Raw genomic sequence first — 111472 nt, forward strand, 5'->3', positions numbered from 1 at the left:
TCGTGGTCGGCGCGGGCTTCGCCGGGACACTGGTCGCCCACCGCCTCGGCGCACAGGGCTGGCGGGTCCTCGTCCTGGAGGCCGGACGCGCCGCGCCCACCGGCGCCGAGGCCTCCGCCGCCCACCGCGCGGCCGGCGGCGGACCACCCGGCTCGCCCTACCCGCACAACCCCGAGGCGCCGTCACCCGACGTCACGGACCTCACCGGAAGCCCGGACGGCGGCTTCACCGCCGCCGGCCACCTTCGCCAGTACGGTCCGCTGCCCTACGCCAGCGGCTACCTGCGCGCCAACGGCGGCACCGGACTGCTCTGGACCGGGCTCACCCCACGCATGCACCCCGAGGACTTCCGCACCGGCGACCTCGGCCACGGCCGCAACTGGCCGATCGGCTACCACGACCTGGAACCCCACTATCGCGAGGCCGAACGGGAACTCGGTGTCGCCGCCGACGCCCGGGAGCAGCGCCACGCCGTCGGACTGCCCATCCCGGACGGCTACGACTTCCCGATGCGGGCGGTCCCGGCGAGCTACCTCGACCGCCGGCTGGCCCGCGCCCTCGACGGCCGCACCGTCCACGACCCCGCCGTGCCCGGCCCCGCCCGGCTCGCCGTCACCGCCACCCCGCACGCCCGCAACGGCGTGCCGACCAGGCCCGGCTCCGCCGACGGGCCGCTCTGTGCGGGCAGTGCCGGCTGCGTCCCGGCCTGCCCGAGCGGCGCCAAGTACACCCCGCTGCGCACTCAGGCCCGCTGGGCGGCCGGCGTCGAACTGCGCACGGAGGCCGTCGTCAGCCGGGTGCTGGCCGACCCGCAGACCGGGCGGGCCCGGGAGGTCGAGTACGTCGCGGGTGGCACGACCCACCGGGTGACGGCGGACCTGGTCGTCCTCGCCGCGCACGCGATCGAGAACGCCCGACTGCTGCTCCTCTCCGGTCTGGCCGAGCGCAGCGACCAGGTCGGCCGGAACCTGATGGACCACCCGGCCCTGCTCACCTGGGGGCTGATGCCCCGCCCGGTCGGCCCCTACCGCGGGCCCGGGTCCACCAGCGGCCTGGAGGTGTTCCGGTTCGGCCCCGGGCGCGCCCGCCGGGCGCCGTTCCGGATCGAGATCGGCAACTGGGGCTGGTCCTGGGCGGGCGGAGCGCCGGAGGCCGAGGCGGCGGCGCTGCTCGCGGCGGGCCTGCGCGGCAAGGAGCTGCGCGAGCGGCTCGGCGACCGGCTGGGCCGTCAGTTCTCGCTCCAGTTCGAGCTGGAGCAGCCCGCCGACCCGGCCAACCGGGTCACCCTCGACCGGGACCGGCGCGACCCGCTCGGTCTGCCGGGACCGGCCGTCCGCTACGACCTCTCGGAGTACGTCCGTGAGGGGATGGCCTCCGCCCGGGCCGTCTCCGACCAGCTGTTCGCGCTGCTCGGCGCCGAGGACCACACCGCCTACCCGGCGACCGGATGGCCGGGGCGGCTCGAACACCGGGGAACCGTCCACGGCTACCGGGGCGCCGGCCACGCGGGCGGCACCCACATCATGGGCGACTCGCCCGCGAACTCGGTGGTCGACCACTGGCAGCGCTGCTGGGACCACCCGAACCTGTACGCCGTCGGCTGCGGCTCGATGCCCTCCCTCGGCACCTCCAACCCCTCGCTCACCATGGCCGCCCTCGCGCTGCGCAGCGCCGAGCGGATGCACCGCGACCTGCTGGAGCTGCACCGCCCGGCGACCGTCCTGCCCCCCACGCCCGACACGTTGTCCTCGTCGCTCTCCTCCTCGTCCCCGGAGTCCTCATGACCGGCCTGCCGCTGCCTCCCGTACCGGAGCCGTATCACCTGCCCTTCCACTACGGGGCGCTGCACAACATCGGCGTCGACTACCTGGTCGACCGCGTGCGGGCGCGCGAGCTGCTCGCCAAGCGCCACCCCGGACTGAGCGTCGCCGCCTTCGACGGCGGGGCCTGCGTCTCGCTCAACTACCAGCTCTACTTCGCCCAGTACCCGAACGGCGGCGGCATCACCCAGGAGCTGGAGATCAACCTGATCGCCCACCCGATCTTCGCCGAGGACCGGATCCCGGTGGTCAACTACGGGCAGTACGCCCGGGGTTACGACCAGACCAAGCTGCTCGGGATCGCCCGGCTGCACGTGCTCTGCGACAACCCCCATGCCATCGACGCCGGGCGCCGGCTGTACGCCGAGCCCAAGCACCCGGGCTGGTTCGAGACCACCCTGCCCTCCCTCAACGCTCCCGCCGTGCGCGAACGCTGGTCGGTCTCCTGCCGCCGGGCCACCCTCGGGCCGGACGGACTGAGCCGCCACGACGAGGAACTCGTCGCTCTGGACGTGAACCTGATCGGCCTCACCCCAGAGTCCGTCAACAACACCCCCATCACCGGCTACGGCACCGACGAGGAGGGCCAGCTGCTGGCCGGACCGCTCAACGTCCACCAGCCCTACCGCTACTACGCCCTGGACGACCGCACCGCCGACCGCGTCCGGCTCGACCTCGGCAACCCCGCCGAGGAGTCCGCCCGCGACCTCGCCCACCTGATCGCCGACGCGCCGGCCGCCGGAGTCTGGACCTACCAGTCCCCGCCGGTCGCCGCTCACAACCGGGCCTACTACGTCCGATGACGGCGCCGGTCTTCGCTCCGGGCGACACCGCGGTGCGGCGGGACGTCACCCAAGGCCGGGTCTGGTCGGCCATGCCCTACACGGTCCTCGGGGACGACGGTGCGACCCTGACGCTGAGCGCCCGCCCGGGGACGGAGACCCTGGCCCCGGCCGCCTGGACGCTGCCGCCCGAGGCGCCGCTGCCCGTCCTCCCGGCCACCGCCCTCAGCACCCCCGTCGCCGTGGACCGGGACGGCCCGGCTGCCGGTTAGGGGTGTGCCCTGCACCGGCCCGGCGGTCTGCCCGGGGCTTCGGCCAGGCTGCGCAGGAGGTCACCCGGGCGCCGGCGGAGCGCCCGGGCCGGTGAACGCGGCCGGTGCCGCGCCGGGCGGGGCACCGGCCGTCGGTGCCCGCGACCAGCGGCCGGCGAGGACGGTGCCGACGATCAGCTGGAGCTGGTGGTAGAGCATCAGCGGCAGCACCACCAGTCCGGCCTGTGCTCCGAACAGGACGGTGGCCATCGGCAGGCCGTTGGCCAGGCTCTTCTGCGAGCCGCACAACACCGCCGCGATGGCGGACGGTCGGTCGAGGCCCAGCAGCCGCGCGCCGAGCCCGGTGGCTGCGAGGGCGGCGGCGAGCAGGGCGAGCAGCACCGCGAGCAGCCCGAGCAGGGCCAGGGGAGTCGCCAGACCCCAGATGCCCTGGGACACCGCCGCGCTGAACGCCGTGTAGACGACCAGCAGGATCGAACCGCGATCCACCGGGGTGAGCACCCGCTTGTGTCGGGACAGCGGACCGCCGAGCCACGGACGCAGCGCCTGCCCGAGCAGGAAGGGCGCGAGCAACTGGAGCCCGATCCGCAGCAGCCCGTCGGCGGACAGTTCGGTGTGCGAACCCAGCAGCCAGGCCGCCAGCAGCGGCGTCAGCACCAGCCCCGCCAGGCTGGAGTAGGTGCCCGCGCAGATCGCCGCGGGGACGTTGCCCCCGGCGGCGCCGGTGAGCGCCACCGAGGACTGCACCGTCGAGGGCACCAGGCAGAGGAACAGCACTCCGGTCTGCAGCGGCCCGGTCAGCGGGACGGGCGTGAGCAGCGCGGTGGCCACACCGAGCAGCGGGAACAGGACGAAGGTGGCGGCCAACACCAGCCCGTGCAGTCGAAGGTGGCGCAGCCCGGCGAGCGTTTCGCGGGTGGAGAGCCGGGCGCCGTAGAGGAAGAACAGCAGCGCCACCGCGAGGTCGCAGGCCACCTCGGCGACCCGTGCCGAGCCACCCGAGGCCGGGAACAGCGCGGCCAGCCCGACCGTCCCGGCCAGCGCCGCCATGTACGGGTCCAGCCAGCGAGGCAGCAACCTACGGGAGCGGGGCCCGGGACCGGACGGCGGCGTCGGCGTGCCTTCTCCGCGCGCCCGTTCCTGGCGCGCCCGTTCCCGGTGCCTCCGTTCCCCGCGCGCCCGGAGCCCTGGTGGCTGCTCCGGGCGCGCCAGGCGGTCGGTCACGGGCCGTCTTCCGCTGCCGGGCGGACCGTGTGCCCGGACGAGGAACCGGGCCCGATCAGTCCGCCGACCAGCGAACCCTCGCCGTCGTGGTCGCTGCCCGCGGAACCGCTGCCGTTCTGGAGGTTGGCCGTCCGGTCGACCTCCAGCCAGGAGTCGGCGTGCGAGTTGTCCACGACCGTGATCAACCCGCCACCGGCCGCCGCGGGCGACGCGGCTCCCGCGAGCAGGGCGCAGGCACCGGCCAGCCCCAGCGCGGTGGCCCGCAGCGCGGCGGCCGGCGACACCGGCGCGAGCGCGCGCAGCCCGCTGCTCATGCCGTCACCGCCATCAACCCTCGGGAGCGCGAGATGTTCCGCTCCAGCAGCTCGGTGGACTCCCGCACGCCGACCTGGTCCCGGCCCCCGGCCGGGGCCGGCAGCCGCCCGTCGGCGATCTTCAGCCCGGCCAGCGCCTCGTCCATCGCCCGGTGCGCGGCGAACAGGCACGGGGTGCTGTAGATGGCAACGTCCACCCCCAGGGCCGACAGCTCCGAGAGCGACAGCCGGGGCGACTTGCCGCCCGCGATCTGGTTGAACAGCAGGGGCTTGTCGCCGACCACCCGGCGGATCCGGCGGATCCACTCCTCGCTGCGCACGCCGTCCACCAGCACCACGTCGGCGTCGGTGGCGGCGAGGGCCCGGGCCCGGCGCAGGATGTCGTCCTCCTCGGTGGCGTCCGTGCGCGCGACCACCACCAAGTCCGTCCGGTTGGCGAGGACGAGCTCCAGCTTCTCCAGGTACTCCTCCAGCGGCAGCACCAGCTTGCCGTCCGCGTGCCCGCAGCGGCGCGGACGCTTCTGGTCCTCGAGGATCACGCCGGACGCGCCGATCCGTTCGAGCCTGCGCACGACGTGGCAGGCGACCTCCGGATCGACGTAGCCGTCGTCGATGTCGACCAGGAGGTGGTGCCGGGGGAAGGCCCCGCGCAGCCGTTCGACGAAGCCCACCATGTCGGGCCAGGCGATGAAGCCGATGTCGGGCAGCCCGTAGTAGGAGGCCGCGAAGCCGAAGCCCGAGACGAACATGCCGTCGTAGTGATCGGCCGCGATGGAGGCCGAGTACATGTCGTAGACGCCGATCAGCGGCGTCGTCCCCGGGCCCGCGATCTCCGCGCGCAGCCGCTGCCCGGGGTTGTCCGATGCCGTGTTTCCGTGGAACAAGGTCTTCTCCTCACTGGGGATGACTTTGCCTGAACTTGGTGTTCACCAGACCGAACTGAGGTGTCATCACTATGCGCCCTTTAATGTTCCGTGGGCAAATCTTTAAGAGAGATTCCCTCGTTAGGGTGAAGCGGAGGCGATAATAGGAAAGGCGTAAAAATGTAAGTCCCATAAGCGAGCTGACTCGTCGGCAGTGCGGCAGGACGGGTCCGTCCACGCCAAGACGGCGCCGGGGCCCGCCCGGTGAGGGGCGGGCCCCGGCGCTGGGGTCCGGAGTGCGGTCGGGATTGTGGTCCGGTGTGGACTCAGGAGTCCAGGGGCTCAGGGGTCCAGGGGCTCAAGGGTTCGGCACCGGGGGCACGGCGCGGCGCTCGCGCAGCGTCCGGAGCATCCGCCGGGTGGCCTTGGTCGCGACCGGCGGCAGCAGCTCCAGGGCCAGCCGACGCGGGGCGGAGCGCTGGACCGGAGCCTTGACCTGGTAGTTGAGGCGCATCACCCGGGCGCCGGCGATGGTGTCCTCGTCGGCGGTGTACCCGTCGGCCCGCCAGTCGCGCTCGCGCAGGACCGCCTGGGCGGCCGCCGCGTCGCCCCAGGTGCCGTAGAACTTCATCGGGGTGAGCAGCACCGGCCGCAGCCCGCCGGTGAAGACCGCCTCCCAGACCGCGGCGGCGACGCCCGGGGTGTGCTCGGAGCGGTAGTCGTCCAGGGCGACCAGGCCGTTCTCGGAGAGCGCGGCGCGGGCCACGGCGATGTCCCCGGCGACGTGCTCGTAGAGGTGGGAGGCGTCGACGTGGACGAAGCGGCAGCTGTGCGCCCGGATCCGGCCGTCGGCCAGTACCGCGGTCGGGGCCTGCACTATCTCGGGCAGCTCGCCGTGGAAGGCGAGGTAGTTGGCCTCGAAGGCGCTGCGGGTGAGGGTCTTCCGGTAGGACATGTCCATCTCGGCGGCGTTCTCGGCGTCGCCGGCCTCGGAATCGAACAGGTCGCAGACCGTCAGCCGCTCGCCCGGCCGCAGGTGGTCGCCGAGCAGGACGGCGCTGCGGCCGAGGTAGCTACCGAGTTCCAGGATGTCGCCGGTGACGCCGGCCGAGGTCTGGGCGGACAGCAGGTGGCTGAAGGCGGCTCGGTCGAGGCTGAAGAACCAGCCGGGGATGTCGTCCCGCTTCAGCGGCGCGGAGTGGACTGCGGCCTCGACCGCGGGATCGGCAGTGGGCACGGCGGCCTCCAGGGGGACGGCGGGGCGCGGTGGCGGCTCACGCCGCGGAGGGGATGCCGAGGACGTGAGGCGGATCATCATAGCGATGCCGGGGCCGGGGGGAGCCAGGTGTGGAACGGCCCAAATCCGCTTCTTCGCTCTGCTGTTCGGCAGGGGCGTGCGCCGTTGTTCCCGCCTGCGGTTCGCCTGTCGGCCTAGTGTTCCGAGGGCTTCGGCTCCGCCGGTGTGCCGGGGGTCTCCGAGGGTGCCGCGCCGCCCGGCCTTTCCAGTTCCGCGATGGTCTCGGTCAGCCAGGCCCGCTCGGCGGCCGTGGAGGCCCGGGCGACGAGCAGCATCCCGCGCCGGAAGGGGTTCGGCTCGCGTTCGGCGGTCACCGGCCGGCCCGCCCCGTCGTGGAAGAAGCTGCTCGGTGCGTCCAGGAAGCCCAGTCGGCGGCGGAGGACGGCGGCCTGTCGGGGCGGATCGGCGAGGTGGTGCAGGAAGGCGGTGACGGTGAAGAAGCGGATCTGGTCGGTGATCTCGACCTGCTCCGGATCGGCCAGCCGGCGCAGCAGTTCGGCCCGACCCTCCGCCGTCAGCTCCAGCGTCTGCCGTGGAACGGCGCCGCTGCCCGGTACGGTGCGCCGGAGCAGCAGCCCGGCCTTCTCCAGTCGGGCGATGGCGGGGTAGAGCGCGCCGTCGCTGACCGGCCGGACGTGGCCGGTCAGCCCGGTGATCCGGGACTTGAGCTCGTAGCCGTGCAGCGGCTGGTCGTACAGGAAGCCGAGGATCGCGAGCGTCAACACGGCTGGAGCCCTTCGGTCGGAGTGCGCCCTGTGGAGCAGCAATGTTACCTCTTGTCGATGTGCCTCTTGTCGATGTGTCTCGAAACGATGTAACTCTATTCGAGGCTTTGGTGGCAGGTCGAGGCGAGCCGAGTCCGACCGGGCCGAGCAGGAGCGCCACAGCGGATGGGCGCCACAACGGAAGGGGGAGGGCCATGCGCGGACAGTCGCGCCGGCTCACGGCACTGGCGGTACCCGTCTACGCGGAGCTGTTGTCCGGGGTGGTCGCCTCGGTGATCGGCACGTTCTGGGTGGCCGGTCTCGGCGGGGCCGCGGTCGCCGCCGTCACCCTGGCCGGCACCGTGGAGAACCTGCTGCTCGGCCTGGTGCTGGTGGTCGGCTCCGGCGCCAGCGTCCGGCTCTCCCACGCCCTCGGCGCCGGCGACCGGGCCGAGGCCGCCCGCACCGCCCGCGCGGCGGGGTGGCTCTGCGCGGCGGGCAGCGTGGCGCTCGCCGTCCCCGGCTTCCTGCTGCGCGACCGGCTGGCGGGTGCCTTCCTGGACGGCGAGGCCGCCGCGCACGCCGCCGGGTACTTCACCGTCGCGTTCCCGGCGTTCGCGTTCTTCTTCGGCCAACGCGTCGCCGACGAGCTGTTCAAGGGCGCCGGCGACACCCGCACCCCGATGCGGATCGCCCTGCTCTCCAACGCCCTGCTGCTCCTCCTCGACCCGCTGCTCATCCTGGGCCCGGGGCCGCTGCCCGCCCTCGGCGTGCCGGGAGCGGCCCTGGCCCTGGCCCTCTCGCGGGCGATCGCCCTCGCCGTCACCCTGAACCTGCGCCGGAGGTCACGACGATCGGCGGGGCAACCGGCGGAGCGGCGTACGGGGCCGCAGCCGCGGACCTCCGACGGAGCGGCCGGGGGAGTGGGCGCGGCAGCGGTACGGATCGTGCGCGCGGGCGCACCGTTCGGCCTGGACTTCACCGCCCGGATGGCCGTCGGAGCCGCCCAACTCGGCCTGGTCGCAGGCTTCGGCGTCGCCGCGGTGGCCGGGTACGGCCTCGGCTACCGCGTCCTGCTCGTCGTCACCATGGCCTTCTACGCGCTGCGCCAGGCCGCCGCGATCGAGGCCGCCCGCCTGGCCGGCGCGGGGGAGGGCGCCGCGCTGCGCACCCTGAGCCGGGCCACCGGCCGCCTCGCCGCACTGCTCGGCGCGGTGTCTGCCGTGCTCTCCGTGACGCTGGCCGGACCGCTGACCGCGCTCTTCACCGAGGACCGGGCGGTGGTCGCGCAGTCCGTCGGCTTCCTGCGGACGGCGGCGCTCTACCTGCTGCCGTATGCCCTGGTGGTCGCCCTCGGCGGGGTGCACCAGGCGGCGGGCGCCGGCCGACCGCTGGTGATCTCCGTGCTGCTCGGTCTCGGGGCCCAACTCGCCGCCTCGGCGGCCCTGTCCGGGCCGCTGGGAGTGTCGGGCGTGTGGCTCGGCCCGGCGGTGGGCGCGGCCGTGCAACTCGCGCTGCTCGCCGCACTGGTACGGTCCCGGTCCGAGCGGGAGACGCGCGGGGGCGTGTGCCAGAGTGGGGGCCATGGCACTCACCCCGGACGGGCGGCCGATCCCGCCCCCGCACGCCGCTGAACGCGCCATGCTGGAGAGCTGGTTGGACTTCCAGCGGGCCACCCTCGCCCGGAAGGTCGACGGGCTCGACGACCGGCAGGTACGGCTGGCGTCCGTCCCGCCGTCCACGATGACCCTGCTGGGCCTGGTGCAGCACCTCGCCGAGGTCGAACGCAACTGGTACCAGCGGGTGTTCGACGGCCGGGAGGTCCCGCCGGTGTACGGCCCGGAGAACGCGGACGGCTACGGGCTGGACCCTGCGCGCGGAATGGCCGAGGCGCTGGCGGACTGGAAGGCGGAGATCGACCGGGGCCGGGAGCTGACCGCGGACGAGTCACTGGACGCGGCCGGCGCGCTCTCCTCACAGGCCGCGGCGGTGCTCGGCGCGGACAGCGTCTCGCTGCGCTGGATCCTGGTGCACCTGATCGAGGAGTACGCCCGCCACAACGGCCACGCCGACCTGCTCCGGGAGCGCATCGACGGCGTCACCGGCGTCTGACGGCACGGGCGCCGCTCACGGGCGCCGCTCACGGGCGCCGCTCACGGACGGCGCCACCGAAGAGGCCCGGCCGGGCACCGGGCCCGGCCGGGCAGCCGCGCGGCGAGCGAGCAGGCCGCACGGACGCTGAACCCCGGCCCGACCGGGCCGGTCGGGCCGGGGCGGCGAGCCGGGGCGGACGGCGCCGGGCGCGGCGCCCCGCGGAGTCGCTCCTACTGGGGCGGCTGGTCGCGGAACTGGTTCTTGAGCTGCTCCTGGGTGGCGTCCACCTGACCGCTGTACTTGCCTTCGGTGCGCTGGTCGAAGGCGTCGCCCGCCTTGTCGACGGCCTTGTCGGTCTGCTCCTCGTGGCCCTTCAGCAGGTTCTTGAGCTTATCCATCATGGACATCTGGTCACACTCCTGGATGAGACGCCCCCACCTCTCCAATATCCCCGGGCGCGTCGCGGTCCGCATCTCGCAAGGTCTGCGTAAAGGCTTGGCAACGGGATTCCGGTCATGTCGAATCATGACCCTCACGGCCCCGTCGGAAGGAGTTGCCTTGATGCTGCGCACCCGTCGCTCCACCTCCCCGCTCGACCGTTCCACTCCGTACGACCGTTCCACCCGGTACAACCACGACACCCCGTGCGACCACGTCACCCCGTGCGACCGCGACACCTCCCCAGGACGCCCGCGAACCGCCGTCACCCGGCGTGGCGCGGGCCCCGCCCTGACCGTCGCCGCTCTCGTCGCCCCGCTGCTGCTGGCCGGCGCCGGCAGCGCCTCGGCCGACCCGGACCCGGCGCGCAAGGGCGCCAAGCTGGCCTCCCGGCTGGTCGAGGCGAGCAGCGCCCGGGACGCGCGGGCCACGCTGGCCGCGCTCCAGCTGATCGCGGACCGCAACGGCGGTACCCGGGTGGCCGGTTCGAAGGGACACGACCAGTCGGCGCAGTACGTCTACGAGCAGGCGCGGCGGGCCGGGCTCAAGGTGTCCAAGCAGGAGTTCGTGTACACCTTCTTCGAGGCCCGCTCCGAGCACCTCGACGTGCTCTCCCCGAAGGCCGAGCCGGTGCCGGTGATCGCCATGACGTACTCGGTGAGCGGCCCGGAGGCGGGCCTGACCGCGGACCTGGCGGTCGCTCCGGTGAGTGCCACCACCGGCTGCACAGCGGCCGACTACCCGGCGGGCGCCTTCACCGGCAAGATCGCCCTGATCCGGCGCGGCGGATGCACCTTCGCCGAGAAGCAGGCCGCCGCGGCCGCCGTGGGCGCGGCCGGGGCGATCGTCTACAACAACACCGAGGGAACCCTCAACGGGACGCTCAGCGAGCCGACGGCGGGGAGGATCCCGACCGGCGGGATCACCAAGGCCGCGGGCGAGGCCCTGGCCGCCGAGGCCGCCACCGGGCCCGTCCGGGTGACGCTGGACATCCGCACCTTCATGGAGCAGCGCAGGACCTGGAACGTCCTCGCGGAGACCCGCGGCGGCGACCCCGACAACACCGTGATGGTCGGCGCGCACCTCGACTCCGTCCCCGAGGGGCCGGGCATCAACGACAACGGCTCCGGCACCGCCGGCATCCTGGAGGTCGCGAAGAACCTCAGCGTCCACCCGGTGAAGAACAAGGTCAGGTTCGCCTGGTGGTCGGCTGAGGAGTTCGGCCTCAAGGGCGCCGAGGCGTACGTGAAGTCCCTCTCCGACGCGGAGAAGAAGAAGATCAGCCTCTACCTGAACTTCGACATGATCGCCTCTCCCAACTACGCGCAGTTCGTCTACAACGGCTCGGGCAGCGCCGGCGGCGACGCGGGCCCCGAGGGCTCGGCGCAGCTGGAGCGGGACATCAACGGCTACCTGGACGGCCGGGGCCTGCCGCACGACCCGACCCTCTTCGACGGCCGCTCCGACTACGGTCCGTTCATCGACGCGGGCATCCCGGCCGGCGGCACCGACACCGGCGCCGAGAAGGTCAAGTCCCCGGAGCAGGCAGCCCGTTACGGGGGTACGGCCGGCGCCGCGTACGACGCCTGCTACCACCAGGCCTGCGACGGCCTGGGCAACATCGACATGGGTGTCTTCGACGTCAACATCGACGTGATCGCGAACGCCGTCGGCACCTACGCCTGGGACCTCTCCTCGCTCCACCGGCCCGTCCCGGCCCAGCGCCAGGCCGTGAAGGCGGCGCCCGGCGCGGGCGTAACGGGTATGAGCGGAACGAGCGGCACGACCGGCGGGAGCACCCACGGGGTGACGGCCTGACCCCCGGGTGGGCCCGCCGCCGCTGCCGGCCGGCGGGCCCACCCGACCGCCGTACCCGACTGCTCCGTCCGATGCTGCTCCATCCGGGACCTCCCTCCGTCAACGCCCCTGGTGGCTGCGGGTGCGGCCACCGTAGCGGAGGCCACTGACAATCCGGCCGCGGGCCGGTACGGTGCCGCGCGGAGCGCATCCACCGAGACCCGGTGGGTGCGCGGAGCCCGGTCCTGACACCATGGGACCGAGATCACGACACGGTGACATCCTCGGAGGAGTCAGCAACATGAGCACGCACTACGACGTCGTCGTCCTCGGCGCGGGCCCCGGCGGCTACACCGCCGCCGTCCGCTCGGCCCAGCTGGGCCTGAAGGTCGCGGTCATCGAGGCCAAGTACTGGGGCGGCGTCTGCCTCAACGTCGGCTGCATCCCCTCCAAGGCCCTGCTGCGCAACGCCGAGCTCGCCCACATCTTCACCAAGGAGGCCAAGACCTTCGGCATCAAGGTCGAGGGCCAGGTGACCTTCGACTTCGGCGAGGCCTTCCGGCGCAGCCGCTCGGTGGCCGACGGCCGGGTCAAGGGCGTCCACTACCTGATGAAGAAGAACGGCATCACCGAGTACGACGGCTGGGGCACCTTCGTCGACGACCACACCCTCCAGGTCGCGCTGAGCGGCGGCGGCTTCGAGGTCGTCACCTTCGGCCACTGCATCATCGCCGCCGGAGCCACCACCCGCCTGCTGCCCGGCACCAGCCTGAGCGACCGCGTCGTCACCTACGAGGAGCAGATCCTCACCGAGCAGCTGCCGGAGAGCATCATCATCGCGGGTGCCGGCGCGATCGGCGTCGAGTTCGCCTACGTGCTGCACAACTACGGCGTGAAGGTCACCATCGTCGAGTTCCTGGACCGCGTGGTGCCGCTGGAGGACGTCGAGGTCTCCACCGAACTCGCCAAGCAGTACCGCAAGCTGGGCATCGAGGTGCTGACCTCCACCCGGGTCGAGTCGATCGACGACAGCGACCCGAACGCCAAGGTCCGCGTCACCGTCACCAAGGACGGGCAGCAGCGGGTGCTGGAGGCAGACAAGGTGCTCCAGGCGATCGGCTTCGCGCCGCGGGTCAATGGCTACGGCCTGGAGAACACCGGGGTCAAGCTCACCGACCGCAACGCCATCGCGGTGGACGGCCGCGGCCGCACCAGCGTCGAGCACATCTTCGCGATCGGCGACGTGACCGCCAAGCTGATGCTCGCGCACGCCGCCGAGACGATGGGCGTGATCGCCGCCGAGACCATCGGCGGGGCGGAGACGATGGAGGTCGACTTCGTCATGATCCCGCGCGCCACCTACTGCCAGCCGCAGATCGCCTCCTTCGGCTACACCGAGGCCCAGGCGCGCGAGCTGGGCCACGACGTCAAGGTCGCCAAGTTCCCGTTCACCGCCAACGGCAAGGCGCACGGCCTCGGCCACCCGATCGGCTTCGTCAAGGTCATCAGCGACAACGAGCACGGCGAGCTGCTCGGTGCCCACCTGATCGGCCCCGAGGTCACCGAGCTGCTGCCGGAGCTGACGCTGGCCCAGCAGTGGGACCTGACCGTCCACGAGGTCGCCCGCAACGTGCACGCCCACCCGACCCTGGGCGAGGCGGTCAAGGAGGCCATCCACGGCCTCGCCGGGCACATGATCAACATGTGACGCGGCCGTCCCGGGCAGATGCGCCGCGCCCCCGTCGAGCAGTCGCTCGGCGGGGGCGCGACGCGGTTCCGGCGGCCGTCAGGCGCGCCCGGCGATCAGGCCGAGCCGGCCGTCGAAGCGGCGGTAGAGCACCCGGCCCCGGCCGCTGTCCGGGTGTGCGAAGAACAGGAACGGCAGCTCCGCGCCCGCCAGCCGGTCGACGGCCTGGGCCTCCGTCAGCCGGGGTGCGCCGTACGGGCTGAGGGTGATCGGCGAGGTGCGGCGGCCCGCCGGCCCGGCGGGGACGGTCCGGGCGAGGCGGTAGCCGGTCGGCCCGACCCGGTAGACCACGGCGTCGGTCTCGGTCGCCGGATCGGTGAACAGGTGGATGTCGTAGTCCATCGCGTCCATCGTCCGGGCGGCGGCCTCCGGCGAGCACCAGACCAACGAGGGCTCCTTGCGCCGGACCACCCGGAGCTCGGGGACGCCCACGCCGCCCGAGCCGGTGGACGGTGCGGTACGGATGCCCGACCAGGGGCGCGGTGCCCAGGCTCCGGTGACGGCCCGAATCCTGCCGCGCAGCGCCTCGCTCACCCGGTCCAGCGAGTCGGCCAGCCCGGAGGCCGCCTCCTGGACGCGGATCCGCCGGCCGTCGACCTCGGCGTTCACCTGCGCCAGCACGCCCCCGGCCACGGCCGCGAACCGGACCCGCAGGGCCTCGACCAGCGTCCCCACCCCCGGAGCCGCCGCCGCGGCGGCCACCCGGGCCCGCGCCTCGGCCAGGACCTCGCCGGTCAGCCCCTCGAACGCCCTCACCGTGACCAACTCGCCCATTCCAGGCCCTTCCACTCCCAGTCGGCGCATACCGGCGACCAGGATCCCGGGCCACCCGACCACGCGGCCAGGGCCCAACGGCCCCACCTCGGTGGGCCGCCCGGACCAGCCGCGGGCCGGGGGAGCCGGATCAGTACAGCTGGGTGCGCAGCCAGCCCTTGACCTCCGGGGTGACGGGGTCGGTGACGTCGGCGAACTCCTCGTGCTTCAGCAGGAACTTGGCGACGTACGGGCAGATCGGCACGATCCGCTTCCCGGCCGCGCGCACGTCCGTCAGCGCCTCCTGGACCAGGTGCGAGGCGAGGCCCCGGCCGGCGAAGGCCTCGTCGATCTCCGTGTGGTAGAAGACGCGCTGCTCCTCGTGGTCCCGGTACTCGGTGAAGCCGGCGAGCTCGCCGTCGACGGAGATCTCGTACCGGTTCCGGTCGTCCGCCCGTTCGACGGCGATGGTGCTGGGAGTGGACACGGGGTGGCCTTTCGGTCGCGGGGCGTGCCGCAGGAGCGGTGAATGGCTCCTTCGGCACCGTTCAGCGGGATCCTGCCAGGTCACCGGGCCTCGGGCCATCCCGGCCCGAGGCCGCCCGGCCGGTGTTACGGAGCGCCCTGGCCGGTGTATGCGGAGCGCCCCGGCCGGGCAGCCGCCCACCTGCCGGGGGACCGGAGGTGACGGCCATGGACGGGCCCGGGCTCTCCAACAGGAGCTGAGGCTCCTGTTGGAGATCGAGGACGACCTGCGGGCGGACGAACGGCTCGACCGCGCGATGCGCACCATGCGGCGCCGGCCCGGGCCACTGCTGGACCGGGCCCTGGGCGTCGCCGCGCGGGTGCCGTCCGCCGTGCCGGCGGTGTTGCTGGCGCTGTCGGCCGGCCTGCTGCTGGTCGGCGCCGACGCGCACTCAGCCGCCGTGCTGTTGGGCTTCGCCCTGGTCTGGGCGCTGACCTTCGTCCTCGCGGTGGCCCGACAGGTCGCCCGCCGCAGGGGGCTGCGCCCGTGAGCGGCCGGGTCCGCCCCGGGAGCGCAGCTCGGTGAGCACCGACCAGCCGACCGCCACCACCGGCACCGCCACCACCGCGCCCAGGACCCCGGCCAGCACGGCGCCGCCGGCCACCGAGACGGCGATGACCACCGGGTGGATGCGGACGGACCAGCTGAGCACCAGCGGATGCAGCAGGTGGCCCTCGATCTGGCCGATGACCACGATCAGCGCGAGCACCAGCAGCGCGATCAACGGGCCGCGGGCGGCGAGCGCGACCACGGCGGCGATCGCCAGCGCGATCGGGGAGCCGATCAGCGGGACGAGGGTCGCCGCGAACTCCAGCACCATCAGGGGCAGGACCAGCGGAACCCCCAGGATCGCCAGCGCGATGCCCACGAGCACGGCGTTGGAGGCCGCCACGATCAGCACCCCCCGGGTGTAGCCCGCGAAGGTGTGCCAGGCGGCGCGACCGGCGCGGCCGCACGCCGACCGGCTGCGGGGCGGCAGCTGCTCCTGCGCCCAGGACCACATCCGGTCACCGGAGTGCACGAAGAACACCGAGCAGAACACCGCGAGCGCCAGCCCGGTGACCAGCTCGACGACCCGGCCGGCGCCGCTGAGCGCGGTGCTGAGCAGGGCGGAGCGGTGGGCCGAGATGAAGTCGCCGATCTTCGAGCGCAGATCGGTGACGGTGCCGGGGCGCAGGTGGAAGGGGGCGCCGGTGAGCCAGTGGTCGATCCGGGAGAGGCCGCCGCGCAGCTCGTTGCCCAACCGGGTCCATTCGTCGACGACCGTCGTACCGACCAGCGCCAGCACCCCGCCGACGAGCGCGACGGTGCCGAGGAAGGAGAGCAGGACGGCCAGTGGGCGCGGCGTCACCCGGGCCAGCAGGTCGACCGGCGGGCGCAGCACGGAGGTGATGACCAGTGCCACGAACACGGCGATGACCGGCAGCTGGAGGCGGGCGAGGACGTAGACGACCAGGTAGGCGGCGAGTCCGAGCAGCGCCAGCCGCCAGGTGTACCCGGCCGTCGTCCGCAGCCCGGAGGGGACGCGGTCGGACGGGCCCGGGCCCGCCGCCTTCGGTCGGCTCCGGCCGGCGGACACCCGGGGACGGCGGCTGCCCAGCGGGGCGGGCCGCCGGTCGGGTCCGGCGCCGTTGTCTCCCACGGGCGGTCTCCCCTCGGGCTCGGCCGGGTTTCCTTTCAGTCACGATGACCCATGCCGCGACGGTTCGCTCTGCGGCGCGACCCGATCCGCCCATCCGGTCACCGGGATTCCCGGCATCCCGTGTGTGAAATCGCCGGACCGGGGTATACGCGTCGATCGGCATCGGTCTCCCCGGGCGGACCAAGGTCCTCCGTGTACAAGCGGTTGGACGTAGGGAGAATCGATGACACAGGGTGGGAGAGAAGGAGGCCGAGATGAGAAGCCTCACGCGCCGCTACGCGGTGACGCTCCCCGGCCCGATCGGCGGGCACGCCCCCCTGAGTGTGGTCGTCGTGCACGAGACGCAGACCGTGGGGCCCGACGGGGGCCTGGTCTGGGAAAGCGCGGACGGCGGCCTCCGCGTCGAGATCACCGGCGGGGTGGCCACCGTCCTGGCTGCCTCCCGGACCGGCAGCCGGCACCCGTGCCTGACGGCGGTGCCGCTGCCCTGAGCACGCGGTGAACCTGAGCATGCGGTGAAGGAAGCAGGCGACGAGGCGGGCGTCGCGAGGGGGTCATCGCGCGCTGGCTGCCAGGGCCTCGCGCACGGTGACCAGGCAGGGGTCGCAGTACCGGTCCGGCCCGGCGGCCGAACCGGTGCCGTCGGCTGCCGGGACGACGCGCTGGGAGGGTTCCAGGAACCGTCCGCAGAGCGAGGACGACGCGTCGTCCTTCGCCACCACGTGCCACACCACGGCGGGCGGGGTCACCGCCGGGTCATGTTCGGCCCACATCTCGTACACGGCGTTACCTCCGGATCGCTGGGGGCTCGGTGAGTCCATGCAAACCCGGGGTCTGCCGAACGGCCACCGGGCCAGACCCGGTGGGATGATTGTGGGCCGGAAGCGGTTAGGACGCGCGGCCACCCGATCTGCCCGGGAACCCAAGGCACCGAGGGCACGGGCGGCCGGGCGGTGCGGTGGTGCGGGCTCCGAGGTCCGGCGCGGTCAGGTGTCCGGTGCGGCGGTGCTGATGTCGGCGAGCGTGGAGCCCAGGCTCTCCGCCCCCACCTCCCGGTCCGTCGCGAGGTCGCCGAGCGAGACGACGCCCACCGCCCGGCCGTCCTCGAGCACCGGGAGCCGGCGCAGGGCGTGGCGTCGCATCAGGTCCACGGCGTGCCCGACGTCGTCGTCCGGGCCGACGCCGACGAGCTCGGAGCTGCACACGTCACCGGCCCGGGTGCTGTCCGGGTCCCTGCCCGCGGCCAGGACCCGCACCACCAGGTCGCGGTCCGTCACCAGCCCGCACACCTGGTCGTCGTCGCCCGCCACCAGGACGTCGCCGATCGCGGCGTCGCGCATCCAGCGGGCCGTGTCACGCATCGAGGCGAGCCGGGGGACGGTGACCGGGGCGGGGGTCATGATCTCCTTGATCTTCCGGGGCATGGTGCCCTCCTCGGCGCTGGGACGGGGTCTCCTGCGGGGCCGCGCCTGCCCGTCGCGGCGGGTCGGAACCCTGCGCTCAGGAAACCCCGACCCGGGAAAACCCCGGCCGGGAAAACCCCAGGCCCGGGAAAACCCCAGATCCGGGAAAACCCCAGATCCGGGGAAAGCCGCACCCGGTCACCTCCGCCGGTCGGCATCCGGCCGCGCCGCACTGCCGAGCCCTGACCTCGCACCCGGGGCACCGCCCCGGTCGCGGCCCTGCCCGGCGGCCAGGCGGCGCCTGATCACCACCAGGTCGAGCCCGGCGAGGCCGGCGAACCCGCCGCACAGGGCGGCGAAGAAGGCGTAGGTGCCCTGGTTGGGCACGGGGCCCGGGGCGGCCAGTGCGGCCAGTACGGCGAAGGCCACCGCCCCGGCGGCGAACAGCACCAGGAAGATCCGGGACAGCAGCCGCCGCAGCTCCAGGTCGGAGCGGGCGGTCACCGGCTCGGTGCCCGGGCGCACCGTCTTCTGGGGCCGGAGTTGTGGCGTCGTCCGGCCGGGGCCCTGTGAGGTGTGCGGGAAGTCGTGGCGCTCGCCGCTCGGGCGGTGCGCCCCTTTCCCGTGCTGCTTGCCTGGTCTGCGCTGTACGGCCATGACGGCCCCCGAACGGAGTCAGCCGGTTGTGTTCCGTCAGCGCGCCTACCCGGGCCCGGCGTCGGCACACGCGGATGGGCGCCCAGTCGCGTCGGCACACGTCGGTGGGCGCTCAGCCGCGCCGGTCGCGCCGATCGCGCGGGTCGAGCCGCAGCCGGACCGCCAGCTGGGGCCCCTGCCGCTCGCGGCCCTCCTCGCGCGTCCCGCAGAGGGCGGTGAGTGCGCGCAGCACCCGCTCGACGTCCTCGGGACCGCCGAGCAGGTCGGCGGCGAGCCCGCCGGACAGCGCGACCGGCGGCCCCGGCGAGCCCGCCCGGTGGGCGTCGAAGGACTGGGAGAGGCTCGCCGGCGGGCTCGGCGCGGGGGTGGTGGGGGTGCGGTGGATCCGGGGTTCGGCGACCACCCTGACGCCCTCCGAGGTCACCGTGGGGGGATCCTCCCAGGCGTTGCCGATCAGGGTCCGGCCGCGCCCGGTGTGGGTCGGGAAGGCGGCCTCCAGCGCGTCGAGCACCGCCTCGGCCGCGTCCTGGGGGCCCTCGCCGAGCCGTACCAGCACGTGTCCGGCCGCCAGGGGCAGTCCCATCGCAGCCACCTCCTCCGCCCCGGCGGCACTCGCCGGCGGGTGTCCTCCCCTTCCGTTCTACGGCCGGTCCTTGGGGGCGCGCACTCCGGGCGCACCGGCCGGGATGGGGGCGCCCCCCGGCGTCGTCCGTCGGATTCGGCCGCTGGTCAGCGGGGCGGGGCCCGGCCGGTGATCCACGACCGGTCGTGCGGCGGGCGCCGCGGGGGGGGCGAGTTCATGACCGCCTGACCGTTCCTGCGCGGTGCGGACACCGCCGGGCCCCGTAGGGGTCCGGCGGTTCCGTTCTCAGCCGAGCAGGGTGGCCTCGACCCCGGCGAGCACCGCCGCCAGGCCCTGTTCGAAGCCCTCGTCGAAGTCCTGGAACATCACCCGGCCCGACTCGGCGGCCAGCGGGTGGGCGGCCAGGCGCTCGGCGCGGGCGTCCACGTCGTAGCCCTCCTCGCCGTCGAAGGGGTTGGGGCCCATCGCCTGCTCCTCGATGACGTAGCCGATGGTGTAGCTGTAGGCGGTCTGCCAGGCCCGGGCGGCGGCGGCCGGGGTGAAGCCGACCTCGACCAGCACGCGCAGCGAGGCGTCCAGGCCCGCCGCGTAACTCGTGTCGGTGAACCGGGCGCCGCTGTAGACCTTCGCGCCGTCGCGGTAGCGCAGCAGCTCGGCGCGCAGGGTGCGCATGGTCGTCAGGCAGGCCTCCCGCCAGTCGCCCCGCGGGCCTTCCCCCACCCGGCTCGTCATCCGGCGCATCATCTCCGTCGCCATCTCGTCCAGCAGCGCCTGCTTGTCCTTGAAGTGCCAGTACAGCGCGGGCGCCTTGACGTCGAGCCGGGCGGCGATGGCGCGCAGCGTCAGGCCGTCCAGACCGGCCTCGTTCAAGAGGTCCAGGGCGGCGTCGACGACCTGGCCGCGGTCGAGCTTGGGGGTTCTCTGCGTTCTCTGCGAGGTCACGGTTGACAGCTTAACGCTGTTAAGTGCAGGCTGTCGGCAACGGCTACTTAACAACGTTAAGGAGGTTGCCGTGACTTCTCGCGGCATGCACACGGACGTCCTGGTCATCGGCGCCGGCCCCACCGGACTCGCCCTGGCGGTGGACCTCGCCCGGCACGGCGTCACCGCCTTGCCGGCCGAGCGAGGCACGGAACTCTTCCCCGGCTCGCGCGGCAAGGGCCTGCAGCCGCGCACGCTGGAGGTGCTCGACGACCTCGGCGTGCTCGACCGGGTCCGCGCGCTGGCCGGCCCCTACCCGCCCACCCTGTTCTGGCAGGACGGAGAACCGCAGGGCGAGCAGTCGATGTACGACCCGACCGAGCCCTCCGAGGCCGAGCCGTACACCGAGACGCTGATGCTGCCCCAGTGGCGCACCCAGCAGGTGCTGTACGGGCGGCTGCGCGAGCTGGGCGGCGAGGTCGCGTTCGGGCGCGAGCTGGTCGGCCTGGCGCAGGACGAGGAGGGCGTGACCGCCGAGTTCGCCACCGGCGGCCCGGTCCGGGCGCGGTACCTCGTCGCGGCGGACGGCGGGCGCTCGACGGTGCGGCGGCTGCTCGGCATCGGGATGACCGGCGAGACCGTCGACCCCGCCCCGATGCTGGTCGCGGACGTCCGGGTCGACGGGCTGGGCCGCGACCACTGGCACGTGTTCCCGGCCGAGGAGGGACTGCTGGCGATCTGCCCGCTCGGCGGCACCGAGGACTTCCAGCTGGTCGCCGGGTTCCCCGAGGGGACGGTCGTCGACCACACCCTCGACGGGCTGCGCGAGCTGGTCGCGGCCCGCTCCCACCTGACCGCCGAGCAGGTCACCGAACTGCGCTGGATCTCCGAGTTCCGCCCGCGCGCGGCGCTCGCCGACCGCTTCCGCGCAGGCCGGGTGTTCCTCGCGGGCGACGCCGCCCACGTCCACTCGCCGGCCGGCGGGCAGGGGCTGAACACCAGCGTCCAGGACGCCTACAACCTGGGCTGGAAGCTGGCCGCGGTGCTGGCCGGCCGAGCGGGCGGGGAACTGCTGGACACCTACCAGGAGGAACGCCGCGCCAACGCGGCGCAGATGTTGGCGCTGTCCACCCGGGTGCACCGCGGCGAGCAGCGCCGCGGCCGGGCGACCCAGCAACTCGGCGTCGGCTACCGGGAGTCCGCGCTCTCCGTGGAGACCCGACCGGACCTCCCGGCGGACGCGCTGCGGGCCGGCGACCGCGCGCCGGACGGCCGTCGGGGCGGAACCCGGCTTTTCGACGCCTTCCGCGGGCCGCACTGGACGCTGCTCACCGTCGGCACGGACGCCCCGCTGCCCGCCCTCACCGCCCCGGTGGTCCGCATCCCGGCCTACGAGGCGTACGGCACCGGCGTGTTCCTGGTCCGGCCGGACGGGTACGTCGGCTGGGCCGGCGCGACGGCGGACGGCCTCGCGGCCTACGCGGGCCGACAGGGACTGCTCGCCCCCTGAGCGGGCGCCCGGCCGGGGGCGGACCGGGCGGCCATCAGGGCTGCCGGGTACGGCAGTCGCTCAGTCCGGCGGCTCGTGCCGGCCCGGGTCGTGGGCCGGTTCGGTGATCTCGAACTCGGGGCCGTCCCGGGGCCCCTTCTCCTCCTCGTGCGCGGGCGGTGGCGAGCCCTCGCCGGTCATCCGGGACTCGGGGGTCTCGACCGGAACCGGAGGGTCCCGCGGGACGGGTGCGTGCTGGTCGCTCATGGCGTCCGCCTCCTCGCGTCGACGGGAGTCCCACAGCGGGCCCGGTGCGGCGTCTGCCCGGGCCGCGGGCTTCCATGCGCCGGGCCCGCCGACCCACCGGTCCGGTCCGGCGGCTCCTCTACGCGCCGGACTCGGCGGCGGTCCTCAGATCGTGCAGCCAGCCCTCGTCGAGGCCCTGGCGGAGGATCTCGGTGGCGGCGGGGACGTTAGCGTCGACCTGGGGGCCGGTGTGGGTCTCCTCGGTGCGCACCAGGACACTGCCGGGCAGCTCGGTGAAGTTCCACACGTGCACGCCGTCGATCCGCAGCCCGGTCGCGACGCCGGGCCGGTCCAGCGGAGGCGGGAGCCCGGCCGCAGCTGCCGGACGGTGGAGGTGATCTCCAGGGCGGGGGGGCATGAGCGGCCCCGCGCTCTACCGCTACTTCGCCGGCCGTGACGAGCTGATCACCGAACGCGTCCGGGACGCGCACCGCAGCCTCGCCGACACCCTCGGCACGGCCGCCGCCGAGGGCGCCGACCTGGCCGGGCTCCCCCACGCCCTGCGCGGCTGGGCCCTGGCCGATCCCCAGCGGTACTTCCTGGTCTACGGCACCCCCGTGCCCGGCTACCACGCGCCCGAGGACACCACCGCGATCGCCGACGAGGTGATGCGGACGCTGGTCGACGCCTGCGCTGCGCTCGCCCCGACCGGGCCGCGGGCCCCGGACGTCCAGGATGCGGCGTTCACCACCCACCTGCCGGGCCACCGGGACTGGGCCGGCGAGGAACCGGCGCCGCCCGAGGTGCTGCACCGCTTCCCGGTCTTCTGGACCCGCCTGCACGGGGTGCTGTCACTGGAGTTCGCCGGGCACTTCACCGGCACGGGCTTCCGCCTCGCGCTGCTCTTCGAAGCCGAACTGGACGGCCTGCTGGCGCCTGGGTTCTGACGGCCGCCGCGGGTCCGGCCGGGCCGCTCGCCGGCGCCGGGCAGGGGCGGCGCCGTCAGGCCTGCCCGGGGTGCGGCTGCGGAGGCGGTGCCGGATCGGGGTCCGGAATCGGCTCCGGCGGCGGGAAGGGCGGGATCGGCGGCGGCGCCGGATCGGGCCCGCCCGGCCCCGGCGTCGGGTCGGGGCCGGGTATCGGCCGGGTGTCCGGATCGGGGGGCATCGGGACGGTCATCGGGGCACCTCCTCGGGTGGCACGCGCCGCTCAGCGGCCGAGCGCGCGGGCCGGCCGGCGCTTGTTCGTCTTCGAGCGGCGTTCGGGTCGTCGCGCAGCCGCGTGTACCCGCCGCAGCCGTCGCGAATCCGACCGAGGCCCTCCGGAGGCCCGGCCGGGGACCGCCGACCGGCCCGCCCCGCGGCCGCCGAGGTCGGCACGCGCGGGGCGACGGGGCGTGTACGGCCGGTCGTGCTCCGGTTCGGACGGGTGTGCCGGGTGTGGCGCGTTCGCCGCACCGTCACTCCGGGTAGTGGAAGGGCTGCACGATGGTGACGGAGGGGGTGGGGTCAGGGAGTCGCGATGACGGAACACGAGCAGCTCGGCGCGCCCGCCGGCCCGGAAGGACACCCCACCCGGCCCGAACGGGTGCCGCCTCAGGCCCCCGCGCCCGGACGGCGCGAGCCGGGAGCCCGTCCGGGCCCCGAGGGTGACACCGCCGCGGCACCCTGGCCCGACATGATGCTGCCGCTGCTGCGCACCCCGACGGCCGACCGGCGGCCCGCGCCGGAGGGCGCCGGCGCGGATCCGCCGGCGGGTGTCGAGCCGGCTCAGGTGCTGGACCTCGCGCTGCTGGTCGGCGAGCTGCTGCTGGCCAGCGGCGAGGCGGCGGAAGACGTCGAGGCCGCCATGCTGGCCGTCGCCCACGCCTACCGGCTCCACCCGTGCGACCCGCAGGTCACCTTCACCCGGGTGGCGATCTCGTACCAGCCCGGGCCGTCGGAGCCCTCGCTGACGGCCGAGTGCTCCGTCCGCCGCCCGTCCGTCGACTACGCGCGGCTGGCCGCCGTGTTCCGGCTGGTCACCGGGATCGCCGTGGGAGGGATGACCGTCCCCGAGGCGCACCGACAGCTGCTGGCGGCCCGCCGGAACAGCCGCCGCTACTCCGGGCGGCTGTTCGTGCTCTCCTGCGGGGGGATGGCCGGGGCCGCCACCCTGCTGATCGGCGGCCGGGCCGACGCCCGGGCCTGGCTGGTGTTCGCCAGCGCCGTCGTCGCCGCGCTGACGGGCGAGCGGTGCTCGGCGCTGGTGGCACGCCACGACCTCCCGGCGTTCTACCAGTTCGTGGTGGCGGCGGTGCCCGCCGCCGTGATCGGCATCCTGCTCTCGTTCAACGGGCTGCACCTGCGCGGTTCGGTGGTGATCACCGGAGGGCTGTACGCGCTGCTGCCCGGGTGGCCCATGGTGGCCGCGGCCCAGGACGGCCTGGCGGGCTTCTACCTCACCGCCGCCGCCCGGCTGCTCGAGGCGCTGTACCTGATGGCCGGCGTGGTCATCGGGGTGATGACGGTGCTCTACGTCGGCGTCAACAACGGCGCCGACCTCGCCGCCCAGGACGTCCCGCCCGGGGCGGTGAACCCGCCGCTGCAGCTCGCCGCCGCGGTGCTGCTCACCCTGGCGTTCGCCGTCCTGCTGAACACCGAGCCGGCCACGCTGCCGGCGGTCCTGCTGAACAGCGCGGCCGGCTGGACCACGTACGGGGTGCTGGTGAACGCGGGCGGCCAGCCGATCCTGGCCACCGGCCTGGCCGCCGGGCTGGTGGGCCTCTCCGGCCAGCTCATGGCGCGCTGCCGGGGCAGCTCGGCGCTGCCGCACATCACCGCGGCACTGGGCCCGCTGTTGCCGGGCTCGGTGCTGTACTTCGGGATGCTCTCCTTCGTCCGGGGCGAGCCCGAGGCCGGGCTGAGCCTCATCGGCCGGGCCGGTGCGATGGCGATGGCCCTCGCCATCGGCGTCAACCTGGGCCGCGAGCTGGCCCGGCTCTTCCTGCCCGCACCCCGGGTGGCCGCGCCGCCCCGCCGCCGGGGCGGCCGCCACCGGCGCTGAGGGGAGTGGCCGCTCGGTTTGCCCGAGCCGTACCGCGGTACACGCGTGTGTGGAGACGGGCCGGGCGAGACCGGTCCGGTTCCCGGGGACGGCCCGACCGGATCGAGCCGACGAGGACCGCCCCCGTCACCAGCCACTCGTCAACCCGGGAGACCCTCGTGATTATCCTCGGCGTCATCCTGCTTATCGTCGGTTTCGTCACCGGCATCTCGATCCTCTGGACGATCGGCATCGTGCTGGTCGCCATCGGTCTGATCCTGTGGGTCGCCGGGGCGCTCGGACACGCCGTCGGTGGCCGCCGCCACTACTACTGACCGGGGCTGACCGCTGTTCAGCGCCGGGTGCCGTTCAGGGCCGTGAGCCCCGGGTTCCGCCCCTCTCAGGGGCGGTCCTCGTGCAGTCCGCAGAGCCAGGCCAGTGCCCGGTGGACGCCGAGCACGTAGCTGTGGTCCGAGCCCTGGGCGCGGACCCGGTGGAGGTGCACGGCGGCGGCCTGGCACTCGGCCAGCAGCTGGGCGTGGCACGGGCCGGTGGCGCCGTCGGTGGCCGCGGCCGTGGCGGCGGCGGTGACCGGCGCCGCGATCTGGGCGCCGGCGGCCCACCGGTAGGCGCCGAGCACGCCGTGCTCGAAGCCGCTCCAGGGCCGGGGCCGCCGGTTGACCTTGTCGATCGCGGCGAACACCTCGTCCACCGGGCGCACTCCCACGGGCGGGACCGTCTCGTCACTGGTCATGTCGGCAACCTACGTCCGGCCGCCGGTACCCGCCCCCGGGGAGGACGGCCCGGTGCGGCGCCGCCGTCGCGCGCCACCCGAGCGGCCGAGGGGGAGGCACGCACCGCCGCCGGGCCGCGGGCCCGGGAAGGGTAGGCTGACCAGGGCGTGTCCGGCCGGAGAGGTGGCCGGGCCGGAGGAACGGTGCGGGCCCGCGGCCTGCTGGTGGAGACCCCTGATGACTCGTCGTTTTGACTGCTCGAACCCGTCCGAGCGCGCGGCCGGGCTGCGCGAGGCCGTGGCCGCGGTGCGCCGCGGTGAGCTCGTGGTGCTGCCCACGGACACCGTGTACGGAGTCGGCGCTGACGCCTTCGCACCGGAGGCGGTCGACCGCCTGCTGCGGGCCAAGGGCCGGGGGCGGAACATGCCCTCGCCGGTGCTGGTCGGCTCCCCGGAGGCGCTGGACGGGCTGGTCGAGGTGACGGAGCGCGCGCGGGAGCTGGTCAAGGAGTTCTGGCCGGGCGGGCTGACGGTGGTCGCCCGCCACCTGGCGTCGGTCGAGCTGGACCTCGGCGAGACCGGCGGGACGGTCGCCGTGCGGATGCCCGCGCACCCGGTCGCCATCGAACTGCTCGAAGCCACCGGGCCGTTGGCCGTCTCCAGCGCGAACCTGACCGGGCAGGACTCGCCGCAGGACTGCGACGCCGCCCAGGGCATGCTCGGCGACTCGGTGGCCGTCTACCTCGACGGGGGCCGGACCGCGGCCGCCGTGCCCTCCTCGATCGTGGACATCACCGGCGAGGTGCCGGTCCTGCTGCGGGCGGGTGCGATCGGCGCCGAGCGCCTGCGCGAGGTGGTCCCCGCCCTGCGGGAGCGCTGAGCCCGGCGCGTCCCCGGGGACGGCGGCGCCACCCGGTCGAAGGTACCGCGTGGCGCCCCGGCCGCCGGGGCCGCCGCCGCTAGGGTCGGCGATGGCGTGCGAGGGCGGGCCCTCCGCCGTTCCGGGGAGGGGGTCGGCGCCGCGACCGGGGGCGTCACCGGCTCCGTAGCGGAGGTTCCATGAGCGCTTCGTCCACTGCGCCGCCCCGTGCGCAGGATCGCACCCGGGCCCGGGTCCGGCAGGGCAGCACGCTGTTGCGCTGGCTGTTCACCACGGATCACAAGGTCATCGGGAACCTCTACCTGGTGACGGCCTTCGGCTTCTTCCTGGTCGGGGGCGTGCTCGCGCTGCTGATGCGGGCCCAGCTGATGGGGCCGGACACCGGGCTGCTGTCGAACGAGCAGTACAACCAGCTGTTCACCATGCACGGCACGATCATGCTGCTGCTGTTCGCCACCCCGACCTTCGCCGGGTTCGCCAACGCGATCATGCCCCTGCAGATCGGCTCGCCGGACGTCGCCTTCCCCCGGCTGAACGCCTTCACCTACTGGGCCTTCCTGCTGGGCGGGCTGATGGTGCTGAGCGGCTTCCTCACCACCCAGGGCGCGGCCTCCTTCGGCTGGTTCGCGTACGCGCCGCTGAACGGTCCGCTGTTCTCGCCCGGGGCGGGCGGTGACCTGTGGGCGTTCGGACTGGTGGTGGCCGGCCTCGGCACCATCCTGGGCTCGGTCAACTTCATCACCACCATCACCTGCCTGCGGGCGCCGGGCATGACGCTGTTCCGGATGCCGATCTTCACCTGGAACGTGCTGTTCACCTCCGTCATGGTGCTGCTGGCCTTCCCGGTGCTGACCGCCGCGCTGCTCTGCCTGGAGGCGGACCGCAAGTTCGGCGCCCACGCCTTCGACGCGGCGAACGGCGGGGCGCTGCTGTGGCAGCACCTGTTCTGGTTCTTCGGCCACCCGGAGGTGTACATCGTCGCGATCCCGTTCTTCGGCATCGTCACCGAGATCATCCCGGTGTTCAGCCGCAAGCCGGTGTTCGGCTACTACGGGATGATCGGCGCGACCATCGCCATCACCGCGCTGTCCATGTCGGTGTGGGCGCACCACATGTTCGCCACCGGCCAGGTGCTGCTGCCGTTCTTCTCGATGATGTCCTTCCTGATCGCGGTGCCCACCGGGGTGAAGTTCTTCAACTGGGTGGGGACGATGTGGAACGGCTCGCTGTCCTTCGAGACCCCGATGCTCTGGTCGATCGGTTTCATGGTGACCTTCCTGTTCGGCGGGCTGAGCGGGGTGCTGCTGGCCGCGCCGCCGATCGACTTCCACGTCACCGACAGCTACTTCGTGGTGGCCCACCTGCACTACGTGCTGTTCGGCACGGTCGTCTTCGCCACCTTCGGGGGCTTCTACTTCTGGTGGCCGAAGATCACCGGGAAGCTGCTTGACGAGAGGCTGGGCAAGATCCACTTCTGGATCCTGTTCACGGGGTTCCAGACCACCTTCCTGGTGATGCACTGGCTCGGCGCCCAGGGGATGCCGCGCCGCTACGCGAGCTACCTGCCGGTGGACGACTTCACCGCGCTGAACGTCTGCGCCTCGATCGGCTCGTTCCTGCTCGGGGTCTCCAACCTGCCGTTCTTCTACAACGTCTGGCGGACCACCAGGTACGGCGAGAAGGTCGCCGAGGACGACCCGTGGGGCTGGGGCCGGTCGCTGGAGTGGGCCACCTCCTGCCCACCGCCGTCGCACAACTTCCACGCGCTGCCCCGGATCCGCTCCGAGTCGCCGGCCTTCGACCTGCACCATCCGGAGGTGCCGCCGGAGGAGGCCCCGGGCGGCGGCTCCGGCGTGCCGCAGGGCCGCAGCGGCGAGCGGGGGAGCGGACGGTGAAGGCGGAGGGGTGGCTGTTCACCGTCATGACGGTGTTCTTCGCGGTGACCGGACTGGTCTACGGCTTCTGGGCCCGGGAGCCGGCCGGCAAGGCGATCCTGACGGTGGCGTTCCTGATGTCCGGCCTGGTCGCGCTGTTCTGGTTCGTCCAGCACCAGCGGCTGGGCGGCGGCCGGGCGCAGGACCGCAAGGAGGCCGAGATCGCGGAGACCGCCGGGCCGGTGGGGTTCTTCCCGGCCCGCAGCGGTTACCCGGTGCTCGCGGCGGTCGGCGTGACGGTCTTCGCCCTGGGGCTGGTCTTCGCCCGGTGGCTGATCGTCGTCGGCGCCCTGGTGCTCGCGCTCGCCGTCGCCGGCTTCATCTTCCAGTACCGCGACCACGGCGCGGGCTGAGCCGGCGCAGCAGCCGTCGCAACGGGCCGCCCGGGGCGGGCCCGGGCGCGCGGACGGCCGGGGGAGCGGGGTGGGCCGGGGCGGTGAGGACGGCCGTCATCCGCTCCGACTCCAGCTCCGTGGAGGGGAGTTCGACCCGGTCGCGGTGGAACCAGGAGCTCGCCGCGGCCCGTACCCGCTGGTGCCGCGGCGCCCCCTCGGCGGCGGTGACCGGCTCCTCCGCGGCGCGCGCCAGCAGCACGTACCGCTCGGCTTCGGGCACCGGGCGGTGGTGGCCGGAGAAGCCTCCGTCGGGCGACTGGTCGATCCGGCCGGTCTCGTCGCCGTCCAGCAGCCGGGCGCGGTCCCTGGCCTGCAGGGCCAGGCAGAGGCGCCGGGTGAGCAGGAAGACCACCGGCGGCAGTACGATCAGCGCCGTGCGCAGCGCCACGGTGAGCGCGTTGACGGAGACCTCGAAGGCGTACGCGATCACGTCGTTGCCGCCGGCGACCAGCAGCACCGCGTAGAAGGTGGTCCCGGCGGTGCCCAGCGCGGTGCGGGTGGGCCGGTTGCGCGGGCGGTCGCACAGGTGGTGCTCGCCGGTGTCGGCGTCGAGCCACCGCTCGACGAAGGGGTAGGCGTACAGCGTCGCGAACAGCAGGGCGGGCACCACCACGGCGGGCAGGAAGACGTTCCAGGACACGGTGTGCCCGAGCACCCTGGTCTCCGCGGCCGGCATCAGCCGCAGCGCCCCCTCGATGAAGCCGATGTACCAGTCCGGCTGCGCACCCGTCCCGACCACGTCGGGGCGGTAGGAGCCGTACCGCCAGATCGGGTTGATCTCGGCGAGGAAGGCCGACAGCGCCATCACACCGCCCACCGCGAACATCAGGCCCACCGTACGGGTGAGGAACTGGGGGAAGAACGGCATCCCCACCACGTTGCGGTTGGTGCGGCCGGGGGCGGCCCAGTGGGTGTGCTTCAGCACCACCACCAGTGTCAGGTGCGCCCCGACGAGGGCCAGGAGCAGGCCGGGGACCAGCAGGACGTGCACGGTGAACAGCCGGGGGATGATCTCGGCCCCGGGGAACTGGCCGCCGAACGCGAACAGGGTGAGGTAGCTGCCGACCAGCGGCACCGAGAGCAGCACGCCCTCGGCGATCCGCAGGCCGGTGCCGGAGAGGGTGTCGTCGGGCAGCGAGTAGCCGGAGAACCCCTCCAGCAGCGCGAGGCTGAACAGTGTCACCCCGATCACCCAGTTGAGCTCGCGCGGGCGGCGGAACGCCCCGGTGAAGAACACCCGCAGCAGGTGCATCCCGATCGCCGAGGTGAACAGCAGCGCCGACCAGTGGTGGACCTGGCGGATCAGCAGTCCGCCCCGCACCTCGAAGCTGATCCGCAGGGTGGACGCGTACGCCTCGGACACCCGTACGCCGCTGAGCGGCAGGTAGGCGCCCTGGTAGACCACCTCGTTCATGCTCGGCCGGAAGAAGAGCGTCAGGTAGACGCCGGTCAGCAGCAGCACCACGAAGCTGTACAGCGCGAGCTCGCCGAGCAGGAAGGACCAGTGGTCCGGGAAGATCTTGCGCAGCAGCTCGCGGCCCGCCTCCGTGACCGGCAGCCGCCCGTCCAGGCGGGCGGTGAGGCGCTCGCCGGTGGACGGCTCGCGCCCGTCCGAAGCCCTGGTTTCGTCCACGGCAGGAACCTAGTGGGCCGCGCGGCGCACGGGGCGGCCGAGTGCTGCGGTTGCCGCGCCGGGCGTCGGCAGAGCACTCCAACGGCGGAACGGGCGCGGTCGTCCGGGCGGTGCGGGCGCGCGGTGCGGGCCGGTCCGGGCGGTCAGTCCGCCGCGAGCAGCCGGGCGAGCGCGGCTTCCACGTCGAGGTGCTCGGACTCCTCGCCGGCCGGCACCAGCAGGAAGGAGTCCGAGAGGAAGGCGCTGACCTCCCCCTCCGGCGCGCTGAGCACGGCCTGCGCGCCGTCGGGCCCCCTCAGGGTGATCAGGACCTCGCCCTCGTGCCCCGGGCTCACCCGGACGTCGCCGCTCCCGACCGGGGCGTGCCGGCCCTCGTTCAACAGCTCGCGGCTGAAGTACCAGCACACCTGGGCCTCGACCGGCACGCACGCGCAGGGCGTCAGCGGGAACGCCAGGCAGGCCGCGTACGGCAGGCTCGGGTCGAACCGCAGCTCCGCGACGACCGGGACGTCGGGCAGCGGACTGTCGGGGAAGGTGATGGGCATCGGGTGGACGGGCATCTGCATCGAACGACCCTCCTGTGGCCGTGAGGCCGGCCCCGGGCGGGCCGGCGACCCGGTCCGGCGCCTACCCGGTGTGCCGCGGCGCAGTCGACGGGCACCGAACTTCCACAACTCGCCCGTGCGCGTGGCCGTCCGGCCGGTACGGCCAAGGAGTGAAGGAGTGACGCGGGCCGGTCCGCCGGGGCATCATCGCGGGATGACGACGATCAGGACCCGGCGGGGGCGCCTCGGCATACCGGCACTGGCGGCGCTCGCCGTGCCGGCTGCGGGGTGATGATCCCCGACTCCACCCGGGTGGAGGCCTTCAACGGCTACCCGGACCACCGCGGCTGCGACGAGCCGCAGGGCGGCCACTGACACCACAGCCCTTACGGCGAGCGGAAGTTGACGACGGGCGGCGGAGGCGGTCCGCGTGAGAGGACAGGAGTCGGCAGGGTGCGACCGAGGGACGTCATCGACTGCGGGGCCTTCGCGCTGCGGCGCTGGCAGGGGCAACGGGACTTCACGGCGGCCCGCACGCTGATCGAGGAGTCCCTGGACCACCTGCGCCCCTGGGAGTCGTGGGTGGCCGGGCACGACGAGGAGCACACCCGGGCCCTGCTCGCCAGGTGCGACACCTGGTGGGCGAGCGGCGAGGTGTACACCTACGCCATCACCGAGGACGGCACCCCGGTCGGCATGTGCCAGACCGTCCGCGCGGACCAGCCCGGCGTCCGGCGCGTCGGCTACTGGCTGCACCCGGCCGCCACCGGCCGGGGCCTCGCCACCCGGGCGGTGGCCGCGCTGGCCGAGGAGATGTTCGCCCTGCCGGACGTGGCGTACCTGGAGGTCGTACACGACCGGGCCAACACCGCCAGCGCCGCCGTCCCGCGCCGCCTGGGCTTCACCGAACTCCGGCAGGAGCCGGCGGCACCGCCCGTTGCCCCGGCCGGCAGCGGGACCGCCGTGGTCTGGCGGCTGGACCGCCCGGGGCGCGCCGCCGGCTGACCGGCCCCGCGCAGCGCCGGGGAAGCGGGACGGGGTAGCCGACGCGGACCCCCGCCGCAATGACGACCTCCGACAAGCGCGGGCGGCATCTTCGTGACGGCAGGGCAGCGGCGGCGCCCGCCGGCGCGGATAGGCTCCGGACGACCGACACCATGATCACGATCTCCGGATCGGAGAGGGCGCCAAGCGCGTGAGCAACCAGCAGATCACCCCCAAGCAGCGGGGGCTACCTGATCGTCAACTCCCACCCGGCCGGCAGCGAAGCCACCGTCGACCGCCAGTGGCGGCGCATCGAGCCCGCGGCGCCGGCCGGCCGGGCCCCGGTCGCCCTGGTCCTCGGCGCCAGCGCCGGCTACGGCCAGGCGATCCTGCTCGCCGGGCTGCGCCGCCAGGGCATCCGCGGCATCGGCGTCGCCTACGAGGCCGCCGCCACCGAGCGGCGCACCGCCACCGCGGGCTGGTACCGCACCGCCGCGACCTCCGCCCTGGTCGAACGCCACGGGGGCGACTTCACCTTCGTCAACGCCGACGCCTACGCCGACGCCACCCGTGCCGAGGTGATCAAGCTCCTCACCGAGCGCTACGGCCCGGTCGACTACCTCGTCTACTCGCTCGCCTCGCCCCGGCGCACCGACCCGGCCACCGGCGAGGTCCACCACTCGGTGCTCAAGGCGATCGGCGCCCCGTACACCTCGCCGTCCCTGCTCTTCGAGGACGGAGCCCCGCGGATCGGCACCGTCGCCCTCGCCCCGGCCGACGACGCCGAGCGGGCGGCGACCGTCAAGGTGATGGGCGGCGAGGACTGGCAGCTGTGGGTGCGGGCCCTGGCCGAGGCGGACCTGCTCGGCCCCGACTTCACCACCGTGGCGCTGTCCTACGTCGGCTCCGAGCTCACCGCGCCGGTCTACCGGCAGGGCACGATCGGCGCCGCCAAGGAGCACCTGGAGGCCACCGCCGGGCAGCTGCGGACCGGGCTGCTCGCCGACCGGGGCCGGGCGTTCACCGTCGTCGCCGGCGCGGCCGTCACCCAGGCGTCCACCGCCATCCCCTCCATCGCCCTCTACACCTCGCTGCTGCGCAACGTCCTCGGCGAGGACGGCTGGCGCACCACCGACGACCAGGCCGTGGACCTCTGGGAGCAGCTGACCGGCGCGAAGGAGCTCACCCTGGACGAGCAGGGCCGCATCCGCCTGGACGGCTGGGAGCTCGACGCCGCCGTGCAGGAGCGGGTGCGGGAGCTGTGGGCCGACCCGGCGGCCGCGCTGGCCGCCGACCCGACCGGATCGGCCTGGTTCTACAACCAGTTCCGGCAGCTCTACGGTTGGGACGTCCCCGGCGTCGACTACACCGCCGGGGTCGAGACCTCGGTGCCCTGGCCCGAGTAACGCGAAGCGGCCCGCCGCCCCGCCCGGTCGGCGGGCGCACCGCCCCCCGGCCCGGGCCCTCGGGCCGGGGGCGGACAGCCGGCGCTCAGGCCGGTTCGGGCGCCCCGACCGGTTCCGGCGTCCGGACCGGTTCGGGCGGCCACGGGCCGTGCTCCGCCACCTGGGCGCGCAGCCCGCGCAACGCCCGGGCGGAGGCGATCCCCACCGCTCCGCTGACCAGGCCGTCCCGGACGCAGACGGCGGCGAAGCGGTGTTCCGCCAGGCTGCCGTCGACCACCTCGAAGTGCTCGGCGCCGCCGGGCCGGCCGAACACCTGGACCCGCAGCCCGTACTGGTCGGTCCACAGGTACGGGACCGGCCGGTAGGCCTGGCGGGCGCCGTCCGGGCCGGCCAGCAGGTTCCGGGCCGCGTGCACGGCCTGCTCGGAGGCGTTGGTGCGCTGTTCGACGCGCCGGCGCCGGCCGGTGCGCGGGTCGGGCCAGGAGGCGGCGTCCCCGGCCGCCCAGACGCCGGGGCCGGCGGCGCAGTAGGCGTCGCAGACCACGCCGTCGTCCAGCGGGACGCCGCTGCCGGCCAGCCACTCGGTGGCCGGTTCGGACCCGACGGCCATCAGCACGGCGTCGGCCGCCAGTTCGGAGCCGTCGGCCAGCCGGACGCCCGCGGCCCGGCCGCGTCGTTCGAGCAGTGCGGTGGCCACGCCCCGGTGGAGCCGCACCCCGTGCTCGCGGTGCAGGTCGGCCAGCAGCGCGGCCGTCTCGGTGCCCAGGACGGCGGCCAGCGGCGTGGCGGTGGAGGTCAGCCAGGTGACCTCGGCGCCGAGACCGACGGCGGTGGCCGCCGCCTCGGCGCCGAGCAGCCCGCCGCCGACCACCAACAGCCGTACGCCCGGGCGCAGTTCCTCGCGCAGGGCGAGGGCGTCGGCGAGGGTGCGCAGCACGTGCGCCCCGGGCCGCGGCGCGTCGGCGCCGGGCAGCCGGCGCGGGCGGACCCCGGTGGCCAGGATGACGGCGTCGCAGCGCACCGTCCGGCCGTCGGAGAGCCGTACGGTCCGTTCCCGCCGGTCCAGCCGCTCGGCCCTGGCCCCGAGGCGCAGGTCGAGCCTCAGCTCGTCCAGCGCCTCGGGGCCGCGCAGGGCCAGGCGCTCGGGCTGCCACTCGCCGCCGAGCACGTGCTTGGACAACGGCGGCCGGTCGTACGGCGGTTCGGGCTCGGCCCCGATCAGGGTGAGGCGGCCGTCGTAGCCGGACCGGCGCAGCGCCTCGGCGGCGTGCAGCCCGGCCGCGCCCGCGCCGACCACGGCCACCTCCCGCAGTGCGGTCACACCTGCTCCAGCTGGATCGCCGCGGCCGGGCAGACCGCGGCGGCGTCCCGGACGGCCTGGTGGAGCCCGGCGGGCGGCCGGGCGTCGAGCAGGACGACGATGCCGTCCTCGTCGCGCTGGTCGAAGACGTCGGGGGCGGCGAGCACGCAGCTCCCGGCGCCGCAGCACTTTTCCTGGTCGATCCGGACGAGCATGGTCTTCCCTTCGGAACGGGTGCCCCGGTTGCGGTGGACTCCGCGGCGGGGCAGGTGGGTCGGTGCGGTCGTGGCGGCTCCCCGGGGGAGCCCGGTCACCAGGAGACGGGCAGTTCGTGGAGGCCGTAGACGAGCATCTCGCCGCGGAAGGGGACCTCCTCGAACGGTACGGCCAGGCGCAGTTCGGGCAGCCGCCGCAGGACGCTGGTCAGCGCGATCTGCAGCTCCAGCCGGGCCAGCGGCTGTCCCAGGCACTGGTGGACGCCGAAGCCGAAGGCCAGGTGGCGGCGCGCGTCGCGGGTGAGGTCGAGCTCGTCTCCGCCCGGGAACTCCCGCTCGTCCCGGTTGGCGGTGTTGACCATGCAGATCACGCCCTCGCCCGCCGTGATCCGCACGCCGGCCACGTCGACGTCCTCGGTGGCGACCCGGGTCAGGCCGGAGTGCACGATGCTCAGGTAGCGCAGCAGTTCCTCGACCGCGCCGGGCACGGACTCGGGGTGCTTGCGCAGGTGGTCGAGCTGGTCGGGGTTGCGCAGCAGGGCGAGCACGGAGAGCGAGGTCATGTTCGCCGTCGTCTCGTGTCCGGCGACGAGCAGCAGCCGGCCCATGCCGGCGATCTCCTCGGTGCTCAGCTCGCCGCGCTCCACCAGGCGGCTGAGGATGCTGTCGTCGGGCCGGGCGCGCTTGGCCTCGGTGAGCTCGACCAGGTAGGCGCCCAGCTCGGCCTGAGCGGTGGAGACCTCCTCGGCGGTGGAGGCGCGGCGCAGCAGGACGCGGCTGCAGCCCTGGAAGAAGTCGTGGTCCTGGTAGGGGACGCCGAGCAGCAGGCAGATGACCAGCGAGGGCAGCGGCAGCGCGAACTCCCGGACCAGGTCGGCGCTGGTGCGTCCGTCGGTCATCCGGTCCAGCAGCTCGTCGGCGATCCGCTGGATCTCGGGGCGCAGCGCCTCGACCTTCCTGACCATGAACTCGCCGGTCAGCATCCGGCGGAAGTGGGCGTGCTCGGGGTCGTCCATCCGGATGATGGTGGGCCGGCCGGTGTTCAGCTGCCGGGCGCCTTCGCTGACGAAGGGGAAGCCGGGGCGGGTGGAGTCGGCGCTGAACCGGGGGTCGGAGAGGACCGCCTTGATGTCCTCGTGGCGCGTGACCAGCCAGCTGGTGGAGCCGTCCCACAGGGTGACGCGGCTGACCGGCTCCTCCCGACGGGCCTCGTCGTAGGCGGGCGGCGGGGCGAACGGGCAGGCGCCGCGGGCGGCGGGGTGGGTGAACCGCGGCGTCTTCTCGGCGGTGGCCATCGGTGAATCCCCTTCCGGGAGTTGAGTCGGGTCCATATTTACGTGCCCAAAGCAACTAACTGAACGTCACGCTAACTCGCGTTCCGTGGTGGCGAAAGGGGCGCGCGGACGCCGGCCGAAACTGTCCGAAATCCGGCCGTGGCTCCCCGTTGCTGCCACGGCCGTCCCGGATCGCTAAGGTTCCCCCATGTCGGACGAAGAAGACGCCGAGGACGGTCGGACCGCCGCCACCGAACCGGGGGGCCTGGACGGACTGGAGGACGTCCTGGACACCCTGGCCTACCTGCTGACGCGCTCACAGGAGCACGAGCGCCGGATGGCGAGAGCCGGTGTCACGGCCGCGCGCTCGGACGTCTACCTGCTGCGCGCGCTCGTCGAGACCGACGGGCCCAGCCGGGTGAGCGACCTCGCCGCCCGGCTGATGGTCAAGTCCTCCCACGTCACCAGGCAGATCGACCGCCTCCAGGGGCAGCGGCTGGTGGAGCGCACCCAGGACACCCAGGACCGACGGGCCCGCAGGGTGGCGATCACGGCCGACGGACGGGAACTGATCGACCGTCTGAAACAGGCCAACCTCGCCTCCCTGGGCAACGTGCTGGACGGGGTCCCCGAGCCGGACGTCGCCGCCACCGTCAGGGTGCTGCGCCACCTGATCGACCGGTACGTGCACCGGGTGCGCATCGGCCTCACCGAGGACGACCCGCTCCCGGACCGGGCGGACGCCGGCGCCCCCCGGCCGGCGGCCCGGCTCGGCACCGCCGCGTACGACGGCGGTTGAGCCGGGGGAGCACCCGGGTACGTCACCCGGCATGTCGGACGAGAAGAACCGCGCCGTGGCCGAGGCGATCCTCCCGCTGGTCGGTGGCGCCGCCAACATCCGCTCGGTCGCCCACTGCATGACCCGGTTACGGCTGGGCCTGGCGGACCGCTCCCTGGTCGACACCGAGGCGCTCCGGGCGCTGCCGGCGGTCCTGGGCACGGTCGAGGACGACACCTACCAGATCGTGCTCGGGCCCGCCGCCGTCGCCGGGGTCACCGCCCAGCTGAACCGACTCCTGGAGCGCCCCGGCGCACCGGCCGGGGCGGTCGGAGCGGTCGGAGCGGTCGGAGCGGTCGGAGCGGCCCGGGCGGGCGCACGGGAGCGACCGGGGCCCGCCCCCACCGCCGAGGAACTCGCCGCCCGCGGCGAGCGCATCCGGACACGGGCCCGGGTGCGCAACGCGACCCCGGTGAAGCTGGCGCTGCGCCGGATCGCGAACATCTTCGTCCCGCTGATCCCCGCCCTGATCGGATGCGGGATCGTCGCCGGCCTCTCCGGGGCCCTCGCCAACCTCGGCTGGGCGCCGGCGCTGGTCACCGCCCTCGGACCGGTCTCCGCCGGATTCATGTCCCTGATCGCCGTCTTCGTCGGCTACAACACGGCGAAGGAGTTCGGCGGCACACCCGTGCTCGGCGGAGCCGTGGCCGCCGTGATCGTCTACGCCGGGGTCGCCAAGGTGGAGGCCTTCGGCCACCACCTCACCCCCGGGCAGGGCGGCGTGGTCGGCGCGCTCGGCGCCGCGCTGCTCGCGGTGCACCTGGAGCGCTGGACCCGCCGGCTGGTGCCCGCCGCCCTGGACGTCCTGGTCACCCCCACCGTCACCGTCCTGCTCGGCGGGCTGGCCGCGCTGTTCGGTCTGATGTTCGTCGCCGGGGAGGTCTCCACCGCCATCGGCCACGGCGCCACCTGGCTGCTCGCCCACGGCGGGCTGCTCGCCGGGCTCGTGCTCGGCGGCCTCTTCCTGCCGCTGGTCATGCTCGGCCTGCACCAGGCGCTGATCCCGATCCACACCACCCTGATCCAGCAGCAGGGCTCCACCGTCCTGCTGCCGATCCTCGCCATGGCCGGTGCCGGGCAGGTCGGCTGCGCCGTGGCCGTCTACCTGAGGCTGCGCCACAACGCCTCGCTGCGGGCCACGATCAGGTCCGCGCTCCCGGCGGGCCTGCTCGGTGTCGGCGAGCCCCTGGTCTACGGCGTCACCCTGCCGCTGGGGCGCCCCTTCGTCACCGCCTGCGTCGGCGGCGCGGCCGGTGGCGCCTTCGTCGGGGTGGCCGGCCAGCTCGGCGGCGCCGTCGGCTCCACCGCCATCGGCCCCTCCGGCTGGGCCCTCTTCCCGCTGCTGGCCGGTCCGCACGGACTGCTCGCGGCCGCCGCCGTCTACGGTGGCGGGCTGCTGACCGGCTACCTGGTGGGCTTCCTGGCCACCTACTTCTTCGGCTTCACCCGCGAGACCCTCGCCGAGTACGACTCCGCCACCGGCGCGGACGGGAGCCCGGAAGCGGACCGGGCCGCCGCCGAGCGGGTCGGCGACGGCCGGGGCAGGTGAGGCCGGGGGAGCGGTGCGGGCGGTCAGGTCGCCAGGAAGCGTTCCCGGTGCACCTGCTCGGGCGGACCCCGGCCGAGGCGGCGGCGTGCAGCTCACCCCCGCCCAGCCGGTCACCCACGCGGCCTGACTCGGTCATGGAAACTCCAGGACTCGTGGTGCCGTCCGGGCGAGGCGGCGGGACGGGGCCTCGGCGCGTCCAGGACGGGGCCGCCGCTGATGGCGCATCAGGGCCGGAGGACCCCGATCCGGGGCCCGGGAACCCCGCGGCCGCGCGGCCGCCGCATCGTGTGGGCACCCGATCGGGTGCCACGGGCGCCGCGTTCAGCGGACACCGTGCGCGCGTCGCACGCGCCCGGCGAGCCGGATGATCACACTCCGAGGGCCACATTGTGCTCGAACGATGAAAGGACCGAGGTGAAGCCCAGTCAGGATCCGGTGACGACGCTCACCTGGAGACGCCGATTCGGCAGGGCGGTGGGCACCGCCCTGGCCCTGACACTCGTCCCCTTCGGAATGTCCCTCGTCTCACCGACGGCGGCGCAGGCGGCCGGCCTCCCGGGAGGCCTGGGGCCGTGCCTGGGCGCCGACTGCCCGGCGACCTTCCCGCCCGTCAACAACGGGCCCTTCGCGGGCCGTGACGCCGGCGTGAACATCTTCGTCGGCGGCGACTTCCACGTGCGCGAATCGGCCGCGGAGGCCGAGGGGCACGTGGTGACCCTCGGCGACTTCGACGTGAACAAGGCAGCCGGAGTCAGCTCCGTCTACAACATCGGCATCGTCGGCGTCGGCTCGCGCGTCCCCCCGCCGGACGGGGCCGACTTCCTCACCGCCGGGGGCAACGTCACCGTGGCCCCGGGGCAGTCGCTGCTGGCCGAGGGCGGCGTCGTCCGCTACGCGGGCACGGCCACCGGCACCATCACGGGCACGAAGATCCACGACGCCCGGGCCGTGGCCGCCTACACGCCGCTGCGCGGGGAGCTGCAGACCGCGAGCCAGTGCTACGCCGGGGTCAGCGCGCCCCGCCCCGCCACCGGAACCGCCGTCAACCAGGGGTTCCAGACCCTGTTCACCGGTGACGGCACCTCCGCACTCCAGGTCTTCAACGTCGACTTCGACCTCGTCGGGCGCGGTGGCTCCACCCAGGGCATCGCGTTCGCAGGGATCCCCGCGAACGCGACCGTGCTGGTCAACCTGGTGGGCGGCGCCCGCACCATCAACACGTACAGCGGCAGCCTCCAGGACACCGATCCCTGGAACCAGCTGCGCGAGCGCCTGCTGTGGAACTTCCCCACCGCGACGACCGTCACCCTCACGGGATCGGGGCAGTTCCAGGGCAGTGTGCTCGTCGGCAACCCGGCCAGCACCGCTTCGATGAGCCTGCCCGGTCTGAACGGACGGTTCTTCACCACCGGCACGCTGCTGCACAACTCCGGCGGCGGCATGACCGGGACCGAGTTCCACGCCTACCCCTTCGACGGCGACCTCCCGGACTGCAACCCGCCGGCCCCGACCGGCTCGACCAGCGTCACGAAGGTCGACTCCGCCACGGGCCAGACCCTGGCGGGCGCGACCTTCCAGCTGTGGCGCGAGACCAACGGCGTCGCGGGCCTGCAGACTTCGGGGACCACCCCGGACACCAAGGTGGGCGCCCCCTGCACCACCGCGAGGAACGGCCTCTGCTCCGCCGCCGACCTCCCGCTGGGCACCTATTACTGGGAGGAGACCCAGGCGCCTCCGGGCTACGACCTCCCGCAGCCCGCGGTGACGACGGTGGTCCTCGACACGGCCGGGCAGAACGTCCCGATCACCGTCAGGGACACCCTGAGCCCGGTCGAGGAGACCGGGTCCACCAGCGTGACCAAGGTGGACTCGGCGACGTCGCTGCCGCTGGCGGGGGCGACCTTCCAGCTGTGGCGCGAGACCAACGGCGTCGCGGGCCTGCAGACCACCGGGGCGACCCCGGACACCCCCGTGGGTGCTCCGTGCGTGACCCCCGCGTCGGGTGTCTGCTCCGCGACCGGCCTGCCGCTGGGCACCTACTACTGGCAGGAGACCGCGGCGCCTCCCGGGTACGACCTGCCCGAGCTCAACGTGACCACGGTCGTGCTGAACACCAACGGGCAGAACGTCCCGGTCACCGTCGCCGACACCGAGACGGCCGCCCCGACGGCGTCCACCAGCGTGACCAAGGTGGACTCGGCGACGTCGCTGCCGCTGGCGGGGGCGACCTTCCAGCTGTGGCGCGAGACCAACGGCGTCGCGGGCCTGCAGACCACCGGGGCGACCCCGGACACCGCCGTGGGCTCCCCGTGCGTGACCCCCGCGTCGGGTGTCTGCTCGGCGACCGGCCTGCCGCTGGGCACCTACTACTGGCAGGAGGTCTCGGCCCCCGACGGGTACGAGCTGCCCGACCTCAACGTGACCACCGTGGAACTGGACGCCAACGGGCAGAACGTGGCGGTCACCGTCGCCGACGCCAAGACCGTCGCTCCGACCGGTGCCACCAGCGTCACCAAGGTCGACTCCGTCACCGGACAGCCGCTCGCCGGAGCCTCCTTCCAACTGTGGCGCGAGAGCAACGGCGTGGCCGGCCTCCAGACCTCCGGGGCGAACCCGGACACGGCCGTGGGTTCGGCGTGCGTGACGCCCGCGTCGGGTGTCTGCGTCGCGGACGGCCTGCCGCTGGGCACGTACTACTGGCAGGAGACGGCGGCGCCTCCCGGCTACGACCTGCCGCAGCCCGCGGTGACGACGGTGGTGCTGGACACCGACGGGCAGAACATCCAGGTCACGGTGAAGGACGTGAAGTCGGTCGTGCCGACCGGGTCCACGTCCGTCACCAAGGTGGATTCGGCGACCTCGCGGCCGCTGGCGGGTGCGGTCTTCCAGCTGTGGCACGAGACCAACGGCGTGCCCGGTCTGCAGACCGGCGGGACGAACACGGACACCGCCGTCGGCGCTCCGTGCGTGACCCCCGCGTCGGGTGTCTGCTCGGCGACGGGCCTGGCGCTGGGTACGTACTACTGGCAGGAGACCTTCGCTCCTCCCGGCTACGAGCTGCCGCAGCCCGCGGTGACGACGGTGGTGCTCGACACGGCCCGGCCGGACGTCCAGGTCACCGTCAAGGACGCGAAGTCGTCCACCCCGCCCGGGTCCACCTCCGTCACGAAGGTGGACGCCGACACCGGGAAGCCGCTGGCGGGTGCGACCTTCCAGCTGTGGCGCGAGACCAACGGCTTCGCGGGCCTGCAGACCGACGGGACGAACCCGGACACCCCCGTGGGCGCTCCGTGCGTGACGCCCGCGTCGGGTGTCTGCTCCGCCGCCGACCTGCCGCTGGGCACGTACTACTGGCAGGAGACGCAGGCGCCTCCCGGCTACGAGCTGCCGCAGCCCGCGGTGGCCACGGTCGAGCTGACCGAGGACTGCCCCTGCGTGGAGATCACGGTCAAGGACAGCAAGGAGTGCCCGCCGCCCCCGTGCCCGCCCACCCCCTGCCCACCGGACGACGACTGGCGTGCGGTCGCGCGGTACACCCCCGTACCGGGCTTCCTCTGGGCGAAGAACGCCTGAGGTGACCAACCGGCCGGAGGAGTCGCGAGCGGCTCCTCCGGCCTCGTCGTGCCGGTCCGGTGCCACAGTGCTTCGGCAGGCGGCGCCCGGGGCCCTACGATGTCGCCATGACCGGGAGCCTTCGGATATCAGGTGCACACCATGCGCAGGAGCATCGGGACGACGAGCGGCTGGACGCCGCGGCCGGCATCCTGGCGCTGCTCGCGGACCGCACCCGGCTCGCCCTGCTCCAGCGGCTGAGCGCCGGTGAGGCGGACGTGACCACGCTCACCGAGGCGACCGGAGCCCCGCGGACGTCGGTCAGCCAGCACCTCGGCAAGCTCCGGCTGGCGGGGCTGGTCACGACCCGCAAGGACGGCCGGCGCGTCGTGTACGCGCTGCGCCACGGCCATCTGCGGAGGCTGGTCGACGAGGCGCTGAGCGTCGCCGACCACCAGATCGGCGGGCTCCCGCCGCACGACTGACCCCCGCTCGACCGATTCTCCGGCCCGTGCCCTCCGGGGTGCGGGCCGCTTCCCGGTCAACATGTGCACATGCGTGCACATGTTGACCTATCCTGGTGGTGTCGTCCTGCCGCGCCCAGTCGAGCGGGGTCCCCATGCTGTCCGTGCTGCGCAACCGCACCTATCTGCACCTGTTCGCCGCCCAGACCGTCGCCCTGGTGGGCACCGGCCTCGCCACGGTGGCGCTCGGCCTCCTGGCGTACGACCTCGCCGGAGCGGACGCCGGATCGGTGCTCGGCACCGCGTTGGCGATCAAGATGCTCGCGTACGTCGGCATCGCTCCGGTGGTCTCCGCGCTGGCCCACCGCATCCCGCGGCGGCGGCTGATGGCCGCCTCCGACCTCACCCGGGCCGCGGTGGCCCTCACCCTGCCGTTCGTCACCGAGGTGTGGCAGGTCTACGTCCTGATCTTCGTCCTGCAGTCCGCCTCGGCGGCGTTCACCCCGGCCTTCCAGTCGGTGATCCCCGAGGTGCTGCCCGCGGAGCGCGAGTACACCCGCGCCCTGTCGCTGTCCCGGCTCGCCTACGACACCGAGAGCCTGGTCAGCCCGGTGCTGGCGGCCACCCTGCTCGCCCTGATCAGCTACAACTGGCTGTTCTGGGGCACGGCGGCCGGGTTCCTCGCCTCCGCGGCGCTGGTGCTCTCCGCCGTCCTGCCGAAGCCCGTTCGCCCGGAGCCGGTGCGCCCGGAGCCGGTCCGCCGGGAACGGGCCGGTGTCCTCGCGAGGTCCGGACGCGGCACCCGGCTGTTCCTCGCCGTGCCCCGGCTGCGCGCGATGCTCGCCCTGGACCTCGCGGCGGCCGCCGCCGGGGCGATGGTGATCGTCAACACCGTCGTCTACGTCCGCGGCCAGCTCGGCCGCCCGGCCGCCGACGTCCCGATCGCGCTGGGTGCCTACGGGGCCGGGTCGATGGCCGTGGCGCTGCTGCTGCCCCGGGTGCTGGACCGGGTCCCGGACCGGATCGTCATGCTTCCGGCGGCCTTCGGCATCGTCGGGCTGCTCGCCCTGCTCGCCGCGCTCACGGCCGCCGGGCCGGGCGCCTGGCGCTGGCCCGTCCTGCTCGCCGTCTGGTCCGCCTTCGGCGCGGCCGGCTCCCTGATCCTCACCCCCACCGGCCGCGTCCTGCGCGACTCGGTGGCCACGGAGGACCTCCCCGCCGTCTTCGCCGCCCAGTTCTCGCTCTCCCACGGCTGCTGGCTGCTCACCTACCCCCTGGCCGGCTGGCTCGGCGCCGCGCTGGGCCTCGGCGCGGCCTCCGTCGCCCTCGGCGGTGTCGCCCTCGTCTCCGGTGTGCTGGCCGCCCGGGCCTGGCGCTCGGTGCCCGGGGCGGGGAGCGCGACCGGCCGGGCCGCCGGCTCCGCTCCCGTCGGGCCTGCCGGGCGGAAGGTACGGCCGCGCGGCCTGAGCGGAGTGCCGCGGGGTGCGGGGGCGGGGAGGCGGTTGCCGGGGTAGCGCCTGTCCGGCGGGACGGTCACGGCTGCTCCCCGGCCCGCAGTTCGGTGGCGATCTGCCGCCGACCGGCGACCAGTGCCTCCGCCACCACCCCGAGCCCGACCAGCAGGGCCAGGCCCGCGGCGGGCAGCAGCACCGGCAGCAGGGTGGGGGTGACGACGTCCCCGACCCTGGCGCCGACCAACGTCGAGATGTCGAACGCGCCGCCCAGCAGGGCGACCGCCGCGGCCGCGACCAGGCCGCCGCCGACAGCCGTGGCCAGCGTCCGCGGCAGCGCCTCGGTGACGATCAGTGCCAGGCCCTGGCGGGGCCGCAGGCCCATGGTGCGCAGCCGGGCGAGCAGGGCCGTACGGTCGGCCGCAGCCCGGACCAGCGTCAGCAGCACGGCGAGCAGGGCGTACCCGGCTCCGGCCGCCGCCGCGTACCAGAACAGCCGCTCGGCGGCGTGCTGCAGCGGGTCGTCGCCGAGCGCGGCGGCGGTCTCCCGGCTGCTGTGCACCGTGAATCCGGCGGGCAGGCCGTGGGTGTCCTTGCCGACGGCCGTGGCGCTGTCCGCGATCAGCTTGGCCAGACCGACCGGCCGGGCGCCGCTGTTGTCCCGCAGGGCGGTCCTGACCCCTTCGGGGTCGATGTCGCCGACGGCGAACCACTGGTTCGGCCGCCGGGCGTCCGGCAGCCGCTCCCAGGCGGCGCCGGCCGAGACGACGGCGAACGGCTTGCCCGGGTCCGGCAGCGCGGGGGTGGCGGCGACGATCCCGGCGACGCCGAGGCGCAGGTTGTTGCCGTTGGGCGTGCGCACCTGGGACGGCCCTGCGGCCAGGCGCTCCGCCAGGTCGCGGCTGACCAGCGCGGGCACCGGGGTGTCCCGGCCGCCGGGCGTCCCCGCCAGCTTCGCCGCGTCGAACCCGTCGACCCCGAGGGTCCGGGCGATCTCCGCGTACGCCGCCGGATCGGCCACCATCACCAGGTAGGCCTCGGTGGCGCTCCGGTCGTCGTCGACGATGCGGACCTTGGGCTGGATCTGGACCGCGGTCGAGGCCCGGACGCCCGGCAGGGCGGCGGCGGCCTCGGTGAACGACCCGGTCAGGGTGGCGTAGTCCGGGAGGGAGACGGCGATGTCCCCGCCCGTGGCGATGCGCGCCGCGCGGGTCCGTACGTGGTCGACGGTGTCGAGCACGGTGGCGCCGAAGCCGGTGGTGGTGACGGCGATCAGCAGGGCGAGCAGCGGCAGTGCGGAGGGCTTGCGGCGGCCGGAGCCGTCGCGGGCGGCCCGGGCGAGGCCGAGGAAGCCGATCAGGCCGCGGCCCCGGCCGACCAGGGCGGCCAGTCGGCCGACCGCCACCGGCTCGATCCGGGCCAGCACCAGTCCGCCGGTGACGGCGAGCAGGAGCGGCGCGGCGACCAGCAGCGGGTCCACCCCGGCCCCGGGGTGGCCGACGCCCCGGCGCCGGACCTCCGCCACGGCCGTGGCGGTGACCGCCAGGACGGCGAGCTCGCCGACCAGTCGGCGCCGGCCGCCGACCGGCCGCCGCCGGGACCGCAGCAGGGCCGCGCGAACCGGAAAGGCCAGCAGCGCGACCAGGGTCGCGACCAGCGCCGCCAGCACCGCGCGCTCCCACCGGGCGGTGGGCAGCAGCACCAGGGCGAGGGCCGTGCTGAGCACGGCGGCGGGCAGCACGGTGACCGCGCCCTCGGCGAGCAGCCGTCGCAGCACCCCGGCGCGGGAGCCGCCGCGGGCCCGGAGCAGCCGGATCTCGGCGGCGCGCCGGTCGGTGGTGAGTGCGGCGGTCAGGAACAGCACCACGGTGGCGACGCCCGCGACACCGGCCGGGCCGATCGCGCTGAGCGGCAGCGTGGCCCGGTGGCGCCGGTCCGCCTCGGTGAGGATCTCGGGCAGACCCGAGACGGTGTGCAGGTCGGCGCGCCTGGTCCGGTCGACCAGGGCGGTGGCGTCGCGCCCGGTCAGGAAGGACGTGATGACGCCGCGGGTGCTGTCGATCCGGTCGGCGCGCAGTGAGGCGGGGTCGACGGACAGCCGCCAGAAGTTCTCGGCGTTCGAACCCCAGCGGACCATCGCGGGCAGGCTGCCGCCGTCGACGAACCCGCTGGTCGACCAGTGCTCGTGGTCGGCCCGGGTGTTCAGGCAGGCGCGGGCCGGGCAGCCGAGCTCGTCCCAGAACGGGTCCTGGGGGTCGTCGACCTGGTAGAGGCCGACCACCACGGTGGTCCGCTCGGCACCCGAGTTCTCGGCGCCGTTGTCGATGACGTCACCGAGCTTGATGTGGATGGTCTCCGCGGCCTGCTTGCTGACCACGATCGGCAGCGGGCCGCCGACGGTGCCGGGGGTCGGCCAGGTGCCCTCGGTGAGGGTGGCCCGGGAGGCCAGGTCGTGCAGGTAGAGCAGGCCGAGGGCCGGGTAGGGCTCCTTGTCGGAGATGTGGGCGTACCCCGGATTGGCCATGGAGTGCTCGCTCAGGGCGCGGGCGCCGTAGGCCTGGTTCCGCTGGGCCAGCGTCAGCTGCCCGCCGACCTGCTCGACGAGCTGCTGCTGCACCCGGTCGAGTGCGGCGGCGGTGTCGTCGTCCCGCGTCTTGGAGGTGGTCTGCAGGCTGGTCGGGTGGAGGCCCTTCTGCCGGACGAAATCCTGGAGCGCCGTGTCCGCGCCCCGGTCCGCGACGCGGGGGAAGGCCGCCGCCAGGAAGACGGTGACGAACGCGAGGGCCGCCATGAGCAGCGCGGCCGGCGGGTTCGCCCGCAGTCTGGTGCGGACCCAGGGGGCGGGGCGGTGGGCGTGGGCGGAGTCGGGGGCGGGCGCGGGGGTGGGCGCGGTGGTGCCGGCCTGGGTGGTCACATCTCCCCTTCGTCCTTCGGCCGCTTCCCACGGGCATGCCGGCGCGGTGATCACCGGCCTTCGGTCGCCGGATAGCGGACGATGCTGTCAGATTCGGTCGGCGAGCGGAAGGGATTCGCGCCGATCGAGTAAGTAATGGAATCTTTCCTGGAATTGGCGGCATCGGCGCCAGGGGAGAAGCCCTTGAAAGGGCGTGCACATTTCACAACTCCGGCTTCGGTTCACTTCTTTGACCTGGGAACTTCCCATTCGGGAACATTCCCGCCCCGGAGGCTGAACCCGAGCCGCCTCCGTATCCGTTGTGCCGGCGTTCCGTTCTGCTGAGGCCGGCTCAGGAGCTGGTCCAGGAAGGCCGAGGCGTTGCTGCCGGGGGTGAGCGGCTTGAAGGTGACGCCGTCCTTAGTCCAGGAGACCGTGCAGTCGGCGCTGCCGGTGGCCATGTTCAGGGTGAGGGCGGCGACGGCGACGGCTAGCGTCTTCGGGGACGTGCGCGGAGGCTCCCTGGCGCTCGGGTGGTTCCCCCGGGCCTCCCGGGACCGGCGGGGCCCGGCAATCCCGGTGCGCCGAGCAGGGTCATCACCCGTGGTGACGGGCCCTCGCTGTGCTGCTGTGCGGTGGGGAGGTCAGCCGAGTTCGTTCTTGTGGACGACGCCGCCCCTGACGATGAGGCGCAGGTTGCGTTCGGGGTCGGCGAGGACGGACAGGTCGGTGGTCGGGTCGCCGTCGACGACCAGGAGGTCGGCCCAGGCCCCCGGTGCGATGACTCCGAGCGGCGCCGCCCGGTAGGGGTCGCGGCGACCGGACATGCGGAACAGTTCGGCGTTGCCGGAGGTGGCCAGCCTCAGGGCCTCGACGGGGCTGAGGTGGTCGCCGAGCCGGACGAGCATCTCGTTCTGCCGGTGGGCCTTCCCGGGACCGAACACCAGGTCGGTGCCGAAGGCGAGCCGCACGCCGTGCCGCTGTGCCCAGCCGAAGGTACGGGCGACGCCCTCGCACACCTCGCGGTTCTTGCGGTCGCTGTCCGGGGAGGCGTAGTGGTGGTCGTCGACCTCGAACGGCTGGGTGCTCAGCCACACGTTCTTCTGCGCGAGGTGGCGGACGGTGTCCTCGTCGACGAGGTGTCCGTGCTCGATGCAGCGCACCCCGGCGTCCACCGCGCGGCGCACGCCCTCGGAGGTGTAGACGTGCGCGGCCACGTAGGTGCCCCAGTCGGCGGCCGCGGCCACCGCCGCCTCGAGTTCCGGGGTGGTGAACTGCAGGACGTCCAGCGGGTCGAACTCGGAGACGACACCTCCGCCGGCCATCAGCTTGATCTGCGCCGCGCCCTTCCTCAGCTGCTCGCGCACCGCGGCGAGCACCCGCTCCGGCCCATCGGCCACCCGCGTGAACCCGAGCTGTTCGGTGCGGGCCTGCGGACCGCCCAGGGCGGTCGGGGTGTCGTAGGCGGTCCCGAAGTCACCGTGGCCGGAGGTCTGGGACACGGCCGCCTGGCTCGGGTAGATCCGCGGGCCGGGGAACAGCCCGCGGTCGAGGACCCGCCGCAGCGGCTCGGTGTCGCCGGCCATGTCCCGGACGGTGGTGAAGCCGCGCATCAGCATCTCGCGGGCCGAGGCCAGCGCCTGGTAGTAGACGGCGCCGGTCGATCCGAGCTGCAGCTCCGCCATGGTGCCGCCGATCGCGAACAGGTGGACGTGCGCGTCGGTGAGCCCCGGGATGAGCGTGCGGCCGCCGCCGTCGAGCACCGTCGCCCCCTGGGCGCTTCGCGGGGACGGGGCGCCCGGCAGCACCTCGGCGATCCTGTCCCGCTCGATCCGGACGTGCCCCGGCACCGCCTCCGGGCCGATCCCGTCGAAGACGCGCACGTTCGTCACCAGCAGCCCGGCAGCGGAGCCGTCGACACCCATGCCGCCATCCTCGCCCGGCCGGGGGACCGCCACCAGACGGCACACCCGGGCGGAGGCGGTCAGGCAACCGGCTCAGCCCGCGGGCGCCCAGCACTCCGGGCTGACGACGGCGCGAGAACCGTCGGGGCCGAGTCCTGGCCGGGGCGGGCGGCCTCGGCGGGCACCTGCGGCAGGGCGGCGTGCCGGGTGATCTGGCTGGTCAGCGGGTACGGCAGCCAGTCCTCACCGAATCGGAGCTGCCCGCCCACCGCCGGGTGGTTGCGGGCGGCGGCGATCACCTCGGTGGTGGTCGGCCGGTCCTCCGGCCGTTTGGCCAGGCATTGCCGGAGCAGTTCGCGAAGGCTCTCCGGGACCCGGTCGAGGTCGGGCTCCTCGTGGACCGTCCGGTAGAGCGCCGCAGGGTCCGGTCCGTCGCCGAAGGGCGGGGTGCCGCCCGCGACGTGGACGCCGAGGGCGCCCAGGGCGTACACGTCGGTGGCCGGTGTCGCGCCCTGGCCCACGGCCTGCTCGGGGGCCATGTAGGCGGGCGAGCCGATCCGCAGTCCGGTGCCGGTCAGCGCGCTGGCGTCGGCCGCGCGGGCGATGCCGAAGTCGATCACCCGGGGGCCGTCGGCGGCGATCAGCACGTTGGCCGGCTTGAGGTCGCGGTGGACCACCCCGCTGGCGTGGATCGCCTGAAGCGCCTCGGCGATGCCGGCCAGCAGCAGCAGGACGGTCCGTTCGGGGAGTGGGCCGAAGCGCTGCACCACCTGCTGCAGGGACGGGCCCGGCACGTAGGTGGTGGCCAGCCACGGCGTGGCGGCGTCCGGGCCGGCGTCGATCAGCTGGGCGGTGAACAGGCCGTGGATGCGCCGGGCGCTGGCCACCTCCTGGGCGAACCGGGCCCGGAACTCGGGGTCCTCGGCCAGCTCGGGCCGGATCACCTTGAGTGCCACCGGCCGACCGCCCGGGGTGTACGCCAGGTAGACCCGGCCCATGCCGCCGGCGCCGAGCCGTGCGTACAGCAGGTGGCCGCCGATCTCGCGCGGGTCGTCCGCGGTCAGCGCCTGGAAGACCGGCTGGAGGGCGAAGGGGGATCGGTCAGCGGACATGCGGGCTGCCTCTCTCGGCGGACAGGGACGGGACGCGGAGCCGTCCAGGCCCGGGGTGGGCAGGCGACGGCTCGCTGGCGCCGCAGAGTTTAGAGGTTTCGTCAGGATCCGCCGAATCCGCCCCCGGCGACCGGGGCTGCCCGACCCGGTCGCGGGGCGTCCAACTCTGCCTCGATCGCGCCGCGGAGCAGCCGGCGCGCCTGCTCGATCGGCAGCGAACCGCTCAACCAGCGCACGCTGAGGCCTTCCACCAGTGCGGTCAGGCGTTCGGCGGTGGCCGTGTGGAAGGGGGCGGTGCCGTCCGGGGCGGCCTGGGAGAGCAGGCCGGCGATGTCGTGGACCCAGCCGTGGGTGCTGCGGGCGAGGTCCCGGCGCAGCTCCGGTTCGAACACGGCGGTAGCCCGCAGCTCGCCCCAGGCGGTGCTGTTCTCGCGGACCTCGGTGGTGTCCTGGAGCTCCAGCAGCAGGACCTGTTCGAGGTCCGCGCGCGGGTCCTTGTGCTGGTTGTGGCCCTGGTCGGGGGCGGGGCGGTCCTCGGTGGTGTAGTGGTCGGCGCGGTCGCCGATGTACTCCAGTGTCTGCCGCAGGATCCCCGCCCGGTCGGTGAAGTGGTAGTAGATCAGTGCGGTGGACACGCCGGCCTCGGAGGCCAGCTCGCCCATCCTCAGTCCGCGCACCCCGCGTCGGGCGATGACACGGGTGGCGGCCTGGAGTATCGCTGTCCGGCGGTCTGACATGGACGCCAACTGTACCCGCCCCGGATGCGGTCTTGACGAAGTCCTGACTATTTTGTCAGTCCTTTTGGTTTGGTTCGGCCTACAGGGTTGACTGAATTTTCAGTGAGGTACAGGATGCGGGGCAACCCCCACATCTCTCCCACCACTTCCAGGGAGCGTTTCATGATCATCTCCACGTCTTCCGAGGCCACCCCCATGCCCTCGCGCAGAAAGCTGCTCCAGTTCGGAGCCGCGGCCCTGCCGGTGTTGTCCCTCGGCGCGGTGCTGCCCACCGCCGCTCACGCGGCGGGCACCGACCACGCCCCGGGCGACTTCGCTCCGAGCACGGACTACGCGTCGAGCGCCGGTCTCCAGGCGGCCACAGCCACTCCGCCGCTGCGGATGCCGGCCGAGACCGACCGGCACGACCGCACCTTCATGGCCTGGCCCGCCCTGTCCGCGATCTGGGGCCGACAGCTCTCCGGCGTCCGCGACGACATCGCCCGGGTCGCCTACGCGATCTCCAAGTACGAGCCGGTCGTCGTGCTGGCCCGCCCGAGCCAGGCCGCTGACGCCCGGTACTGGCTGGGCCGGGGCAGCACCCACGGCATCACCGTGCTGGAGATCGCCAACGACGACCTGTGGATCCGGGACTTCGGCCCGACCTTCCTCACCGCCCCGGGCGCGGTCGCCGGGCTCGACACCAACTTCAACGGCTGGGGCAAGAGCGGTACGTCCTACTACCAGCCCTACGCCGAGGACGCCGCCGTCGCGGCCACCCTGCTCCACGGCTACGGCGTCAACCGGATCACCGCCCCGTTCACCGGCGAGGGCGGCTCGCTGGAGACGGACGGCCAGGGCACCCTGCTGGCCACCGTCAGCTCGCTGGTCAACGCCAACCGCAACCCCGGCATGTTCCAGGACCAGGTCGAGCAGGCCCTCAAGGACGGCCTCGGCGTGAGCAAGGTGATCTGGCTCCCGGGCCTGGCCGGCCAGGACATCACCGACGGCCACATCGACTGCCTGGCCCGCTTCACCGCGCCCGGCCGGGTCATCCTCGACCAGCCCGGCCCGGGCACCGCGCAGATCTGGATCGACGTCTACCAGGAGTCCAAGCGGATCCTGGCGAACGCCACCGACGCGCAGGGCCGCCCACTGGCCATCACGGAACTGCCTGGCCCGGACCGGCAGTTGATCCGCGGCAGGGGCAAGGACTTCCTGTCCAGCTACACCAACTACTACACCGCCAACGGCGCCGTGTTCGTCCCGCAGTTCGGCGACGCGGTGGCCGACGGAGCCGCCTACGCGATTCTCCAGGCCGCCTACCCGGACCGCGACGTCGTCCAGCTGAACATCGACAACATCGCCAGCGGCGGTGGCGGCATCCACTGCGCGACCCAGTCCCAGCCCAGCGTCCCGCCGGCCGTCTGAGTCACCACCCGAGACTCCCGGCGGCCCGCAGGCCAACCCCACGGAGCGGGCCGCCGGGTCCACCGTTCCACCCGCACACCCGATCCCGAAGAGGTATCCCGTGACCGTCCCGTACCGCATGCCCGCCGAGTGGACCGAGCACGAGGGCTGCCTGATGGCCTGGCCCGTCCGTGAGGACCTGTGGGGCGCCACGCTCGCCGAGGTGAAGCGCGAGTACGCCGAAGTCGCCCGCACCATCGCCGAGTTCGAGCCGGTGACGATGGTCGCCCCGCCCGGCCACGGCGAGGAGGCACGCGCGCTGTGCGGCGCGGGCGCCGCCGGCGTCACCGTCGTCGAGCTGCCGCTGGACGACTCCTGGTTCCGCGACTCCGCGCCGATCTTCGTGCTCGACGCCGAGGGCCGCCGGGCCGGCGTGGACTTCCGCTTCAACGCCTGGGGCGGCAAGCACCACCCCTGGGACGCCGACGACCGGATCAGCGGCCTGCTGCTGGAGCACCTCGACGTCCCGGCCGTCCGCTCCGAGATGATCCTCGAGGGCGGCGCGATCACCGTCGACGGCGAGGGCACCCTGATCACCACCGAGCAGTGCCTGCTGCACCCCAACCGCAACCCCGGCATGAGCCGCGAGGAGATCGAGGCCGAGCTCAAGCAGCGCCTCGGCGTCACCAAGGTGATCTGGCTGCCCTACGGCGGGCTGCTGGACACCGAGACCGACGGCCACGTGGACGGTGTCTGCGCCTTCGCCGCCCCCGGCAAGGTCGTCGTCCAGCTCCCGGCCGACCCGGAGCACCCCGACTACGCCCGGATGCGGGCCAACCGCGCCGTGCTGGAGCACTCCACCGACGCCCAGGGCCGCCCGTTCGAGATCGTCGACGTGCCGCAGGCCGCCTTCGTCGAGGTGGACGGCCGCGAGGTCGAGGTCGGCTACCTCAACTACTACCTGGCCAACGGCGCGGTCGTCGTCCCGGTGGCCGACCACCCCGCCGACGAGGGCGCCCTCGCCGTGCTGGCCGGGGCGTACCCGGGCCGCAAGGTCGTCGGCGTCCGCTCCCGGGTGATCGCCTGGGGCGGCGGCGGCATCCACTGCATCACCCAGCAGGTCCCGGCCGCCCGCGCCTGACGTCCCCCTGCGCGGCCCGCCGGAAGCAGGGCCGTACGCTCACCCAACCCTCACCAGCGGCCGGACCCGACCATGGTCCGGCCGCCAGCGGTCCGGACCGGACGCCCGCGAGACCGCGCGGCCCCACGTCCTCTCCCCGCTCCGACCGAAAGCCCACGCCATGACCCTCACCCCCGCGAGACGCATCCCCTCCCCGGGCCGGCTCGTCCTCGCCGCCGCGGCCCTGCTCTCGGCCGCGGCCCTGGTCGCGGCCTGCTCCGGCCCGCCGCGCAACGGCGGCGGCGACCAGGCCGGCGTCCAGCTCTCCGCCACCACGCCGACCGCCAAGGGCGACATCGACTCCTTCACCTGGGCCACCTACGCCGAGCCGCCCACGCTCGACTACGTCCAGGCCTTCGACTACCCGCAGAACACCATCCTGTCCAACGTCTGCGAGAGCCTGATGCGCTGGACGCCCCAGCTCACCCTGGCCCCCGGACTGGCCGAGAAGGCCTCCAACCCGGACCCGACCACCTGGGTCTACGACCTGCGCTCCGGCGTGCACTTCCACGACGGCTCGGTGATGACCGCCGACGACGTGGTCTACAGCTTCGGCCGCCAGACCGCCCCGGACAACGCGGCGGCCTGGGCCCAGGTGTTCCAGAACGTCGACTCGGTCACTGCGACCGGCCCGCTCCAGGCGACCGTCAAGCTCAAGCGCCCCGACTCCCAGTTCCCGCAGTACATGGCCACCGCGGCCGGCGTGGTCGCGGCCAGGACCGGGGTGGAGTCGGCGGGCAAGGACTACGGCACCGCTGGCAGCCTGGACTGCACCGGGCCCTTCAAGCTGGGCGCCTGGGCCAAAGGCCAGTCGATCGAGCTGGAGCGGTTCGACGACTACTGGGGCACCAAGGCCAAGGCCGAGAAGGCCGTCTTCCGCTTCCTCACCGACCCCTCCGCCCGCACCAACGCGATGCTCAGCGGTGAGGTCGACGGCGGCTACCTGATCCCCACCGAGAGCTACGACCGGCTGAAGAAGACCGGCCCGGGCACGCTGTACTTCGGCGAGGGCCTGAGCACCGTCAACCTCAACGTCACCAACATGCAGGGCGCGCTCGGCGACGTCCGGGTCCGCAAGGCGCTGTCCCTGGCGCTCGACCGCTCCGGCTTCGTCAAGACCGGCCTGGCCGGCGCCGGCACCGTCACCGGCTCGCTCACCACCAAGGCCGCCTGGGCCGGGGCCCCCGACGACGTCCGCAAGAGCGCCTTCGAGAACCTCACCCCCACCGCCCAGGACCTCGACCAGGCCAAGGCCCTGATCAAGGAAGCCGGTGCGAGCGGCAAGACCGTCACCGTCGCCACCAGCACCATCGGCCAGGACGTCTCGCTGCTCGCCACCGCCGTCCAGTCCGCCGGCGCGCAGATCGGGCTGAACATCCGGCTCAAGACCATCGCCCCGAATGCCTTCACCGCGCTGTTCACCGACCCCAAGGCCCGCGAGGGCCTGGACCTCATCCCCGAGACCTACTACGACTCGGTGACCGACCCGCTCGACCTGCTCACCAACTTCAAGACCGGCGCCTACCAGAACTTCGGCGGCTACAGCGACCAGGCCTACGACGCCCTGGTCGATCAGGGCACCGCCGAGTACGACCCGGCCAAGCGCGCCGCGATCGAGGCCAAGCTCCAGCAGACCGCCTCCCAGCAGTTGCTCTGGATCCCGGTCGCCGAGTGGCCCACCGCCCTCTTCCTCAACAAGCGGATCACCGGCGCCCCGACCACCATCTCGTACATGTACTACCCGTGGGCCGCCGACGTGGGGGCCGCCCGGTGAACTCCCCCGGAGCGATGGGCTTCCTGAGGTTCGCGGCCCGGCGCCTGCTGGAGATGGCGGCCACCCTGCTCGGCGCGTCCTTCGTGGTGTTCGGCGCGATGTACGTGGCGCCGGGCAACCCGGCGAGCTTCCTGCTGTCCGGCCGGTCGGCCTCCCCGGAGGCCCTCCAGGCGATCAACGAGCAGTACCACCTGGACGACCCGTTCCTGGTCCGCTACCTCCGGTGGCTGGGCCAGGTCCTCCAGGGCGACTTCGGGCGCTCCATCACCTACCGCACCGACGTCTCCAAGCTGCTGGCCGACCGGCTCCCGGCGACCACGCTGCTGGTGGCCATGGCCCTGGTGGTCGTGGTCGTCGTCGGCCTGCTGCTCGGCCGGCTCGGCGCGGTGCGCGGCGGCGCGACCGACTCCACCATCCTGGTCACCACCACCTTCGCCCTCGGCACGCCTTCCTTCGTCGCGGCCGTCCTGCTCCAGGGCCTGTTCGCGGTGAAGCTGGGCTGGTTTCCGACCAGCGGCGCCGGGGACGGCCTCGGCGACATGCTCTGGCACCTCACCCTCCCGGCGATCGCCCTCGCGCTGTACCTGATCGGCATGCTCGCCCGGGTCACCCGCTCGGCGATGCTGGAGGCCCTGGAGGGCGAGCACGTCACCGTGGCCCGCAGCCGGGGCGTCCCGGAGCGCGATGTGATCAGCCGCCACGTGTTCCGCAACGCGCTGGGCACCGTGCTGACCACCGGCGGCCTGATCGTCTCCACCCTGCTGGTCTGCACGATCCTGGTGGAGTCCGCGTTCAGCATCGGCGGGCTCGGCCAGCTGCTCGAACTGTCCACCACCACCAAGGACTTCCCGACCGTCCAGGCCATCTCACTGATCATCGTCGCCCTGTTCATGACCGTGAACCTGATCGTCGACCTGCTCCACCCGCTGGTCGACCCCCGGGTCACCCTCGGCTCCAGGAGGTCCGACGCATGAGTACCGGTCTCACCCAACGGCCGGGCCTCACCCGCCGTCCCGGCCTCGCCCGACTCAAGTCCGCCGGCGGCCCGCTCCACCTGATCTGCCTCGGCTTCGCCGCCCTGGTGGTGCTCGCCGCGCTGCTCGCGCCCTGGCTGGCGCCGTACGACCCGAACGGCGTCGACCTCGGCAACGCCCTCGCCGGGCCCTCGCCCGACCACCTGCTCGGCGTCGACGCCGCCGGGCGCGACACCCTCTCCCGGCTGCTGACCGGCGCCCGCACCTCGCTGCTCGGGCCGCTCGGCGTGGTGGTCTTCTCCACCGTCGCCGGCATCGCGGTCGGCCTCGCCGCCGGCTGGCGGGGCGGCTGGCTCGACTCCGTCCTGTCCCGCAGCACCGAACTGGTCTTCGCCTTCCCCGGCATGCTGCTCGCCATCCTGATCGTCTCGGTGTACGGGGAGGGCCTGCTCGCCCCGGTCGTCGCCCTGGCGATCGCCTACCTGCCCTACGTCTCCCGCCTCACCCGCTCGCTGGTGCTGGCCGAACGCACCCGCCCCTACGTCTCCGCGTACCAGGTCCAGGGCCACTCCGCGGTGCAGATCTGCCTGCGGCACGTCCTGCCCAACATCGTGCCGATCGTCCTCGCCCAGTCCGCGGTCAACTTCGGCTACGCCCTGATGGACTTGGCCGGCCTGTCGTTCCTCGGACTCGGCGTCCCCGCCCTCACCCCCGACTGGGGCCGGATGGTCTTCGACGGCCAGACCGCGATCCAGCACGGCTACCCGCTCTCCGCGATCCTGCCATGCGCCCTGATCGTGCTCACCGTCGTCGCCTTCAACGTGGTTGGCGAACGCTGGGCCGACCAGGTCGCCCGGAGGTCCGCATGAACGGGAAGCACGTGAACGACCACCGCACCACTGGAAGGACCGAGTGAACGCCCTCGACATCCAGGGCCTCCGGCTCCGACTGCCCGGCACCGCCCGCCCCGTCCTCGACGGCGTCGACCTCACCGTCGGTGCCGGTGAGACGGTCGCCCTGGTCGGCGAGTCCGGCTCCGGCAAGACCCTCACCTCCCGCGCCGCCCTCGGCCTGCTGCCACCAGGCGCCGAGGCCGAGGGGAAGGTCCTGGTCGGCGGCCAGGACGTCCTGACCATGGACCCCGGCCGGCTGCGCGCCCTGCGCACCGGCCGGGCCGCAATGATCTTCCAGGACCCCCGAGCCGCCATCAACCCGCTGCGCCGGATCGGCGACTTCCTCACCGAGAGCGTGCGGCTCACCGGCACGATGAGCGCCGCAGACGCCGACCGGCGTGCCGTGGAACTCCTCGACGCCGTCGGCCTCAAGCCGGACCTGCTGCGCCGCTACCCCGGACAGCTCTCCGGCGGCATGCTGCAACGCGTCATGATCGCCGCCGCCCTGATGGGCGACCCGGTCCTGCTGCTCGCCGACGAACCCACCACCGCGCTCGACGTCACCAGCCAGGCCGAGGTGGTCGCCCTGCTCGGCCGGCTGCGCGAACGCTTCGGCACCGGCCTGCTGTTCGTCACCCACGACCTCGGCCTCGCCGCCGCGATCAGCGACCGGGTCTACGTGATGTACGCCGGGCGGATCGCCGAACACGGCTCCGCCGCAGCGCTGTTCGAGCGGCCCCGCCACCCGTACACCGCCGCGCTGCTCGCGGCCACCCCGGCGCTGGATGCCCCGGCCGGCCGGCTCGCCGCCATCGACGGCCAACCGCCTGACCTTCGGGAGGAGTTGACCGGCTGCGCGTTCGCCGAACGCTGCCGCCACGCAACCGGGATCTGCCGCGAGCAGGTGCCCGTGCAGCAGGGCGAGCACCCGTCCGCCTGCCACCACCCGCTCGAAGGGAGCCGCACCGATGGCTGAGCCCGTCCTGCGGGTCAGCGGACTGCGCCGCACCTTCGGCTCCGTGCAGGCCGTGGACGACGTCTCCTTCACCCTCGACGCCGGCGCCTCGCTCGGCATCGTCGGCGAGTCCGGCTCGGGCAAGACCACCACCGCCCGGATCGTGGTCGGCCTCGAACAGGCCGACGCGGGCGAAGTGCTGGTCCACGGCCGGGCCCGGAGCGGCCGGGCGCGGGGGAGGGCCGAACGGCTGGCCCGCGCCCGCGAGGTCCAGATGGTCTTCCAGGACCCGTACCTGTCCCTGGACCCGCGCACCAGCGTCGAGGCCGTCCTGCGCGAGACCCTGAGGCTGCACTTCCCCGACACCGACCACCCGGCCCGGATCCGGGAACTCCTCGACCAGGTCGGCCTGGGCACCCGGGCCGCCGAGGCGCTGCCCCGGCAGCTCTCCGGCGGCCAGCGCCAGCGCGTCGCCATCGCCCGGGCGCTGGCCGTGCGACCGGCCGTCCTGGTCCTGGACGAGGCGGTCGCCGCCCTGGACGTCTCGGTCCAGGCGCAGGTGCTCAACCTGCTCGCCGACATCCGCGAGGAGACCGGTATCGGCTACCTCTTCATCACTCACGACCTCGGCGTGGTCCGCTGCGTCACCGACGAGGTCGTCGTGATGCGCCACGGACGGATCGTCGAATCCGGCCCCACCGCCCACGTCCTGGACTCCCCGGAGCACGCCTACACCAGGCTGCTGCTGGAGTCCGTCCCCCGGCCCGGCTGGGATCCCGACCGGATCGCCGCCGCGCGCCGCGCACTGTAAGACGGCCCGGGCCCCGACAGGTGGTGGGACCTGCCGGGTCCCGGGTGAACGAGCACGACCGGCGGACGGCGCCGGGCCGGCAGCGACCCTGCCGGCCCGGCGCGTTCCGCCGCAGAAAGGACGACCGTGCAGGTCACCATCGACGAAACCGCCGCGACCGAACCGGCCGTGCGCCCGGCCCCCGACGCCGCCGCCACTGGCGGTTCACCGCCGTCCTGGCGGTGGTCATCACCCTGTGCGGAGCGGGCATCGGGCTGTACCTCAACGAACGCAACACCCGCGAGCAGACCAGGGAGCTGGCGATGCCGTCGGCCCCCGACTGGATCGAACTGGACGTCACCGCCCGACCCTGGACGCCAGGATCACCCGCTCCCGCAGCACCTTCATCCTCTCCTGGTTCATGATCGCGGCGATGTGGGCCATCGCCCTGGCCGTCCTCGGCGCCGCCGAGGTGCTCCACCGCAAGCGCGAGGGGCTGGTCTGGCCCTCCCTGGGCTGGATGGCGGCGAGCCTCTTCGCCCTGATCGGCATGCGCAACGCCGCCCCCGGCTCGCCGCCGATCGGCTCGCTGATGGACTACGTGGCGTTCTTCTGGGCCGAGGGGATCATCGCCGCGAGCCTGGCCTGCACCGCGTGGTGCGGCATCCGCACCGAGCACCGGCTGCGCCGCGAACGGGAGGACGCAGAGGCCGCAGACGCCTCCTGAGCGGACGGCGGGTGGGCGGATTCCCCCGAACGGTGGAGGCGCGCCGCACCGGATCCTGATCTTCCTGTCAGTAGCCTGCGGAGCCGAACCCCGACACCTACCGGAACGAGGCCCCATGGCTGACCCCCGGCCGTCCCGCCGCGCCCTCCTGCAGTCCGCGGCCGCGCTCGCCGCCCTGGCCCTGGCCGGCGGCTGCTCCTCCGACGGCGGCGCGGAGGAGCAGCCCGGGCCGAGCGGCGCGGCCTCGGGCAGCGGCCCGGCCGCCGCCGCCGGGAGGGCGATGCCCGCCGAGTCGAGCCCGCACACCCGCACCTTCATGGCCTGGCCGGCCCTGGAGGAGGTGTGGGGTGACCAACTCCCCGGCGTCCGGCAGGACATCGCCTCGCTGGCCCAGACCGTCGCGGGCTTCGAACCGGTCGTCCTGCTGGCCAGGCCCGACCAGGCCGACCAGGCACGCCAGGCTTGTGGCTCCTCGGTCGAGGTGCTGGAGTTGATGGTCGACGACCTGTGGGCCCGGGACACCGGCCCGACCTTCGTCACCGGCTCCCAGGGCCTCGCCGGGGTCGACTTCAACTTCAACGGCTGGGGCGGCAAGCAGACCCACGCCAACGACAGCCAGGCGGCCCGCAACCTCCTCGACCACTACGGCATCACCCGCCTCCAGGCGCCGATCACCGGTGAGGGCGGCGGCATCGAGGTGGACGGCGAGGGCACCCTGATGGCCACCGAGAGCTCCTGGGCCAACGACAACCGCAACCCCGGCAAGAGCCGCGACCAGATCGAGGCGAGCCTCAAGGAGCTGCTCGGCGTCGAGAAGGTGATCTGGTTCAAGGGCGTCGCCGGGCAGGACATCACCGACTGCCACGTCGACGCCCTGGCCCGCTTCGCCGAGCCCGGCACCGTCGTGCTGCACCGCCCGGCCGCCGACACCACGCCGGACGTCTGGACCAGCGCCTCCGCGCAGGCCCTCCAGGTGCTGCAGTCCGCGACCGACGCCAGGGGCCGGACGCTCGAGGTGGTCGACCTCCCCGAGCCGGACCTCGGCCTGATCCAGGGCGCGGGCAAGAACTTCCTCGCCACCTACATCAACTACTACGTCTGCAACGGAGGCGTCATCGTCCCGCGCTTCGGCGACAAGGCCGCCGACGACCACGCGGCCGGCGTCATCGGCGGTCTCCACCCCGGCCGAAAGGTCACCCAGCTGACCATCAACCACATCGCCGCGGGCGGCGGCGGCATCCACTGCGCCACCCAGCAGCAGCCCGCCACCGGGACCATGACGTCGGGATCGTGACGAGGGGGGTGTGGCGACGGGGTGGGGCGACGGGTCGGGATGACAGGTCGTGACGACCGGCCGCCCGTCCGGTTCGGGGCGGGCGTGGCGACGGGCCCACCGGCCGGTCACGCCCTGGCGGACAGCGATCCCAGCAGGGTCCGCAACACCCGGCCGTCGTCCACCGTCCCGTCCAGCGACCCGATGGCGGCGAGCCCGTCCACGGCGGCGGCGAAGGCCTCGCCGAGCGGCACCGGGTCGGCGCCGCTGCCGCGCTCCTCGACCAGGCACCGGAACAGCCGTACGAAGGCGGAGCGCCAGCGCGCGTACTCGGCCTCCAGGGCGGTGCGGACGCGTTCGTCGTTCAGAGCCAGCCAGTGCAGGGCCGCGTGCAGCCGCGCCAGGTCGGGGCTCTCCGGCCGGGTGAGCAGCGCCAGGACCCGGCCGGCGCGCTCGGCGTAGCCGCCCGGCCCGGCGACGGCCTCCTCGAGCGGCGTGATCCACTCGGGCCGGATGTCCTGCACCACGGCGACGATCAACTCGGTGCGGTCCGCGAAGTGGTAGTGGCACATCCCGTGCGAGACCCCGCACAGCGCGGCCACGTTGCGGGTGGTGAACCGCCCGGCGCCGTCGCCCGCGAGGAGGGTGCGGGCGGCCGCGATCAGTCGGGCCCGGGTCTGCTCGCCCTTGGCGGAGGTGCGCGCCCGGCCGCCGCCCGGTCCGGAGCCCGGTCGCGGGGCCGCGCCGGTCGCCTGTGTCGCCATGGCCGTCACTGTAGCCACTCCGGGGGCGGCGGCAGGGCGGATCGGTGCGGATGCCTGCGCGAAGTCTTGACCGAGCGCTTGGCCAGTTTTACCTTTTCGGTCAACTCGTCCACCCCCAAAGGACGTTGTCAGGGAGGCAGTGATGGAGGAAGGCTTCAGACCCCACACCACCGACGACCCCCGACCGGCCGTCGAGGCGCGGCTCGGCCGCCGCGGATTCCTGACGGCCGCCGGGCTCGCCGTCGCCGGCACCGCGCTGGCCGGCGCGACCGCCGGCCAGGCCCGGGCCGCCACCCGGGCCCGCGGTGCCGCGCCCGCCCCGCGGCTCGCGGCCGGCCTCCGGGTACCGCTGGACACCGTCCCGCACACCCGGACCTGGATGGCCTGGCCGGACAACAGCACCATCTGGCGCGGCAAGCTCGGCGGCGCCCAGTCCAACATCGCCCTCGTCGCGCGGACCATCGCCAAGTACGAGCCGGTGACCGTGTGCGCCAACCCGGCCAGCGTCGCCAAGGCGCGCTCGATGTGCGGCTCGGCCGTCACCGTCATCGGGGACATCCCCGTCGACGACTGCTGGATGCGGGACACCGGCCCGGTCTTCCGCACCGACGGCCTGGGCGGCCTCGACACCATCGGCCTCAACTTCAACGGCTGGGGCAACCACCAGAACCCGCACGGCAACGACGCCCTGGTCGCCCAGCGCGTCGCCGCCTACCTCGGCCTGCCGTTCACCGCCGCCGGACTGGTCGCCGAGGGCGGAGCCATCGAGACCGACGGCTCCGGCACGCTGATGGCCACCCGGAGCAGCATCATCAACGCCGACCGCAACCCCGGCATGTCCCAGGCGGCGATCGAGAGCGCCATGTGCGCCGCCTACGGTGCGACCGAGGTGATCTGGTTCCCCGGCATCGCCGGCCAGGACGTCACCGACGACCACGTGGACGCCACCTCGCGCTTCCTCGGCGCCGGCACGGCCGTCGTCCAACTGCCGCTTCCCAGCGCCACCGACGTCTGGTCCCAGGACGAACGCCAGCAGTACGCCGTCCTCGGCTCCGCCACCAGCGCCCAGGGGGCCCGGATCTCGGTCAGCACCATCCAGGGCCCCGACTACTACAAGATCCGCTCCGCCGACCCGAACTTCGTCGGCTCCTACGCCAACTACTACCTCTGCAACAACGCGGTGATCTCGGCCCAGTTCGGCGACACCCAGGCCGACGGCGCCGCCCGCGCCGCCCTCGCCCGGCTGTTCCCCGGCCGCACCGTCGAACAGCTCAACATCGACTACCTCGGGGCGGGCGGCGGCGGCATCCACTGTGTCACCCAGCAGCAGCCCGCCGCCTGAAGTCGCGCGCGAGCCCGACGGGACGGGATCCGGCCCGTCGACCGGGCCCGACCCCGAAGGGTTGCCGGCCCGGGGTCAACAACGGGTCCCGGGCCGGCCCGCCCGGTCAGCCGAGCGCGGGGATGTCGTGGGTGGCGCAGTGGATCCCGCCGCCACCGGCCGCGATCGCGTCGATCTTCACCGGCACGATCTCCCGCCCCGGGAAGTGCTGCTTGAGCACCTGCTGCGCCCGCTCATCGGCCCGGTCGTCGCCGAACTTCGGCAGGTAGACGCCCTTGGAGCCGATGTAGAAGTTCATGTACGAGGAGACGAAGGCGTCGCCGCGCCCGGTGATCCTGTCCGGGTCGGGCTGCTGGAGCTCGATCACCCGCAGCTTCTTGCCGGTCGCGTCCGTGGCGTTGTTGAGGACGCCGCGGGCCTGGTCGGCCGCGCGGGACCAGACGTCCGCCGGGCTGCCGGGGAAGGCCTGGTCGAGCAGGACGACTCCGGGCGCGACGAACCGGGTCAGGCAGTCCACGTGGGCGTCGGTGATGTCCTTGCCCTTGACGCCCGCCAGCCAGATCACCTTGGTCACGCCGAGGGCCTTCTTCAGCTCCGCCTCGACCTGGTCGCGGCTCATCCCCGGGTTGCGGTTGTCGTTGACGACGGAGCTCTCGGTGACCAGCAGGGTGCCCTGGCCGTCCGTCTCGAAGGAGCCGCCCTCAGCGACCAGCCGGGTCTCGACCCGCTCCACGCCGTACTCGGCCAGCACCGTCCGGGCGACCTTGGAGTCGTTTCCGCGCTGCTGCTTGCCGCCCCAGCCGTTGAAGTTGAAGTCGACGCCCTTGACCTTGCCGCCCTCCTCGACGAACACCGGCAGGGTGTCCCGGGCCCACAGGTCGTCGACGGCGATCGGCACCACCTCGACGGCCGAGCCGCAGGCCTTCCTGGCGGCGTCCACCTGCTCGGGGCGGGCCATCAGGACGACCGGCTCGCGGGCCGAGATGGCCTGGGCCAGGCCCGCCACGTCCCGGCGGACGTCGGGCAGCTGGTCGCCCCAGACGTTTTCCGAGGCGGGCCAGGACATCACCGTGCGCAGGTGCTTCTCCCACTCGGCGCCGAAGCGGCGCGGGCCGGCGGTGCCGCCCGGCTGCGGCGGCACGGCGCCGTCGACGTCCTCGACGCCGTTGGGGTCGCAGCCGGTGAGACCGAGGGTGAGCGCGCCGACACCGGCGGCGGCGCCCACTCCGGCGAGGGAACGGATCAGGGAGCGGCGGGACAAGGCATGGATCATGCGGGTGACTCCAGTCAAGGTGGCAGGACGGAGGCGTGCGGCGGGCCCCCGGGTGGTCGTGCGGAGGGCCCTCGGAGCGGTCCTCCGGAGGGCGGCCGGTGCCGCTATGGCATCGGCTCGTGCATGGTCGAGCAGTGGATGCCGCCGCCTCCGGCCATCAGCCGGTCGACGTCGAGCTGCACCACCTCGCGGCCGGGGAAGGCCGCGGCGAGGGTGTCCCGGGCTGCGGCGTCCTTGTACGCGTCGCCGAACTGAGCGGTGATGACACCGCCGTTGACGAGGTGGAAGTTGAGGTAGGAGTCCACGAACTTGGAGCTGCGCGAGCGGACGGTGTCCGGGCCGTGCACCACGATGACCTGCAGGCGGCGGCCCCGGGCGTCGGTCGCGGAGGAGAGGATCGTGAATTGCTCGCGGGCGTCCCGCGCCCACTCGTCATTGCGGTCGGTGGGCGGCAACTGCACCATCACCACGCCGGGGCGGACGAACCGGGAGGTGACGTCGACGTGGTCGTCAGTGATGTCCTGGCCCCTGATGCCGGGCAGCCAGATCATCTTGTCGGCGCCGTAGGCCTCCAGGACGGACTCCTCGATCTCGTCCCGGCTCATGCCGCGGTTGCGGTTCTTGTTGACCAGGCTGCTCTCGGTGGCCATCACGGTGCCGTCGCCGTCGGTCTCGATCGCGCCGCCCTCGCCGACGAAGTCCGCGTAGGTGTGGCGCAGCCCGCGGCGGGCGGCGATCCGCTCGGCGACCCGGGCGTCGTCGTAGTGGACCTGCTTGTTGCCCCAGCCGTTGAAGTTGAGGACCACGGCGTCCAGGCCGCCGTAGCCGTCCCGGCGGAACACCGGTGCGATGTCGCGCATCCACAGGTCGTCGGTGGGGATCGCGGCCACCTCGGAGCCGCAGCGCTCGCGGGCCTTGCCAGCGGTCCAGTCGTCGGGGGCGCACATGACCACCGGCTCGAACTCGGCGACGGTGCGGGCGATCAGGGCGATGTCCTCCTGGACGCCGCCCAGGCGCAGGCCCCACACGCCCCGGCGGGAGGGCCAGGACATCCAGGTCCGCGCGTGCGGGACGTCGTCCGCGGGCACCCACGGGTAGGTCTCGGCGGCGTGTGCGTCGTGGTAGCTGGTCATGAGGGTCTCCGGTTCGTGCGACGGTGCGGGGCCGCCAGGACCACTCTTCGCGAGGCGACGCACCGCCGCACATGCGAGACGGGCCGGCGGCAGCACCCTGCCTGCGGGTTCAGGCTCGCATTGACTGAAAAATTAGTCAAAGTCGGCGGCGTGCCATGACTCCGCAGAAGCGCGTACGAAGCGTGACGAATCGGGCGTGAGGAGGCCTGGAACGCGGGCTGGGTGGCGGCCCGGCGCGGGACTCGGTCAGGGCCTGATCAGATGCCGCTCAGGGCCCGAGCCGGGATACCTCGGCGTCGATCGCGTCCATCATCAGCGTTCGGGCGTGCGCCAGCGGCAGGCTGCCGCTGAGCCAGCGGGTGCTCAGCCCCTCGAGCAGCGCGGTCAGCCGCTCCGCCGCGCCGGCCAGCGCGACCGCCGAGGACATCGGCTGCACCACGCCCAGCAGTTCGGCGATCTCCTGGACCCAGATCCGGGTGGCCCGCGCCAGGTCCTCGCGCAGGGTCTCGTCGAACACCGCGCTCGCCCGCAGCTCACCCCAGGCGGTGCTGTTCTCCCGGACCTCGACGGTGTCCTGGAGTTCCAGCAGCAGTGTCTGCTCCAGCTCCTCGCGGGCGGTCAGCGGCGGCGCGTCCGCAGCGCGTTCGGTCGTGTAGCGTTCGGCCCGGTCGTTGATGAACTCCAGCGTCTGCCGGAGGATCCCGGTGCGGTCCTTGAAGTGGTAGTAGATCAGCGCGGTGGACACGCCCGCCTCCGCGGCGAGCTCCTCCACGCGCAGTCCGCGCACCCCGCGCCGCGCGATCACCCGCGCCGCTGCTTCCATGATCGACGTTTTACGGCTAGACACGATTCACCACCTTACCCGCGGGTCGGGCGAAGGGTCGCCCGCCCTGCTGAAAATCCTGTCAGCTGGGACGCGGGGGCCGGAGCGGCCGAAGGCCGGCTTTCGGACAAGGTGGGGCCCGGGGGAGGAATGCATGAATACTTACGGCGCCGCTGCCGTCCGGTGGCGGACCGGCACGTCGAGCTGCACGCCGCCGGTCCGTCGGCGACCACGGGGGTGCCCCGAGCCGCCGGTCCCGGTGTCGGTGGTCACCATGGAGGGGTGGACGGACCTTCGATCGACGTTCCGGGAGTCCTGGACGTCGGACCGACACCCCGGACGGCTCTTGCCTGGTTGCCGCCGGCGGAACTGTGGTGGGCCGTCCAGCGGATCAGGGCGGAGCACGATCCGCAGGTCCGCCGATGGCCGCCGCACGTCAACGTGCTGTTCGGCTTCGTCCCGGAGTCGGACTTCGGGTCCGCGCTCCCGCTGCTGGGCGCCGCCGCGGCCGAGCACGCCCCGTTCAGGGCGCGTCTGCACGGGGTGCGCCACTTCTCCCACCGCCACGACGCCACGGTCTGGCTCGATCCGGCGGCCGGCGGCCCCGGCCCGTGGCGGGCGCTGCACGACTCGCTGGTGGAACGCTTCCCCCGGTGCCGGGGTCGGGCGGACGACTTCACGCCCCACCTGTCCCTGGGGCGGACCCGGGACCCGCGCCGGCTCGCGCCCCAGCTGGCCGCCCGCCTGGGCACCACCTCTGCACGGGTCACCGAACTCACCCTCCTCTCCCGCCGGGGCGACGGCCCGATGCGAGCCCGGTTCACAGTCGAGCTGGGCACGGGCGAGGTCCGGCCGCTGCCGGATCTGCCGGATCTGCCGGACCTCGGGCCCGTGTGACGGTCCGGGCGTCCGCGAGGACAGCCGCGGGTGCGGGTGTCCGGCGGCCTCGCCGGCCCCTACACCCTCACGGCCCTCGCGGACCTCGCGGCGTCGTGCCGCAGGACGGGGCGCCACGACGAGGCCGTCGAAATCTCGGAGCGGGTCCTGCCGCTCCGCTCGCGCGTCCTCGGCTGGGACCACCCGGACACCCTGATCTCCGCCGGCAACCTCGTCAACGCCTACGCCACGGCGGGCCGCCCGGGGCAGGCCCTGAAGCTCTCCGAGGCCCTGCGGCCCCAACAGGAAAGCGTCTTCGGCCCGCACGACGACAGCACGCTGGCGGGGCGCCACGCCGTGGCACTGCTCCGCGTCCTCCGGGGAGTCCGTCCTCGCCGGGAATCCGGCGCGGGCCGCGAAGGACGCCGAGCTGGCCATCGAGGCGGTCGGCCCGCACCTGGAACCCAGGCTGCCGGCGCTGGACGAGGCACTGGAAGACGCCCACCGCCTCGCGGAGGCCGCCCGGGCCGCGCTGCGGGCATGCGACGGTGCGCCCGGTGCCGGCGCCGGTGCGTCGTCGCGTCGGCGCGGACACGCCGCCCGGTCGCCGGGCAAAGGCACGTCGGGAGGCAGGCCACCCGTTGGATGGTGGCCCGCCTCCCGACGGTTCGCGTACCGGCCTGCGGGCGCTTCCGGTCCCCGAGCCGGCGGGCAGGAGTCGGACGCGCTTGTCGGCGGGGCTACTTCACGTAGATGGTGGGATTGCCGATGACGCTGTAGCCGACGGGGCACTCGACCTTGTTGTAGTGCAGCCGCCAGACCACGCTGGGCTGGGGCTGGTCGGCTCCTCCGCTCCAGTGGGGATTCCCGTCGGTGCACTTGACGCCGATGCGGACGCGGAAGTTCTGGCACGAGAAGTGAGCACGGCCGCGGCCGCCGGAGAAGTCGGACCAGTAGCTTCCTCCGTTGGGGCAGCCGTAGCTCGCCGTTCCGGCCGGGTCCGGCATGGACGCGGCCCGGGCCGGAGCGAGAGGAAGCAGGGCGAGCCCGGCCGTCAACGCGGGAACGGCGCCGGCAGAGATCTTGCTGCGGACAGTGGTCAACACGGTGGTCTCCTCTGAGGTGAACTGTCACTCGGGCACGGGAGGATCACGCGGCGGACGGCGCCGTCCGGGCCCTCCCGACATCAGGACTCTGGTGGTGCGGGGCCGTCGGGCACCAGGCCACAAGGCGTCCGGGACAGTCCGGGACGGTCCGGGACAGGACGTCGCCCGTCCGGGGACCGTTCACTTGCACGTCAGGCCCTCGTGCCGGCGACCGGGGCGCGTGGACGTCCGGGGGAGAGCCACGTGTCGCCCCGCTCGAGGCCGCGCTCCCGCGGTCGTGAACGTCTCAATTCGCTGTGGCTGGAAGCCGGTTGCTCGGCGAGGATCGAGGCATGACTTCCCAGCCCCTGCCGGATCCCGCCCAAGCGCGGGACACGGCCCAGTTCGTCGCATGCCTTCGACAGCTCCGGGATCAGTCCGGACTGACCTACCGGGCGTTGGAGCGCCGCGCCGCAGAGTCCGGAACCGTGCTTCCGCGCAGCACGATCGCCGAGGCGCTGCGTCACGATCTGCTGCCACGGCCGGAACTTCTGGATGCCTTCGTGCGGGCGTGCGGCCACGGGGAGGATTCGGCTTCCTGGCTCGAAGCACGCGCCCGGCTGGCGTCCAGTGCCACCCGCGAGGCACCCGGTGACGCCGCCCCGGCCGGATCCGCCCCGCCGGAGCCGCCGGTTCCCGGTGCCCCGCCGACCGCGCGGCTCACACCCTCCCGTTCACGGCGGCTGCGGCGCGGCGCGGTTCCGAGCGTGGCCGTCCTGGCAGCCCTTGCCGTACTGGGCGTGGTGGCAGGCGGGATGGCGCTCATGGGCAAGGGTTCGGACTCCCCGGCCGTTCCCGCCGCCGGCCGTCCGGAGCGGGCGCCGCTCGCGGCGGGCGCGTACCTGATCCGGACCGCGGGTGCCCGTCTCTGCCTCGGGGAGTCCACGGCCCACGACAGCGGCGGCCGAGTCGGACAGTTCGACTGTCCAGGGAACGTACCCACCTACGTCCTGGATCCGGCGGGCGGCGGGCAGTACACGATCCGTTCGCTCCACCCCGTCCTGGGCCACGGTTGTCTGGGAGTGGACTCGGCCCTTCTCACCGACGGCGCCCACCTGATGAACGACTACTGCGGCCGGCGGGGCACCGCCGAACGGTTCCGGCTGCGCCCGTCTCCCGAAGGTGCCGGGAGCTACCTCATCCAGCCGGCGCACAGCAACGCGTGCGTCACCATCCCCGGAGGTATCGCCACCCCGGGCGTCCTCGCACGGCAACTCCCGTGCGCCACCCCGCCCACCGGGCAGAGCTTCACCTTCGAGTCCGTCCCCGCCCCGACCGGCATCCCGGACATCACGACCAACTGATCGATCCGATCCGACGCGCCTAGCCGCCGGGGTTGACGGTCCCGTGCGCGGTCAGTGCCCCAGCACGCCGCGGATCCAGCCGTCCACCGTGCCGGTCAGGTCGTGTTGCCCGGCCGCGTGGTCCGGCAGGAACGTGTGCACCGAGTCGCCGCTGTGGAACGTGCCGCGCTCGTCGAACTCCAGCACCACCTCGACCCGGTACGGGTCGGTGACGAAGGACAGCTCGATCTCGTTGCAGAGCCCGGCGATCCAGGCCTCCCACGACGCGCCGTGGAACGAGGCCAACGACTTCCACCCGTGGCGAGCCATCGTTCGCGAGCTGAGCGAGGACTGCTCGGCAGTAGCGAGCAGTACGGCAGCGACACCACCCCCATTGACTACGACGCCTGGCCGTTCAACCAGGCCCTGAGCGCGGCCCGAGCCGCCGGAACGCTGCGGGTTTACCGGCTGGGCTCGGCATGGAGCGGTACCACTATCTCGGTGAGCGGATGTCCTTCTGGATGCCTCGACGGCCAGCGGCGACTGTCCGCTGAATCGACGGTCCCACCTACCGGTCACGTGCTGGTCAGTGGACCGGATGTTGCTGGACCGGGCCAATCATGAGGGAGTGGGTGGTCGGGCCCGTGCAGTGCTCGGTCTTCCAGGGGAGGAACAGCGCGGCCGTCTGGTTCGGAGGGTAGATCCGTAGCCCCTCGGCGGGTGCGAGCCGGCACTGCGCCGGGTCGTACCCGCTCACGCCGTTGGCATCGTGCAGCACCGCGCCCGCCGTACCGTGCGGCGGCAGCGTGACCGTGGCGACCGTGCCTGGGGAGCGGTCAGCGGGGTTGCCCGACTGAATGCCGTTCTCGGCAACATACGACACGCCCGGGTAGCCGATCATCGTGCAGGCTGTGTCAGAGGTGTTCGTGAACACCAAGGTCGAATAGTACTGACCCGCGCCGAGGCTCACGTCGGTTTGCGCAACGGTCAGTCGGCTGGTCGCACACTCCTGAGGTCCAGCAGCGGGGACGGGGGCGCTGGGCGACGCGGTGGTGCCCGGCGGATCGGTGCTCGGCGGGGTAATCGTCGAGGGACTGCTGCTGGACGGCGCGGTCACATTGCCCGCGCTGCTGGAGCCATGGCCCGAACTGTCCGAACAGCTGGCCAGAGCCAGCACCGCAGCGGCCAGCACCGCGAAGGCTGTGACGACGGAAGGTGCTTGGTGGCGGTTCGAGTGGGTAGTCATCTCGCACACTCCCGTCGTGGAGTCGGGCCTCTCCCGTCGGCGCCCGGTCGCACTTCGAGCATGCGCCACAACGACGGGGTTGTCACGATCCGTTACGGCTTGTGTTGAGTCGGGTGGGACCGGGGCCGCCCAGCGAGACAAGACACGTGATCCGCAACCGGGTCACCGGAGCCTCGAGATCTCGGGAGGAGCCGGTGGCGAGGTGCTTTCGTGGGCGCCTCGTCGCCTGGCAGGGGCTGGGCGAGGTGCCGAGGATCTTGTTTCCTGGCTGGGGTCAGTCCTTCCGGCCACGTGCTGAGAACTCCGAGGCAGTGCCCGTCGTCCTGGCCGTCACGCGTACCCAGCTGTGTAGTTCCTTGGGGTGGTTTCGGGTCGTGATGACCGGTGTTCAGGCCGGCATGCTGTCATGATCGCTATTCCGGGGCGGACCTGATCGTTCGCGGCAAGGCGATCCAGATGAACGGCTTCGGGACACTGGAGGCAGGCCAGGAATTGCCGCTGGTCAAGTAGGGGGGGAGGCGGGCCCGGGGCCGTCGTACCTCGACCCCGGGTCGGGCGGCCCGGAGAACGACTTCACCAACCGCAACACCACCTTCATGACCTGGAACCAGCTCCACTTGGCCCGCATGCTCAAGGACGCCGGCGGCATCCCGGCCCACGGCAACGAGCGCTCCGAGTGGGACGCCGGCTGCCGCTTCGACTTCGAGAACCCCGAACACCGCTGAGTCGCCGGGCATTTGTGATCTCGGGCCGGAAGCCCGGCCGGGCTCGCGACGCTCCACCCAGGGCCCGGTCGGATGAGCCGACGACGCGACCGGGCGCCGCGTCGTCGACCACGCCTTACGCGTTCGGGTCCCAGGCGAAGAGCCGCTCGAAGATGCCCCGGTCGCCGTCGACCTTCACCGAGTCCAGCGGGGTGCGTCCGTAGAACCACAGGACCAGCTCACCGGCCGTGCCCCGGGCAGAGGCGTCGGCCGGGGCCTGGGCCTCGCCCTCGCCGGCAGCCGGGAGGCGGACCGCGCGGGCGCCATCTGCCTCGACCGTGAAGCGCCAGGAGCGGCCCTCGGTGGCGTGGTAGTCGACGACGGCCGGCTCGTGCGGCCAAACGCCCGACCACGCGCAGCAGGTGAACAGGAAGTCCTCGACGCCGTCCAGCGCCACCTCCGCCGGCAGCGGCTGCGCGGCGCCCACGGTGAGCTGGGCGTCATAGGTGTGCATCGCGATCTCCTGAAGCTGGTGCCGGGCGACGGCACCGCTGGTCCGCGGCGACTGCGAGGCGCCCCACCACGTCCAGCACTCGGCGTCCGGGCCGACCTCCCGCAGGGTGTCCAGCAGTTCCCGCGTCGACGCGGCCAGCCAGGCCACCAATGCCTCGCGCTCCCGGGGCGCCTGCGCCTCGGCGCGCGCCGCTATGGCCTCGGCCGGCGGGGCGTCGGCCGGGCCGGCCTCGACGACGGCGGCCCAGAACGGGCGGCCCGAGCCCAGGTGCTGCGCCAGGTCGAACAGCGTCCACTCGGGACAGGTCGGCACCTGCACGTCCAGGCTGGGAGCGGCGGCGATCGCGGCCCGGAAGGCCGTCGCCCGCTCGTCGATCAGTCGCAGCAGGTCAGGGAGTTCAAGGTTCTTCTGCACTACGACTGTCTATCACCGCACTCCGGCGGCCGAAAGCGAATTTCCCGGCCGCCGCCTGCCGACGCCGCCGCCCGAACCGCCGCCGACACCGAACCTCCTTGGAAACCACCGCAGTTCCCCATCGGCTTCACTCCAAGCTGGGGTTCGGAACTCGTCCACTCGGTACGCTCCCTGCGATCCGCGCTTCACTGTGCTCAGGCCCGCCATCGCGGTACCGGGGCAGGACCGCGACCCCGTCCGGCAGAGCCACCTGGTCGGGGGGAACCACGATCAGCTCCGTGTTCGTGCCCACGGCGGCCCGCACCAGCGCGTCTGCCGCACTCTCCTCCCAGTAGTAGCGGACACCGAAGACTTCGAGCTCCGCACCGGAAAGCGCGAGATCAGTCGGCGCCGCACCGGCCCACAGCGGCGGCAGGGCCGGCAGAGCGGGACTGATCAGCAGGGCGGCTGCCTGGCCGCGCTGAAGAGCCGCGACGGTAGCGGCCAGCCCCTCACTCGTGTCCTGGTCGCGGGCACGGCCGGCGAGGAAGGCATCGACTCGGTGCTGATCACGGTCGGCCAGCCGGTCGGCCATCAGCAGGCCGACCTCCTTCTCCAGGACTGCACGGCCGGGCTCGGGCCGGTGGTGGTCGGCCTCACGCAATCGGACGATCCGGCGTGCCAGACGGCCCGGGGCCAGGCGGATCAGCGTGTTCGCGGCCCAGGAGTCTCCGGCGATCACGACCAGTTCGGGGGTGTCGTCCGGAGCGGCGTCTGCCAGTTGGCCGAGGATCCGCCCGGCCTCCTGCGGCCAGCTGCCGAGCGGGATCCGCTGGTGGCCGGCGGCCGAGTTGACGCGGTTGTGCGGCCATCGGCCCACGTCGTGGTCGACCTCCAGCTCATCTTGGGCCTCAGCGTCGTGAGTCGGGTGGACGCGGTGGAGGGAGACGGCGGCGTACGGGATGTCCGGGGCGCGTTGGAGGAGCAGCGGCAGGACGTCGGGCAGCACGCCATAGCGGGCGGTGTCCCGGGCCGGCGGCTCCGGAAGGCGTTCGTCCAGCAGGATTCGTCCCGCGGATGCGAAGACGGCCTGTCCGTGTCGGCCCGTGACGTCCCGGTCTCTTCCGGCCCCCGCGACGACCGTGCCGATCGACTGGACGGTGTCCGTGTCGGCTTCATGGGCCACGAGGTTGTCCCGCAGGTGCCGCCATCGCAGTTCGATCGCCGGGTCCGGATCGTCGATGTCGCGGGAAGTGTCGAGATACACGGACGCGACGGGGGAGGCAGGCTCGTAGAGGCGGTGCAGGAACTGGGATTTCACGGTGTCCTCCCTTCGGTCATCCCTCGGTCATCGTCCTCGGAGCGGTTCGTCCAGGCGTCGCCGGAGTCCTCGAGGGCGACCCGGAGTCAGCACCGCCTCCAGCGCTGGTCAGATCCCCGGGACCGGGCCGGTGTAGACCAGCTCCGCCGCGGTGTGCTGCGCCCGGCGCAGGTGGGCGCAGGCGCGCTCGACCGCGGCAATGGCCTGACCCAGCTCGGACGCGACCTCCGCCTGCCGCTGAACGGGAGTCGGCGGGTCGGCGTAGACGGCCAGATGCTCCGGGTCGATCGCGTTCAGACCGGCGGCGAGCTGGTGCAGTGAACGCGGCAACTGCTCCAGCAGACCGGCCAGCGCGCCGATGGTGTGATGGACGTCCGTCGGATAGGGACAGGCGCCGGTCCGCACCGTGCACTCGTTGAGACGACGGACCTCATCGGCGGCTGCGACCGCGATCTCGCACGGTGTGCGATCCATGAGCATCACGCCACCTCCTTGATCTGCACCTCGATGCCGGCCGGTGCTCAGGCGTGGACCGGAACGCGCACCGGTCGGCCCCTGGCGCCGGGCCGGGACGGAGCCAGGCACACGGGCGGCCTCTCGGGCTCCGGCACCGCTCCGGGGGCTCCCTCATCGTGCTCCTGCGCCGCGACGGCGGCCCCGCTCATCGCCGCGCGCAGTTCGGCCACCGTTCGCGGCGCCTCGGTCGAATGGACCGCGACGCGCGTGAACGGCGAGGGCCGGTTCAGGTCGACGCTCACCACGACGTCCTTGGACGGACGCAGGGCCACGAAGTCCCGGCCGCCGGGATGCCGCCACACCCCCAGGCACAGCCGGCCGGGGACCAGCAGGCCGCTCTCGCGAACTCCGCGGACAACCCTCCACGGCTGCCTGGTGACCGTGACCTGCTCCACCGCCGTCAGCGGCACCCGCACCGGCCCAGACCGCGCCACGAGCCGCTCCCACCAGCGCAGCCGGACCACCAGGTCCGCGCCTTCGACCGTCAGCCTCGCCACCGCCTCACACCCCCTCTCCGGCGTCGGTGTCGACCTTCGCCCGGTCACCGTCCGGGTCAGGCGCACCGGCCTGCGCCGGCTGGGCGTGATCCCCCGCACCGAGCGGCGGCGCACCGTGCCGCTCCGGCCGGTGACCCGCGGCGTCCCCGATCGACAGACGCGGTGTACCGACCGGGCCCGGCGGCGTCGGAATGAGCCGGCGGGCGAGAACGCGTCCCACCCAGCGGCGCCCGCACTCGGGGCAGGGCGGTGCACCCTGGGGAGTGTACGGCGAGTCCACCACTACGCCGTCGCGGGAGAAGTACTCCCAGTCCCGTTCGTCGTCATCGCGGTAGTGCTGGACGTCGTAGTCCATGCTCCACTGGCGCCAGCAGTGGCCGCAGGTGAACTCCACGCGTTCCAGTGCCAGTTCCGTGATCACTGTCGACACCTCCTTCGTCGACGCGGTTCGCTGTCCGGCTCACGCAGTCGCTGCGGCGGCACGGCATCCAGCCGGGCCGTCCTGTGGACCGCCCCACCAGTCCGTATACCTCCAAACCGGTCGTCGACACAACCGCAGAACGAGGTTTCCTTGAAGCGGGCGTCCAGGTTGTCTCCAACATCACGATCCTTGAGCGGAGGCGGGCCAGGGGTGCATCCGGGCTGTGGCGGGCGGTCGGCCGGATCATCGAGGGGCGTGCGGTGCGGCTGCGGCAGGCTCGGCGATGTGGATGGTGAGGTGTCCTGCTTCGGCGTCGGCGGTGACGGTCGAGCCGTCGGCGATGTCGCCGGCGAGCAGGGCCCGGCCGATGCGGGTTTCGACTTCGCGCTGGATGAAGCGCCGCAGGGGCCGGGCCCCGTAGACGGGGTCGAATCCCTGGTCGGCGATGTGGCGGCGGGCCGCTTCGGTCAGGCGCAGGTCCAGGCGGCGGTCGGCGAGGCGGTGGCGCAGGTCCTCGGTCAGCAGGTCGACGACGCGTTCGATCTCGGGCAGGGTGAGTGGCTTGAAGAGGACGACGTCGTCGATGCGGTTGAGGAACTCGGGCCGGAAGTGGCGGCGCAGTTCGTCCATGACGGCGGCGCGGGCGCCTTCTTTGATCTCGCCGTCGGGGGTGACTCCGTCGAGGAGGTGGTGGGAGCCGATGTTGCTGGTCATGATGACCACGGTGTTGCGGAAGTCGACGGTGTGGCCCTGGGCGTCAGTGAGCCGGCCGTCGTCGAGCAGCTGTAGCAGTGTGTTGAAGACGTCCGGGTGGGCCTTCTCCACCTCGTCCAGCAGCACGACGCTGTAGGGCTTGCGGCGCACCGCTTCGGTGAGCTGGCCGCCCTCTTCGTAGCCGACGTAGCCGGGTGGGGCGCCGACGAGGCGGGAGACCGTGTGCCGCTCCTGGTACTCGCTCATGTCGAGGCGGACCATGTTGTCCTCGGTGTCGAACAGGGCTGCGGCCAGTGTGCGGGCGAGTTCGGTCTTGCCGACGCCGGTGGGGCCGAGGAAGAGGAAGGAGCCGATGGGCCTGCGGGGGTCCTTGACGCCGGAGCGGGCGCGGATGACGGCGTCGGCGACGAGTTGGACGGCTTCGTCCTGGCCGATGACGCGTTCGTGGAGGATCTCGTCCAGCCGCAGGAGCTTGTGCCGCTCGCCCTCCAGCAGGCGGCTGACGGGGATGCCGGTCCAGCGGGCGACGATGGCGGCGATCTCGTCGTCGGTGACGACCTCCCGCAGCAGCCGTCGCCCGCCCTGCTTGACGGCCAGCTGGTCCTCTTCCGCGCGCAGGCGGCGTTCGAGGTCGGGCAGGCGGCCGTGGCGCAGTTCGGCGGCGCGGTTGAGGTCGTAGGAGCGTTCGGCGTCCTCCGCCTGGGTGCGGACCTGTTCGATCTCCTCGCGCAGGGCCTGGACCTTGCGCAGGGCTTGGCGTTCCGATTCCCACTGGGCGCGCAGGGCGTCGGCCGCGGCGCGGGCGTCGGCCAGTTCGCTGCGCAGTTCGGACAGGCGGTTGCGGCCGGCGGGGTCGTCCTCCTTGGCGAGGGCGGCTTCCTCGATCTCCAGGCGGCGTACCCGGCGGGTGAGTTCGTCGAGTTCGGCGGGCATGGAGTCGATCTCGGTACGCAGCATGGCGCACGCTTCGTCGACGAGGTCGATGGCCTTGTCGGGTAGGAAGCGGTCGGAGATGTAGCGGTGGGAGAGGGTGACGGCGGCGACCAGGGCGCTGTCCTGGATCTTGACGCCGTGGAAGACCTCGAGGCGTTCGCGAAGGCCCCGCAGGATGGAGACGGCGTCCTCCTCGCTGGGTTCGTCGATCATCACGGGTTGGAAGCGGCGTTCGAGAGCGGCGTCCTTCTCGACGTGTTTGCGGTACTCGTCCAGGGTGGTGGCGCCGATCATGTGCAGTTCGCCGCGGGCGAGCATGGGCTTGAGCATGTTGCCGGCGTCCATGGAGCCTTCGGCCGCGCCGGCGCCGACGACGGTGTGCATCTCGTCGACGAACAGCAGGATGCGCCCGGCGGCGGCGGTGACTTCGTGGAGGACGGCCTTGAGGCGTTCCTCGAACTCGCCGCGGTACTTGGCGCCGGCGACCAGGGAGGCGAGGTCGAGGGCGAAGACGGTCTTGTCGCGCAGGCCCTCGGGGACGTCGCCGTGGGCGATGCGCTGGGCCAGTCCTTCGGCGATGGCGGTCTTGCCCACGCCCGGGTCGCCGATCAGCACGGGGTTGTTCTTCGTCTTGCGGGAGAGGATCTGCACGACGCGACGGATCTCCGCGTCACGGCCGATGACCGGATCGAGCTTGCCGGCGCGGGCCTCGGCGACGAGGTCGCGCCCGTACTTCTCCAGCGCCTCGTACGTGACCTCGGGCATGGCGGAGGTGACGCGCTGGTTGCCGCGCACGCCGGTCAGCGCGTTCAGGAAGCGCTCCCGGTTCAGGCCCTGGTCGTGCAGGATGCGCCCGGCGGCGCTGTCGGTGCCTTCCTGCAGCAGGGCGAGCAGGAGGTGCTCGACGGACACGTACTCGTCCTTGAGCCGTTCGGCCTCCTGTTCGGCGGTGTCCAGCAGGCGGGCCAGGCGCTGGGTGAGGAACACCTGCCCCGGCTGGGCGCCGGGGCCGGACACGCTCGGGCGGCGGGCGAGTGCGGCCTCCACTGCGGCGCGCACCTGGTCGGCGTCGGCTCCGGCGGAGGTGAGCAGCCGGGGGATCAGCCCGTCGGCCTGGTCGAGCAGGGCCAGCAGCAGGTGTTCACCGTCGACCTCGACGTGGCCGAAGCGCAGGGCCTTGGTCTGGGCGTCCTGCAGGGCTTCCTGGGATTTCTGCGTCAGCCGGTTCATGTCCACGGCGGAGTCATCTCCCGGTGGTGGGGCGTCGGGCGAGTGCGGCTTCGAGTCGGTCGATGCGGTCCAGCAGGTCGAGGACGACTCCGAGGGCGGCGTAGTTGAGGCCCAGGCCGGAGCGCAGGCGCTGGATGCGGGCCACCCGCCCCAGGTGGGTGGCGTCGAAGTACGGCTGACCGGCCGGACCGGTGCCGGGTTCCAGCAGGCCGAGTGCGACGTAGCGGCGCACCAGGTCGGGGTGCAGTCCGGTGGCGGCGGCGAACTCGCCCAGGGTGACGCCGATCCGGCGGACGCCGACCACGCGCACCAGCGGGTAACGGTCCGGGGTGTGCGTCATGTCCGATCAGCCCCTTCTCCTGCTGCTGTGGTGCGCTCGGGGATCGAAGCCGGATTCCTCGGCCAGGCGCCGGTACAGGTCGCGTTCGGCCGGGGCCGGCTCCGGCGGAACCATGATCTTCACTTCGGCGTACAGGTCGCCGGCCGGGCCGCGCGGGTTGGGCATGCCGCGTCCGCGCAGCCGCAGCCTGCGCCCGCTGGACGAACCCGGCGGCAGGTCCACTTTGGCCGGCCCGCCGGGGGTCTCGACCGGCACCGAGGCTCCCAGGGCGGCTTCCCACGGGGCGACCGGCAGGTCGACGGTGATGTCCCTGCCCTGGACGCGGTAGCGCGGATGCGGGGCCAGGCGCACGACCAGGTACAGGTCGCCGGCCTGTCCACCGCCGCTGGCCGCCCCGCCCTGCCCGGCCAGGCGGATGCGCTGCCCGTCGGTGACTCCACGCGGAATGTTGACCTCGTAACTGCGTTCTCCGGCTGCGGTGTCGAGCGTGATGCGGCGCCTGCCGCCGGTGTAGGCGTCTTCCACCGGGAGGGTGATCTCGGCCTCCTGGTCGGCGCCCGGCATCCGGCCGAAGCCGCCCGGGCCGCGGCCTGCGCCGCCGAACAGGTCCTCGAAGTCGGCCCCGGCGAAACCGCCCGCACCGAAACCGCCCGCACCGAAACCGCCCGCACCGAAGTCGCCCGCACCGAAGCCGCCCGCACCGAAGCCCTGGCCACCGCCGGTGTTCACGTACACCCGGCGGCCCCCGCCCGCCCCGCCCGCCCAGAACGGACCGCCCGGACCGGCCGTCGCACCCTCGCCCACCTGCTGCCACGCCGGTCCGAACCGGTCGTAGCGGGCCCTGCTGCCCGGGTCGGAGAGGACCTGGTACGCCTCGCTGATCTCCTTGAACCGCTCCTCGGCCCCCGGCTCCTTGTTGAGGTCCGGATGCCAGCGGCGCGCCAGACGGCGGTACGCGTTCTGGATCTCCTCGCCGCCGGCCTGCCGGGAGACCCCCAGCACGTCGTAGTAGTCACGGTTCGATGCCATGGAGCCCGCTCACTCCTGCGCTTTCGCGGCCACCGACACCACCGCCGGGCGCAGCAGTCCGTTGTCGCTGTCGTAACCGGCGCGCAGCACCTCGAGGATGCTGCCCGGTGGGGCGCTCGAGTCGGGGCGGACCTGGGCGGCCTCGTGCCGGGCCGGATCGAAGGGCTCACCGGGTTCGGCGATCCGCCGGTACCCGAGCTGCTCGAGCACCGCGTACGCCTGGCGGCACACGGCCTGGACCCCGGCGACGATGCTGTGCGGATCGGCCGCGGCATGGTGCAGCGCGAGCTCCAGGTGGTCCAGGACCGGCAGCCACGCGGCGGTCACCCGGTCGCGTTCGACTTGGCCTGCCTGCGCCAGCTCGCGCTCGTAGCGCTTGCGGAGGTTCTGCGTCTCCGCCACGGCCCGCTGCCAGCGGTCCCGCAACTCCTCGACGTCCAGTTCCGGCAGCACCGGAACACCCGCGGGTCGCTCGGTCGGCCCTCCGGTGGCGGGCGCCTCGACGCCACCGGGCGTGGCGTCGTCCGCCGGCCCGCCCTGTCCGGCCGGCTCGGCGCCGACCGGGTCCTCAGCCCGCCGCGCGGGCTCTCGTGCCTCGTCGCTCATCGGGACATCACCCCACAGCCCGCCTCATCGGGTCGCTTCCCACCTGGATCAGCCGGGCCTGAACTCGGCGTCGATCACGTCGTCATCGCCGCCCGGCGGGCGCCCGCCCGCGGGCCCGCCCTGCGCCGAACCGCCGTCCGGCCCGCCACCGGAGGCTGCGAGGCCGTGCAGCACCTGCTGCAGGTCTCCGGTCAGGGAACGCACCCGCTCCAGCGGCGCCTCCTCCTTGACGGCCTGCCGCGCGTCCGCCACCAGCGCCTCGGCCCTGGCCTTGTCGTGCACCGCGACCACGTCCCCCAGCTCGGCGAGCCGCCGCTCCACCTGGTAGGCGACGCTGTCGAGTTCGTTGCGCGCCTCCACCAGCTCCCGGATGCGGGAGTCCTCGGCCCGGTTGCGCTCGGCCTCCTCGACCATCTTCTGCACCTCGGACTCCTCCAGCGTCCCGCTGCCGGAGACGGTGATGCTCTGCTGGGCGCCGGTGTCCTTGTCCTTCGCGGACACGTTCAGGATGCCGTTGGCGTCGATGTCGAACGTCACCTCGATCTGGGGCACGCCGCGGGGCGCGGCCCGGATGTTCTCCAGCCGCACCCGGCCCAGCACCCGGTTGTCGGCGGCCCGCTCGCGCTCGCCCTGCAGCACGACCACGTCCACGGCCGGCTGGTTGTCCTCGGCGGTGGTGAACGTTTCGCTGCGCCGGGTCGGAATGGTGGTGTTGCGCTCGATCAGTCTGGTCATCAGCCCGCCGAGCGTCTCCACGCCCAGGGACAGCGGCGTGACGTCCAGCAGCAGGACGTCCTTGACCTCGCCCTGGAGCACCGCGGCCTGCACGGCCGCGCCGAGAGCCACGACCTCGTCCGGATTGACGGACATGTTCGGGTCCTTGCCGCCGGTCAGGCGGCGCACCAGCGCCTGCACCGCCGGGATCCGGGTCGACCCGCCGACCAGGATGACCTCGTCCAGGTCATCAGCGCTCACCTTGCCGTCCGCCATCGCCTGCCGCACCGGGCCCATGCACCGCTCCACCAGATCGGCGGTGAGCTGTTCGAAGGCGGCCCGGGAGACCGTGGTCGTCAGGTGCTTGGGCCCGGAGGCGTCCGCCGTGACGAACGGCAGGTTGATCTGCGTCTGCGCGGTGGCCGACAGCTCCACCTTCGCCTTCTCGGCCGCCTCGTAGAGCCGCTGCAGCGCCTGCGGGTCACGCCGCAGATCGATGCCGTTCAGCCGCTTGAAGTCGTCCGCCAGATGGTCCACCAGGCGCCGGTCGAAATCGTCACCGCCCAGGTGTGTGTCACCGGCGGTCGACCGCACCTCCACCACGCCGTCGCCCACGTCCAGAATGCTGACATCGAACGTGCCGCCGCCCAGGTCGAAGACCAGCACCGTCTCGTGCCGCTTCTTGTCCAGCCCGTACGCGAGCGCTGCCGCGGTCGGCTCGTTCACGATCCGCAGCACCTCCAGCCCCGCGATCCGGCCGGCGTCCTTCGTCGCCTGCCGCTGCGCGTCGTTGAAGTACGCGGGCACCGTGATCACGGCCTGCGAGACCTTCTCGCCCAGCTGCTTCGACGCGTCCTCCGCGAGCTTGCGCAGCACCGCGGCCGACACCTCCTCCGGGGCGTACGACTTGCCCCGCACCGAGAACCGTGCCGCGTCCTCCGGACCCGCCACCACCTCGTACGAGACCTGTTCCGCCTCCGTGCCCACCTCGGCGAAGCGGCGGCCGACGAACCGCTTCGCGGAGTACACCGTGCCCTGAGGGTTCAGCACCGCCTGCCGGCGCGCCATCTGCCCCACCAGGCGCTCCCCGGTGTCGGTGAACGCCACCACCGACGGCGTCGTCCGCCCGCCCTCCGCGTTGGTGATCACCCTCGGCTGCCCGCCCTCGTACACGGCGATCACCGAGTTCGTCGTTCCCAGATCGATGCCCACAGCCTTCGCCATCGCCCTGCCTCCGCGTTGGACCGCCACCCCGGCGTGGTGGACCGACTGCACGGCACGTCCCGCCGGGAGCCTTGCACTGCGCCTTTCCCTGCGATACCCACCCAAACCGGTCCGCTCCGCCGAACCGGCGCGGAAGGGCGGCAGGTTGACCTGAGCCTGGTCTTGTCAAGTCTCCTGCGCCGAGGTATATCAGAAATGTCGGGCAATACCACCCGACAGCAGCAGTCGAGATCCGAGGAGGCGAAGCACGATGCTGCTGCAGAGTGATCCCTTCCGTGCACTGGACCGTGTCACCCAGGAGCTCTTCGACGCCGGGCGGCGCCTGCCGGCGGTGCCGATGGACGCCTGGCGGGAGGACGGCGAGGTGTGGGTCACCTTCGACCTGCCCGGTGTCGATCCCGACTCCGTCGACGTGCAGGTCGACAACGGGGCACTGACCGTGACCGCCGAGCGCAAGCCGGCGTACGGGGACGACGCCCAGGTCCTGATCTCCGAGCGACCGGTCGGCACGTTCACCCGCCAGCTCTCCCTCGGGGAGGCACTCGACACCGAACACATCGAGGCCGCCTATGAGGCGGGTGTGCTGAAGCTGCACATCCCGGTAGCCGAGCAGGCCAAGCCTCACAAGATCGAAATCAAGGGCGGCAAGAAGGAACTGCGGTCCTGACCGACCGTCCGGTGCTGGAGTCTCTGCAGGCGGACGCCGCGGGGACTCCACGAGCCGGGAGCGGGACGTCCCCGGGGAGTGGCCCTGCTCGGCGCGGACGACCTGCTGCCGGCCCGGCTGCTCCGGCCCCGGCCGAGCTCGGTCCGGATGCGGCTGCCGTCCGGCGAGGAGTCGGCCGAGCTGGTCGACCGGGTGGTCGCCGAGCCGGACGCGCCGCCGGTCAGCCGGGACCTGATGACCGGCGAGCTGGTCGCCCGCGACTCCTCCTGACCGCGGGACCCGGGGGCGGGGGCTGAGGGAGCTGCGGAGCCGCGGCCGAGCGCGCGACCGGGGCCCGGGCCGGCAGCGGTTCTGCCGACCCGGGCCCCGAGGTGTCCTCAGCGCGCCGACAGGCGCGGGGTGCGCGGCGGTTCCGTCCGGCGGCTGCCGGTCGCCTCGAAGGCGGCGCCGAGGGCCAGCAGGGCGTTGTCGTCATAGGCGCGGCCCGCGAAGGTCAGGCCGACCGGCATGCCGGTGTCCGCCATGGTGCCCATGGGGACGGTGACCGTCGGGATGCCGAGATGGCGGGGGACCAGGTTGCCGTTGGCGACCCAGACGCCGTTGCGCCAGCCGAGGTCGGCGGACGCCTCGGAGACGTCCATGTCGGCGGGCGCCACGTCGGCGACGGCGGGGAACACCACCGCGTCCAGGCCCAGTCCGTCCATCCACAGCTCCAGGTCGACCCGGCGGGTCTCCTCCAGCCCGCGCAGCCCCTGCTCCAGGTGCGGCATGTCGGTGAAGGACGCGTACGGGCGCTCCCGCACGAAGCGCGGGTAGTCGCCGATCGAGTCGTCGAAGTTGTCGTAGCGGTCGGGGAGTTCACCCTCGTGCTTGGGGAAGATGCGGTCGCCGTCGACCTCGGCCAGGGTGGCGAGCGCAGGGTCGCCGTTGGCGCGCAGGAAGTCGTCCCAGGCCCAGGCGGAGAGGTCCTCGATCTCCACGGCGAGGTAGTCACGGCCGACCAGGCCGCGGGTGAACAGCGAGGGCGCGCCGGGGCGGTCGGACTCGTAGTTGGTCACGACCGGGAAGTCGACCTCGACGACCTCGGCGCCGGCCGCCTCCAGGTCGTGGCGGGCGGCGTCCCACAGGTCGATCACCGAGGGGCGGGTGTCGATCCGCAGGCCGGTCGGCCCGCCGATGCCGCCCTCGGGGTTGGTGCCGGCGTCGGGATCTGCGTTGATGTACATCCGGGGGACACCGACGCGCTTGCCGGCCAGCGTGGCGCGCGCCGCCGCCGGGTCGGCGGGTGCGAGCGCCGGGTACGAGGCGGGGCGCACCTGCGACGCGGCGGGGATCGGCACCCACGGCTGGGAGCGCCAGAGGTCGCCGCGGGTCTCCGGGTCGTCGCCGACCACGACGTCGAGCAGTTCGAGCAGGTCGGCCATGGTGCGGGTGTGCGGGACGACGACGTCCATGGTCGGTACGAGCGGCCAGTTGCCGCGCACCGAGATGACGCCGCGGCTGGGGGTGTAGGCGCACAGCGCGTTGTTGGAGGCGGGCGCCCGGCCCGAGGACCAGGTCTCCTCGCCGAGGCCGAAGGCGCCGAAGGACGCGGCCGTCGCGGTGCCGGAGCCGTTGGAGGAGCCGGAGCCGTAGGCGCTGGTGAGCCAGTCGGCGCTGTACGGGCTCTCCGCGCGGCCGTACACGCCGCGCTGCATGCCGCCGTTGGCCATCGGCGGCATGTTGGTCAGGCCGATGAGGACGGCCCCGCCGGCGCGCAGCCGCTCGATGGCGAAGGCGTCGCGCTGGGCGACGAGGTGCTCGAAGGCCGGCGAGCCGGCCGCGGCGGTCAGGCCCTTGGCGAGGTAGCTGTCCTTGGCGGTGTACGGGATGCCGTCCAGCGGGCCGAGGGTCTCGCCGCGCGCGCGGCGGGCGTCGGAGGCCTCGGCCTCGGCACGGGCGTCCGGGTTCATCACGACCATCGCGTTGAGCGCGGTGGCGGTGCCCGGCCGGTCGTACGCCTCGATCCGCGCGAGGTAGGCGTCGAGCAGGCCGACCGCGGTGGTCTCGCCCTTCTCCAGCGCCGTGCGCAGCTCGGCGATACCGGTCTCCACAACATCGAATCCGCGCGTCATGCGGGTGTCTCCTGGATGGTCGGGTCGGGGTGACGAACCGCCGGTCGGGCGGTTCGCGGTCGGGATGCGTCCGGTCGTACGGCCGGGTGCAGAGATCGGCAGCTGGTGCTGGAACGTTCCAGCGCTTGCACCTTACGTACTGCTGGAACGTTCCAGCAAGGCGCGGGAGCCGGGATGGGGATCGGTGCGGGGCTGGGTCTAGACTTCCGGGCTGTGACCAGCCGCTCCGTGACCCTGATCGACGTGGCCCGGGCGGCCGGGGTGTCCAAGAGCACCGCCTCCAACGCGCTGGGCGGCTCCGGCCGTGTCTCCGGAACCACGCGGGAGCGGATCCGGGAGGTGGCCCGGGAGCTCGGCTACCGGCCGAACACCGCGGCGCGCAGCCTGCGTCGTTCCAGCACGGGCGCGATCGGGCTGCACCTGCCGCGCACCGCGACCCGCCTGGACTACTACATGAACCTGGCGTTCGGCGCGGTCGAGCGGGCCAGGGAGGACGGTCTGGACCTCGTCCTGCTGGCCCCCGGCACGGCATCCGGCGGCAGGCTCGCCTCCCGGGTCGACGGCCTGCTGGTGATCGACCCCGAGGTCGACGACCAGACCGTGCCGGACCTGCTGAACGCGGGGGTGCCGGTCGTCACCGGCGAGCGCCACCTCGGCGGGGGAGCCGCGCCGAGCGGCGCGGTGGTGTGCGACAACGCGGCCTCGCTGCTCGCCCTGCTGGACCACCTCGCCGAGCGCGGCGCCCGCCGCCCGGCGCTGCTGGTGCCCGGCCCGGCTTCGGACTGGGCGGCGGCGCTGCGGCGCGCCGCGCGCACCTGGAGCCGCCGGGAGGGCGCCGAGGTGATCGTGCGGACGGTGCCGTTCGCGGCGACGCCGGCCGAAGTCGAGGCCGTCACCGCGGACCTGGTCGCCGGCATCCCGGGCCTGGACGCGGTGGTCAGCGCCCCCGACGGCGCGGTGGTCGGGGTGCTCGCGGCCGCGGCGCGGGCCGGCCTGCGCCCAGGAACCGATCTGCTGGTGGCGGCGTGTGTCGACGGCGCCGCCGCACGCGGATCCAGCCCGCAGGTGACGGCGGTCGACCTGCGGCCCGCGGACTACGGTCGGGCCTGTGCGGCCCTTCTCGCTGACCTGTTGGCCGGGACGGCCGAGCCCGGCACCGTCCGTCGCCAGGACTGGACGCTGAACGTCCGGGCGTCCACGGCCGGCCGGGCCTGACACCGGTTCACGCGCCCCGTCGAGCCATGGGTGCGGGGGCATGGGGTGAGCACGGACCGGAGCAGCGCCAGGGCACCGAATCCGGGTCCCGCAGGGCCCCGCCCCACCGGAAGGGCGCGGCGCGTACGCGCGCTGCCACGGTCTGCCCGGCGCTCGACGCCGTGTCATGTCTGCTGTGCGCGGGAGTGGTGGCAGCGGGTCCTGGCGCAGCCGCTCGGTGTCACCGCGGGGGCGGGGCCGCCGCTGTCAGAGGCCGCTCCTACAGTGAGGCCCATGGGACTTTCGATATCCGTGGGACTCCTCTACGACCAGGCTCGCAATGACGCCGAGGGGCTCGAATACCACCGCTCGGCCTTCGCCCGCCTCGGCCGGGCGCTCAAGGCGGAGGAGATCAGCTGGCAGGAGCCGGAGATGACCGATCCGCCTCGAACCCGCACCTTCTCCGGCGGCTTCCCCTACGGGTACCTGACCCAGCTGCGCCGCATTCTGGTGCTCACGGACCTCGGTGAACCCGTCACGTCGGCTCTGGAGGTCAGTGAGCGCCAGTACGAGCTCGACTGCGAGAAGGTTCGGGACGAGATGACGAGGTTCGATTCTCATCTGCTCTGCCATTCCGACAGTGCCGGCTACTACGTGCCGGTCGACTTCGAGGACCCGCTCTTCCTTCCCGACGAGGCGGAAGTCGAGGGCGCCGGAATCGTCGGCTCCAGTCAGCGCCTGCTGGCTGAACTTTCGGGCATGGCGTCGTCGATCGGCATCCACCTTGACGACAAGGGCGTTCCCTTCGTGACGGGGGAGGCCGGGGTGACCGCGGATCCCACGACGGACGAACCGTTCGAGACTGAGCGTTTCGCCTGGCACCAGCTCCACCGGGCATGCCTGGCGAGCATCGCCGGCGGCCATGCCATCGTGTTCCACTGACTCTTCGCCGGTACCACTTCGGCACCGGCTTCGGCACCGAGGCCCGACCGTCACATATCGATCACGGTCTCGGGGAGTACGGGACCCTCGGCGGTGTGGTGGTCCGCGCGTCACGGAAGGCGGTCAGCGTTTCCTCCGGGGGACGGCGGCGTCACGCGGCCTGGAGGTCCTTCGCCGCGTCCTTCGAGAGGCTGACCCTCACCAGAGCGGCGGCCAGTCTCGCGAGGTCCTCCGGCGGCACCAGGTCGCCGAGACCGCGGGGCGTGTGCGGCAGACCGAGGTCCTTCGCCGTGCCGCACGCCCGGTCGTCGAAGAACGGGCGCAGCTGCGGCCAGACCGTCTGGGCCTCCCGGCAGAAGATGTCCGCGCCGACCGGGCCGATCCTCGGAACCTCCCGCAGCAGGTCGCGCAGGGCGTCCGGGTCGCCGTCGGCCTCCTCCCGCATCCGGCGCAGGTCGCCGTGCCAGCGGTCGAGCACCAGCTGAGCCCCTTCGCCGAGAGCGGTGGCGGTGCTCTCGTCGTACCGCACGTAGTGGGCGCGGCCCAGCGCGTCCACGCGGTCCTGCCAGTCGGAGTCGGCCATCGCCCGGGGTGTCCGCAGGCCCGCCCGGAACAGCTCCCGGGCGGCGGCGGTGGCCGTGTCGGCCTTGATGCGGATCGAGCAGAGCACCGTGAGCACCAGCAGTTGGTACAATGGCGCGGGCTTGTCGCGCAGCGTGATGCCGGCCTCCTCGGCGTACGTCCGGCCGTGTTCGGACAGCAGCCGGGAGGTGATCGTGTCGACTGTCATCGCCCTGGTACCTCGCCTTCCGTGAAGCCCCGCAGTGCTGCGGCTGCCCCGAATCCGCGCCCCCAAGCCGAACGTGTCGGGCGATGTCGGCAAGGTAGGCGCGGCGACGGATCGGAGGAGGAGCGGTGATGCCCGGAACGGAGACGCTGGCGGAGGACCGCCGGAAGCGGGACTTCCGAAGGACCCGCGAGCCCAGCGGCGAGGGCGGCACCGGTGCCGGCCGGGAGCCCGGCTTCGTGGTGCAGATCCCCCCAGCCCCCGGCCGGGTGCCCCCATCGCCGGCACCAATGCCCGTCGACTTCCGCCTGGAGGTGGACGGTGTGCTCAAGTCCTGGTCGGTTTCCAAGGGGCCGTCCGGTGACCCGCACGACAAGCGCTTGGCCGTGCCCACCGAGGAGCACCCCTTCATCCGCGAGCGAGGCACGCCATGTACTCCTTCCAGCTGCCGGAGCTTCCGGGCGGGCTGCGGCCGTTGCGCGATCCCGGCACCGACCAGCACCACTGACCGCTCCTTGTCGGTCGGCACTCGTGTAGCTACGGGCAGACGCTGTACCGCTGTGCCCCAGGGCGTAGACGGCGTCCCGGCGGTGACCGTGGCTCAGGGCGAACCGGTCCGGCTTCTCGTCGTTGGTCAGGTTCCCGTTCATCGGGGTGAGCGCCCGACGGCGAGCCGACCCGGTGCGTGGGCGCGGGGCCGGCTCCTGGCGATCAGCGCGGCGTGACCTTGCCTGCTGGCTGATCACTTCGCCTGGGAGAGTGAGACCGCGTCGGGGCCGGCGGGGAATCGCAGCTGGCCGGTCGTGTCGTGCACGGCTCGCCACACTGTCTCGGCGACGTCGCTCTCCTTGGTGAACAGGTCCTGGCCCGTGAAGTCGCCCATGGCCTTCTTCGCCCATGGTGCGTAGGGCGCCGGGACCAGCTCGTCCAGCGAGGCGCCCTTCGTCGCGTTGGCCGCGAAGTTCGTCGTCAGGCAGGCGCCCGGCTGGACCGTCTTCGCCTGTACACCGAAGGGCGCGAGCTCGAGCGCGAGGGATGCGGTGAACCCCTCGATGGCCATCTTGCTTGCCTTGTAGACGGCCGAGAGCGGCATGTGGCCCAGCACCACGCTGGAGGTCACGTTGACCACCACGCCGGAGCCGCGCTCGCGGAACTGGGGCAGCACCGCCTGCGTCGTCGCCATCACGCCGAACGTGTTGGTTTCGAAGACTTCCCGCACTCGGGCCATGGGGGTGCCCTCGAACACGCTGATCGACGGGACGCCCGCGTTGTTGACCAGGACGTCGATGGGCCCGGCCGCCTCGAACGCGGCGGTGATGCTCCGGGGCTTGGTCACGTCGAGCTCGACGACGCGGAGCCGGTCCGACTCGGGCAGGACGCCCGCACGCGGCGTCCGCATCGTGGCGATGACGTTCCACCCCTGCGAGTGGAAGTACAGGGCGGTCTCCCGTCCGTATCCGGATGAGGCACCAGTGATCAGAACTGTCTTCATGCGGTGATCCTTGCGATGTGGTGGGATCCGCGGATGGACAGGCACTTTCCTGCCCGCGGAAGCACGGGTGATCCCATTGAATCGCTCTGACCTGCTGGAACAGTAGAACTATCGTCGCTTCGTCTTGCACGATCCTCCCTCATGGTCCGGCCGCTCAAGGAAGGACGCCTGCAGTGCCTCGCAGGCGGGCCGCGTCCTGGCTCGGGGGTGCGCCGAACTGGCGGCGGTACTCGCGGCTGAACTGCGACGGGTTGTCGTAGCCGACGCGGCGGCCGACTCCGGTGACGTCGCCCGGGTGGGTGGCGAGCAGCAGCCGGGCCTCCTGGAGCCGGATCTGTTTCTGGAACTGGATGGGGCTCATCGCGGTCACCGCCTGGAAGTTGCGGTAGAACGCGGAGACGCTCATCCCGGACAGCCGTGCCACGTCCTCGACCCGGAAGGGCTCGGCGTAGTGCTCGCGGATCCAGCGCACGGCCCGGGCGACATGGCTGAGGCCGCTGTCGGCGAGGCCGAGCTGGCGCACCGTCGCGCCCTGCTCGCCGGTGATCAGGCGCCAGAGGATCTCGCGTTTGACCAGCGGGGCCAGTACGGCGCGGTCGCTGGGCTCGTCGAGCAGGCGCAGCAGCCGGACCACCGCGTCGAGCAGCGCGGGCGGGGCGTCGCTTACGGCGATCCCCGACGGAGTGCCTCCGGCGGGGCGGGGGATGTCGCCGGGACCGGCTTGCAGCAGCAGTTCGGCGACGGCGGACGGTTCCAGCGTGAGGCCGAAGCCGAGGGCCGGCTGCTCGGGGGCGGCCTGGATGAACTGTCCGGTGACGGGCAGGTCGACGGATGCGACTAGGTACTGCCCGGCGCCGTACGCGTAGACCCGGTCGCCCAGCGCGAGGCGTTTGGCGCCCTGGGCGATGACTGCGAGCACCGTGCCGGACATCGAGGGCGCCGGCGGATCCGGCCGGTCGACCTTGGAGATGAGGACGCCGTCGATGGCGGTGGTCCAGTCGGGCCGGGCGTGCCGGGCCAGCAGGGTGCGGAGCTCTTCGAGGTGCATGCGTCCATTGCAGCACTGTTCCGTGTTGCAATTCCCGTACTCGCGAGGATCGTGCAAGCACCAGCGAGCATCGTTCTAACGTTTACGCAGGTCACGGCGATTGAATGGAATCACCGCACTCCACAACGCAGAAGAAGGCCTCCATGATTGTCACGTACGGCTTCAACGCCACGCTGACCGCCAGGCCCGGAATGGGCGACCGGCTCGTCGACCTGCTGCTGACCGGCCTGCACGAGGGCAGCCCCGGCGCGAGCGAGTCCTGCGTGGTCTACCTCGTCTCCCGTTCCGCGTCCGCCCCCGACGTCGTCCACGTCACCGAGGGCTGGACCAGCGAGGAGGACCACCACCGGATCTTCGCCGGCGGGGCCGCCCAGGGCATCGTGGCGCAGATCGGCGGACTGCTGGCCAAGGAGTCCGAGTACACCGACCACGTGCCGGTCCGCGGCAAGGCCGCCTTCTGACCCGCCGAACACCCCACACCCCAGCCCCTGCCGCCGCGGTGCCCGCCGAGGCGACCCCGTCCTCGCCCGACCGTCCGCCACCACCCATGAAGGGCAACGACCATGACCACAGCACGCCCCTCCCTCGACCCCGAACTGCATGAACTCCTGGCCGACATGCCGCTGATGTCCCAGCTCAGCCCGGAAGTGCTGGCGCAGGTACGCCCCTTCTCCTCGATGCCCGTCGAACCCCTCCTCGAAGGTCGCGCGATCGACCGGCGCGAGGTCACCGCTGCGAGTCCGGACGGCACCCGGATCCCCTTGTCCGTCTTCAGCCCCGCGAACAGCGATCGCACCACCGCCGCACCCTGCGTCTACTGGATGCACGGCGGCGGGATGGTCATGGGCGACCGCTTCTCACAGATCGACATCCCGCTGGAGTGGCTCGACGCGTTCGGCGCCGTCGTGGTCTCCGTCGACTACCGGCTCGCGCCCGAGTCCACCGGCACCATCCCGGTCGACGACTGCTACCAGGGACTGCTCTGGATCGCCGACCACGCCGCCGAACTGGGCATCGACCCCGCCCGGATCGTCGTCGCAGGCGCCAGCGCGGGCGGCGGCCTCGCCGCCGGCGTCACCCTGCTGGCCCGCGACCTCGGCACCCCGACGATCGCCGCCCAAGTCCTGATCGGCCCCATGCTCGACCACCGCAACACCACCACCTCCAGCCTCCAGTACTCGAACGGGCCCGGCGTCTGGACCCGCGAGATGAACGAATTCGGATGGCGCTGCCTCCTCGGCGACCTCACCGACGACGAGGTACCCGCATACGTCTCACCCGCCCTGGCCGACGACCTCGCGGGCCTGCCGACCACCTACATCGACACCGGCTCCGCCGAAGTCTTCCGCGACGAGGACACCGACTACGCCACCCGCATCTGGGCGGCCGGCGGCCAGGCCGAACTCCACGTCTGGGCAGGCGGCTTCCACGGATTCGACGCCCTGTACCCGCAGGCACACATCTCGGCCACAGCCCGCCGAACCCGCACCGACTGGCTCGCCCGACTCCTGCCCACGAACCCCGCCGCATAGGGGAAGTCGACGGTCAGCTGGTGCACACCCGCGCAACTGACCGTGTTCACGATGTACTCGGCGCCCACCAGGTACTCCTGGGCGACGACCTCGGTGATCGGCTCGCCGAGCACCGTACGGCGGCTGCGCAGCCTGCGCAGCGCGGCGACCGAGTCCTGCGGCAGGTCGCAGAACGACACGCCGTCACCCCACTAGCTGCGCAGGGGTTTGACGACCACGGTCCCGCCCACTTTCTCGTGCCAGGCCAGCAGTTCGGCTTCGTCATCTGTTCGCAGCTGCCGCATGCCTGGGACGCCCTGCGCCTTGATCGTTTCGATCTGCACGTACTTGTCGCGTCGCGCGCTGCTCAGGGCGGTGCCGTTGGAGGCCAGCCCCAGCCGCTCGGAGAGGTCGTCGGCGAGCTCCACCCCGGTCTCGCGACCGGCCAGGAGCGCGACCGGCCCCAGCTCTGAGAGCTGTGCGGTCAGTGCTCCGGCCGCCGAGCCGTCGCCAGGACCTGCTCTCCGTCATCGAGGCCAGGTTGACGATGGAGCCGCCGGGGGTGTCCTGGGCCGGCATCTGCTGGATCTGGTACTTCATGCCCCAGAAGACGCCGAGCACGTTCGTGGTGAGCATCTGCTGGAAGCGGCTGGTGGGCTCGTCGGCCAGGCGGCCTCCCCGCCGTTGTCGCGGACCTCGCAGGCGACGGCCTCGCCCGCCTCCTTGCGGCGGCCGGAGACGACGACGGCGTGGCCGGCGCGGGCCAGGGCCAGGCTGGTCTCCCTCCCGATGCCGGTCGTGGCCCCGGTGACCAGGGCGACGCCGGAGACGCTCATGACGATGGACCTCTTTCGCGAACAGGTGGGTTCGGGCCGCGATCACCACAGTGCCCGTCGGCGACGCGACCGCACATCGGTCATCTGACTGCGGCCCGTGAATCGGTGGAGACCCGTTCACCCAGTACCTGCGAGCACCGTCAAATGACCGATGCCGAACGACGGTGCGGAACCAAGGATGGAGAGCGCACGCCCGCTCCGAAGGGACCCAGACCGGGTCTGAGCCCTCCCACGGCAGTACCTCCGGCAACACCGTCACACAGACAGAGAAGGTGGTTCACATGTTCACACCCAAGGCCGTGCTCCGCGGCTCGGCCGCCGCGGCGACCGTCGCCGCCGCCGTGCTGGGCATCGGCGCCGGATCGGCGAACGCCGCCGGCTGGCCCCCGTTGCAGCCGGGCGCCCACCTCTACTCGGGCACCGGCGGGAGCGGCGAGGTGACCACGGTCGACCTCGACGACATCGGCACCTGCCACACGCTGTCGGCGCCCGCCCGCTCGGTCCAGGTCGTCTCCGGCTCCGCGTCCGTGGTGCTGTACGCCGGCGCGGGCTGCACCGGCGCCCACTCGTGGGCCACCGGCTCGCTGGCCCAGTCCAACCTGCCGTGGCCGGTGCTGAGTTACCGGGTGGTCCCGGCCTGACGGCGGGCGGAACACCTCACCTTCCGTTTCGACACAAGGAGTCCTCGATGGCAGCGCACGAAGCCATGAGCAGGCCCGACACCGGTCGACGCCGCTTCCTCGGTCTCGCGGCGGCCGGTGTCGTCGCCGGACAGGTCGGCCTGTCCGCCCCGGCCCGGGCGGCCACCGGCCGGGAGACGGAGCCCGGCGGCGCACTGCGGCCGGGCGCCGGCATCCGCCCTTTCCGCATCAAGGTCCCGCAGGCGGACCTCAACGACCTGCGGCGGCGCGTCCGCGAGACCCGGTGGCCCGACCGCGAGACCGTCGACAGCCGCACCCAGGGCGCTCAACTGGCGAAGATGCGGCCGCTGATGGAGTACTGGGGCACCCGGTACGAATGGCGCACCCTCGAGGGGCGCCTCAACGACCTGCCGCAGTACATCACCGAGATCGACGGGCTGGACATCCAGTTCGCCCACATCCGCTCCCGGCACGCCGGCGCCATGCCGATGCTGATGACGCACGGCTGGCCCGGCTCGATCGTCGAACTGCTGAAGGTCATCGGCCCGTTGACCGACCCCACGGCGCACGGCGGGCGCGCAGAGGACGCCTTCCACCTGGTCCTGCCGACCCTGCCCGGCTACGGCTTCTCGGGCAAGCCGACCAAGCCCGGGTGGAACTTCCCCCGCACGGCGCGTGCCTTCCACGAGCTGATGATGCGCCTCGGGTACCCGGAGTACGTCTCGCAGGGCGGCGACCACGGCGCGATCCTCTCCGAGGTGCTCGCCGTCCAGCAGCCGAAGGGCCTGCTCGGCATCCACATCAACATGCCGGGGACCGTGCCGGACGACGTCCTGCGCCGGGTGCGCAACTTCGACCCAGCCCCGGTGAACCTGTCGGCCGAGGAGAAGCGGGCGTATGACCGGCTGGTGCACTTCTACCGCGACGGCTTCGGCTACGCGGCGATGATGAACCAGACCCCCCAGACGATCGCCTACTCCCTCACCGACTCCCCGGTGGGCATGGCGTCCTACTACTACGACAAGTTCGCGGAGTGGACGGACTCCGATGGTGAGCCCGAGAAGGTCCTCACCTACGACGAGATGCTCGACGCGATCTCGATGTACTGGCTGACCGGCACCGGCGCGTCCTCGTGCCGGCTGTACTGGGAGGGCGCCCAGTCCGGCGGCGGACCGTTCAACGCGGTGTCCATTCCGAAGGTGCCGGTCGCAGTGACGGTCTTCCCCTCCGAGATCTACCCCGCACCGCGCAGCTGGGGCGAGCGGACCTTCGGCAACATCATCCACTGGAACGAGGTCGACAGGGGCGGCCACTTCGCCGCCTGGGAGCAGCCGCAGCTCCTGGCCCAAGAACTCCGCGCCGCCTTCCGGGTGTTGCGGTAGCTCCGGCGAGGACAGCGCCAAGAGAGGTGCCCGGGTCGCCGTGCCGACGGCGACCCGGGTGTTTCCCATCCATTGTTCGAACGGGGGAGTCCGGGTCCAGACTCTTCCGAGGTGGCAGTCTGTTGACGGCCGTCCTCGCCGCCGTCCTCCTGATGTCCAGTGACACCATTTCGGCGGCCCGCAGTCCCCCCGGCGCCCAGGTCCAGGTCTGGCGCGGGAACGACGACAACCGCGTCCGGATATCGCTGAACAACGGTAGGCCGGTGGTCTTCCCGGGCACCGAGACGCTGGTAGCGCCCCGGGTGGTGTGCACCATCAACGGCTTCCACGTCTTCCACACCGGAACCGACGGGCGGATCCACTCCACGCAGCCGCGGTTCACCCTGGGCGGGATCCCCTCGCAGAGTCAGCTCGGAGACCGGTGGTCGCCCGCGGGGAACGTGGTCACCCGGCCCCACCCTCTCGCCGTCCGCCATCCAGCTCCGCAACAACCAGATGCTCCTCTCGTGGGGGAGCGCGAACGACCTCGGCCAGTACACCGCCTACTTCGACGGCGCGAACTGGAGGGAGGCCGTTGTTCCCGGGACCCGGAGCGAGACGGCCGACTCCTTGGCCCTACAGCACCTACTGGAACCAGATCGCCCTCGCCACCGCGGAGTGGACGGGCACGCGTACGTCATGACGCAGCAATACGGCGAGAACCGCTGGTCCCAGCCGGAGCTGCTCGACGGCGCCCTGCCGATCGTCGGAACCCCCAGCATCGCGTTCACCCAGGACACGGGCGACGCCCTCATCGCCGTCCTGGGCGCCTTGCCCACCAGCAACCACCAGGCGTACCTGGGCCATTGGACCGAGCGCAGTTGGAGCGGTTTCCAGCACGAGAACACGCTGGCCGGCATCCGGAACAAGCTCTGGCTGACGGCAACCGCCTGGAGCGTCTTCCTCATCGCCACCTTCGCCCAGGGCTACGCCTTGTTCAAGACCGGCTTCGACCGGGCCCCGTAGCAGTGCCGGCGGGTTCGTAGAATGGGGGCGTAGCTCCTCCGGGAGGAACTCCTGCCGGAGGTGCCATGCCGCCGCACGCGAAACACCAGCTGCTCGGGCGCGCCCGGGAGTTGGCGGTGCTGGACCGTCTGCTGCGGGAGGTGCGCGACGGGCGCAGCCGGGTGCTGGTGCTGCGGGGTGAGGCGGGCGTCGGCAAGTCGGCGCTGCTCGATCATCTGGCCGGGGAGGCAGGGGAGGCGCAGGTCGTCCGCGCGGCGGGGGTCGAGGCCGAGGCCGAGTTCGCCTACTCGGCCCTCCAACGGCTGTGTGCCCCGCTGTTGTCGCAGCTCGACCGACTGCCGCCGGTGCAGCAGGACGCGCTGCGTGTCGCGTTCGGCCTGAGCACGGGGAACCCGCCCGAGATGCTGCTGGTCGGGATCGCGGTCCTCGGCCTCTTCGCCGAGGCGGCGGCCCGGTCCCCGCTGGTGTGCCTGGTCGACGACGCGCAGTGGCTGGACCTGATGTCCCAGCGGATCCTGGCGTTCGTCGGGCGCCGACTGGACGCGGAATCGGTGGCGTTGGTGTTTGCCGAGCGGATCACCGACGGGAAGGGGGACGAGGGCTTCTCCGGTCTGCCGGACCTCCTCCTGCGCGGGCTGGCCGATGCCGACGCCCGGGCGCTGCTGGACGGCGTGCTGCCGGGGCCGGTCGACGCCCGGGTGCGGGACCGGATCGTGGCCGAGACCGGCGGGAACCCGCTCGCCCTGCTGGAGCTGCCCCGGGGCCTGTCACCGGTGGAGCTGGCGTTCGGCTTCGGCGGGCCCGGCGCCGGCCCGCTGGCGACCCGGGTCGAGGACGGCTTCCGGCGGCGCGTCGACGCCTTGCCGGCCGACACCCGTGCCCTGCTGCTGGTCGCGGCGGTCGAACCGGTCGGCGACGGGCCGCTGTTGTGGCACGCCCTGCGCCTGCTGGGCATCGGGCTGGAGGCCGCGGCACCGGCCGAGGCCGCGGACCTGATCAGTCTGGGAGCCCCGGTGCGGTTCCGGCACCCGCTGGTGCGTTCGGCCGTGTGGCGCGGCGCGGATGCCGCGGCGCTGCGCGCGGCGCACGGCGCCCTGGCCGAGGCCACCGACGCCGAGCGCGACCCCGACCGGCAGGCGTGGCACCGGGCCCATGCAGCGGTCGGGCCGGACGAGGAGGTGGCGGCGGCGCTGGAGAGCTCCGCCGACCGTGCCCTGGCGCGCGGTGGCCGGGCGGCCGCCGCGTCCTTCCTGGAACGGGCCGCGGCGCTCACCCCCGACCCGAAGGAGCGGGCACGGCGCGCGCTGGCGGCCGCCGCGGCCCACGTCGCCGCAGGCTTGCCGGCCCGGGTGCCCGATCTGCTGGCCGCCGCCGAACTGGGGCCGCTGGACCGGCTGCAGCAGGCCCAGGCCGGCCGACTGCGGGCCAGGGCCTCGTCCATGACCGACTCGGGGTTGGGCGCGGTGCGGCCGCTGCTCGACGCGGCGGGCCCGCTCAGGGACCTTGACCCGGCCGCCGCACGGGAGACCTACCTCGCGGCGTTCGACGCGGCCCTCTGGGTCGGCCGGTACGACGAAGGCGCACTGCGCCGGGTTGCCGAGGCCGCTCGCGACCTGCCGGCCGGCGAGGAGACGGCGGGTGTCTTCCTTCGGGCCCTGGTCACCTGGACCGTGGACGGGCCGGTCGCCGCCTTCCCGCTGCTGGCGCGGGCGCAGCGCTCGCTCACCGAGGAGGAGGACCTGTCGGTCCTGTGGGCGGCCGCGAACGCCGCCCCGGTACTGGGCGACCTCCCGGGCTGGCTGGACACCGGCGACCGGGCGGTCCGCTTCGCCCGGCGGACGGGAACACTGTCGGTCCTCTCGACGGCGTTGCCCTACCGGGCGGCCTCGCTGAGCTACGCGGGGCGCTTCGCCGAGGCCGAGGACCTGCTGGCCGAGGCCGCGGCCATCGAGAAGGCCACCGGCACGGTGCCGCGCATGGCCACAGCGGCTTTGATCAGCGCGTACCGGGGAGGGGAACGACCGGCCCTGGAAGCGATCGAGGCACTGGAACACGAGGGCGCGCAGTGCGGCCTGGGACGACTCGTCGGCGTGGCGGCGTGCGCCCGGGCCGTGCTCCACAACGGTCTGGGCAACTACGCGCTCGCCCTGGAGGCGGCGCTGCGGGGCGCGGAGCACCGGGACCTCGTCGTGTGCCAGTGGACCTGCGGCGAGCTGGTCGAGGCCGCGACCCGGGCCGGCGACCCGGCCGCGGCGGCCCGGGCATGCGAGTGGCTCGCCGACTGGAGCCGGGCCGGCACACCCTGGGCCCTCGGTGCGCACGCGGTCGCCGAGGCCCTGACCGGAGCACCGGAGAATGCCGAGGACCGCTACCGCGAGGCCGTCGACCACTTCGGCCGGGGCGGGCTCCGGGTGTTCGAGATCCGGGCCCAACTGTTGTTCGGGGAGTGGCTGCGCCGCCAGAACCGGCGCGCCCAGGCCCGTACCGAACTGCGGGCGGCGCACGAGGCGGCGACGGCGACGGGCATGGAGGCGTTCGCCGAGCGGGCCCGGCGCGAACTGCTCGCCACCGGCGAGACCGTCCGCAAGCGGGCCCCCGGCGCGCCGGTCCTGACTCCGCAGGAGGCGCAGATCGCCCGCCTCGCGGCCGGCGGGCACCCGAACGCGGAGATCGGAGCGCGGCTGTTCCTCAGCCCCCGCACGGTCGAGTGGCACCTGCGCAAGGTCTTCGCCAAGCTGGGGATCTCCTCCCGCCGTGAGCTCGACGGCGCCCTGGCCGGGCAGTAGCCGCGGGTTACGGCAGCGCCGTGCGCAACTCCCGCCGTGAGCTTGTGCGGAGCTTGGTGAACACCTTGCGCAGGTGCCGCTCGACCGTCCGCGCACTGGGAAGAGCTCCGCTCCGATCTCGGCTACACCGGCCACGGTGACCCGAACGCCGCGAGCAGCTTCCGCTGCGTCCGCCCCTCGCGCGGCTGAGACCTGCGGTACAACACGTTCGGGTCCGTCCCCCGGGCGGGGACGGACCCGAACGCTGTCGTACGCGACCCGCTGCGCTCAGAGACCCAGATCCGCCGCCAGACAGGAGAACCTGACCGCCAGCGCGTCGGGGTCGTGGGCGCCCACCGCCCGGTACGCCGACGGCACCGCCTTCTCCTCGACCATGTCCTCGAAGGCGACACGCTCCGGGAGCGTGCCGAACCGGGCCTTGCGGACTGCCGCCGCCTGTCCGTTCGTGCTGGGACCGGGATCACTCACGTCCGTACCTCCTGTGGTCGGCATGCGCGTGGGTCAGAGGTGGTCGGCGTCCACCACGGCCTGGGCGAAGGCCGTCGGCGCCTCCTGCGGCGCGTTGTGGCCGACGCCCTCGAGCAGGCGGTGCTCGTACCGGCCGGTGAAGAACCTCCGGTACCCGCTGCCGTCGGTGGTGGGCAGGAACGGGTCGAGGGCGGGGTCCACGGCGATGGTCGGCACGGTGACCGCGGGCCGGGCCGCGAGCAGCTGCTCGTAGCGCTCGTAGCGGGGCTCGCCGTCGGCCAGGCCCAGGCGCCAGCGGTAGTTGTGGATCACGACGGCGGCGTAGTCGGGGTTCTCGAAGGCCGTGGCGGTGCGCTCGAAGGTGGCGTCGTCGAACTTCCAGGTCGGGGAGGTCTCCTCCCACACCAGCCGACACAGGTCGTGCCGGTTCTGCCTGGTCTCCATGGCGATGCGACCGCGGTCGGTGGCGAAGTAGTACTGGTACCACCAGGTGTGCTCGGCCTTCGGCGGCAGCGGGTTCCGCTGTGACGGGAGGTTGACGATGAGGTAACCGCTCACCGCCACCAGGGCCTTGGCCCGTTCCGGCCACAGCGCCGCGACGGTGCCGGCGGCCCGCGAGCCCCAGTCGAAGCCGGCCAGCACCGCCTTGTGGATCTTCAGGGCGTCCATCAGAGCGATGACGTCGACGGCGATCGCGGCCTGCTGCGCGTTGCGGACGGTCGTCGGGGACAGGAAGGTGGTGGTGCCGTGGCCCCGCAGGTACGGCACGATCACCCGGTAGCCGGCGTCGGCCAGCAGTGGCGCCACGTCGACATAGCTGTGGATGTCGAACGGCCAGCCGTGCAGGCAGATGACCACCGGGCCGTGCTTGGGCCCGGCCTCGGCGTAGCCGATGTCGAGCACGCCGGCCCGGACCCGCTTCAGCTCGGTGAACGCGGTGTGGGTGCCCGGGGCGATGGTCGGGATGACCGGGGCCGGGCGGCCGGGCCGGTCGGAGCCGGCCGCGAAGGCGGCCGGAGCGTTCGACTCCGCGCCGACCGACACCGCCGTGGCGCCCATGCCGAGGCCGACTGCTTTGGTGAACGTTCGCCTGTTGATCATGTCCGATCCTTCCTGGAGGCCCGCCGGTGCCTCCACTGTTCTTCGGCAACCGGCTTGACGCATCAGTCACATGACGTCGCGACACCCGAAAGGGCGTGAAGGCTCTGCCGGGCCGCCACCTTCAGTCATTCGACTGTTTCCGCCGTGCTTCCGCTCGGTGATCCTCGAAGGAGCGCCGCGATGCCGGCGGATCGTCGTGCGCCGTCGTGTGTGCAATCGGAAGGTCCGGCCGTGAAGCAAACCCCCGTCGTCCTCATCCACGGTGCGTGGTTCCATAGGTCCTCCTGGGAGGGCTGGGCCGAACGGTTCACCGGGTACGGCTACGCGGTGTGCGTCCCGGGCTGGCCCGGCGAGGCCCCCGCCGCCGACCAGGTCCGCCGCGGTCCCGGGCCGCTTCGCGACCTCGGGCTCGCCGCGCTCACGGCCCACTACGAGAGGATCGTGCGCGCCTTCGACAACCCGCCGGTCCTCATCGGGCATTCGGTCGGCGGCCTCATCGTCCAGCACCTCCTCGGAGCCGACCTCGGCAGTGCCGCCGCCGACCACGTCCTCGCCGGGCCGGCCGCGAACGGCATCGAGGCCGTGGCCGCACAGGGCTGAGCGCGGGCGTCAGACCTGCGCCGCGTCGGTCCGGCTCAGGGTGTCGGTCCGGCTCAGCGCGTCGCGCAGCGCCGCCCGGGCCGTGATGCCCAGCTTGGGGAAGATGCGGTACAGGTGTGAGCTGACGGTGCGCGGCGACAGGTGCATCCGCTCGCCGATCTCCTTGTTCGTCAGACCGCTGGCGGCCAGGTCGGCGATGCGGCGTTCCTGCCAGGTCAGCGAGGCCAGGTTCAGCGTCGAGACGCGGGGCGGGGTCCCGGTGGCGCGCAGTTCGGCCCGGGCCCGCTCGGTCCAGCCGGCCGCGCCCAGCCGCTCGAACGCCTCGGCCGCCGGGACCAGGTACGGCCGCGCCGCCGCCCGGCCCCGGACGTGGCAAACCCGGACGCCGTGCGCCAGCCGGATCCGGGCCAGCTCGAACGGGAAGCGGGCGGCGTCCGGGTGGGATTCGGCCCGGACGAACATCTCGGCGGCCTCCCGCTCGTCCTCGGCGGTCATCGCCAGCGCGCCGTAGGTGATCAGCGCCAGGCGGGGCGACACGGACGGCAGACCGGCGTCGCGGGCGGCGAGGGCGTGCGCCCGGGCCTGCTCGACGCGTCCGGTGTGCTGGGCGGCCTCGACGAGATCGAGCAGGGTGCGCGAGGCCTGATACGTGTAGGGCCGGAACGTGCCCGGCCGCGTGATCCCGATGGCGTAGAGGTAGGCGGCCTCGTAGTCGCCGGAGCCCAGCGCGGCGGTCGCGCCGGCGGAGTCGGCGATCTGGGTCAGGAACCCCAGTCCGCGCGGGCGGGCCCAGGCGTCCACCTCGGCCTGGAGGTCCCGCGCCCGCCCGACCTGTCCGCGCAGCGCCGCCAACTGGGCCAGGTACGCGCGGTTCTGGGTGGCGAACAGCCGGTGGCCGTGCTCGGTCGCCAGGTCCAGGCCGCGCTGTCCGGTTTCCTCGGCCTGGGCCCATTCGCCGGCCGCCATCTGGTCGAGCACGAGCTGGTGCAGCATGACCATGCCGGTGGCCACGGCTCCGGTCTCCAGCTCGCGGTCCACGACGCGCTGCAGGTGGGGGCGGTAGTGGCTCAGGAGGTCGAGGTGGTACGCGGCCGCGCCGAACCGAGTGACGTCCCAGGGCTCCAGATTCGACAGGTTGGCGGCGGCCTGTCGCACCGGCCCGGCCCAGCCTGCCCCGTGCCTGGTCACATCGCTCCAGGTGTCGCTGAAGAGGCGCGAGTGTTCGGTGACGAGGTCGCCCATGGAGGCCAGGAGTTCGCGCGTGCTCTCCCAGACCGCGCGATCCCCGCCGAACTGACTGATCGCCAGGAGGAGGACCACCAGCCGGGTGAGGACCTCGTCGGGTTCGGTTTTGCCGGCGGTCGACGCAGTGGTGCTGCCGACAGACGGCGCAGCGGCTGTCCCGCGGTCCCGGAGCTTCTCGATCGCGGCCGAGACCTGGCGGTGCGTGGAGCGGACGTCCCCGTCCTGGTAGAGCGCCCGGTAGGCGGCCGCCAGCACCGAGGCCGGCGACTCCGTCGAGCCGGGCGCGAGGTCCGCCTGGACCAGCCGGTGCGCCTGGCCGAGGCGGGCGGCGTGACCGGCGACGAATGCCGCGTCGGTCAGGCGCCGGGACCGGTCGGTGTGGTTCTCGCTGAGCTCGGCGGCCCGGGTCAGCCAGCTCACGGCCGCCAGCGTGCCGCCGCGCCGGGTCGCCGACGCGGCTGCCGCCTCCAGGACGTCGGCGACCTCCTCGTCCGGATCGACCGTCGCCGCCGCCAGGTGCGTCGCCCGGCGTTCGAGGTTCTCCCGGTGAAGCTGCGCCAGCGCCAGGTGCGCGGCGCGGCGCTGGTTGGGAGTGGCCATCCGCACGACGGCAGAACGTACGAGCGGGTGGCGGAAGACGAGATCACCGGTGACCGCGTCGATGTCCAGCAGACCGGTGGCCACGGCCGTGTCGGCGTCGCGCATGGCGTAGCGGGTGCCGGGGACGGCGTCGGTGCCGCCTGAGGTTCCGGCTCCGTCGAGCGCGCCCGTCAGGAGTTCGGCCCGGACCTGCTCGTCGAGGGCCGCGATGCGGGCGCCGAACAGCCGTTGCAGCCGCCGGGGCAGCGGCACGCCGCGCGGACCGATGAGGTCTTCGAGCGGGGCGTCGCTCGACCGGCCCGCGAAGTGGGCGGGCAGCTCCACCAGGGCCAGCGGGTTGCCCTGGGCCTGGTCCAGGACGATCCGGCGGGCCTGTCGGCCCAGGTCCGGATACCGGTGGTCCAGCAGAAGTGCCGCCTCCTCGTCGGGGAGGGCGTCGACCGGCAGCTCGGGCAGTGCGGCGGTGTCGAAGCGCGAGGTGAGGTCGGTGCGGACCGCGACGAGGAGCTTCACCGGGCCGCCGGCCAGGCGTCGGCCCACGAAGCCGCAGACGTCGGCGCTGGCGTCGTCCAGCCACTGCCCGTCGTCGAGGACCAGCAGCAGCGGCCGCTGTGCGGCGGCGAGCGACAGCAGGTTGAGAGCGGCGATGCCGAGCGTCATGACCGAAGGCCGATCGCCCTGCGCCCCGCCGAACACGGCATCGAAGACCGCCCGGGTCCCGTCGTCCAGCGGCTCGACGTCGGCCAGCAGCGGATGGAGGAACTGGTGCAGCCCGGCATAGGGCAGCTCGGACTCCGCCTCGACGCCGGCGGCCCGGACCACCACGTGGCCCTCCTGCTCCGCCAGCGCGACGGCGTGGCCCAGCAGCGAACTCTTGCCGACCCCCGCCTCCCCCCGCAGGACGAGCGCCCGGCCCGTGACGGACCCGAGGAACGCCGCGAGCTGCGCCCGCTCCTCCTCGCGGCCCACCATCCTCGTGGTGACACCCCACCGCTGCGACCCAGTCATGCCCCGGCCCCTTCCCGCATTCGCCGACCGCCGACCACGATCCCGGGAACGCGGGCCCTTCGAGCCCGTGTCGAACCCTGGCCCGTACCCGGGCCGGGGCGGCCAGTGCCCCCTGACCCGCGGACCGCGTGCGGGTCGTCAGTCACATGACTGGGGTTCCGGGAAAACAATCGGCCGCGGAATGCGGATCACGACTTCGGTCAAGTGGCCGATGCTCCGGGCCGCAGCCGTGCACGACTGTTGAACCGCAGGAATTCAACGAGAGGAAATGCCTTGACCGCCCGGCATGCTGACCCATGGTCAGCCGACCATCCGCGATGGCGAGCACCGGGTGGGGGCAGGTGGCTGTTCGCGAGCAGGGGACCACGCGGATCCAGCTGACATCGGTCCACTCCCACGGGGGCTGGCTCCAGGGGTGGAACCTCGAAGGCGACGGTTTCCTCGCCCGGTACGCACCCGCTCTGATCGCGTACGCCGCGACGGTCTTCCTCTTCGCCACCTCCAAGCAGGGCGCCGTCTACTGGGAGCAGTCCCGCACGTACTGATGCCTCGTGGGCAGTTGCGTCACTCCGAGAAAGTCCGAGAAAGGAAGACCCGCCATGTCCGTCAGCTACACCGCCACGATCGAAGTCACCGGCGAGGGCCGCAACGGCGGCACCGTCCGCTCCACCGACGGGCTGCTCGACCACCGCCTGTCCATCCCCAAGGAGTGGGGCGGAGCCGGCGACGCAACCAATCCGGAACAGCTCCTCGCCGCGGGCTGGGCCGCCTGCTTCCTGGGAGCCCTGCGCCACGCCGCCGCCCAGCGCACGATCAGGCTGACCAGCACCGAGGTCACCGCCGAGGTCACCCTCCGCCACGGCGACGACGGCGAGTTCTCGCTCCTGGCAACGCTGTCCCCTCGCCTCGGCGGCGTCGACCAGCGCACTGCCGAGGAACTTGCCGAGGCCGCCCACCTGATCTGCCCGTACTCGAAGGCGACCCGCGGCAACATCCCCGTCACCATCGAGGCCGTGGCCGTCTGAGCACCCGCGACACTCGGGTACGCCCCGGCCGGCCCCGAGCACGAGCGGGCCGGCCGGGGCGCGTGAGGAGGAAGGAATGCAGATGCTGCGCGCCGGCGAGGTATTCGACCTGGTCCTGCAGGGGCGACTGACCCCGCGGATCACCGGCCGCTACCCGCTCGCCGAGGCGTCCCGGGCCCACGCGGACGTCGAGTCCCGGCGCACCACCGGCAAGCTGCTGCTCCTACCGTGACCGGGCCGACCCGATGTCCTCGCGTCCGCACTTCAGCGGGACCCGAATCGGGAGCCGACAGCTCGCACCAGGAGGGAACGTGCCGTTGACCCGCAAGGGCGTCGCGACCAGGCGGCGCATCATCGAGGGCGCCGCGGAGCGGATCCGCGAGGAGGGCGTGTTCTCCCTGCGCCGGGGGCGTGGCGGCCCGGAGTCATTTGACCGTTGCCACCGACTCCCCCTCGCCGGGAGCCTCGTGGTGCGAAGAGCCCGACCCGGGGCCCGCCGCACACGACCACTGTCACCCGCCTGCGTCGCAGCCGCAGGCAGACCCGGAAAGCGAGTTCCACCGTGGCCCTCAAATCCTTCAAGCTGGCGACCACCGCCGTCGCGGGTGCGATCACCGGGGCGGTGATGTTCCTCTCGGCGACGCCGGCCTCCGCCGCCAACCCCCCGTACGACGGCTGCCCGGACTGGGCGCTCTGCCTCTACCAGAACAGCGGCGGCACGGGTTCGAAGGCGATCGTGATCCCACCACCCGCCGGCAGCGGAAGCTTGATCGTCCGGCTGACGCAGGTCCACTTCCTGAACGGGACCCTGGCCGACAACCAGGTGTCCTCCTGGATCAACAACTCGCAGTGCTCGGTCGAGTTCTGGGACGACCCCTACGGCGAGCTCCACCCCTCCCAGGTCGACTACGCGCCGGCCTGGAGCTGGGGCAAGAAGGCCGACTACGACGCAGGCGGCCCCGACTACTACAAGAACGACCGAATCTCCAGCCTGCGGTTCGGCTGCTACTAGCAGCCGCGGCCGGTCCGTGGGCGCCACTGCCGGCGGACCGGACCGTTCACCACACCGCCCCCGTCTCGTCGAAGGAGCCGGGGGCATTTCTGTGACCCCCCGGAATGAGGTCCCGTGAAACGTCTACGACCAACGGCCGCGCTGTTGTCCGGCCTGCTGCTCTCCCTCGCTCTGCCGGCGCTCGCCGTCGCGGCGCCGGCCGCCGCGGCCCCGGCCGCGGTCGGCACCGTCACGGCCGGCCCCGGCGCCGAGGGCCCGGACCTGAGCTCCGCCAACCGCACCGGCCCGCCAGCCGGCATGCCCGACTGGTCCCGCGTCGGCTTCCGCGGCGGCCGGCCCCTGCCCGGCGACGGCGACCTGACCACGAACGCCGCCTGCCGGATCACCCCCGACGTGCTCGCCGCCAAGTACGGCGTACGGGCAGACGACGGCACCGACGACACCACCGGCCTGCAGAAGGCCATCGACGACGTCAAGGCCAACTGCTCGCCGAACGCCAACTTCAACAGCCTCTCGCTGATCTCCCTGCCCGCCGGCCGGATCGACGTCTCCCGGCAGATCTACGTGGACGCCGACTACCTCGTCCTGCGCGGCCAGGGCTCCGGCGACGGCGGCACCCGCCTGGTGTTCCGGCCCGACGTCAACACCCGCTACGACACTCTGGTCAACGGCCGCTGGGACCAGGACAGCATGAAGGCCGGCAGCGGCAACGACGTCGGCACCGGCGGCTGGATCTGGCCGGGCCGCGGCTTGTTCCGGGTCCAGACCCGGGACATCGCCGACCGCTACCAGGACGACTGGGCCGCCGCCCCGGCGAACCGCAAGGACATCTTCGAGGGCAGCGTCAACCAGCACTGGGCCTCCGGCATCAAAGTTGCGGCCCAGGCCTCCGATCCCGGTTGGGCGGCCCGCCAGGGCCAGGACGTCGTGCAGTTGGACCCCAAGGCCGACATGAAGAAGTTCTCCCTGGGCGGCTACGTCTGGGTGGGCGCGGCCAACAGCGTCAAGTTCTACGAGCAGCAGGGCGTCTCCGACCGCAGCCAGATGGACAACCTCCACATGCGGCAGCAGATGTTCCGGGTCAACGCGATCGACGCCGCCGCGAAGACGGTCACCCTGGACCGCCCGCTGGAGTGGGACCTGCCGGTCGACTCCACCTCCGACGGCTCCCCCGCGCTGGCCGACAAGCCGTACGCCAGCAAGGTCACCCCGCTGAAGGTGGTCGAGGGCGTCGGCTTCGAGGACTTCGCCTTCACCCAGGACATGAACGGCCTGCCCAAGCTCGGCGGCGGCACCTACGACCTGACCCCCGCCCAGGCCGTGCACAACTACGGCAACATGGCGCCCGAGTACGCGATGCACGGCATCGTCTTCAAGTGGGCCGCCAACGACTGGGCCCGCGGACTGAAGGCCGAGATGACCGGCTCGCACCCGATCGTCACCGAGGACGCCCGCAACCTCCAGATCGAGCGAAACAGCTTCGACGGCGCCTGGAACAAGGGCAAGGGCGGCAACGGCTACCTGCGCGGCAGCCGGGTCTGGGACTCCCTGTACGCCTACAACCTCAGCCGAAACCTGCGCCACTTCACCTTCCAGTGGTCGGCCAGCGGCAACGTCGCCTTCCGCAACGACCTCGACTCCGACCTCAACCTGCACGGCGGTTGGGAGCACGACAACCTCTTCGAGCAGAACACGCTGAGGGTCCCGTACGAGCACCGCTCGGGCAACTGCACGACCAACTGCGGCGGTGAGGGCGGCGAGATCGACGAGGGGACGTGGTACCCGATCTGGTGGGCGGCCGGTCCCAAGGCGGTCAAGTGGTCCGGCTCCTCGGGCCCGCAGAACGTCTTCTACAACAACACGATGGTCAAGCAGGCGACACCCGGCGGACCGTACGAGCCCTACGCGCCGTACGGCACCCAGTCCGGCACCGCCTTCCAGTTCGGCTCCGCCAACGGCTCCCCGAGCAGGTTCCAGCCGCTGAGCCAGGGCGGCCAGGCGATCCCGGACTGGACCGGCCGGGAGACCCTCGACTTCACCGGCCAGGGCGTCGTGCCCACCGACGTCGGCAAGCGGCCCTCGCTGTTCCTGCGGGACACCGGCGGCGACCTCGACCCCCGGGCGGGCAACCGCCGCACGATCGCCACCTGGAACATGCAGGGCGCGGGCACCGGCGGCGGGACGGGTGAGGACTCCTCCGCCTACGAGAGCAAGTACACGCTGGGAGTGAGCCAGCTGGCCCGGCAGAACCAGGCCGACATCATCGCCCTCCAGGAGGCCGGCGCCCCGCCCAGCGGCGCCGCGTTCGAGCAGGACATCCCGCAGAACCCGCCGGTCTTCTTCGACTGGGCCGGCCGCACACCCCCGGTCCGCGAGTACCGGTACGGGGGAACGGGCGCCAGGCCGCAGGGCTACCTGTACTGGCTGCACACGGACAGCGACCCCAACACCGACACGGGCCGGGTCAACCTGGCCATCCTGAGCCGCTACCAGGTCCAGCGGGAGGACGTGTACGTCATCGAGGCGGGGCGGGACAACGGCTTCACCGGCCGGCCCGCCCTCGGCATCAACGTCGACGGCGTCGTGTACTTCACGGTCCACGGCCTGTCGGGCAGCGGCAACGACGACCCCGGGCTGCTGCGCAACATCCGGCAGCGGATGGCCACCGCGGGTCCCAACCAGAGCCCGCTGCCCTGGATCGCCCTCGGCGACTACAACCGAGCGCCGCTGCCCCCCGCCGACCCGAACGAGACGGACAGGTCGCTGGCCACCGCGGTCGCCGGCGAGTTCACGGTGCACGCTCCCGCGGTGCCGACCCATCCGACCGTCCGGCGGCTGAACTCGAACACCCCGGACCGCGTCCTCGACTACGCGGCCGTTCCCGTCGGCAACACGAATCCCAGCGTCCTGGGAATGAACCGGGCCGGCAACGTGCTGCTGTCGGACCACTACCCCGTCGTGATGGAGGTCGGCAACCTGCCGAACCCGCCGCGGTCCGGGGCGGTGACGGTGCCGGTGGCGGGCCCCTCCGTGCTGCGCAACGCCGCCACCACCAACGTGGCCGCCCCCGGCAGCAGCACCCATGCAGTCAGTGACCAGCCGATCAACCGGGCGACCATCCAGGGGCAGGTGTTCAACCTGTCGCCCGACCCGGAGTACAGCGGCTACCACCGCCTCTTCCACGCCAACGCGCCCTACGCCGGCCGCTACCTCGGCCAGGAGGGCGGAGCCCGCGACGCCCGGACGGTGCTGTGGCCCAACGCGGCGCTCGACCAGCTCTGGCAACCGGTCCACCACGGCGACGGCACCTGGACCCTGCAGAACTACGTCACACGCCAGTTCCTCACGGACCTCGGCCCGGGCCTCGGCATCGTGGCCCGTGACCAAGACGGTACGGCCAACCAGCGCTGGTTCCTCCAGGACCCCCAGGAGAGCACGCAGCTCACCGAGATCGTCGCGACGGACTCCGGCGGCCCGGCCCCGGCGCTCTCGGTCGACGACCTGGAAACCACGCCCTACCCGGTTTTCCTGGCCCCGGAATCGCACGGGTCATACCAGCGGTTCAGCGCCATCTCCGCGGGACCGGACGGCGGCGACAACTGCGTCTACCTCGTCTACGGCCGCCAGTACGTCAACTCCACGGCGGCCCACCCCCGGGCCCCGCAGAACGGCGACTACGTCACCATGGGCGACTACCGCCCCGACGACGACGGCTACCTGTGGTGCAAGACCAACGACGGCCCGAACGGGACACTACTGTCCAACTTCGCCAGCCCCGACGACCACCTCGACCTGACCCGCAGCACCCTGGTCGACACGGTCACCATCACCCGCCCTGGAGCCGCGACCGCCAGGCTCCACTGGCTCTTCCGCACGGTCACCCAGTAACCGGCGCGGCGCCGGCCGCCGGTACCCGCGCGGCCGGCCGCCCCCCGGGACGGCCGGCCGCTCGTCGTTCGGGGTCTATCACGAATTAGGCTCTGTCCCGTGATCGGTGGTGGAGGCCGGCATCCCCCCGTCACCCGAGCGCGAGTGGACAGCGCAGGGTCTCGCGGCTGATGCGGACCACCCGGCCGTGGACCCGGCGGAGGTGGGCCGGCAGTTTGCGGATGGACCAGCGGGTGGATGGCCAGCCGAGTTCGGTCAGGCGGGTGGTGGCCGTCCGGACGGCGAAGTCCCCTACGGCTCAAGCCATTCCGAAACGATCAGTGAACGGACCGGTCCGTGCCCGAACCCCGAGCGGATGGTGGGCCGGTCCGCGGTCGGGGTCTCGGGCACCGTGCATCCGGTGGTCGCAACGGAACGGCGCGTCAGAGCATGCGCAGTGCGACTTCGGAGGGTGATCCGGGCTCGACGGGGTACAGGCCGAGGGTCTGGTGCGGGGCGCCGGCGGGTGTGAACGCCTCGAAGCCGAGGGTGAGTTCGCCGGCGACGGGGTGGCGGTAGCGTTTGGTGCCGTAGGTTGGCCGGTACACGTCCTGGTCGTTCCAGAGGCGGTGGAAATCGGGGTCGGCGGTCAGGTCGTCGACGAGGCGGGCGAGGTGCTCGTCCCGCGGGTTGCGGCCGACGTGGAGGCGCAGCATGCCGACGTTCTCGCGGGCGGTCTCGGCCCAGTCGGCGTACAGCTCGCGGGCGGCGGGGTCGAGGAACATGTAGCGGGCCATGTTCCATTCGCCCGGCGGGAGTTCGTCGAAGGTCGGGTAGAAGGCGCGGGCCAGCCGGTTCATGGCCAGGACGTCGAGGCGGTGGTCGAGGACCAGCGCGGGGATGGTGGTGATGTTGCCCAGGACGTGGAGCAGGCCGGGGCGTACCGCCTCGGGCGCTCGGCGGGGCCGCGGCCGAGCGGGTTTGGCGAGGGCGAAGAGGTGGTCGCGTTCGGTGGGATCAAGTTTCAGGGCGCGGGCCACGGCGTCCAGGACGGCGGCGGAGGCGTGCGGGTTGCGGCCGCGTTCGAGGCGTACGTAGTAGTCGACGCTCACTCCGGCGAGCTGGGCGACCTCCTCGCGGCGCAGTCCGGGGACGCGGCGGACCCCGGGAGGGCGGGGCAGGCCCGCGGCCTCGGGGGTGACGCGGGCGCGGCGGGAGCGCAGGAAGTTCCGCAGGTCACTGTCGGTCATGGCTGGCGAGACTAGCGGACCGGCCCGGCCGGCGGGGGCAGGCCGCGCGTCTTCGCCGCGGGCGCCCTGAGGGGGGTAAGCCGTACCCCCCGTACGCCGTGCCGGGGGTTCGGTTCCCGTCTGCCGCGGGCTTCGCGGGGGTGGTGATCTGGATGTGTCGCAACAGACACCAACCCCTCCCGGACTCCCGAAGGGAACGAGCCATGAGCACCTCCAAGATCGTCCTGATCACCGGAGCCTCCAGCGGCATCGGCGAGGCCACCGCCCGCCGACTGGCCGCGTCCGGCCACCACGTCGTCCTCGGCGCCCGCCGGGTGGAACGCCTCGCCCGGCTGACGGCCGAGCTGAAGGAGGCCGGGCACGAAGCGGAGTACGCGGAGCTGGACGTCACCGACCTCGACAGCGTGCGCGGCGTCGTCGACGACGTCCTCGCCCGGCACGGCCGACTCGACGTCCTGGTCAACAACGCCGGCGTCATGCCGCTGTCCCTGGTCGAGGAACTCCGCGTCGACGAGTGGAACGCGATGATCGACGTGAACCTGCGCGGTGTGCTGCACGGCATCGCGGCCGTCCTGCCGTCGATGCGCGAGCGCCGCCGCGGACAGATCGTCAACGTCGCCTCCACCGCCGCCCACCGGGTCGACCCCACCGGCGTCGTGTACTCCGCGACGAAGTACGCCGTGCGCGCCGTCTCCGAAGGGCTGCGCCAGGAGACCCCGGACATCCGCGTCACCGTCGTCTGCCCCGGTCTCACCCGCACCGAGCTCACCCACTCCGGAGGCACGGACCGGTACCAGGACGCCATCCGCGACGCGCTCGACGGGGTCGGGCTCGACGCCTCGGCCATCGCGGACGCCATCAGCTACGCGGTCGACCAGCCCGACGGCGTCGACGTCAACGAGCTCGTCGCCCGCTCCACTGCCTCGCTCCAGGGCTGAGCCCCACCACCCACCGCCATACCGGCACGCAGGAAGGGACACAGGACCGTGACACAGCAGTTCGTGGGGAAGACCGTACTGATCACGGGAGGAGGCAGCGGGATCGGCCGGGCCGGTGCCCTGGCGTTCGCGGCCGAAGGCGCGATGGTGACCGTCGCAGGCCGCACCGAGGAGGCCCTGAAGGAGACCGTGCGCCTCGCCGAGGCCATCGGCGGCACCGCCCGGTACGTCCTGGCCGACGTCACCCGGGAGGACAGCGTGGAGCAGGCGGTCGCGGCGGCGGCCGAGGGCACCGGCCGGCTCGACATCGCGCTCAACAACGCCGGCTACGACGGCGGGTTCCAGCACACCTGGGAGTACGACGCCGACATGCTCGACCGGATGCTCGCCACCAACACACGCGGCGCGTTCCTGTCGATGAAGCACGAGCTGAAGCGCATGGTCGAGCAGGGCTCCGGCGTCATCGTGAACATGGCCTCCGGCGCCGGTCTCGTCGGCGTCGCCGGCTTCTCCGGCTACACCGCCACCAAGGCGGCCGTGATCTCCATGACCAGGAGCACCG

General features: G+C 73.1%; 106 protein-coding genes and 6 pseudogenes (2 of these 112 only partly in view). 59 read left to right on the plus strand and 53 right to left on the minus strand.

Annotated elements, in window-relative coordinates:
* The 3 genes in view from ACWDBE_RS17315 to ACWDBE_RS17325 are tightly spaced (each overlapping or abutting the next) and all read left to right on the plus strand, a layout consistent with a single transcriptional unit that may run on beyond the window.
* Window positions 1-1784, plus strand: partial view of a GMC family oxidoreductase gene (locus tag ACWDBE_RS17315; protein ID WP_449792653.1) — the 3' portion only. It extends 22 nt beyond the left edge of the window; only the last 1784 of its 1806 coding nucleotides appear in the window; its start codon lies off the left edge, out of view; its stop codon occupies window positions 1782-1784.
* A complete protein-coding gene (locus ACWDBE_RS17320) occupies window positions 1781-2623 on the plus strand; it encodes a hypothetical protein (RefSeq protein ID WP_449808449.1) in 843 nt (280 codons plus the stop codon). Before ACWDBE_RS17315 ends, ACWDBE_RS17320 begins: the two co-directional genes overlap by 4 nt.
* A complete protein-coding gene (locus ACWDBE_RS17325; RefSeq protein WP_449808450.1) occupies window positions 2620-2874 on the plus strand; it encodes a hypothetical protein in 255 nt (84 codons plus the stop codon). Before ACWDBE_RS17320 ends, ACWDBE_RS17325 begins: the two co-directional genes overlap by 4 nt.
* A 60-nt stretch (window positions 2875-2934) precedes the next feature.
* Here ACWDBE_RS17325 and ACWDBE_RS17330 read toward each other — a convergent pair whose 3' ends face one another.
* The 5 genes from ACWDBE_RS17330 to ACWDBE_RS17350 all read right to left on the minus strand — a co-directional run bounded on the left by ACWDBE_RS17330 (window position 2935) and on the right by ACWDBE_RS17350 (window position 7297).
* On the minus strand, window positions 2935-3924 hold the full coding sequence (locus ACWDBE_RS17330; RefSeq protein WP_449808525.1) for a bile acid:sodium symporter family protein: 990 nt from the start codon (window positions 3922-3924) through the stop codon (window positions 2935-2937).
* A gap of 170 nt (window positions 3925-4094) precedes the next feature.
* Window positions 4095-4412 carry a hypothetical protein gene (locus ACWDBE_RS17335; RefSeq protein WP_449808451.1) on the minus strand — a complete coding sequence of 106 codons (318 nt, stop codon included), beginning with the start codon at window positions 4410-4412 and terminating at the stop codon, window positions 4095-4097.
* Complete coding sequence (locus ACWDBE_RS17340) at window positions 4409-5296, minus strand: isocitrate lyase/PEP mutase family protein (protein WP_449808452.1); 888 nt, start codon at window positions 5294-5296, stop codon at window positions 4409-4411. The genes ACWDBE_RS17335 and ACWDBE_RS17340 overlap by 4 nt, the downstream gene beginning before the upstream one ends.
* A gap of 337 nt (window positions 5297-5633) precedes the next feature.
* Entirely contained in the window at window positions 5634-6512 is an 879-nt protein-coding gene (locus tag ACWDBE_RS17345) for a class I SAM-dependent methyltransferase (protein ID WP_449792658.1), read from the minus strand.
* A gap of 194 nt (window positions 6513-6706) precedes the next feature.
* Complete coding sequence (locus ACWDBE_RS17350; protein WP_449808453.1) at window positions 6707-7297, minus strand: PadR family transcriptional regulator; 591 nt, start codon at window positions 7295-7297, stop codon at window positions 6707-6709.
* A gap of 194 nt (window positions 7298-7491) precedes the next feature.
* Here ACWDBE_RS17350 and ACWDBE_RS17355 point away from each other — a divergent pair, with 194 nt between their 5' ends.
* Window positions 7492-8910: an MATE family efflux transporter gene (locus ACWDBE_RS17355; RefSeq protein WP_449808454.1), complete on the plus strand. Its 1419-nt coding sequence runs from the start codon at window positions 7492-7494 to the stop codon at window positions 8908-8910.
* Window positions 8861-9388, plus strand: coding sequence for a DinB family protein (locus ACWDBE_RS17360; RefSeq protein ID WP_449792661.1), 528 nt, complete (start codon window positions 8861-8863; stop codon window positions 9386-9388). The genes ACWDBE_RS17355 and ACWDBE_RS17360 overlap by 50 nt, the downstream gene beginning before the upstream one ends.
* A 212-nt stretch (window positions 9389-9600) precedes the next feature.
* Here the strand turns inward: ACWDBE_RS17360 and ACWDBE_RS17365 are convergent, their stop codons facing one another.
* On the minus strand, window positions 9601-9777 hold the full coding sequence (locus ACWDBE_RS17365) for an antitoxin (RefSeq protein ID WP_449792662.1): 177 nt from the start codon (window positions 9775-9777) through the stop codon (window positions 9601-9603).
* 154 nt (window positions 9778-9931) lie between these two features.
* Here ACWDBE_RS17365 and ACWDBE_RS17370 point away from each other — a divergent pair, with 154 nt between their 5' ends.
* Window positions 9932-11626: a M28 family peptidase gene (locus ACWDBE_RS17370; protein WP_449808455.1), complete on the plus strand. Its 1695-nt coding sequence runs from the start codon at window positions 9932-9934 to the stop codon at window positions 11624-11626.
* A 280-nt stretch (window positions 11627-11906) separates the two neighbouring features.
* Window positions 11907-13313 (plus strand): dihydrolipoyl dehydrogenase, encoded by a 1407-nt coding sequence (gene lpdA / locus ACWDBE_RS17375; RefSeq protein WP_449792664.1) that lies wholly within the window; start codon window positions 11907-11909, stop codon window positions 13311-13313.
* Between the two features lie 78 nt (window positions 13314-13391).
* Here the strand turns inward: lpdA and ACWDBE_RS17380 are convergent, their stop codons facing one another.
* Window positions 13392-14126 carry a sigma 54 modulation/S30EA ribosomal C-terminal domain-containing protein gene (locus tag ACWDBE_RS17380; RefSeq protein ID WP_449790877.1) on the minus strand — a complete coding sequence of 245 codons (735 nt, stop codon included), beginning with the start codon at window positions 14124-14126 and terminating at the stop codon, window positions 13392-13394.
* 130 nt (window positions 14127-14256) lie between these two features.
* Entirely contained in the window at window positions 14257-14592 is a 336-nt protein-coding gene (locus ACWDBE_RS17385; RefSeq protein WP_449790878.1) for a GNAT family N-acetyltransferase, read from the minus strand.
* A 247-nt stretch (window positions 14593-14839) separates the two neighbouring features.
* Here ACWDBE_RS17385 and ACWDBE_RS17390 point away from each other — a divergent pair, with 247 nt between their 5' ends.
* Window positions 14840-15121, plus strand: coding sequence for a DUF3040 domain-containing protein (locus ACWDBE_RS17390; protein ID WP_449808456.1), 282 nt, complete (start codon window positions 14840-14842; stop codon window positions 15119-15121).
* On the opposite strand, the gene ACWDBE_RS17395 is transcribed toward ACWDBE_RS17390, so the two are convergent.
* Window positions 15023-16273 (minus strand): AI-2E family transporter, encoded by a 1251-nt coding sequence (locus ACWDBE_RS17395; protein ID WP_449790880.1) that lies wholly within the window; start codon window positions 16271-16273, stop codon window positions 15023-15025. The genes ACWDBE_RS17390 and ACWDBE_RS17395 overlap by 99 nt on opposite strands.
* A 254-nt stretch (window positions 16274-16527) precedes the next feature.
* Between ACWDBE_RS17395 and ACWDBE_RS17400 the strand changes: the two genes are divergently transcribed.
* Entirely contained in the window at window positions 16528-16764 is a 237-nt protein-coding gene (locus ACWDBE_RS17400; protein ID WP_449790881.1) for a DUF6296 family protein, read from the plus strand.
* 63 nt (window positions 16765-16827) lie between these two features.
* On the opposite strand, the gene ACWDBE_RS17405 is transcribed toward ACWDBE_RS17400, so the two are convergent.
* The 5 genes from ACWDBE_RS17405 to ACWDBE_RS17425 all read right to left on the minus strand — a co-directional run bounded on the left by ACWDBE_RS17405 (window position 16828) and on the right by ACWDBE_RS17425 (window position 19858).
* Window positions 16828-17055, minus strand: a complete 228-nt coding sequence (locus ACWDBE_RS17405) for a hypothetical protein (RefSeq protein ID WP_449790882.1) — start codon at window positions 17053-17055, stop codon at window positions 16828-16830.
* Between the two features lie 204 nt (window positions 17056-17259).
* On the minus strand, window positions 17260-17697 hold the full coding sequence (locus ACWDBE_RS17410) for a CBS domain-containing protein (protein ID WP_449808457.1): 438 nt from the start codon (window positions 17695-17697) through the stop codon (window positions 17260-17262).
* Between the two features lie 177 nt (window positions 17698-17874).
* Window positions 17875-18333, minus strand: a complete 459-nt coding sequence (locus ACWDBE_RS17415; RefSeq protein WP_449790884.1) for a DUF6343 family protein — start codon at window positions 18331-18333, stop codon at window positions 17875-17877.
* A gap of 112 nt (window positions 18334-18445) precedes the next feature.
* Complete coding sequence (locus tag ACWDBE_RS17420; protein WP_449808458.1) at window positions 18446-18916, minus strand: hypothetical protein; 471 nt, start codon at window positions 18914-18916, stop codon at window positions 18446-18448.
* A gap of 285 nt (window positions 18917-19201) precedes the next feature.
* Entirely contained in the window at window positions 19202-19858 is a 657-nt protein-coding gene (locus tag ACWDBE_RS17425) for a TetR/AcrR family transcriptional regulator C-terminal domain-containing protein (protein ID WP_449790886.1), read from the minus strand.
* An 85-nt stretch (window positions 19859-19943) separates the two neighbouring features.
* Here ACWDBE_RS17425 and ACWDBE_RS17430 point away from each other — a divergent pair, with 85 nt between their 5' ends.
* On the plus strand, window positions 19944-21347 hold the full coding sequence (locus tag ACWDBE_RS17430; protein ID WP_449808526.1) for an FAD-dependent monooxygenase: 1404 nt from the start codon (window positions 19944-19946) through the stop codon (window positions 21345-21347).
* 60 nt (window positions 21348-21407) lie between these two features.
* On the opposite strand, the gene ACWDBE_RS17435 is transcribed toward ACWDBE_RS17430, so the two are convergent.
* Window positions 21408-21593, minus strand: coding sequence for a hypothetical protein (locus ACWDBE_RS17435; protein ID WP_449790887.1), 186 nt, complete (start codon window positions 21591-21593; stop codon window positions 21408-21410).
* Between the two features lie 118 nt (window positions 21594-21711).
* Window positions 21712-21980 (minus strand): annotated as a pseudogene (locus ACWDBE_RS17440) (SRPBCC family protein); the annotation flags it as partial.
* Between the two features lie 5 nt (window positions 21981-21985).
* Between ACWDBE_RS17440 and ACWDBE_RS17445 the strand changes: the two are divergent.
* From ACWDBE_RS17445 to ACWDBE_RS17455, 3 genes and pseudogenes are all read left to right on the plus strand, one after another.
* Window positions 21986-22519, plus strand: a pseudogene (locus ACWDBE_RS17445) (TetR-like C-terminal domain-containing protein); the annotation flags it as partial.
* Between the two features lie 574 nt (window positions 22520-23093).
* Window positions 23094-24617, plus strand: coding sequence for a threonine/serine exporter family protein (locus ACWDBE_RS17450; RefSeq protein WP_449790888.1), 1524 nt, complete (start codon window positions 23094-23096; stop codon window positions 24615-24617).
* 158 nt (window positions 24618-24775) lie between these two features.
* Window positions 24776-24931 carry a DUF6131 family protein gene (locus tag ACWDBE_RS17455; RefSeq protein ID WP_449790889.1) on the plus strand — a complete coding sequence of 52 codons (156 nt, stop codon included), beginning with the start codon at window positions 24776-24778 and terminating at the stop codon, window positions 24929-24931.
* Window positions 24932-24996: 65 nt separating this feature from the next.
* Here the strand turns inward: ACWDBE_RS17455 and ACWDBE_RS17460 are convergent, their stop codons facing one another.
* Window positions 24997-25350 carry a hypothetical protein gene (locus ACWDBE_RS17460; RefSeq protein ID WP_449790890.1) on the minus strand — a complete coding sequence of 118 codons (354 nt, stop codon included), beginning with the start codon at window positions 25348-25350 and terminating at the stop codon, window positions 24997-24999.
* Between the two features lie 217 nt (window positions 25351-25567).
* Between ACWDBE_RS17460 and ACWDBE_RS17465 the strand changes: the two genes are divergently transcribed.
* The 3 genes from ACWDBE_RS17465 to ctaF all read left to right on the plus strand — a co-directional run bounded on the left by ACWDBE_RS17465 (window position 25568) and on the right by ctaF (window position 28496).
* A complete protein-coding gene (locus ACWDBE_RS17465) occupies window positions 25568-26209 on the plus strand; it encodes an L-threonylcarbamoyladenylate synthase (protein WP_449790891.1) in 642 nt (213 codons plus the stop codon).
* 179 nt (window positions 26210-26388) lie between these two features.
* Window positions 26389-28104, plus strand: coding sequence for an aa3-type cytochrome oxidase subunit I (gene ctaD / locus ACWDBE_RS17470; protein ID WP_449790892.1), 1716 nt, complete (start codon window positions 26389-26391; stop codon window positions 28102-28104).
* A complete protein-coding gene (gene ctaF / locus ACWDBE_RS17475) occupies window positions 28101-28496 on the plus strand; it encodes an aa3-type cytochrome oxidase subunit IV (RefSeq protein ID WP_449790893.1) in 396 nt (131 codons plus the stop codon). Before ctaD ends, ctaF begins: the two co-directional genes overlap by 4 nt.
* Here ctaF and qcrB read toward each other — a convergent pair.
* Window positions 28462-30171 carry a cytochrome bc1 complex cytochrome b subunit gene (gene qcrB / locus ACWDBE_RS17480; protein ID WP_449790894.1) on the minus strand — a complete coding sequence of 570 codons (1710 nt, stop codon included), beginning with the start codon at window positions 30169-30171 and terminating at the stop codon, window positions 28462-28464. The genes ctaF and qcrB overlap by 35 nt on opposite strands.
* A 143-nt stretch (window positions 30172-30314) precedes the next feature.
* Window positions 30315-30737, minus strand: a complete 423-nt coding sequence (locus ACWDBE_RS17485; RefSeq protein WP_449808459.1) for an SsgA family sporulation/cell division regulator — start codon at window positions 30735-30737, stop codon at window positions 30315-30317.
* A 432-nt stretch (window positions 30738-31169) separates the two neighbouring features.
* Between ACWDBE_RS17485 and ACWDBE_RS17490 the strand changes: the two genes are divergently transcribed.
* The 3 genes and pseudogenes from ACWDBE_RS17490 to ACWDBE_RS17500 all read left to right on the plus strand — a co-directional run bounded on the left by ACWDBE_RS17490 (window position 31170) and on the right by ACWDBE_RS17500 (window position 33106).
* Window positions 31170-31721, plus strand: coding sequence for a GNAT family N-acetyltransferase (locus ACWDBE_RS17490; RefSeq protein ID WP_449790896.1), 552 nt, complete (start codon window positions 31170-31172; stop codon window positions 31719-31721).
* 233 nt (window positions 31722-31954) lie between these two features.
* A pseudogene (locus tag ACWDBE_RS17495) lies at window positions 31955-32098 on the plus strand (enoyl-[acyl-carrier-protein] reductase FabV); the annotation flags it as partial.
* Window positions 32099-32206: 108 nt separating this feature from the next.
* Window positions 32207-33106: an enoyl-[acyl-carrier-protein] reductase FabV gene (locus tag ACWDBE_RS17500; protein ID WP_449808527.1), complete on the plus strand. Its 900-nt coding sequence runs from the start codon at window positions 32207-32209 to the stop codon at window positions 33104-33106.
* A gap of 85 nt (window positions 33107-33191) precedes the next feature.
* Here the strand turns inward: ACWDBE_RS17500 and ACWDBE_RS17505 are convergent, their stop codons facing one another.
* The 3 genes from ACWDBE_RS17505 to ACWDBE_RS17515 all read right to left on the minus strand — a co-directional run bounded on the left by ACWDBE_RS17505 (window position 33192) and on the right by ACWDBE_RS17515 (window position 35916).
* Entirely contained in the window at window positions 33192-34427 is a 1236-nt protein-coding gene (locus ACWDBE_RS17505) for an NAD(P)/FAD-dependent oxidoreductase (RefSeq protein WP_449790898.1), read from the minus strand.
* Window positions 34424-34621 carry a ferredoxin gene (locus ACWDBE_RS17510; protein WP_449790899.1) on the minus strand — a complete coding sequence of 66 codons (198 nt, stop codon included), beginning with the start codon at window positions 34619-34621 and terminating at the stop codon, window positions 34424-34426. The genes ACWDBE_RS17505 and ACWDBE_RS17510 overlap by 4 nt, the downstream gene beginning before the upstream one ends.
* Window positions 34622-34716: 95 nt before the next feature.
* Window positions 34717-35916, minus strand: coding sequence for a cytochrome P450 (locus ACWDBE_RS17515; RefSeq protein WP_449790900.1), 1200 nt, complete (start codon window positions 35914-35916; stop codon window positions 34717-34719).
* Between the two features lie 187 nt (window positions 35917-36103).
* Between ACWDBE_RS17515 and ACWDBE_RS17520 the strand changes: the two genes are divergently transcribed.
* The 5 genes from ACWDBE_RS17520 to ACWDBE_RS17540 all read left to right on the plus strand — a co-directional run bounded on the left by ACWDBE_RS17520 (window position 36104) and on the right by ACWDBE_RS17540 (window position 43812).
* On the plus strand, window positions 36104-36694 hold the full coding sequence (locus ACWDBE_RS17520) for a MarR family winged helix-turn-helix transcriptional regulator (protein WP_449790901.1): 591 nt from the start codon (window positions 36104-36106) through the stop codon (window positions 36692-36694).
* 31 nt (window positions 36695-36725) lie between these two features.
* On the plus strand, window positions 36726-38282 hold the full coding sequence (locus tag ACWDBE_RS17525; RefSeq protein ID WP_449808460.1) for a PTS transporter subunit EIIC: 1557 nt from the start codon (window positions 36726-36728) through the stop codon (window positions 38280-38282).
* A gap of 513 nt (window positions 38283-38795) precedes the next feature.
* Window positions 38796-41855 (plus strand): SpaA isopeptide-forming pilin-related protein, encoded by a 3060-nt coding sequence (locus ACWDBE_RS17530; protein ID WP_449808461.1) that lies wholly within the window; start codon window positions 38796-38798, stop codon window positions 41853-41855.
* A 107-nt stretch (window positions 41856-41962) separates the two neighbouring features.
* The gene (locus ACWDBE_RS17535; protein ID WP_449790904.1) at window positions 41963-42319 is read left to right on the plus strand and encodes an ArsR/SmtB family transcription factor; all 357 of its coding nucleotides are present in this window, start codon (window positions 41963-41965) and stop codon (window positions 42317-42319) included.
* Between the two features lie 134 nt (window positions 42320-42453).
* Window positions 42454-43812: an MFS transporter gene (locus tag ACWDBE_RS17540; RefSeq protein WP_449808462.1), complete on the plus strand. Its 1359-nt coding sequence runs from the start codon at window positions 42454-42456 to the stop codon at window positions 43810-43812.
* A 19-nt stretch (window positions 43813-43831) separates the two neighbouring features.
* Here the strand turns inward: ACWDBE_RS17540 and ACWDBE_RS17545 are convergent, their stop codons facing one another.
* From ACWDBE_RS17545 to ACWDBE_RS17560, 4 genes are all read right to left on the minus strand, one after another.
* A complete protein-coding gene (locus ACWDBE_RS17545) occupies window positions 43832-46663 on the minus strand; it encodes a hypothetical protein (protein WP_449808463.1) in 2832 nt (943 codons plus the stop codon).
* 623 nt (window positions 46664-47286) lie between these two features.
* Complete coding sequence (locus ACWDBE_RS17550; protein ID WP_449808464.1) at window positions 47287-48567, minus strand: amidohydrolase family protein; 1281 nt, start codon at window positions 48565-48567, stop codon at window positions 47287-47289.
* Window positions 48568-48626: 59 nt separating this feature from the next.
* Complete coding sequence (locus ACWDBE_RS17555; RefSeq protein WP_449808465.1) at window positions 48627-49658, minus strand: serine/threonine-protein kinase; 1032 nt, start codon at window positions 49656-49658, stop codon at window positions 48627-48629.
* Between the two features lie 101 nt (window positions 49659-49759).
* On the minus strand, window positions 49760-50395 hold the full coding sequence (locus tag ACWDBE_RS17560; protein WP_449790908.1) for a TetR/AcrR family transcriptional regulator: 636 nt from the start codon (window positions 50393-50395) through the stop codon (window positions 49760-49762).
* A gap of 162 nt (window positions 50396-50557) precedes the next feature.
* Between ACWDBE_RS17560 and ACWDBE_RS17565 the strand changes: the two genes are divergently transcribed.
* From ACWDBE_RS17565 to ACWDBE_RS17605, 9 genes are all read left to right on the plus strand, one after another.
* On the plus strand, window positions 50558-51805 hold the full coding sequence (locus tag ACWDBE_RS17565) for an agmatine deiminase family protein (RefSeq protein ID WP_449808466.1): 1248 nt from the start codon (window positions 50558-50560) through the stop codon (window positions 51803-51805).
* A 100-nt stretch (window positions 51806-51905) separates the two neighbouring features.
* Complete coding sequence (locus tag ACWDBE_RS17570) at window positions 51906-52925, plus strand: agmatine deiminase family protein (RefSeq protein WP_449808467.1); 1020 nt, start codon at window positions 51906-51908, stop codon at window positions 52923-52925.
* 160 nt (window positions 52926-53085) lie between these two features.
* The gene (locus ACWDBE_RS17575) at window positions 53086-54738 is read left to right on the plus strand and encodes an ABC transporter substrate-binding protein (protein WP_449808468.1); all 1653 of its coding nucleotides are present in this window, start codon (window positions 53086-53088) and stop codon (window positions 54736-54738) included.
* Between the two features lie 14 nt (window positions 54739-54752).
* Complete coding sequence (locus tag ACWDBE_RS17580; protein WP_449790971.1) at window positions 54753-55712, plus strand: ABC transporter permease; 960 nt, start codon at window positions 54753-54755, stop codon at window positions 55710-55712.
* Window positions 55709-56581 (plus strand): ABC transporter permease, encoded by an 873-nt coding sequence (locus ACWDBE_RS17585; RefSeq protein WP_449790911.1) that lies wholly within the window; start codon window positions 55709-55711, stop codon window positions 56579-56581. The genes ACWDBE_RS17580 and ACWDBE_RS17585 overlap by 4 nt, the downstream gene beginning before the upstream one ends.
* A 43-nt stretch (window positions 56582-56624) precedes the next feature.
* On the plus strand, window positions 56625-57581 hold the full coding sequence (locus ACWDBE_RS17590; RefSeq protein WP_449808469.1) for an ABC transporter ATP-binding protein: 957 nt from the start codon (window positions 56625-56627) through the stop codon (window positions 57579-57581).
* A complete protein-coding gene (locus ACWDBE_RS17595) occupies window positions 57574-58371 on the plus strand; it encodes an ABC transporter ATP-binding protein (protein ID WP_449790913.1) in 798 nt (265 codons plus the stop codon). Before ACWDBE_RS17590 ends, ACWDBE_RS17595 begins: the two co-directional genes overlap by 8 nt.
* A 235-nt stretch (window positions 58372-58606) precedes the next feature.
* On the plus strand, window positions 58607-59077 hold the full coding sequence (locus tag ACWDBE_RS17600) for a DUF4436 family protein (protein ID WP_449808470.1): 471 nt from the start codon (window positions 58607-58609) through the stop codon (window positions 59075-59077).
* Between the two features lie 115 nt (window positions 59078-59192).
* Window positions 59193-60371 carry an agmatine deiminase family protein gene (locus ACWDBE_RS17605; protein WP_449808471.1) on the plus strand — a complete coding sequence of 393 codons (1179 nt, stop codon included), beginning with the start codon at window positions 59193-59195 and terminating at the stop codon, window positions 60369-60371.
* Between the two features lie 107 nt (window positions 60372-60478).
* Here ACWDBE_RS17605 and ACWDBE_RS17610 read toward each other — a convergent pair whose 3' ends face one another.
* The gene (locus ACWDBE_RS17610) at window positions 60479-61114 is read right to left on the minus strand and encodes a TetR/AcrR family transcriptional regulator (RefSeq protein WP_449808472.1); all 636 of its coding nucleotides are present in this window, start codon (window positions 61112-61114) and stop codon (window positions 60479-60481) included.
* A gap of 142 nt (window positions 61115-61256) precedes the next feature.
* Here ACWDBE_RS17610 and ACWDBE_RS17615 point away from each other — a divergent pair, with 142 nt between their 5' ends.
* Entirely contained in the window at window positions 61257-62456 is a 1200-nt protein-coding gene (locus tag ACWDBE_RS17615) for an agmatine deiminase family protein (protein ID WP_449808473.1), read from the plus strand.
* Between the two features lie 106 nt (window positions 62457-62562).
* On the opposite strand, the gene ACWDBE_RS17620 is transcribed toward ACWDBE_RS17615, so the two are convergent.
* The 3 genes from ACWDBE_RS17620 to ACWDBE_RS17630 all read right to left on the minus strand — a co-directional run bounded on the left by ACWDBE_RS17620 (window position 62563) and on the right by ACWDBE_RS17630 (window position 65685).
* Entirely contained in the window at window positions 62563-63729 is a 1167-nt protein-coding gene (locus ACWDBE_RS17620; RefSeq protein ID WP_449790917.1) for an agmatine deiminase family protein, read from the minus strand.
* 104 nt (window positions 63730-63833) lie between these two features.
* Complete coding sequence (locus tag ACWDBE_RS17625; protein WP_449808474.1) at window positions 63834-64862, minus strand: agmatine deiminase family protein; 1029 nt, start codon at window positions 64860-64862, stop codon at window positions 63834-63836.
* A 268-nt stretch (window positions 64863-65130) separates the two neighbouring features.
* Window positions 65131-65685, minus strand: coding sequence for a TetR/AcrR family transcriptional regulator (locus ACWDBE_RS17630; RefSeq protein WP_449808475.1), 555 nt, complete (start codon window positions 65683-65685; stop codon window positions 65131-65133).
* Between the two features lie 282 nt (window positions 65686-65967).
* Between ACWDBE_RS17630 and ACWDBE_RS17635 the strand changes: the two genes are divergently transcribed.
* Window positions 65968-66582 (plus strand): 2'-5' RNA ligase family protein, encoded by a 615-nt coding sequence (locus ACWDBE_RS17635; protein WP_449808476.1) that lies wholly within the window; start codon window positions 65968-65970, stop codon window positions 66580-66582.
* Between the two features lie 36 nt (window positions 66583-66618).
* Window positions 66619-67314, plus strand: a complete 696-nt coding sequence (locus ACWDBE_RS17640) for a tetratricopeptide repeat protein (protein WP_449808528.1) — start codon at window positions 66619-66621, stop codon at window positions 67312-67314.
* Here the strand turns inward: ACWDBE_RS17640 and ACWDBE_RS17645 are convergent.
* Entirely contained in the window at window positions 67302-67667 is a 366-nt protein-coding gene (locus ACWDBE_RS17645; RefSeq protein ID WP_449808477.1) for a hypothetical protein, read from the minus strand. The genes ACWDBE_RS17640 and ACWDBE_RS17645 overlap by 13 nt on opposite strands.
* A gap of 332 nt (window positions 67668-67999) precedes the next feature.
* Between ACWDBE_RS17645 and ACWDBE_RS17650 the strand changes: the two are divergent.
* Both ACWDBE_RS17650 and ACWDBE_RS17655 read left to right on the plus strand, forming a co-directional pair.
* A pseudogene (locus ACWDBE_RS17650) lies at window positions 68000-68224 on the plus strand (helix-turn-helix domain-containing protein); the annotation flags it as partial.
* Window positions 68225-68413: 189 nt separating this feature from the next.
* A complete protein-coding gene (locus ACWDBE_RS17655) occupies window positions 68414-69010 on the plus strand; it encodes an RICIN domain-containing protein (RefSeq protein WP_449808531.1) in 597 nt (198 codons plus the stop codon).
* Window positions 69011-69061: 51 nt separating this feature from the next.
* On the opposite strand, the gene ACWDBE_RS17660 is transcribed toward ACWDBE_RS17655, so the two are convergent.
* The gene (locus ACWDBE_RS17660; protein ID WP_449808478.1) at window positions 69062-69319 is read right to left on the minus strand and encodes a hypothetical protein; all 258 of its coding nucleotides are present in this window, start codon (window positions 69317-69319) and stop codon (window positions 69062-69064) included.
* A 256-nt stretch (window positions 69320-69575) separates the two neighbouring features.
* Window positions 69576-70235 (minus strand): DUF4232 domain-containing protein, encoded by a 660-nt coding sequence (locus ACWDBE_RS17665; protein WP_449790921.1) that lies wholly within the window; start codon window positions 70233-70235, stop codon window positions 69576-69578.
* Between the two features lie 497 nt (window positions 70236-70732).
* On the opposite strand from ACWDBE_RS17665, the pseudogene ACWDBE_RS17670 reads away from it, so the two are divergent.
* Window positions 70733-70960: pseudogene (locus ACWDBE_RS17670) on the plus strand (flavodoxin family protein); the annotation flags it as partial.
* A 115-nt stretch (window positions 70961-71075) separates the two neighbouring features.
* On the opposite strand, the gene ACWDBE_RS17675 reads toward ACWDBE_RS17670, so the two are convergent.
* The 10 genes from ACWDBE_RS17675 to dnaK form a co-directional block, all read right to left on the minus strand.
* The gene (locus ACWDBE_RS17675; protein WP_449808479.1) at window positions 71076-71867 is read right to left on the minus strand and encodes a maleylpyruvate isomerase family mycothiol-dependent enzyme; all 792 of its coding nucleotides are present in this window, start codon (window positions 71865-71867) and stop codon (window positions 71076-71078) included.
* Window positions 71868-71994: 127 nt separating this feature from the next.
* Window positions 71995-73167: a baeRF2 domain-containing protein gene (locus ACWDBE_RS17680; protein WP_449790923.1), complete on the minus strand. Its 1173-nt coding sequence runs from the start codon at window positions 73165-73167 to the stop codon at window positions 71995-71997.
* 108 nt (window positions 73168-73275) lie between these two features.
* Entirely contained in the window at window positions 73276-73641 is a 366-nt protein-coding gene (locus ACWDBE_RS17685) for a hypothetical protein (protein WP_449790924.1), read from the minus strand.
* A gap of 47 nt (window positions 73642-73688) precedes the next feature.
* Window positions 73689-74180, minus strand: coding sequence for a hypothetical protein (locus ACWDBE_RS17690; RefSeq protein ID WP_449790925.1), 492 nt, complete (start codon window positions 74178-74180; stop codon window positions 73689-73691).
* Between the two features lie 4 nt (window positions 74181-74184).
* Complete coding sequence (locus ACWDBE_RS17695) at window positions 74185-74601, minus strand: hypothetical protein (RefSeq protein ID WP_449790926.1); 417 nt, start codon at window positions 74599-74601, stop codon at window positions 74185-74187.
* A gap of 243 nt (window positions 74602-74844) precedes the next feature.
* Window positions 74845-77484, minus strand: coding sequence for an ATP-dependent chaperone ClpB (gene clpB, locus ACWDBE_RS17700; protein WP_449790927.1), 2640 nt, complete (start codon window positions 77482-77484; stop codon window positions 74845-74847).
* Window positions 77485-77491: 7 nt separating this feature from the next.
* Window positions 77492-77818, minus strand: coding sequence for a chaperone modulator CbpM (locus ACWDBE_RS17705; RefSeq protein WP_449790928.1), 327 nt, complete (start codon window positions 77816-77818; stop codon window positions 77492-77494).
* Between the two features lie 6 nt (window positions 77819-77824).
* A complete protein-coding gene (locus ACWDBE_RS17710) occupies window positions 77825-78847 on the minus strand; it encodes a DnaJ C-terminal domain-containing protein (RefSeq protein ID WP_449790929.1) in 1023 nt (340 codons plus the stop codon).
* A gap of 9 nt (window positions 78848-78856) precedes the next feature.
* Entirely contained in the window at window positions 78857-79453 is a 597-nt protein-coding gene (locus tag ACWDBE_RS17715; protein WP_449790930.1) for a nucleotide exchange factor GrpE, read from the minus strand.
* A gap of 48 nt (window positions 79454-79501) precedes the next feature.
* Entirely contained in the window at window positions 79502-81391 is a 1890-nt protein-coding gene (gene dnaK / locus ACWDBE_RS17720; RefSeq protein ID WP_449790931.1) for a molecular chaperone DnaK, read from the minus strand.
* 250 nt (window positions 81392-81641) lie between these two features.
* Here dnaK and ACWDBE_RS17725 point away from each other — a divergent pair, with 250 nt between their 5' ends.
* Entirely contained in the window at window positions 81642-82058 is a 417-nt protein-coding gene (locus ACWDBE_RS17725; protein ID WP_449790932.1) for an Hsp20/alpha crystallin family protein, read from the plus strand.
* Window positions 82059-82136: 78 nt separating this feature from the next.
* Window positions 82137-82328, plus strand: a complete 192-nt coding sequence (locus ACWDBE_RS17730; RefSeq protein ID WP_449808480.1) for a hypothetical protein — start codon at window positions 82137-82139, stop codon at window positions 82326-82328.
* A 107-nt stretch (window positions 82329-82435) separates the two neighbouring features.
* On the opposite strand, the gene ACWDBE_RS17735 is transcribed toward ACWDBE_RS17730, so the two are convergent.
* Window positions 82436-84172 carry an amidase gene (locus ACWDBE_RS17735; RefSeq protein ID WP_449790934.1) on the minus strand — a complete coding sequence of 579 codons (1737 nt, stop codon included), beginning with the start codon at window positions 84170-84172 and terminating at the stop codon, window positions 82436-82438.
* 213 nt (window positions 84173-84385) lie between these two features.
* Here ACWDBE_RS17735 and ACWDBE_RS17740 point away from each other — a divergent pair, with 213 nt between their 5' ends.
* Window positions 84386-85387 (plus strand): LacI family DNA-binding transcriptional regulator, encoded by a 1002-nt coding sequence (locus ACWDBE_RS17740; protein WP_449808481.1) that lies wholly within the window; start codon window positions 84386-84388, stop codon window positions 85385-85387.
* 273 nt (window positions 85388-85660) lie between these two features.
* Complete coding sequence (locus ACWDBE_RS17745; RefSeq protein WP_449808482.1) at window positions 85661-86308, plus strand: hypothetical protein; 648 nt, start codon at window positions 85661-85663, stop codon at window positions 86306-86308.
* 151 nt (window positions 86309-86459) lie between these two features.
* Here ACWDBE_RS17745 and ACWDBE_RS17750 read toward each other — a convergent pair whose 3' ends face one another.
* Window positions 86460-87098, minus strand: a complete 639-nt coding sequence (locus tag ACWDBE_RS17750; RefSeq protein WP_449808483.1) for an endonuclease — start codon at window positions 87096-87098, stop codon at window positions 86460-86462.
* A gap of 128 nt (window positions 87099-87226) precedes the next feature.
* On the opposite strand from ACWDBE_RS17750, the pseudogene ACWDBE_RS17755 reads away from it, so the two are divergent.
* Window positions 87227-87502, plus strand: a pseudogene (locus tag ACWDBE_RS17755) (DNA polymerase ligase N-terminal domain-containing protein); the annotation flags it as partial.
* Between the two features lie 335 nt (window positions 87503-87837).
* On the opposite strand, the gene ACWDBE_RS17760 reads toward ACWDBE_RS17755, so the two are convergent.
* Together ACWDBE_RS17760 and ACWDBE_RS17765 are read right to left on the minus strand one after the other, a co-directional pair.
* Entirely contained in the window at window positions 87838-88587 is a 750-nt protein-coding gene (locus ACWDBE_RS17760; protein WP_449790938.1) for an SDR family oxidoreductase, read from the minus strand.
* 154 nt (window positions 88588-88741) lie between these two features.
* Window positions 88742-89635, minus strand: coding sequence for an AraC family transcriptional regulator (locus ACWDBE_RS17765; protein ID WP_449790939.1), 894 nt, complete (start codon window positions 89633-89635; stop codon window positions 88742-88744).
* A gap of 143 nt (window positions 89636-89778) precedes the next feature.
* Here ACWDBE_RS17765 and ACWDBE_RS17770 point away from each other — a divergent pair, with 143 nt between their 5' ends.
* The 3 genes from ACWDBE_RS17770 to ACWDBE_RS17780 all read left to right on the plus strand — a co-directional run bounded on the left by ACWDBE_RS17770 (window position 89779) and on the right by ACWDBE_RS17780 (window position 91362).
* On the plus strand, window positions 89779-90096 hold the full coding sequence (locus tag ACWDBE_RS17770) for a putative quinol monooxygenase (protein WP_449808484.1): 318 nt from the start codon (window positions 89779-89781) through the stop codon (window positions 90094-90096).
* Between the two features lie 102 nt (window positions 90097-90198).
* Window positions 90199-91167: an alpha/beta hydrolase gene (locus tag ACWDBE_RS17775; RefSeq protein WP_449790941.1), complete on the plus strand. Its 969-nt coding sequence runs from the start codon at window positions 90199-90201 to the stop codon at window positions 91165-91167.
* 51 nt (window positions 91168-91218) lie between these two features.
* Window positions 91219-91362, plus strand: coding sequence for a hypothetical protein (locus ACWDBE_RS17780; protein ID WP_449808485.1), 144 nt, complete (start codon window positions 91219-91221; stop codon window positions 91360-91362).
* On the opposite strand, the gene ACWDBE_RS17785 is transcribed toward ACWDBE_RS17780, so the two are convergent.
* Window positions 91359-91574 carry a hypothetical protein gene (locus ACWDBE_RS17785; protein WP_449808486.1) on the minus strand — a complete coding sequence of 72 codons (216 nt, stop codon included), beginning with the start codon at window positions 91572-91574 and terminating at the stop codon, window positions 91359-91361. The two genes, ACWDBE_RS17780 and ACWDBE_RS17785, sit on opposite strands and share 4 nt — an antisense overlap.
* A gap of 168 nt (window positions 91575-91742) precedes the next feature.
* A complete protein-coding gene (locus ACWDBE_RS17790; RefSeq protein WP_449808487.1) occupies window positions 91743-91982 on the minus strand; it encodes an SDR family NAD(P)-dependent oxidoreductase in 240 nt (79 codons plus the stop codon).
* Between the two features lie 281 nt (window positions 91983-92263).
* Here ACWDBE_RS17790 and ACWDBE_RS17795 point away from each other — a divergent pair, with 281 nt between their 5' ends.
* From ACWDBE_RS17795 to ACWDBE_RS17810, 4 genes are all read left to right on the plus strand, one after another.
* Complete coding sequence (locus ACWDBE_RS17795; protein WP_449790944.1) at window positions 92264-92623, plus strand: hypothetical protein; 360 nt, start codon at window positions 92264-92266, stop codon at window positions 92621-92623.
* Between the two features lie 47 nt (window positions 92624-92670).
* On the plus strand, window positions 92671-94005 hold the full coding sequence (locus tag ACWDBE_RS17800; RefSeq protein WP_449808488.1) for an alpha/beta fold hydrolase: 1335 nt from the start codon (window positions 92671-92673) through the stop codon (window positions 94003-94005).
* 678 nt (window positions 94006-94683) lie between these two features.
* Window positions 94684-95010 carry a hypothetical protein gene (locus ACWDBE_RS17805; protein ID WP_449808489.1) on the plus strand — a complete coding sequence of 109 codons (327 nt, stop codon included), beginning with the start codon at window positions 94684-94686 and terminating at the stop codon, window positions 95008-95010.
* Window positions 95011-95075: 65 nt separating this feature from the next.
* Window positions 95076-97796 (plus strand): AAA family ATPase, encoded by a 2721-nt coding sequence (locus ACWDBE_RS17810; protein WP_449808490.1) that lies wholly within the window; start codon window positions 95076-95078, stop codon window positions 97794-97796.
* 267 nt (window positions 97797-98063) lie between these two features.
* Here the strand turns inward: ACWDBE_RS17810 and ACWDBE_RS17815 are convergent, their stop codons facing one another.
* Window positions 98064-98264, minus strand: coding sequence for a hypothetical protein (locus tag ACWDBE_RS17815; protein WP_449790949.1), 201 nt, complete (start codon window positions 98262-98264; stop codon window positions 98064-98066).
* 33 nt (window positions 98265-98297) lie between these two features.
* Window positions 98298-99365 carry an alpha/beta fold hydrolase gene (locus ACWDBE_RS17820; RefSeq protein WP_449808492.1) on the minus strand — a complete coding sequence of 356 codons (1068 nt, stop codon included), beginning with the start codon at window positions 99363-99365 and terminating at the stop codon, window positions 98298-98300.
* Between the two features lie 231 nt (window positions 99366-99596).
* On the opposite strand from ACWDBE_RS17820, the gene ACWDBE_RS17825 reads away from it, so the two are divergent.
* Window positions 99597-99965 (plus strand): esterase/lipase family protein, encoded by a 369-nt coding sequence (locus ACWDBE_RS17825; RefSeq protein WP_449808493.1) that lies wholly within the window; start codon window positions 99597-99599, stop codon window positions 99963-99965.
* Window positions 99966-99974: 9 nt separating this feature from the next.
* Here ACWDBE_RS17825 and ACWDBE_RS17830 read toward each other — a convergent pair whose 3' ends face one another.
* Window positions 99975-102818 carry a helix-turn-helix transcriptional regulator gene (locus ACWDBE_RS17830; RefSeq protein WP_449808494.1) on the minus strand — a complete coding sequence of 948 codons (2844 nt, stop codon included), beginning with the start codon at window positions 102816-102818 and terminating at the stop codon, window positions 99975-99977.
* Between the two features lie 341 nt (window positions 102819-103159).
* Here ACWDBE_RS17830 and ACWDBE_RS17835 point away from each other — a divergent pair, with 341 nt between their 5' ends.
* The 5 genes from ACWDBE_RS17835 to ACWDBE_RS17855 all read left to right on the plus strand — a co-directional run bounded on the left by ACWDBE_RS17835 (window position 103160) and on the right by ACWDBE_RS17855 (window position 108743).
* The gene (locus ACWDBE_RS17835) at window positions 103160-103363 is read left to right on the plus strand and encodes a hypothetical protein (protein WP_449808495.1); all 204 of its coding nucleotides are present in this window, start codon (window positions 103160-103162) and stop codon (window positions 103361-103363) included.
* Between the two features lie 54 nt (window positions 103364-103417).
* Complete coding sequence (locus tag ACWDBE_RS17840) at window positions 103418-103843, plus strand: organic hydroperoxide resistance protein (protein ID WP_449790954.1); 426 nt, start codon at window positions 103418-103420, stop codon at window positions 103841-103843.
* A 76-nt stretch (window positions 103844-103919) separates the two neighbouring features.
* Window positions 103920-104075, plus strand: coding sequence for a zinc-binding dehydrogenase (locus ACWDBE_RS17845; RefSeq protein WP_449790955.1), 156 nt, complete (start codon window positions 103920-103922; stop codon window positions 104073-104075).
* Between the two features lie 330 nt (window positions 104076-104405).
* Window positions 104406-104855 (plus strand): peptidase inhibitor family I36 protein, encoded by a 450-nt coding sequence (locus tag ACWDBE_RS17850; protein ID WP_449790956.1) that lies wholly within the window; start codon window positions 104406-104408, stop codon window positions 104853-104855.
* A gap of 114 nt (window positions 104856-104969) precedes the next feature.
* A complete protein-coding gene (locus ACWDBE_RS17855; RefSeq protein ID WP_449808496.1) occupies window positions 104970-108743 on the plus strand; it encodes an endonuclease/exonuclease/phosphatase family protein in 3774 nt (1257 codons plus the stop codon).
* A gap of 422 nt (window positions 108744-109165) precedes the next feature.
* Here ACWDBE_RS17855 and ACWDBE_RS17860 read toward each other — a convergent pair whose 3' ends face one another.
* Window positions 109166-109972: a helix-turn-helix transcriptional regulator gene (locus ACWDBE_RS17860; protein WP_449808497.1), complete on the minus strand. Its 807-nt coding sequence runs from the start codon at window positions 109970-109972 to the stop codon at window positions 109166-109168.
* Window positions 109973-110175: 203 nt separating this feature from the next.
* On the opposite strand from ACWDBE_RS17860, the gene ACWDBE_RS17865 reads away from it, so the two are divergent.
* Both ACWDBE_RS17865 and ACWDBE_RS17870 read left to right on the plus strand, forming a co-directional pair.
* Window positions 110176-110910 carry an SDR family oxidoreductase gene (locus ACWDBE_RS17865; protein WP_449790959.1) on the plus strand — a complete coding sequence of 245 codons (735 nt, stop codon included), beginning with the start codon at window positions 110176-110178 and terminating at the stop codon, window positions 110908-110910.
* A gap of 48 nt (window positions 110911-110958) precedes the next feature.
* On the plus strand, window positions 110959-111472 hold the 5' portion of the coding sequence (locus tag ACWDBE_RS17870) for an SDR family NAD(P)-dependent oxidoreductase (RefSeq protein WP_449790960.1). The gene runs 245 nt beyond the window's last position; only the first 514 of its 759 coding nucleotides appear in the window; the start codon lies at window positions 110959-110961; its stop codon lies beyond the right edge, outside the window.

The organism is Kitasatospora sp. NPDC001132 (assembly GCF_053598415.1).

Excerpts from the sequence above, each read along its gene's own strand:
- ACWDBE_RS17770 (WP_449808484.1), top strand. The coding sequence starts at position 89,779 with ATGATTGTCACGTACGGCTTCAACGCCACGCTGACCGCCAGGCCCGGA.
- ACWDBE_RS17555 (WP_449808465.1), bottom strand. The coding sequence starts at position 49,658 with ATGTCCGCTGACCGATCCCCCTTCGCCCTCCAGCCGGTCTTCCAGGCG.
- ACWDBE_RS17810 (WP_449808490.1), top strand. The coding sequence starts at position 95,076 with ATGCCGCCGCACGCGAAACACCAGCTGCTCGGGCGCGCCCGGGAGTTG.
- ACWDBE_RS17735 (WP_449790934.1), bottom strand. The coding sequence starts at position 84,172 with ATGACGCGCGGATTCGATGTTGTGGAGACCGGTATCGCCGAGCTGCGC.
- ACWDBE_RS17430 (WP_449808526.1), top strand. The coding sequence starts at position 19,944 with ATGCACACGGACGTCCTGGTCATCGGCGCCGGCCCCACCGGACTCGCC.
- ACWDBE_RS17550 (WP_449808464.1), bottom strand. The coding sequence starts at position 48,567 with ATGGGTGTCGACGGCTCCGCTGCCGGGCTGCTGGTGACGAACGTGCGC.
- ACWDBE_RS17795 (WP_449790944.1), top strand. The coding sequence starts at position 92,264 with ATGTTCACACCCAAGGCCGTGCTCCGCGGCTCGGCCGCCGCGGCGACC.
- ACWDBE_RS17585 (WP_449790911.1), top strand. The coding sequence starts at position 55,709 with ATGAGTACCGGTCTCACCCAACGGCCGGGCCTCACCCGCCGTCCCGGC.
- ACWDBE_RS17820 (WP_449808492.1), bottom strand. The coding sequence starts at position 99,365 with ATGATCAACAGGCGAACGTTCACCAAAGCAGTCGGCCTCGGCATGGGC.
- ACWDBE_RS17665 (WP_449790921.1), bottom strand. The coding sequence starts at position 70,235 with ATGACTACCCACTCGAACCGCCACCAAGCACCTTCCGTCGTCACAGCC.
- ACWDBE_RS17370 (WP_449808455.1), top strand. The coding sequence starts at position 9,932 with ATGCTGCGCACCCGTCGCTCCACCTCCCCGCTCGACCGTTCCACTCCG.
- ACWDBE_RS17765 (WP_449790939.1), bottom strand. The coding sequence starts at position 89,635 with ATGCACCTCGAAGAGCTCCGCACCCTGCTGGCCCGGCACGCCCGGCCC.
- ACWDBE_RS17380 (WP_449790877.1), bottom strand. The coding sequence starts at position 14,126 with ATGGGCGAGTTGGTCACGGTGAGGGCGTTCGAGGGGCTGACCGGCGAG.
- ACWDBE_RS17520 (WP_449790901.1), top strand. The coding sequence starts at position 36,104 with ATGTCGGACGAAGAAGACGCCGAGGACGGTCGGACCGCCGCCACCGAA.
- ACWDBE_RS17465 (WP_449790891.1), top strand. The coding sequence starts at position 25,568 with ATGACTCGTCGTTTTGACTGCTCGAACCCGTCCGAGCGCGCGGCCGGG.
- ACWDBE_RS17660 (WP_449808478.1), bottom strand. The coding sequence starts at position 69,319 with ATGGCTCGCCACGGGTGGAAGTCGTTGGCCTCGTTCCACGGCGCGTCG.
- ACWDBE_RS17840 (WP_449790954.1), top strand. The coding sequence starts at position 103,418 with ATGTCCGTCAGCTACACCGCCACGATCGAAGTCACCGGCGAGGGCCGC.
- ACWDBE_RS17620 (WP_449790917.1), bottom strand. The coding sequence starts at position 63,729 with ATGATCCATGCCTTGTCCCGCCGCTCCCTGATCCGTTCCCTCGCCGGA.
- ACWDBE_RS17530 (WP_449808461.1), top strand. The coding sequence starts at position 38,796 with ATGTCCCTCGTCTCACCGACGGCGGCGCAGGCGGCCGGCCTCCCGGGA.
- ACWDBE_RS17330 (WP_449808525.1), bottom strand. The coding sequence starts at position 3,924 with ATGGCGGCGCTGGCCGGGACGGTCGGGCTGGCCGCGCTGTTCCCGGCC.
- ACWDBE_RS17415 (WP_449790884.1), bottom strand. The coding sequence starts at position 18,333 with ATGGCCGTACAGCGCAGACCAGGCAAGCAGCACGGGAAAGGGGCGCAC.
- ACWDBE_RS17400 (WP_449790881.1), top strand. The coding sequence starts at position 16,528 with ATGAGAAGCCTCACGCGCCGCTACGCGGTGACGCTCCCCGGCCCGATC.
- ACWDBE_RS17610 (WP_449808472.1), bottom strand. The coding sequence starts at position 61,114 with ATGGCGACACAGGCGACCGGCGCGGCCCCGCGACCGGGCTCCGGACCG.
- ACWDBE_RS17460 (WP_449790890.1), bottom strand. The coding sequence starts at position 25,350 with ATGACCAGTGACGAGACGGTCCCGCCCGTGGGAGTGCGCCCGGTGGAC.
- ACWDBE_RS17860 (WP_449808497.1), bottom strand. The coding sequence starts at position 109,972 with ATGACCGACAGTGACCTGCGGAACTTCCTGCGCTCCCGCCGCGCCCGC.
- ACWDBE_RS17760 (WP_449790938.1), bottom strand. The coding sequence starts at position 88,587 with ATGAAGACAGTTCTGATCACTGGTGCCTCATCCGGATACGGACGGGAG.
- ACWDBE_RS17615 (WP_449808473.1), top strand. The coding sequence starts at position 61,257 with ATGGAGGAAGGCTTCAGACCCCACACCACCGACGACCCCCGACCGGCC.
- ACWDBE_RS17450 (WP_449790888.1), top strand. The coding sequence starts at position 23,094 with ATGACGGAACACGAGCAGCTCGGCGCGCCCGCCGGCCCGGAAGGACAC.
- ACWDBE_RS17535 (WP_449790904.1), top strand. The coding sequence starts at position 41,963 with ATGACCGGGAGCCTTCGGATATCAGGTGCACACCATGCGCAGGAGCAT.
- ACWDBE_RS17725 (WP_449790932.1), top strand. The coding sequence starts at position 81,642 with ATGCTGCTGCAGAGTGATCCCTTCCGTGCACTGGACCGTGTCACCCAG.
- ACWDBE_RS17595 (WP_449790913.1), top strand. The coding sequence starts at position 57,574 with ATGGCTGAGCCCGTCCTGCGGGTCAGCGGACTGCGCCGCACCTTCGGC.
- ACWDBE_RS17800 (WP_449808488.1), top strand. The coding sequence starts at position 92,671 with ATGGCAGCGCACGAAGCCATGAGCAGGCCCGACACCGGTCGACGCCGC.
- ACWDBE_RS17625 (WP_449808474.1), bottom strand. The coding sequence starts at position 64,862 with ATGACCAGCTACCACGACGCACACGCCGCCGAGACCTACCCGTGGGTG.
- ACWDBE_RS17410 (WP_449808457.1), bottom strand. The coding sequence starts at position 17,697 with ATGCCCCGGAAGATCAAGGAGATCATGACCCCCGCCCCGGTCACCGTC.
- ACWDBE_RS17435 (WP_449790887.1), bottom strand. The coding sequence starts at position 21,593 with ATGAGCGACCAGCACGCACCCGTCCCGCGGGACCCTCCGGTTCCGGTC.
- ACWDBE_RS17575 (WP_449808468.1), top strand. The coding sequence starts at position 53,086 with ATGACCCTCACCCCCGCGAGACGCATCCCCTCCCCGGGCCGGCTCGTC.
- ACWDBE_RS17605 (WP_449808471.1), top strand. The coding sequence starts at position 59,193 with ATGGCTGACCCCCGGCCGTCCCGCCGCGCCCTCCTGCAGTCCGCGGCC.
- ACWDBE_RS17560 (WP_449790908.1), bottom strand. The coding sequence starts at position 50,395 with ATGTCAGACCGCCGGACAGCGATACTCCAGGCCGCCACCCGTGTCATC.
- ACWDBE_RS17710 (WP_449790929.1), bottom strand. The coding sequence starts at position 78,847 with ATGGCATCGAACCGTGACTACTACGACGTGCTGGGGGTCTCCCGGCAG.
- ACWDBE_RS17325 (WP_449808450.1), top strand. The coding sequence starts at position 2,620 with ATGACGGCGCCGGTCTTCGCTCCGGGCGACACCGCGGTGCGGCGGGAC.
- ACWDBE_RS17525 (WP_449808460.1), top strand. The coding sequence starts at position 36,726 with ATGTCGGACGAGAAGAACCGCGCCGTGGCCGAGGCGATCCTCCCGCTG.
- ACWDBE_RS17320 (WP_449808449.1), top strand. The coding sequence starts at position 1,781 with ATGACCGGCCTGCCGCTGCCTCCCGTACCGGAGCCGTATCACCTGCCC.
- ACWDBE_RS17805 (WP_449808489.1), top strand. The coding sequence starts at position 94,684 with ATGACGCAGCAATACGGCGAGAACCGCTGGTCCCAGCCGGAGCTGCTC.
- ACWDBE_RS17630 (WP_449808475.1), bottom strand. The coding sequence starts at position 65,685 with ATGGAAGCAGCGGCGCGGGTGATCGCGCGGCGCGGGGTGCGCGGACTG.
- ACWDBE_RS17775 (WP_449790941.1), top strand. The coding sequence starts at position 90,199 with ATGACCACAGCACGCCCCTCCCTCGACCCCGAACTGCATGAACTCCTG.
- ACWDBE_RS17485 (WP_449808459.1), bottom strand. The coding sequence starts at position 30,737 with ATGCAGATGCCCGTCCACCCGATGCCCATCACCTTCCCCGACAGTCCG.
- ACWDBE_RS17565 (WP_449808466.1), top strand. The coding sequence starts at position 50,558 with ATGATCATCTCCACGTCTTCCGAGGCCACCCCCATGCCCTCGCGCAGA.
- ACWDBE_RS17865 (WP_449790959.1), top strand. The coding sequence starts at position 110,176 with ATGAGCACCTCCAAGATCGTCCTGATCACCGGAGCCTCCAGCGGCATC.
- ACWDBE_RS17830 (WP_449808494.1), bottom strand. The coding sequence starts at position 102,818 with ATGACTGGGTCGCAGCGGTGGGGTGTCACCACGAGGATGGTGGGCCGC.
- ACWDBE_RS17515 (WP_449790900.1), bottom strand. The coding sequence starts at position 35,916 with ATGGCCACCGCCGAGAAGACGCCGCGGTTCACCCACCCCGCCGCCCGC.
- ACWDBE_RS17745 (WP_449808482.1), top strand. The coding sequence starts at position 85,661 with ATGGGACTTTCGATATCCGTGGGACTCCTCTACGACCAGGCTCGCAAT.
- ACWDBE_RS17510 (WP_449790899.1), bottom strand. The coding sequence starts at position 34,621 with ATGCTCGTCCGGATCGACCAGGAAAAGTGCTGCGGCGCCGGGAGCTGC.
- ACWDBE_RS17420 (WP_449808458.1), bottom strand. The coding sequence starts at position 18,916 with ATGGGACTGCCCCTGGCGGCCGGACACGTGCTGGTACGGCTCGGCGAG.
- ACWDBE_RS17365 (WP_449792662.1), bottom strand. The coding sequence starts at position 9,777 with ATGTCCATGATGGATAAGCTCAAGAACCTGCTGAAGGGCCACGAGGAG.
- ACWDBE_RS17715 (WP_449790930.1), bottom strand. The coding sequence starts at position 79,453 with ATGAGCGACGAGGCACGAGAGCCCGCGCGGCGGGCTGAGGACCCGGTC.
- ACWDBE_RS17790 (WP_449808487.1), bottom strand. The coding sequence starts at position 91,982 with ATGAGCGTCTCCGGCGTCGCCCTGGTCACCGGGGCCACGACCGGCATC.
- ACWDBE_RS17335 (WP_449808451.1), bottom strand. The coding sequence starts at position 4,412 with ATGAGCAGCGGGCTGCGCGCGCTCGCGCCGGTGTCGCCGGCCGCCGCG.
- ACWDBE_RS17750 (WP_449808483.1), bottom strand. The coding sequence starts at position 87,098 with ATGACAGTCGACACGATCACCTCCCGGCTGCTGTCCGAACACGGCCGG.
- ctaD (WP_449790892.1), top strand. The coding sequence starts at position 26,389 with ATGAGCGCTTCGTCCACTGCGCCGCCCCGTGCGCAGGATCGCACCCGG.
- ACWDBE_RS17685 (WP_449790924.1), bottom strand. The coding sequence starts at position 73,641 with ATGGATCGCACACCGTGCGAGATCGCGGTCGCAGCCGCCGATGAGGTC.
- lpdA (WP_449792664.1), top strand. The coding sequence starts at position 11,907 with ATGAGCACGCACTACGACGTCGTCGTCCTCGGCGCGGGCCCCGGCGGC.
- ACWDBE_RS17360 (WP_449792661.1), top strand. The coding sequence starts at position 8,861 with ATGGCACTCACCCCGGACGGGCGGCCGATCCCGCCCCCGCACGCCGCT.
- ACWDBE_RS17845 (WP_449790955.1), top strand. The coding sequence starts at position 103,920 with ATGCAGATGCTGCGCGCCGGCGAGGTATTCGACCTGGTCCTGCAGGGG.
- ACWDBE_RS17580 (WP_449790971.1), top strand. The coding sequence starts at position 54,753 with ATGGGCTTCCTGAGGTTCGCGGCCCGGCGCCTGCTGGAGATGGCGGCC.
- ACWDBE_RS17780 (WP_449808485.1), top strand. The coding sequence starts at position 91,219 with ATGTACTCGGCGCCCACCAGGTACTCCTGGGCGACGACCTCGGTGATC.
- ACWDBE_RS17355 (WP_449808454.1), top strand. The coding sequence starts at position 7,492 with ATGCGCGGACAGTCGCGCCGGCTCACGGCACTGGCGGTACCCGTCTAC.
- dnaK (WP_449790931.1), bottom strand. The coding sequence starts at position 81,391 with ATGGCGAAGGCTGTGGGCATCGATCTGGGAACGACGAACTCGGTGATC.
- ACWDBE_RS17705 (WP_449790928.1), bottom strand. The coding sequence starts at position 77,818 with ATGACGCACACCCCGGACCGTTACCCGCTGGTGCGCGTGGTCGGCGTC.
- ACWDBE_RS17540 (WP_449808462.1), top strand. The coding sequence starts at position 42,454 with ATGCTGTCCGTGCTGCGCAACCGCACCTATCTGCACCTGTTCGCCGCC.